The 112708-nt window shown below is 61.3% G+C and carries 120 protein-coding genes and 1 tRNA gene (2 of these 121 only partly in view); 73 read left to right on the plus strand and 48 right to left on the minus strand.

Going from position 1 to position 112708, the window contains the following annotated elements; genetic code table 11:
• On the minus strand, positions 1-236 hold the 5' portion of the coding sequence (locus GT613_RS01935) for a hypothetical protein (RefSeq protein WP_114550586.1). It extends 52 nt beyond the left edge of the window; the window shows 236 of its 288 coding nt (coding positions 1-236); the start codon lies at positions 234-236; its stop codon lies off the left edge, out of view.
• 9 nt (positions 237-245) lie between these two features.
• Positions 246-635, minus strand: coding sequence for a helix-turn-helix transcriptional regulator (locus GT613_RS01940; RefSeq protein ID WP_114526854.1), 390 nt, complete (start codon positions 633-635; stop codon positions 246-248).
• 128 nt (positions 636-763) lie between these two features.
• Between GT613_RS01940 and GT613_RS01945 the strand changes: the two genes are divergently transcribed.
• The 49 genes from GT613_RS01945 to GT613_RS02180 all read left to right on the plus strand — a co-directional run bounded on the left by GT613_RS01945 (position 764) and on the right by GT613_RS02180 (position 31889).
• Positions 764-988: a helix-turn-helix domain-containing protein gene (locus GT613_RS01945; RefSeq protein WP_114526852.1), complete on the plus strand. Its 225-nt coding sequence runs from the start codon at positions 764-766 to the stop codon at positions 986-988.
• Between the two features lie 2 nt (positions 989-990).
• Entirely contained in the window at positions 991-1209 is a 219-nt protein-coding gene (locus GT613_RS01950; RefSeq protein ID WP_114526850.1) for a hypothetical protein, read from the plus strand.
• On the plus strand, positions 1197-1913 hold the full coding sequence (locus tag GT613_RS01955; RefSeq protein WP_157009921.1) for a hypothetical protein: 717 nt from the start codon (positions 1197-1199) through the stop codon (positions 1911-1913). Before GT613_RS01950 ends, GT613_RS01955 begins: the two co-directional genes overlap by 13 nt.
• 2 nt (positions 1914-1915) lie before the next feature.
• The gene (locus tag GT613_RS01960) at positions 1916-2368 is read left to right on the plus strand and encodes a hypothetical protein (protein ID WP_147272632.1); all 453 of its coding nucleotides are present in this window, start codon (positions 1916-1918) and stop codon (positions 2366-2368) included.
• Complete coding sequence (locus tag GT613_RS01965; RefSeq protein ID WP_157003426.1) at positions 2365-2529, plus strand: hypothetical protein; 165 nt, start codon at positions 2365-2367, stop codon at positions 2527-2529. The genes GT613_RS01960 and GT613_RS01965 overlap by 4 nt, the downstream gene beginning before the upstream one ends.
• Before the next feature lie 74 nt (positions 2530-2603).
• Entirely contained in the window at positions 2604-2789 is a 186-nt protein-coding gene (locus GT613_RS01970) for a hypothetical protein (RefSeq protein WP_114526846.1), read from the plus strand.
• Positions 2786-3106 (plus strand): hypothetical protein, encoded by a 321-nt coding sequence (locus tag GT613_RS01975; RefSeq protein WP_114550585.1) that lies wholly within the window; start codon positions 2786-2788, stop codon positions 3104-3106. Before GT613_RS01970 ends, GT613_RS01975 begins: the two co-directional genes overlap by 4 nt.
• Before the next feature lie 11 nt (positions 3107-3117).
• Complete coding sequence (locus GT613_RS15730; RefSeq protein WP_114551155.1) at positions 3118-4308, plus strand: tyrosine-type recombinase/integrase; 1191 nt, start codon at positions 3118-3120, stop codon at positions 4306-4308.
• 62 nt (positions 4309-4370) lie between these two features.
• The gene (locus GT613_RS01985; RefSeq protein WP_161172487.1) at positions 4371-5276 is read left to right on the plus strand and encodes a DUF4373 domain-containing protein; all 906 of its coding nucleotides are present in this window, start codon (positions 4371-4373) and stop codon (positions 5274-5276) included.
• Positions 5269-5718 carry a hypothetical protein gene (locus tag GT613_RS01990; RefSeq protein WP_114550584.1) on the plus strand — a complete coding sequence of 150 codons (450 nt, stop codon included), beginning with the start codon at positions 5269-5271 and terminating at the stop codon, positions 5716-5718. The genes GT613_RS01985 and GT613_RS01990 overlap by 8 nt, the downstream gene beginning before the upstream one ends.
• Before the next feature lie 45 nt (positions 5719-5763).
• On the plus strand, positions 5764-6012 hold the full coding sequence (locus GT613_RS01995; RefSeq protein ID WP_114526836.1) for a hypothetical protein: 249 nt from the start codon (positions 5764-5766) through the stop codon (positions 6010-6012).
• Positions 6009-6740 carry a DUF2786 domain-containing protein gene (locus GT613_RS02000; protein WP_161172488.1) on the plus strand — a complete coding sequence of 244 codons (732 nt, stop codon included), beginning with the start codon at positions 6009-6011 and terminating at the stop codon, positions 6738-6740. The genes GT613_RS01995 and GT613_RS02000 overlap by 4 nt, the downstream gene beginning before the upstream one ends.
• A 12-nt stretch (positions 6741-6752) precedes the next feature.
• Positions 6753-7031: a hypothetical protein gene (locus tag GT613_RS02005; protein ID WP_147272528.1), complete on the plus strand. Its 279-nt coding sequence runs from the start codon at positions 6753-6755 to the stop codon at positions 7029-7031.
• A complete protein-coding gene (locus tag GT613_RS02010) occupies positions 7028-7387 on the plus strand; it encodes a hypothetical protein (protein ID WP_114526832.1) in 360 nt (119 codons plus the stop codon). The genes GT613_RS02005 and GT613_RS02010 overlap by 4 nt, the downstream gene beginning before the upstream one ends.
• 136 nt (positions 7388-7523) lie before the next feature.
• Positions 7524-8195: a hypothetical protein gene (locus GT613_RS02015; RefSeq protein WP_147272529.1), complete on the plus strand. Its 672-nt coding sequence runs from the start codon at positions 7524-7526 to the stop codon at positions 8193-8195.
• Between the two features lie 297 nt (positions 8196-8492).
• Positions 8493-8792, plus strand: coding sequence for a hypothetical protein (locus tag GT613_RS02020; RefSeq protein ID WP_114526828.1), 300 nt, complete (start codon positions 8493-8495; stop codon positions 8790-8792).
• A gap of 2 nt (positions 8793-8794) precedes the next feature.
• Entirely contained in the window at positions 8795-9064 is a 270-nt protein-coding gene (locus tag GT613_RS02025) for a hypothetical protein (RefSeq protein WP_114526826.1), read from the plus strand.
• Positions 9061-9270 (plus strand): hypothetical protein, encoded by a 210-nt coding sequence (locus GT613_RS02030; protein WP_114526824.1) that lies wholly within the window; start codon positions 9061-9063, stop codon positions 9268-9270. Before GT613_RS02025 ends, GT613_RS02030 begins: the two co-directional genes overlap by 4 nt.
• A 149-nt stretch (positions 9271-9419) precedes the next feature.
• A complete protein-coding gene (locus tag GT613_RS02035; RefSeq protein WP_114526822.1) occupies positions 9420-9614 on the plus strand; it encodes a hypothetical protein in 195 nt (64 codons plus the stop codon).
• Positions 9595-10212: a hypothetical protein gene (locus GT613_RS02040; RefSeq protein ID WP_147272530.1), complete on the plus strand. Its 618-nt coding sequence runs from the start codon at positions 9595-9597 to the stop codon at positions 10210-10212. The genes GT613_RS02035 and GT613_RS02040 overlap by 20 nt, the downstream gene beginning before the upstream one ends.
• Positions 10212-10439 carry a DUF3310 domain-containing protein gene (locus tag GT613_RS02045; RefSeq protein WP_114526818.1) on the plus strand — a complete coding sequence of 76 codons (228 nt, stop codon included), beginning with the start codon at positions 10212-10214 and terminating at the stop codon, positions 10437-10439. The genes GT613_RS02040 and GT613_RS02045 overlap by 1 nt, the downstream gene beginning before the upstream one ends.
• A 279-nt stretch (positions 10440-10718) precedes the next feature.
• Positions 10719-11027 carry an HNH endonuclease signature motif containing protein gene (locus GT613_RS02050; protein WP_114526814.1) on the plus strand — a complete coding sequence of 103 codons (309 nt, stop codon included), beginning with the start codon at positions 10719-10721 and terminating at the stop codon, positions 11025-11027.
• A 239-nt stretch (positions 11028-11266) separates the two neighbouring features.
• Positions 11267-11668 (plus strand): hypothetical protein, encoded by a 402-nt coding sequence (locus GT613_RS02055; protein ID WP_114526812.1) that lies wholly within the window; start codon positions 11267-11269, stop codon positions 11666-11668.
• A 1-nt stretch (position 11669) separates the two neighbouring features.
• Positions 11670-13355, plus strand: a complete 1686-nt coding sequence (locus tag GT613_RS02060; protein WP_114526811.1) for a terminase large subunit — start codon at positions 11670-11672, stop codon at positions 13353-13355.
• A gap of 75 nt (positions 13356-13430) precedes the next feature.
• A complete protein-coding gene (locus GT613_RS02065; protein WP_161172489.1) occupies positions 13431-14651 on the plus strand; it encodes a phage portal protein in 1221 nt (406 codons plus the stop codon).
• The gene (locus GT613_RS02070) at positions 14641-15252 is read left to right on the plus strand and encodes an HK97 family phage prohead protease (protein ID WP_114526871.1); all 612 of its coding nucleotides are present in this window, start codon (positions 14641-14643) and stop codon (positions 15250-15252) included. The genes GT613_RS02065 and GT613_RS02070 overlap by 11 nt, the downstream gene beginning before the upstream one ends.
• Positions 15249-16523 (plus strand): phage major capsid protein, encoded by a 1275-nt coding sequence (locus GT613_RS02075; protein WP_114526809.1) that lies wholly within the window; start codon positions 15249-15251, stop codon positions 16521-16523. The genes GT613_RS02070 and GT613_RS02075 overlap by 4 nt, the downstream gene beginning before the upstream one ends.
• A gap of 20 nt (positions 16524-16543) precedes the next feature.
• Entirely contained in the window at positions 16544-16831 is a 288-nt protein-coding gene (locus GT613_RS02080; protein WP_181872674.1) for a DNA-packaging protein, read from the plus strand.
• Positions 16828-17142 carry a hypothetical protein gene (locus tag GT613_RS02085; protein ID WP_114526808.1) on the plus strand — a complete coding sequence of 105 codons (315 nt, stop codon included), beginning with the start codon at positions 16828-16830 and terminating at the stop codon, positions 17140-17142. The genes GT613_RS02080 and GT613_RS02085 overlap by 4 nt, the downstream gene beginning before the upstream one ends.
• 31 nt (positions 17143-17173) lie before the next feature.
• Positions 17174-17503: an HK97 gp10 family phage protein gene (locus GT613_RS02090; RefSeq protein WP_114526807.1), complete on the plus strand. Its 330-nt coding sequence runs from the start codon at positions 17174-17176 to the stop codon at positions 17501-17503.
• Positions 17500-17820 carry a hypothetical protein gene (locus GT613_RS02095; protein ID WP_114526806.1) on the plus strand — a complete coding sequence of 107 codons (321 nt, stop codon included), beginning with the start codon at positions 17500-17502 and terminating at the stop codon, positions 17818-17820. The genes GT613_RS02090 and GT613_RS02095 overlap by 4 nt, the downstream gene beginning before the upstream one ends.
• Before the next feature lie 10 nt (positions 17821-17830).
• Complete coding sequence (locus GT613_RS02100; protein WP_114526805.1) at positions 17831-18421, plus strand: major tail protein; 591 nt, start codon at positions 17831-17833, stop codon at positions 18419-18421.
• A 12-nt stretch (positions 18422-18433) separates the two neighbouring features.
• On the plus strand, positions 18434-18766 hold the full coding sequence (locus GT613_RS02105; protein WP_114526804.1) for a hypothetical protein: 333 nt from the start codon (positions 18434-18436) through the stop codon (positions 18764-18766).
• A 61-nt stretch (positions 18767-18827) separates the two neighbouring features.
• Positions 18828-18989, plus strand: a complete 162-nt coding sequence (locus GT613_RS02110; RefSeq protein WP_157003423.1) for a hypothetical protein — start codon at positions 18828-18830, stop codon at positions 18987-18989.
• A 6-nt stretch (positions 18990-18995) separates the two neighbouring features.
• On the plus strand, positions 18996-21587 hold the full coding sequence (locus tag GT613_RS02115; RefSeq protein WP_114526802.1) for a phage tail tape measure protein: 2592 nt from the start codon (positions 18996-18998) through the stop codon (positions 21585-21587).
• On the plus strand, positions 21584-22342 hold the full coding sequence (locus tag GT613_RS02120) for a distal tail protein Dit (protein ID WP_114526801.1): 759 nt from the start codon (positions 21584-21586) through the stop codon (positions 22340-22342). Before GT613_RS02115 ends, GT613_RS02120 begins: the two co-directional genes overlap by 4 nt.
• Before the next feature lie 2 nt (positions 22343-22344).
• Positions 22345-24507 (plus strand): phage tail spike protein, encoded by a 2163-nt coding sequence (locus GT613_RS02125; RefSeq protein WP_114526800.1) that lies wholly within the window; start codon positions 22345-22347, stop codon positions 24505-24507.
• 14 nt (positions 24508-24521) lie between these two features.
• A complete protein-coding gene (locus GT613_RS02130) occupies positions 24522-24911 on the plus strand; it encodes a hypothetical protein (protein WP_114526799.1) in 390 nt (129 codons plus the stop codon).
• Positions 24895-25950, plus strand: coding sequence for a BppU family phage baseplate upper protein (locus tag GT613_RS02135; protein ID WP_114526798.1), 1056 nt, complete (start codon positions 24895-24897; stop codon positions 25948-25950). Before GT613_RS02130 ends, GT613_RS02135 begins: the two co-directional genes overlap by 17 nt.
• Before the next feature lie 12 nt (positions 25951-25962).
• The gene (locus GT613_RS02140) at positions 25963-26862 is read left to right on the plus strand and encodes a DUF6273 domain-containing protein (RefSeq protein ID WP_161172490.1); all 900 of its coding nucleotides are present in this window, start codon (positions 25963-25965) and stop codon (positions 26860-26862) included.
• Between the two features lie 84 nt (positions 26863-26946).
• A complete protein-coding gene (locus GT613_RS02145; RefSeq protein WP_203229538.1) occupies positions 26947-27414 on the plus strand; it encodes a hypothetical protein in 468 nt (155 codons plus the stop codon).
• Positions 27404-27562, plus strand: a complete 159-nt coding sequence (locus GT613_RS15735; RefSeq protein WP_309295315.1) for a DUF6273 domain-containing protein — start codon at positions 27404-27406, stop codon at positions 27560-27562. Before GT613_RS02145 ends, GT613_RS15735 begins: the two co-directional genes overlap by 11 nt.
• A gap of 216 nt (positions 27563-27778) precedes the next feature.
• Positions 27779-28918, plus strand: coding sequence for an RNA-directed DNA polymerase (locus tag GT613_RS02150; RefSeq protein ID WP_203229537.1), 1140 nt, complete (start codon positions 27779-27781; stop codon positions 28916-28918).
• Positions 28919-29024: 106 nt separating this feature from the next.
• Positions 29025-29210 carry a hypothetical protein gene (locus tag GT613_RS02155; protein ID WP_114526796.1) on the plus strand — a complete coding sequence of 62 codons (186 nt, stop codon included), beginning with the start codon at positions 29025-29027 and terminating at the stop codon, positions 29208-29210.
• A gap of 12 nt (positions 29211-29222) precedes the next feature.
• Entirely contained in the window at positions 29223-29576 is a 354-nt protein-coding gene (locus tag GT613_RS02160; RefSeq protein WP_147272532.1) for a hypothetical protein, read from the plus strand.
• A 4-nt stretch (positions 29577-29580) separates the two neighbouring features.
• Complete coding sequence (locus tag GT613_RS02165; RefSeq protein WP_114526794.1) at positions 29581-29874, plus strand: phage holin; 294 nt, start codon at positions 29581-29583, stop codon at positions 29872-29874.
• The gene (locus GT613_RS02170; protein ID WP_114526793.1) at positions 29861-30604 is read left to right on the plus strand and encodes a C39 family peptidase; all 744 of its coding nucleotides are present in this window, start codon (positions 29861-29863) and stop codon (positions 30602-30604) included. Before GT613_RS02165 ends, GT613_RS02170 begins: the two co-directional genes overlap by 14 nt.
• The gene (locus GT613_RS02175) at positions 30597-31538 is read left to right on the plus strand and encodes a GH25 family lysozyme (protein ID WP_114526792.1); all 942 of its coding nucleotides are present in this window, start codon (positions 30597-30599) and stop codon (positions 31536-31538) included. The genes GT613_RS02170 and GT613_RS02175 overlap by 8 nt, the downstream gene beginning before the upstream one ends.
• Before the next feature lie 12 nt (positions 31539-31550).
• Positions 31551-31889 (plus strand): hypothetical protein, encoded by a 339-nt coding sequence (locus GT613_RS02180; protein ID WP_114526791.1) that lies wholly within the window; start codon positions 31551-31553, stop codon positions 31887-31889.
• Positions 31890-32077: 188 nt separating this feature from the next.
• Here GT613_RS02180 and GT613_RS02185 read toward each other — a convergent pair whose 3' ends face one another.
• The 4 genes from GT613_RS02185 to GT613_RS02200 all read right to left on the minus strand — a co-directional run bounded on the left by GT613_RS02185 (position 32078) and on the right by GT613_RS02200 (position 36534).
• Positions 32078-33394 carry a histidine kinase gene (locus tag GT613_RS02185; protein ID WP_009305397.1) on the minus strand — a complete coding sequence of 439 codons (1317 nt, stop codon included), beginning with the start codon at positions 33392-33394 and terminating at the stop codon, positions 32078-32080.
• Between the two features lie 50 nt (positions 33395-33444).
• Positions 33445-34368 (minus strand): sulfite exporter TauE/SafE family protein, encoded by a 924-nt coding sequence (locus GT613_RS02190; RefSeq protein ID WP_009305398.1) that lies wholly within the window; start codon positions 34366-34368, stop codon positions 33445-33447.
• A 122-nt stretch (positions 34369-34490) separates the two neighbouring features.
• Positions 34491-35798, minus strand: a complete 1308-nt coding sequence (locus GT613_RS02195; protein ID WP_009305399.1) for a glycosyltransferase family 2 protein — start codon at positions 35796-35798, stop codon at positions 34491-34493.
• A 166-nt stretch (positions 35799-35964) separates the two neighbouring features.
• Positions 35965-36534 (minus strand): QueT transporter family protein, encoded by a 570-nt coding sequence (locus GT613_RS02200; protein ID WP_009305400.1) that lies wholly within the window; start codon positions 36532-36534, stop codon positions 35965-35967.
• 195 nt (positions 36535-36729) lie between these two features.
• On the opposite strand from GT613_RS02200, the gene GT613_RS02205 reads away from it, so the two are divergent.
• Positions 36730-36969, plus strand: a complete 240-nt coding sequence (locus GT613_RS02205; protein WP_057384764.1) for a hypothetical protein — start codon at positions 36730-36732, stop codon at positions 36967-36969.
• A gap of 18 nt (positions 36970-36987) precedes the next feature.
• Here GT613_RS02205 and GT613_RS02210 read toward each other — a convergent pair whose 3' ends face one another.
• From GT613_RS02210 to GT613_RS15270, 12 genes are all read right to left on the minus strand, one after another.
• A complete protein-coding gene (locus GT613_RS02210) occupies positions 36988-37698 on the minus strand; it encodes a ferric reductase-like transmembrane domain-containing protein (RefSeq protein WP_009305401.1) in 711 nt (236 codons plus the stop codon).
• Positions 37695-38369, minus strand: coding sequence for a molecular chaperone (locus GT613_RS02215; protein WP_009305402.1), 675 nt, complete (start codon positions 38367-38369; stop codon positions 37695-37697). The genes GT613_RS02210 and GT613_RS02215 overlap by 4 nt, the downstream gene beginning before the upstream one ends.
• A 130-nt stretch (positions 38370-38499) precedes the next feature.
• Positions 38500-39162 carry a 4Fe-4S dicluster domain-containing protein gene (locus tag GT613_RS02220; protein ID WP_009608419.1) on the minus strand — a complete coding sequence of 221 codons (663 nt, stop codon included), beginning with the start codon at positions 39160-39162 and terminating at the stop codon, positions 38500-38502.
• A 12-nt stretch (positions 39163-39174) separates the two neighbouring features.
• Positions 39175-41769 carry a molybdopterin-dependent oxidoreductase gene (locus tag GT613_RS02225; protein ID WP_229040901.1) on the minus strand — a complete coding sequence of 865 codons (2595 nt, stop codon included), beginning with the start codon at positions 41767-41769 and terminating at the stop codon, positions 39175-39177.
• 122 nt (positions 41770-41891) lie between these two features.
• Entirely contained in the window at positions 41892-42842 is a 951-nt protein-coding gene (locus tag GT613_RS02230) for a nucleotidyl transferase AbiEii/AbiGii toxin family protein (protein WP_009305405.1), read from the minus strand.
• On the minus strand, positions 42811-43401 hold the full coding sequence (locus tag GT613_RS02235; protein ID WP_035578674.1) for a type IV toxin-antitoxin system AbiEi family antitoxin domain-containing protein: 591 nt from the start codon (positions 43399-43401) through the stop codon (positions 42811-42813). The genes GT613_RS02230 and GT613_RS02235 overlap by 32 nt, the downstream gene beginning before the upstream one ends.
• Positions 43402-43526: 125 nt before the next feature.
• A complete protein-coding gene (locus GT613_RS02240) occupies positions 43527-44240 on the minus strand; it encodes a response regulator transcription factor (protein WP_009305406.1) in 714 nt (237 codons plus the stop codon).
• Positions 44233-45921 (minus strand): DUF3365 domain-containing protein, encoded by a 1689-nt coding sequence (locus GT613_RS02245; RefSeq protein WP_114552239.1) that lies wholly within the window; start codon positions 45919-45921, stop codon positions 44233-44235. The genes GT613_RS02240 and GT613_RS02245 overlap by 8 nt, the downstream gene beginning before the upstream one ends.
• 166 nt (positions 45922-46087) lie before the next feature.
• The gene (rsgA, locus tag GT613_RS02250) at positions 46088-47089 is read right to left on the minus strand and encodes a ribosome small subunit-dependent GTPase A (protein WP_114552240.1); all 1002 of its coding nucleotides are present in this window, start codon (positions 47087-47089) and stop codon (positions 46088-46090) included.
• Positions 47090-47119: 30 nt separating this feature from the next.
• Positions 47120-47734 (minus strand): hydrolase, encoded by a 615-nt coding sequence (locus GT613_RS02255; RefSeq protein ID WP_114552241.1) that lies wholly within the window; start codon positions 47732-47734, stop codon positions 47120-47122.
• Positions 47731-49251 carry a TrkH family potassium uptake protein gene (locus GT613_RS02260; RefSeq protein WP_114552242.1) on the minus strand — a complete coding sequence of 507 codons (1521 nt, stop codon included), beginning with the start codon at positions 49249-49251 and terminating at the stop codon, positions 47731-47733. Before GT613_RS02260 ends, GT613_RS02255 begins: the two co-directional genes overlap by 4 nt.
• Positions 49252-49305: 54 nt before the next feature.
• Positions 49306-49443, minus strand: coding sequence for a hypothetical protein (locus GT613_RS15270; RefSeq protein WP_181815922.1), 138 nt, complete (start codon positions 49441-49443; stop codon positions 49306-49308).
• A gap of 223 nt (positions 49444-49666) precedes the next feature.
• Here GT613_RS15270 and GT613_RS02265 point away from each other — a divergent pair, with 223 nt between their 5' ends.
• The gene (locus GT613_RS02265; RefSeq protein WP_009305411.1) at positions 49667-51049 is read left to right on the plus strand and encodes a cytosine permease; all 1383 of its coding nucleotides are present in this window, start codon (positions 49667-49669) and stop codon (positions 51047-51049) included.
• Positions 51050-51238: 189 nt separating this feature from the next.
• On the opposite strand, the gene GT613_RS02270 is transcribed toward GT613_RS02265, so the two are convergent.
• Positions 51239-52081, minus strand: a complete 843-nt coding sequence (locus GT613_RS02270; protein ID WP_009305412.1) for a nitrilase-related carbon-nitrogen hydrolase — start codon at positions 52079-52081, stop codon at positions 51239-51241.
• Between the two features lie 277 nt (positions 52082-52358).
• On the opposite strand from GT613_RS02270, the gene GT613_RS15275 reads away from it, so the two are divergent.
• Entirely contained in the window at positions 52359-52508 is a 150-nt protein-coding gene (locus tag GT613_RS15275) for a hypothetical protein (protein WP_156788367.1), read from the plus strand.
• Between the two features lie 103 nt (positions 52509-52611).
• On the opposite strand, the gene GT613_RS02275 is transcribed toward GT613_RS15275, so the two are convergent.
• Positions 52612-54192: a hydantoinase/oxoprolinase N-terminal domain-containing protein gene (locus GT613_RS02275; RefSeq protein WP_009305414.1), complete on the minus strand. Its 1581-nt coding sequence runs from the start codon at positions 54190-54192 to the stop codon at positions 52612-52614.
• Positions 54192-55301 (minus strand): DUF917 domain-containing protein, encoded by a 1110-nt coding sequence (locus GT613_RS02280; protein ID WP_009305415.1) that lies wholly within the window; start codon positions 55299-55301, stop codon positions 54192-54194. The genes GT613_RS02275 and GT613_RS02280 overlap by 1 nt, the downstream gene beginning before the upstream one ends.
• A 108-nt stretch (positions 55302-55409) precedes the next feature.
• Here GT613_RS02280 and GT613_RS02285 point away from each other — a divergent pair, with 108 nt between their 5' ends.
• Positions 55410-56372, plus strand: a complete 963-nt coding sequence (locus tag GT613_RS02285) for a DUF1177 domain-containing protein (protein WP_009305416.1) — start codon at positions 55410-55412, stop codon at positions 56370-56372.
• Positions 56373-56478: 106 nt separating this feature from the next.
• On the plus strand, positions 56479-57432 hold the full coding sequence (locus tag GT613_RS02290) for an aminopeptidase (RefSeq protein ID WP_009305417.1): 954 nt from the start codon (positions 56479-56481) through the stop codon (positions 57430-57432).
• A 182-nt stretch (positions 57433-57614) separates the two neighbouring features.
• Here the strand turns inward: GT613_RS02290 and clpB are convergent, their stop codons facing one another.
• From clpB to GT613_RS02335, 9 genes are all read right to left on the minus strand, one after another.
• Entirely contained in the window at positions 57615-60278 is a 2664-nt protein-coding gene (gene clpB, locus GT613_RS02295; RefSeq protein WP_009305418.1) for an ATP-dependent chaperone ClpB, read from the minus strand.
• A gap of 18 nt (positions 60279-60296) precedes the next feature.
• Positions 60297-60689, minus strand: coding sequence for a heat shock protein transcriptional repressor HspR (locus tag GT613_RS02300; RefSeq protein ID WP_009305419.1), 393 nt, complete (start codon positions 60687-60689; stop codon positions 60297-60299).
• Entirely contained in the window at positions 60689-61636 is a 948-nt protein-coding gene (locus GT613_RS02305; RefSeq protein ID WP_009608498.1) for a DnaJ C-terminal domain-containing protein, read from the minus strand. Before GT613_RS02305 ends, GT613_RS02300 begins: the two co-directional genes overlap by 1 nt.
• 80 nt (positions 61637-61716) lie before the next feature.
• Entirely contained in the window at positions 61717-62433 is a 717-nt protein-coding gene (locus GT613_RS02310) for a nucleotide exchange factor GrpE (protein ID WP_009305421.1), read from the minus strand.
• 5 nt (positions 62434-62438) lie between these two features.
• Positions 62439-64349: a molecular chaperone DnaK gene (gene dnaK / locus GT613_RS02315; protein ID WP_009305422.1), complete on the minus strand. Its 1911-nt coding sequence runs from the start codon at positions 64347-64349 to the stop codon at positions 62439-62441.
• A gap of 378 nt (positions 64350-64727) precedes the next feature.
• On the minus strand, positions 64728-64916 hold the full coding sequence (locus tag GT613_RS02320) for a 4Fe-4S binding protein (RefSeq protein ID WP_009305423.1): 189 nt from the start codon (positions 64914-64916) through the stop codon (positions 64728-64730).
• A 245-nt stretch (positions 64917-65161) separates the two neighbouring features.
• On the minus strand, positions 65162-66184 hold the full coding sequence (gene hypE / locus GT613_RS02325) for a hydrogenase expression/formation protein HypE (protein WP_009305424.1): 1023 nt from the start codon (positions 66182-66184) through the stop codon (positions 65162-65164).
• 226 nt (positions 66185-66410) lie between these two features.
• On the minus strand, positions 66411-66833 hold the full coding sequence (gene nikR, locus GT613_RS02330; RefSeq protein ID WP_009305425.1) for a nickel-responsive transcriptional regulator NikR: 423 nt from the start codon (positions 66831-66833) through the stop codon (positions 66411-66413).
• 11 nt (positions 66834-66844) lie between these two features.
• Positions 66845-67099, minus strand: a complete 255-nt coding sequence (locus GT613_RS02335; RefSeq protein WP_009305426.1) for a hypothetical protein — start codon at positions 67097-67099, stop codon at positions 66845-66847.
• A gap of 129 nt (positions 67100-67228) precedes the next feature.
• Here GT613_RS02335 and GT613_RS02340 point away from each other — a divergent pair, with 129 nt between their 5' ends.
• Positions 67229-67660: a hypothetical protein gene (locus tag GT613_RS02340; protein ID WP_009305427.1), complete on the plus strand. Its 432-nt coding sequence runs from the start codon at positions 67229-67231 to the stop codon at positions 67658-67660.
• A gap of 79 nt (positions 67661-67739) precedes the next feature.
• On the opposite strand, the gene GT613_RS02345 is transcribed toward GT613_RS02340, so the two are convergent.
• Complete coding sequence (locus GT613_RS02345; protein WP_009305428.1) at positions 67740-69152, minus strand: phosphoglucosamine mutase; 1413 nt, start codon at positions 69150-69152, stop codon at positions 67740-67742.
• A gap of 953 nt (positions 69153-70105) precedes the next feature.
• Between GT613_RS02345 and galE the strand changes: the two genes are divergently transcribed.
• Entirely contained in the window at positions 70106-71248 is a 1143-nt protein-coding gene (gene galE, locus GT613_RS02350) for a UDP-glucose 4-epimerase GalE (RefSeq protein WP_009608482.1), read from the plus strand.
• On the opposite strand, the gene GT613_RS02355 is transcribed toward galE, so the two are convergent.
• Together GT613_RS02355 and GT613_RS02360 are read right to left on the minus strand one after the other, a co-directional pair.
• A complete protein-coding gene (locus GT613_RS02355) occupies positions 71245-73107 on the minus strand; it encodes a GGDEF domain-containing protein (RefSeq protein ID WP_114548003.1) in 1863 nt (620 codons plus the stop codon). The two genes, galE and GT613_RS02355, sit on opposite strands and share 4 nt — an antisense overlap.
• Positions 73108-73282: 175 nt before the next feature.
• Positions 73283-74878 (minus strand): LCP family protein, encoded by a 1596-nt coding sequence (locus tag GT613_RS02360; protein ID WP_114519723.1) that lies wholly within the window; start codon positions 74876-74878, stop codon positions 73283-73285.
• 414 nt (positions 74879-75292) lie between these two features.
• Between GT613_RS02360 and GT613_RS02365 the strand changes: the two genes are divergently transcribed.
• Positions 75293-75544, plus strand: coding sequence for a helix-turn-helix transcriptional regulator (locus GT613_RS02365; RefSeq protein WP_192935102.1), 252 nt, complete (start codon positions 75293-75295; stop codon positions 75542-75544).
• Here GT613_RS02365 and GT613_RS02370 read toward each other — a convergent pair.
• The 8 genes from GT613_RS02370 to GT613_RS02405 form a co-directional block, all read right to left on the minus strand.
• Positions 75541-76020, minus strand: a complete 480-nt coding sequence (locus GT613_RS02370) for a VanZ family protein (RefSeq protein WP_114519722.1) — start codon at positions 76018-76020, stop codon at positions 75541-75543. The genes GT613_RS02365 and GT613_RS02370 overlap by 4 nt on opposite strands.
• Positions 76021-76032: 12 nt before the next feature.
• The gene (locus GT613_RS02375) at positions 76033-76689 is read right to left on the minus strand and encodes an HAD family hydrolase (RefSeq protein ID WP_009305434.1); all 657 of its coding nucleotides are present in this window, start codon (positions 76687-76689) and stop codon (positions 76033-76035) included.
• A gap of 54 nt (positions 76690-76743) precedes the next feature.
• Positions 76744-76818: transfer RNA gene (locus GT613_RS02380), tRNA-Gly, on the minus strand.
• A 955-nt stretch (positions 76819-77773) separates the two neighbouring features.
• A complete protein-coding gene (locus GT613_RS02385; RefSeq protein ID WP_161172492.1) occupies positions 77774-79270 on the minus strand; it encodes an ABC transporter ATP-binding protein in 1497 nt (498 codons plus the stop codon).
• The gene (locus tag GT613_RS02390) at positions 79267-80037 is read right to left on the minus strand and encodes an energy-coupling factor transporter transmembrane protein EcfT (protein WP_009608920.1); all 771 of its coding nucleotides are present in this window, start codon (positions 80035-80037) and stop codon (positions 79267-79269) included. Before GT613_RS02390 ends, GT613_RS02385 begins: the two co-directional genes overlap by 4 nt.
• Position 80038: 1 nt before the next feature.
• Positions 80039-80689: an MptD family putative ECF transporter S component gene (locus GT613_RS02395; protein WP_009305545.1), complete on the minus strand. Its 651-nt coding sequence runs from the start codon at positions 80687-80689 to the stop codon at positions 80039-80041.
• A gap of 84 nt (positions 80690-80773) precedes the next feature.
• The gene (locus GT613_RS02400; RefSeq protein WP_161172493.1) at positions 80774-82507 is read right to left on the minus strand and encodes an ABC transporter ATP-binding protein; all 1734 of its coding nucleotides are present in this window, start codon (positions 82505-82507) and stop codon (positions 80774-80776) included.
• Positions 82504-84378 (minus strand): ABC transporter ATP-binding protein, encoded by a 1875-nt coding sequence (locus GT613_RS02405; protein WP_009305547.1) that lies wholly within the window; start codon positions 84376-84378, stop codon positions 82504-82506. The genes GT613_RS02400 and GT613_RS02405 overlap by 4 nt, the downstream gene beginning before the upstream one ends.
• Before the next feature lie 248 nt (positions 84379-84626).
• Here GT613_RS02405 and GT613_RS02410 point away from each other — a divergent pair, with 248 nt between their 5' ends.
• The gene (locus tag GT613_RS02410; RefSeq protein WP_009305548.1) at positions 84627-86045 is read left to right on the plus strand and encodes an MATE family efflux transporter; all 1419 of its coding nucleotides are present in this window, start codon (positions 84627-84629) and stop codon (positions 86043-86045) included.
• Between the two features lie 166 nt (positions 86046-86211).
• On the opposite strand, the gene GT613_RS15405 is transcribed toward GT613_RS02410, so the two are convergent.
• The 3 genes from GT613_RS15405 to GT613_RS02420 all read right to left on the minus strand — a co-directional run bounded on the left by GT613_RS15405 (position 86212) and on the right by GT613_RS02420 (position 89495).
• On the minus strand, positions 86212-86508 hold the full coding sequence (locus tag GT613_RS15405; RefSeq protein ID WP_370516066.1) for a response regulator: 297 nt from the start codon (positions 86506-86508) through the stop codon (positions 86212-86214).
• A 44-nt stretch (positions 86509-86552) separates the two neighbouring features.
• Positions 86553-87875, minus strand: a complete 1323-nt coding sequence (locus tag GT613_RS02415; protein WP_240132850.1) for a HAMP domain-containing sensor histidine kinase — start codon at positions 87873-87875, stop codon at positions 86553-86555.
• Positions 87876-88034: 159 nt separating this feature from the next.
• Complete coding sequence (locus GT613_RS02420) at positions 88035-89495, minus strand: GntR family transcriptional regulator (protein ID WP_021408991.1); 1461 nt, start codon at positions 89493-89495, stop codon at positions 88035-88037.
• A gap of 269 nt (positions 89496-89764) precedes the next feature.
• Between GT613_RS02420 and GT613_RS02425 the strand changes: the two genes are divergently transcribed.
• The 14 genes from GT613_RS02425 (at position 89765) to GT613_RS02490 (ending at position 103753) form a co-directional block, all read left to right on the plus strand.
• Entirely contained in the window at positions 89765-90019 is a 255-nt protein-coding gene (locus GT613_RS02425) for a hypothetical protein (RefSeq protein ID WP_015761538.1), read from the plus strand.
• 446 nt (positions 90020-90465) lie between these two features.
• The gene (locus tag GT613_RS02430; RefSeq protein ID WP_009608932.1) at positions 90466-91761 is read left to right on the plus strand and encodes an MFS transporter; all 1296 of its coding nucleotides are present in this window, start codon (positions 90466-90468) and stop codon (positions 91759-91761) included.
• A gap of 149 nt (positions 91762-91910) precedes the next feature.
• Entirely contained in the window at positions 91911-93182 is a 1272-nt protein-coding gene (locus tag GT613_RS02435; protein ID WP_009305553.1) for a CaiB/BaiF CoA-transferase family protein, read from the plus strand.
• Positions 93183-93310: 128 nt separating this feature from the next.
• Positions 93311-94468, plus strand: coding sequence for an acyl-CoA dehydrogenase family protein (locus GT613_RS02440; RefSeq protein ID WP_021408974.1), 1158 nt, complete (start codon positions 93311-93313; stop codon positions 94466-94468).
• A 110-nt stretch (positions 94469-94578) separates the two neighbouring features.
• Complete coding sequence (locus tag GT613_RS02445) at positions 94579-96120, plus strand: class I adenylate-forming enzyme family protein (RefSeq protein WP_057384766.1); 1542 nt, start codon at positions 94579-94581, stop codon at positions 96118-96120.
• Positions 96121-96171: 51 nt separating this feature from the next.
• Positions 96172-96966 carry an enoyl-CoA hydratase/isomerase family protein gene (locus GT613_RS02450; protein WP_015761540.1) on the plus strand — a complete coding sequence of 265 codons (795 nt, stop codon included), beginning with the start codon at positions 96172-96174 and terminating at the stop codon, positions 96964-96966.
• 132 nt (positions 96967-97098) lie between these two features.
• A complete protein-coding gene (locus GT613_RS02455) occupies positions 97099-98343 on the plus strand; it encodes a CaiB/BaiF CoA-transferase family protein (RefSeq protein ID WP_009305557.1) in 1245 nt (414 codons plus the stop codon).
• Between the two features lie 91 nt (positions 98344-98434).
• Positions 98435-98896: a MaoC/PaaZ C-terminal domain-containing protein gene (locus tag GT613_RS02460; protein WP_009305558.1), complete on the plus strand. Its 462-nt coding sequence runs from the start codon at positions 98435-98437 to the stop codon at positions 98894-98896.
• A gap of 36 nt (positions 98897-98932) precedes the next feature.
• Positions 98933-99472, plus strand: coding sequence for a MaoC/PaaZ C-terminal domain-containing protein (locus GT613_RS02465; RefSeq protein WP_009305559.1), 540 nt, complete (start codon positions 98933-98935; stop codon positions 99470-99472).
• Positions 99473-99753: 281 nt separating this feature from the next.
• Complete coding sequence (locus GT613_RS02470; protein ID WP_015761541.1) at positions 99754-100512, plus strand: electron transfer flavoprotein FixB; 759 nt, start codon at positions 99754-99756, stop codon at positions 100510-100512.
• A 16-nt stretch (positions 100513-100528) separates the two neighbouring features.
• Positions 100529-101413: an electron transfer flavoprotein subunit alpha/FixB family protein gene (locus GT613_RS02475; protein ID WP_009305561.1), complete on the plus strand. Its 885-nt coding sequence runs from the start codon at positions 100529-100531 to the stop codon at positions 101411-101413.
• Between the two features lie 274 nt (positions 101414-101687).
• On the plus strand, positions 101688-102989 hold the full coding sequence (locus tag GT613_RS02480) for an FAD-dependent oxidoreductase (protein ID WP_161172494.1): 1302 nt from the start codon (positions 101688-101690) through the stop codon (positions 102987-102989).
• Positions 102986-103285 carry a ferredoxin family protein gene (locus GT613_RS02485; RefSeq protein ID WP_114538301.1) on the plus strand — a complete coding sequence of 100 codons (300 nt, stop codon included), beginning with the start codon at positions 102986-102988 and terminating at the stop codon, positions 103283-103285. The genes GT613_RS02480 and GT613_RS02485 overlap by 4 nt, the downstream gene beginning before the upstream one ends.
• 12 nt (positions 103286-103297) lie before the next feature.
• Positions 103298-103753, plus strand: a complete 456-nt coding sequence (locus GT613_RS02490) for a MarR family winged helix-turn-helix transcriptional regulator (protein WP_114552287.1) — start codon at positions 103298-103300, stop codon at positions 103751-103753.
• A 368-nt stretch (positions 103754-104121) separates the two neighbouring features.
• Here GT613_RS02490 and GT613_RS15280 read toward each other — a convergent pair whose 3' ends face one another.
• The 4 genes from GT613_RS15280 to GT613_RS02505 form a co-directional block, all read right to left on the minus strand.
• Positions 104122-104271: a DUF5679 domain-containing protein gene (locus GT613_RS15280; RefSeq protein ID WP_009305565.1), complete on the minus strand. Its 150-nt coding sequence runs from the start codon at positions 104269-104271 to the stop codon at positions 104122-104124.
• Positions 104272-104418: 147 nt separating this feature from the next.
• Complete coding sequence (locus GT613_RS02495) at positions 104419-107580, minus strand: aminopeptidase (RefSeq protein ID WP_114550438.1); 3162 nt, start codon at positions 107578-107580, stop codon at positions 104419-104421.
• Between the two features lie 141 nt (positions 107581-107721).
• The gene (locus GT613_RS02500; protein ID WP_114556646.1) at positions 107722-109044 is read right to left on the minus strand and encodes a hypothetical protein; all 1323 of its coding nucleotides are present in this window, start codon (positions 109042-109044) and stop codon (positions 107722-107724) included.
• Between the two features lie 24 nt (positions 109045-109068).
• Positions 109069-112080, minus strand: a complete 3012-nt coding sequence (locus GT613_RS02505) for a helicase C-terminal domain-containing protein (protein ID WP_021410617.1) — start codon at positions 112078-112080, stop codon at positions 109069-109071.
• An 82-nt stretch (positions 112081-112162) separates the two neighbouring features.
• Between GT613_RS02505 and GT613_RS02510 the strand changes: the two genes are divergently transcribed.
• On the plus strand, positions 112163-112708 hold the 5' portion of the coding sequence (locus tag GT613_RS02510; protein ID WP_021410630.1) for a hypothetical protein. The gene runs 99 nt beyond the window's last position; the window shows 546 of its 645 coding nt (coding positions 1-546); it begins with the start codon at positions 112163-112165; its stop codon lies beyond the right edge, outside the window.

Raw genomic sequence — 112708 nt, forward strand, 5'->3', positions numbered from 1 at the left:
TTTATATCAACTATTTCCCTTCCCTGATTCTGAATATAGCTTAGAACCTGATCGAGTTCTGAACTATATTTTTCATCAACGGCAAGGGTTTGCGGCCTGGAAATTTTCCCATTTGAAACCAACAGCAAAACATGCGTCAAGCCGTCTTGGGATGCTAAATTCTGCAATGCCTGCTGCGCGGCATTGTCAATTAAAGCTTGCTGCTTATCTGAACTGCCACCAAATAAAGCCATCATTCATCCCTTCTAGGCGATAGCCGCACGGCTGGAAAATGGATGATCTTGCATTTCTTTTTTCTCATACTTGCCAGATGACACCAGATCGTCCGCGTATCCAAGAAGCTTTGCCATTCCTTCATCGTTGAGCAATTTGACGGTTCGCAACAGTTTATTTATCTCGTCATCATCAACAATATCGCTACATTCAGAATTGTTAAGTTGCCCGTACTTTGTACCAAGAATTGTATCGGTGGACACACGATAGTAGTCGGCAAGCATTGATAGCTTGTCGCCATTTAAGCTTCTGCTACCTTGCTCCCAACTTCTGTACGTGCTAAGAGCAATTCCTAAATCTGCGGCAACATCTTCTTGAAGCTTCCCAAACGATTCACGTATTTGCTTCAGATTGTTTTTCATCGCTGCCCCTTTCTGTGCATACGGTAACACATTTTGTCGCAGTAGTAAAACAAAACCTATTGCAGAGTGATATGTTTTGTGTTAGTCTCGATTAAGCAGTGATACAGATCGTGTTACTAGGAGCAATTATGACTAATGCAATCGCAAGTGAGCGGAAACGGAAGGGTCTGACCCAAACTTCGCTGGGCAACATGATCGGGAAAGATCGCTCCACTATCGGAAGGTGGGAATCTAACCCGCGAGTGGCAGATTGCGGCGATCTTGAAAAGCTTGCCGATATTTTTGACTGTTCGGTTGATTACTTGCTCGGCAGGACTGACGAGCGCACCCCGTCGATGCGCAAGGCGGGCTAACCATGGATGGGCGCAAGTACGTGGCTTCCTTCATTGCTAACGCCGAAGGTGTCAAGAAGATAAAGCTGCATCTGGTAGCTGGGTCAGATACAGCAGCTGTACAGCATGCCGTCATCTATGCGACGAAGATGAACCTGTCTGACCTGCCGAAGTTGCTACACGTCTACGAAGCCGATAACGATTGGAACGAGGGCAGGGAGATAGTGACATGCTTCGGTTAGAAATCCTTCAGACCAAGAAGCTGAATCGCAGCATCGGTGAAGCCCGTGTAGCATGGCGCTCCGTTACTGAAGGAACCACTAGTAACAAGCCCTGCCGCCGCCAGTTCGCGCATATCGTCCAACGCTGCGGAATCGCCGTACACGAGTTCACCGTGAACGTATTCGGAAAAATCAGCGCCGCCAATGCACGCCTTCGCGATGTTTTCAAGCGTCGCCTTCGCACTGCTGCTTACAGCCATGGTGTCTACCTTCCAGAAACGATGATGGCTAAGTATAGCGCAGTGCAAATCAGATCGCGTGCGGGCATGACAACGGGCGGGCGCGGTACGCAAAATGGAGGCCAGACACTCAAAAACTGTCCTAACAAGACCGCCCCCTTTCTGGTCAGTGAAACGAACAGGGGCTTTTTGAGAGCCGACAGCAATGCTACCTGCTTCGGAACCCGTTGTCATGTTCGCACGCGATCTGATGCGTTGCGTGGCGAATGCGAGCCTTGCGACCGCCGAATATCGCCCATGTGCGAATCGCTCACGAAGACAGGCGCTTTGATGTTCGTCCCCGCCTACCTGTCTTTGCTGCTTGCCATGGCTGTACCGTTCGCTCCCGGCGATGCCCTTCGCTTTCTGCTGCTGTCGCTGTGCTTCATGTTCCTCGGTGCCGGTGTCGCTTTCCTTGTCGCGTCTGATATCGTTCGGGGGCGTTAGCCATGGCTCGCAAGCAAAAGCAGAAGCGCAGCCCTTGGACAACGGCAGAACTGACGCTGCTGGAAAACCATGCCAACGAAGGCATAGACGCGTTGTCGAAGCTGCTGCCGAAACATTCAATGCAATCCATTCGCAGCACAGCATCGCGAAACGGAATATCAATCGCGCGCCGCTGGTACTGCCCGATGTGCAACCGGGAAGTGTATGTACCCCTGAAGCCATCGACGGGCTGGTGCCGCGAGTGCAGCAAGAAGCGCACCCTTGACGAGAATCAGCGCGTGAACCGCGAACTTCGGCTGCGCAACCTCGGAATTGAAACAGAAGAACAGCGCATAGCCGATCTGGATAAGCAGATAAACACCCTCTATCAAGACAATTCAAGATTGCGAAAATCTAAGCCACAACGAAGCAACATGGGAGCCGACCAGCGCAAACATAAGGAAGGCTCAACATGAAAGATTGCGAAGTGTTCTTTCACACCCGTATCGCAGAACTGTTCGAACAATGGAAGGAGGGCGAACATGCCAAAAAAGAGAATGAGCGCCCCGCTGCAAACGAAAGCGCTCAAACACCAAAAGGCAATACATATGTTATCACACGGCGCAAGGCTTCTTAGCCTGACCTGCGTCGCCATCTCGGCTGCTGTCGGCGCTGTCTACATCGCCGCCGCAGTGATGGGGGGTGCGGACAATGCGTGACGCGCGCATCACCTTTCCCGAAACCGAAGCTTCCGCTTGCATCCGCAAGCCAGAACGCGGCCTGAAGCACGACATGGTGCAGCTGATGCGCGACAACACCCGCCTGCGCGGTGAGAACTTCGCGCTGCGCATGGAGATCGCCCGTCTGAAGGCGCAGACCGGCGGTGATCAGGCATGAGCGAAGAAGAATACATGAACGTCATCTACAGGAAGACCGAACAGGGCATGCGGTGCGAATTCGCCGTCCACTCCACGCTTGTACGCGAGTTCGTGGAGGAAATCATAGACAACTGCTTCGACGCGAAGGTTGAGTGCGACCCGAACTTTGCGCTGGGCTTCGCCGCAGCCATCGACGCGTTCACCCATGGCCGCATCGACTTCAGAGGTGCGGTTCCGACCGTGAACGACGCGTGGCACGACGTGAACGACGTGACGGGCAGGCCGTGCCGCGTGACCGACTGCATGCGCGTCTACTGCGACGGGGCGGTGTCGTAGTGAAGCCTGTCGTGATAAAGCACCATGCGGACGGCACGCCCTACGCAAGGCCGTACCTTGGCATCAACGCCGTTACCAAAGCGCCGATGCGCCCGTACAAGCGCTTCCCCGAAGCCGCCAACGACGAGGAAGCGCAGGAAATGGCGCAGGAGTGGGTGAACACCATCGCGGCGGCTGCTGATCTGCACGTGAGCGTGAAGCTTGTTGAAATGCTCGCGCGCTACATCGACCGGCTTGAAGCGAACGGCAAGTCACCGAACACGATCAAGACGTACCGGTCGCTGCTGCAATGCTATGTCGCGCCGAACGTCGGCAACGTCGGCGTTGGCGAACTGAAGCCCTACATGGTCGATGGCCTGTACAACGTCATCCTGATGCGCGAGAGCCGCAAGGGCGGAACCATATCGCCCAACACGGTCATCAAGCTTCACTGGTTCCTGTCGGGAGCGTACCGCTACTTCGTCCGCGAAGGCGTGTGCGAGTTCAACCCCATGCTGTCGGTGACGAAGCCGGAACGCGATCTGACCGAAGCCGTAGCGTTCAACGAATCGGAATTCAACGTCTTGTCGAAGGCGCTCGCGAAGGCCGTCAACGAGCCTGCGGAGAGCCGCGAAGCGATCTTCAGGCGCAACGCCATGTTCTCGGCGTACCTCGCCCTGTGGAACGGCGAGCGCTGCGGAGAAGTGCTTGCGAACAGCAAGGCCGATGCGCAGCTTTTCAGGCAGCTGATGCACATCGGAAACACGCTCGTGGAGAAGAAGGGGCATCTGTACCGCAAGCCCAAGCCGAAGTCCAAGCGCAGCCGCAACATATCCATCTACGATGACGTGTGCGCGAACATCGAACGGCACTACGAATGGCAGGCCGAATACCTTCCCGCCGCGAAGCAGAACGACTACAACCGCATGATCTGCTGCACGGCTGACGGCGGGCTTATGCGCCCTTCGACGGTCAGCACGGAGTTCAGCGCCCTGCTCAAAACGCTCGGCCTGCCTCGCGGCACCAGCTACCACACGCTGCGCCATACGCACGCGACCTGGCTGCTGCTTCAGGGGGTCGATCTGAAGACCATCGCAGAGCGGCTAGGGCATGCCAACGAAGCAACCACGCTGTCGCTCTACGCGCACGTCATGCCGGGGCGCGACGAAATGGCCGCAGCGGCCTTCGCGGAAGCCGCAAAGCGGATGGGCGGTGCGCTATGACCGACCAGCTGATGGGCATCGACTACTTTTCCCTGTCAACGCTCATGAAGGACGATGACAAGGTGTTCGACCTGAAGTACCGCTACGCCGTGCCGGAGGGCGCTACGGGCGAAGCCTACGACAACGACGCGGCCTTCGCAGCCTACGGGCGGTTCGTGGAACTGCTCGCGTCGATCTACCGCGAAGGGTTCTGCCTGCAAATGTCGAAGCAGACGCGTCTGCGCCTTAGCCAGCAGCTGGGGTTGGCGCTCCCGGCGTTCGACGCGTTCATTGAAACCTGCGTCGAGGTCGGGCTGTTCGATTCGTCGCTGTGGAATGCCGAACGCGTGCTTACCTCGCACGGCATACAGACCCGCTACTTCCACGCCGTCAAGCGCCGCAAGGGCAGCTTGCCGACCGATCTGAAGCCTTTCATCCTGCTCGGCTCTAACGAATGCGAACAGGATGCAGACACGGAAGGCTCTGCAACGTCTGACGATGCGCGCACCGTGCAAACACCATGTGAACATGATGCGAACACGCTGCATACAGAATCCGACATAGAAAAGAAAAGAATAGAAAAGAAAAGAATAGAAAAGAATAAAAGAGGAAAGAAGAAAATAACGGCTTCTTCTCTTTCGAATTCGCTTCTTTTCGAGCCGAAGCAGCAGCCCTATCCGCTCGCATGCCTTTCATGCGCATCGGGCGACGGCCATGCGTACTTGGACGATGAAGACGCGCCGCACCCGACACCGTGGGATGCGCTCGTCTCGCGATTCGGGCATGTGACCGGCGGCATGAGCATAGAGGGCTTCGCTCGCGATGTTTCAAAGCAATGCCCAGCGGCCTGCCCCGAAAGCGACGTGCAGGTTTCGAAGTGCTTCAAGCTGCTGTCCGACGCGCTGGTGAAGTACGACCCGGCGAAGTGCGCTTCACCCACTCCGCTTGCGCTCGCGATCTTGAAAGACAGGGTGATCGAGGATGACTAGGGCGATCAACTACAAGAAGGCTACGGGCTACGCATGCCCGACGTGCGGCGGGATGCTCGAATACCTGTTCCGCGAGGACAGGCGCGGGCGCATGCAGCGCTATGAAACGACCACGCGGCACAAGAAGCGCATTGCGCCAGACGATGTTGCGGTTGATAAAGTGCGCAAGGTTTCGGCCTACGAATCGAAGAAGGTCGGCGTTGAGTACATCCACACGGGGAAGTTCTGCTGCCCGGTCTGCAACTGCGTCATGAGCGAGGGGCAGGCCGTGGCGAAGACCTTCGCCGAAGACGAGTTTCCGCCCGACTACTACGTTTCGAGCGAACCGGTCTACGTTGACCCCGACCGCATAGCAGCAGACCTGCTTGCGATGATGCGCGGCGAGTACCGCAGCAGGTCGCCTGATGCGGCTACGACGGTACAAGGGCGGCTCGACCTGTAATAGCGCCACTTGGCGGCGGCGCAAACGAATCAGAAAGGCAACGACATGGCAAACGAAACGACAATCCCGTTACTGTTCCCGGAGGAATTCAACAGCAACGCCGCGTGTCTCCTTCAGGCGGTCGAAGCAGTTGTTTTCGAAGAATGCTGCAACAACGGCTGCGTGTTCAGACGCGGCGGCGCGTTCCTGGGATTCGACGTTGAGCATCCGACCAGTTGCAGCCACTTCAAGGTTTCCGCTTGCGCTCCAATCGAATGCACCGCGTTCCAGCCCGATTGCGGCGATGCGGCATGAGCGGCGACCGCAGCAAGATAGTCGAGCGAATCCGCAAGCTTCTCGCACTTGCGGATGACAAGGGCGCGACCGAAGCAGAAGCCGTGGCCGCAGTGATGATGGCACAGCGCCTGATGGCCGAAAACGACGTTGCAGATTGGGAACTGCACTCGATGGACGAACAGCCGATAGCTACCGCAGAAAGCGAGCCTGTGCGCAGGCGGTGGCGCTGGACGCTTGCCGATGCAATATCTTCGAACTTCCGTTGCCGATACTACCAGAATAGAAAACGCTGCGCACCGACCGGATGGAAGACCGAGTATCGCATGATCTTCTACGGATACGAATCGGACGCGAAGGCCGCAGCGCTCGCTTTCGACTACCTGTACAAGATCGGCGACAGGCTGGGATGCAGGCAAGCTGGCAAGGCGTACAGGGAGCATGGCTATTCTGACGGAGCCTACAACGGGTTCGTCCTGGGCTTCGTCGCCGGAGTGCGCTCGGAACTTGAAAAGCAGTCGCAAGCGCTCCTGATCGTCGTGCCGCCGAAGGTCAACGAAAGCTACGAAGCGTTTTCCGTTGACTTCGGAAAGGCGAAAACCGACGTGTCGGTTGCCCGCACGTCTTTTTCCCTCGGCGCATACGAAAGCGGCCTGAAGGAAGGACGCGATGCGGTGCGTTCGCGCCGCATGGACGCGCCGGACGAAGACGGCGACGGCATGCGCGCCGTCGCGCTTCTCACCGAATGAGGGGCGGACAAGATGGGTAAATACGAATTGCCACCGGATTACAAATGCCCGTACTGCGGAACCGGTCACGATGCCGACTACGACGTGTGGGAAGGCGTTGACTTCGAGGGAGAAAACGATATCGAGTGCAAGCATTGCGGCAAGACGTTCTACGTCTACCGGTCATGGATTGCCTGCTACGACGTTTACCAAGCACCGGCGGTCTGCGGCCATTGTCCCAACAGCACATACAACTTGTTAAGCGGAGATTGGTCATGCGCGACCAACGGATGCGAGAAGGTGAGTTTATGAACATCGACGAAAAGAGCGCGGCGCTGCACGATGCGGCGCGTCTGTGCGGGTTCGACGGCCATGTGAAGGTCATCACCTACAAGAACGAATGCTTCACGCACGCAGAGCAGATAGCGGAAACGCATATGGCAAGGCCGTTCCCTGTGAAGAATTCCTACCTGTACTGCGGCACGCTCGACACCTGCTTCTACTACGACAAGGAGAACAACGCCTGCTGCTCGTTCTCCGGCCTTGTCCGGTACGGCAGCGGCGACTACGAGCGCATGGGGACAACCGCTTCCCTCGTTCAAGCGATGCTTTTCGCGATGGACGTGACCGCGAAATGCCAGAAAAGCGAGAAAGGGGACAGATCGTGACTACAACTAACTGGGAAAAGTACTTTGGGACACCGGCGAAGGCAAGCAGGACAACCGTGCAGTGGTACGGAAACAGAATATCGGTCGAGCATAGAGGGCATGAAGTCGTAGATCTACCGAAGCGCCGTTATAAGGCATGGCTGGAAAGCAAAAGCAACGTCGATTGGGGTATGCGATGAATGCACCTGATGTAAAGAAAATCGTAGAAGAATGGCTTGAAGGAGAAGGGTACGAAGGGCTTTACAACGAAGCCGGTTGTGGTTGCCAGCTAAGCGAACTTGCGCTTTGTGGCGAAATGACCCAGAACTGCGAAGCGGCCTACCTGTTCGATTGCTCACGCTGCGCAAAGCGCCCGTCATGCGATATCGCAGACGAAGAACAGCCGTATCTCATGTCAACCGACAAGGACTTCTGCGAGCCTGATTACACGGTCGCTGCACCTGCCGCCGCCTTCGCTGCGGATGGCGCGGCGCTGCCCGCCTGCGCTCCCCTGACGGTCGGTGAAGCGGTCTTCGGCGTTGACTGCGCGAACGCTCCCGACTGGTACGCGCAGGGCGGCATCGGAGAAGCGCCGGAAGATGCGCTGAAGATCGAACCGGGCGAAGTGATCATGCCGATTGCCGACATGGCGGAAGTGATAGCGAAGGCCATCGCCGATACCGCGCCGAAGCCCAAGCCCGCAGCGCTCGCTATGCCGCTTCCTGCAAAAGAGGTGTGCCAAAACACTGCCAAAACAGAACCGGCGAGCCGAGTGCTTAAAGAGGACAGAACCGCAGAGTACATCAGGTTTTTGGAGTACGGCGCGTAAGCGCGCAGCAAAGAACAAGTAATTCTTTATTTCGAGTAAGAGAAGCCATGCCCAACGAACATGGAAAGGAACGAAATTGACAGTCAGATGCGACGTTTGCGGCGCTCCTGCTTTGAGAAGCGATTCGTATAGAAGAGATTGGTACAAGGTCAAGAAAGACAACTGGAAAGGGACTTTTAACGTCTGCCCTCAATGCGCAGAAGCGTGCGGGCTTGCCAAGGCGTATTCGACGGTTAGGACGACAAACGAAGCGGCATGGAAAGAAATTGCCGCGCAAGCGAAAGATGGTGAATAGCAATGGGATACCTGAAAGAGCGCCACGGGATGACGATGCTTCCCGGAATTCCGAAGGAAGGGCAATGCCCCGAATGCGGCGTGTTCCACACGCCAGATCAGCCGCACAACCGCGACGCGCTGCGATATCAGTACGCGTTCTATGACGCGTATGGACGCTGGCCGTCGTGGGCTGATGCCATGTCGCATTGCGCTGATGACGTTAAAGCGTGTTGGACGCGAGAACTTGAAGCGCGTGGCATCGACGTTGGCAAAGCAGCTGAATTAGAGAGCATGAACATATCAGTGAAGTTCGGAGGATGACGATGCTCCATTACGGAATCACGCAGATCGACGGCAAACCGCGCGCCGTTGTCTGCTTCGGCTTCGCAGAGGTGCGAAAGCTTATCGACAAAGGTCACCCGATCAAATTCAGGGCGTTCCACAACTCCGAATCCGCGAAGGAGTACGTCATGGAAACGTTGCGGCGTGCGGAGAACGAGCGCGAGCGGAAAAGGCTTGACGAACACCGGCAAGCGGTGTTGAGGGAACGGGAACTTGAAGAACAATCTAAGCGAAAGGGATTGAGGAAATGAACGACACCAAAGCAGAAGCGCCCGAAACGAAAGCCGCCGGATGCGGACTTGTCCTACTTTTCATCGGCGCTTTCGTGGGTGCGATAGCCCTCGGTTTCGCCTTCGGTGCGCATATAGGCTTGGCAGCATACGCGCTTTTCTGCATCGTGTGCGGCCTGCTGCTGATCGTCGCCGCCGAACGCAATGCGAAGAAAAATGCCGATTAGCTGGATGGAATGCGAGCGCTGCCACGGGTTCTTTCCCATCAGGCGGCGGCGCGGCCACATGAGAAAGCGCGGGCACGTGAAGACGATGTGGTGTCCGTGGTGCAAGAAGGTCACGCAGCATTTCGAACGATTCTGAAAGGATTGGGAACATGGCAAAGCAACACCTGACGATAACGCTCAATTTGGAGCCTTCTCGCCAATTCGACATGATTGCGCGCTGTCTCGGCTACGTGCGAACCGGCGACCCTTCAGCCGATGACCTGGCGAACCTGAACAGGCAGATTGAAGCGCTTGGCATCAATTTCGATGAAAGGAGCGACGAAGATGAAGGCCGTGATCAGTAACCCGATGGCCGTAAAGGCCGCGGCGAACGTGGCAAACGGCGGATACTACCTGTCGTTCTTCCAGATTCGGCGCGTTGGCGATGTTGCGGAGGTGAGCGGCACGAACGGGTACGTGGTCGTGATCGCCACCGTGCCAGCGAAGTTCACGCGCTGGGGCGACGGTAAAAGCATCATCCTCGGCGGAATCGAGACACGTTCGATGATGCGCGGGATAGGCAACGCCATCAAGCACGCGCAGCAGGTCAGCTTCGAGCGGTCGGCGCAGAACGTGAGCGTTTCGACGGTCAGCGACGGCGCAACGTTCAGCACCAGCTTCGATATCGACCCGTTGCAGTTCCCGTACAGCGTTGAGGGGTTCAAGGATGGGTACTCGTGGGACGATTGCTTGGAGCGCATCAGCGGAACCGGCGAGCCTTCCGCAGACACCGCAATAGACCCTTACATGATCGCGACTGCCTGCAACGCGATCAAGGCTCTTGCCGTGCAAAGGGGATACCGCCTGTCGCTCCACGGCGAGTACGGTGCCATTGAGTTCAAGATGGACAACGACGATTGCATCGTCCAGGCCGTCGTGATGCCGATCAAGGACGTGGCCTGATGCCCGATATGGTCAACCATCCGTCGCACTACACGGCGGGCGGCGTGGAGTGCATCGAAGCAATCAGGGCGGCTACCGGCTCGCAGTTCACCGGGTATCTATGGGGCAATGCGATGAAGTACCTGTGGCGCTTTCCGCACAAGGGAAGCGCCGTACAAGACCTCATGAAGTGCAAGTGGTACATAGACAGGCTGATCGATGAAGTAGGCGGCGAAGATGAACGATGACATAGAGGGACACAAGGAGGGAATCGCGCGCGCCGTCGTCGCAATCAGCGAAGCAACCATGTATTCCACCGCCGAGATCGTGGAAATGGCTGCGGGCCTTGCGCGCGTCGGCATGGCCTTAGGTCAATGCTTCGATGAAATACGCCGCTGCCTGACCGCCGAAGAAGGCTCTGCATACTGGCGCAGGGCGGCGAAGGCCGCTGCGCGCTCGCGCGCTAACTCGTCTAACCGAAAGCGCAGACGGCACGGACGCGCGCAACGGACGAGAGCGCGCCGCTGATGGCTCAACCATGGGCGAAATGGTTCTACGAATCGCCTGCTTGGAAGCACGCTCGCAAGGCCTATGCGGACACGCAGCACGGGCTTTGCGAGCGCTGCAAGGCCAAGGGTCTGATAGTGAAGGGCGACATAGTGCATCACAAGGTGTACCTGACACAGGACAATATCACTGACACGGCCATTACACTTAGCTTTGACAACTTCGAACTGCTTTGCTTCGACTGTCACAACAAAGAACACAACGCGAATGCGAGCATTCGCGCGGGCTTCGGTTTCGATGCGGACGGGAACGTAAGACCGATTGGCTGACCTGCTTCGATAGGTCGGACACCGGCGGCAATCCCCCCTATTCGGAAGCGTCGGCGCAGAAAAATACTCACCGTCGCCTGAAGAAGAAGAAAGATAGATTCGGTTTTTTGGAAAAGGGGGTGGTCTTGCGTGAACGAAGGGAACATTGGTATAGTTGTGAACTTTTGCGCCGCAGTTGCCGGTCGCGCCGATCACGCCGCCGCAGAAGCGCCGAAAAAAACGTTTGGTGATGTGGTCGAATGAGGAAGAACCAGACGAAAGAAGAAGAAAGGGCGGCGCGCCGCCGCGAAGCCGCAGCCAAAGGCGTTCACACGCGCCGCACCAACGCGATGAACAAGAAGATGAACGCCATACTCGAAACGATGCCCGAAGACCAGCGCTTCATCGCAAAGGAGTTGGCGGACAACTTCGTGTTCCTCTCGGTGCGCATCACGGAGTTGCGCGAAGCGCTGCTGAAGCAGCCGTCCGTCATCAGCTACGACAACGGCGGCGGGCAGACCGGCTTCCGCGAGAACCCCAACATATCGGTGTACAACAAGCTGGTGACGCGCCATGCCGATCTGTGCATGAAGCTGGCGAAGCTGCTGCCAGAAGCAGCCGACGATGCGAAGGACGAACTGGAAGCCTTCATAGGGTTGTAGCATGAAGTTCGAACGCGATTTTCTGCGGTACTTCGAGCAGGTTGAAGCTGGCGATATCGTAGTTTGCGACAAGGTTGCGAAGGCCGTCATGCGCGCCTTGGCCGAGATACGCAACCCCGGACAATGGCACTACTCCGAAGCCATGGCGGCGAAGCACATCGACTTCATGCAGAAGTTCTGCTATACGGCGGTCGGCAGCGCGCCGAAGCCGATAGCGTTCGAGCCGTTCCAGCTTTCGATCATCGCCCACGCATACGGCATGGTCGATGACCGGAACCTGCGCAAGGTGTTCGAAGAACTGTGGATGATGGGTCGAAAGAACGGCAAAACGACGGTCGGCGCTGCCCTCGAAGTCGATGCCGAGTACAACGACGGCGAGTACGCCCCGCACATCTACAACGCCGCAACGTCGAAAGACCAGGCGATGGAAAGCTTCGAGCCGTGTTACAACATGATCAAGCTGAACCCGCTGCTGTGGAAGAAGACGAACAAGCCCAAGACGAAAGACGTAGGCAAGATCGAGTTCCCCTTCAACTTGGGGCGAATCGAGCGGCTTTCCGGCAGGCCAAACAGCATGGACGGCTTCAACGTCCATTTCGCCCTTATTGACGAGTTGGCGGCGCACAAGACGCGCGACATATACGACCTGCTGAAGCAGGGCATCCAGTCGCGCGACCAGCCGCTTGTATGGTGCATCACGACGAACGGGTTCGTGCGCCAGGGCATATTCGACTCGCAATACGAATACGCGGAGAAATGGCTTGACGGCCTGATCGAGGATGACAGCTTCTTCGCTTGGCTCTACGAACTAGACAGCAAGGACGAGTGGGAAGACCCGAAATGCTGGATAAAGTCGAACCCAGGCCTTGGAACCGTCAAGAAGGAGCGCTTCCTGCGCCAGAGCGTCGAGAAGGCGAAGAACGACCCGTCCTACCTTCCAACCGTGATGGTGAAGGACTTCAACCTGAAGGAGAACAGTTCGACCGCTTGGCTGTCTTGGGAGCAGATCGTGAACCCCTCCCGCTTCGAGTTCTCGAAGATGGGCTTCCGCTACGGCATCGCAGGATTCGACGCGGCTGAAACGACCGACCTCGCCGCCGCGTGCGTGCTGTGCATGAAGCCGGGCGATGACCGCATATACAAGAAAAGCATGTACTGGCTCCCGCAGACCGTGATAGACGAGTTCGCGGAGAGCGGCAACCGGAAGGAGCGCGACGGCGTTCCGTACACGCAATGGCAGAAGCGCGGGCTTCTCCGGGCGTATCCGGGCAACCGCGTCGAAAAGGGCGTGTTCCTCGAATGGCTCACGGAGTTGCGCGAGGAAGAAGACCTGTACACGTTCGCCATCGGGTACGACCCGTGGCATGTTGACGATACGTCGAAGCGGAACATGGAACTGTTCGTCGGGAAGGACTACTGCATCCCTATTCGCCAAGGCGCGAAAACCATGTCAGACCCCATGTACTCGTTCAAGGGCGACCTGACGGCGAACCGAATCGTGAACAACGACCACCCCATAGACACGTGGTGCCGCCTGAACGCCGCCGTGCGCATCGACAACAACCGCAACCTTACGCTTGACAAGAAGAACAACGACAAGCGCAACCGAATCGACGGCCTTGCAGCCGAACTTGACGCGTACATCGTGCTGCTGAACCGATGGGACGAGTACCAGAACATCATCTGACCTGCTGAAACGTAAGCGCCCAATCGCCGACCGAAAACCCCTGACACGGTTTCTATCCTATGAACCATGGGACTTTTGGAAAAGATATTCGGCAAGAAGGCCGACGAAGCGCCGCCGAAGGCAAGCGGCTACTTCTCCACGCTTTCAAGCTACGCGCCGGTCTTCACGACCTACGACGGCGGCGTGTTCGAAATGGCGCTCACGCGCGCGGCGGTGAACGCCATCGCCACGCAGTGCAGCAAGCTTGAACCGTTCGTCACCGGCGCGGCCAACCGTCAGATCGAATCTGCCTTGCGCCAGAAGCCGAACCCGTACATGGACAAGACGAAGTTCCTGTACCGGACGTGCGCCATCCTCGAAGCGAAAACGACCTGCTTCGTCTTCCCCATGCGCGATGCCTACGGAAGGATAAACGGCTTCTATCCCGCGCTTCCCTCGACGGCGGCGGCGTACTCGGTGCAGGGCGAACTTTGGTACGAGATCAGGTTCCCCAACGGCCAGAGCGTCTTAGAGCCTGCGACGAACGTCGGGGTGCTGACGAAGTTCCAGCTTGAAAACGATCTGTTCGGCGGCGGCAACCGCGCAATCGAGCCGACCATGCAGCTTATCGACGCGCAGAACCAGGCGATCAACAGCGCAATCGAGAACAGCGCGAGCATCGATTGGCTGGTGAAGGTGGCCGGTCAGAGCCGACCGGAAGACATCGCCGCGAAGCGTGACGAGTTTGCAGCTGGCAACTTGAGCAAGTCGAACACCACGGGCGTTATGGCCTACGACAACACGTGGGAGAACGTTACACCCATCGACCGCAAGCAGTACACGGTCGATGCGGAGCAGATGAAGCTTATCGAGAACAACGTCTTCAACTACTTCGGAGTTAACGAGGAAATCCTACAGAACAAGTTCAACGAAGACGTGTGGAACGCCTTCTACGAATCGAAGGTTGAGCCGTTCCAGCAGCAGCTTTCCCTCGTCCTCACCAACATGACCTATTCAGATCGCGAGCGTGCGCAGGGAAACGCCATCAGCTTCATGTCATCGGCCATCGACTACATGAGCAACCAGACGAAGGCGACGCTGTGCCAGTCGATGACAGACCGCGGGGCGATGAACGCAGACGAGTTCCGCGCGAAGTTCGGCATGCCGCCTGTGCCTGACGGGATGGGTCAGCAGTTCGCCATTCGCGGCGAGTACATCTTGGCCGCGAACCTCGCGACGAACACGGTCGCCGCCGCGAAGGCTGCTGCCGAAGCGAACAAGAGCAACGAAAGCGAAGGTGCAGAAGATGCCGATTAGCCAAGACCGCGTGTACCGCATGTTCTCCGCCCCGCTCGCGACAGCGCCAGCGGCGGAGCATCGGAAGATATTCGACACGGACTACTACGTTGAGGGATACGCGACCACGTTCAACGACCCCTACGAACTGTGCTACGGCATCCGCGAGCAGATATCGCCGGGCGTGCTTGACGGCGCAGACCTGACCGACGTGATCATGCAGTACGACCACGAAGGCATGGTGTTCGCGCGCAACCGCGCTGGGAACCTGCACATCGCATCCGATTCGCACGGCATCTTCATCGCCGCCGACCTCGGCAAGACCGCCGCCGCGCGCGAACTGTACGAAGCCATTGACGCGGGGCTTGTTGACCGCATGAGTTGGGCTTTCACTGTCGCGGAAGAATCGTGGGACAACGAAAACGACCTGCGAACCATCATGCGCGTGAAGAAGGTCTACGACGTTTCGGCGGTTTCCATCCCCGCCAACGATGCCACGGCTATTTCGGCTCGTTCCTTTGCAAACGGAGTGATCGAAGGAAAGAAGAAGGCGCAGGAGCTGCGCCGCCGCCGTAAAGCAATACAACTGAAAGCAATGATCGCAAAGGAGACAACGAAATGAACTTCAGGGACGAACTTCGGGCGTTCTTCGCGGGCGTGCCGCTTGAGCAGCGAAACGCCGACGAACTGCGCGCCATGCTTTCCCGCATCGCCGACAACACCGACAGCGCCGACGAGGAAGCGCTGACGGAGTACGAGCAGCGCGCAAGCGAGATCACCGACGAGATCAACAGCCGCGCCCAGGCCGCAGCTTCCGGCATCGAGCAGCGCCGCGCAGCCGTGCGCACGCTCATCGACGCTGGTTCCGCCGTGCAGATCGACATTCCCGCCGCAAACGCCGAACCGCGCGCCTACGACGCGTCCAGCCCGGAGTACCGCGACGCATGGCTGCGCGAGATGGCGACCACGCACGACGGCGTGCGCCGCACCTACCTGTTCGGCGAGCCTACCGCAGAGCAGCGCGCCGCCTACACCATGACCACCGCCAACACCGGCGACGTCGTTCCGACCGACATCATGAACGAGATCGTGGAGTTGATGGAAGCCGACGCGCCGCTGTACGCCGATTCGTACCGCACGTCGTTCGCCCATGTATGCGAGATCATCCAGCACATCGGAATCGAGCAGGGCGACGCAGCGGAAACCGCCGAAGGCGCAGCGAACGATGACGAGCAAAACGCCTGGAACATCATCCAGCTGACGGGCGTTGAGATCAAGAAGCACGTCAACCTGACCCGCAAGATGGAGATTCAGAGCATCGACGCGTTCCGCTCGTGGCTCGTGCGCGAGATCGCCGACCGCATGAAGGTCGCCATCGAGAAGCACCTGTACAAGCGCCTTGACGAGGGAACGACGAAGGGCGCGAAGGCCGGTATCGTCGCGGCGAACATCCTCACCGGCACGCTGGACGATGCGGAAGTCCGCAAGGCGTTCGGACAGCTTGTCGGCGACGGCGACGTGACCGTGTACGCGAACAGCTACACCATCTGGAACGTCATCGCGGGAATCAAGGAGGATGACGGCACGAAGGCGTTCATCCCCAATTCGATGACCGACCCGGTGACGAAAGGCCGCATCTACGGTTCGGAAGTGAAGAAGGATTCGACGCTTGCGAACAACGTCATCTACTTCGGGTATCCGAAGTCGTTGCAGGCGAACGACTTCGAGCAGATCAACGTCATGAACGACGTTGATGTGAAGAACCGCGTCCGCACCTATAGCGGCTATGCCCTTGTCGATGCCGGTTTGCGCAACCCTGCCGGATTCGTGAAGTACACCCACACCCCGGCGACCGCCGCCCCATCGACCGAATCCGGCCAGCAGGCGGGCTAAGGCAGATGGAGAAGGACGGCTTGACAGACAAGGCGATGACCGCCCTGCGCATCACCGACGATGCCTTTTGCGACGAGGTTGACGGGCTGTGCAAAGCAGCCCGTCACGACCTGAAGCTGTCCGGCGTGATCGACGCGAAGGCCGATTCCTGCAATGACCCGCTGGTTGTCGAAGCGGTGCTTACGTACTGCAAGGCGCGCTTCGGCCTGGACAACCCCGATTCCGAAAAGTATTGGGCATCGTATCTGGCTTGCGAGCGCGACATGCTCAACTCGCAGGAATACACCGTGGAGGTCGGTGAGGAATGAGCGGCTTTTCCGAAACGGCGGTGCTGGTGCATGTCACCTACGCTGAAGGCAAGAATGGGCGGCAGTTGCCCGAAAGCACGCGCAAGCGCGTGTTCGTGAACCCCTTCAGCGTGAGCGCCGCCAGCTTCAACGTGGCGGACGCGGAGGGCATGCGCCCGCGCCATCTGCTCCAGATGCGCGCATGCGACTACCACGGAGAGGAAACAATCGAGTATCGCGGCGAAGCCCTTGCGATCACCGACGTTTCGCGCGGCGGGCGCGGCGAGTTCGTGCGCCTTACCTGCTCGCAGAAGGTGGCAGACGATGGCTAGGAAAACGAGCATCGACCGTCTTACCGCGACCATGACGGCGGTCGCCCGCGAATTCGTTGTGGAAAAGCAGCTGACGGCATCGACCGCCGTCAAGCGCATCGGACGCAAAGCAGCCGCCAACCTTCGCGCAAAATCGCCCGTCAAAAGTGGCGAATACGCGAAGGGATGGGGCATGCGGGAAAAGAAGTCGTTAGGCGTTGGAACGACGGTCGAGATCAAGAACACCGCGAAGCCGTCTTTGACGCACCTGCTCGAAAACGGCCACGAGTTGCGGCAAGGCGGCTTCGCCCCGGCCATACCGCACATCCGCCCCGCCTTCGAGCAGGCGGCTGACGAGTTGCGAAAGGAGTTGGGCGAATGAGCGAAACGGCGGTGTTCCAGGCGCTGAAGTCAACCGGATACCCGGTGCATCTTCTCGGCGCGCACGACGATTCGAGCCTGCCGCGAATCTCCTATTCCTTCCCGTCCGCACCCGGCTTCTTCGCCGACAGCAGGACGTACAGGCCGATGGAGCGCTGCGAAGTGCGCCTGTACACCGACCAGTACCCAGACGAAGCCGCCGAATCCGCCGTTGAAACGGCGATAGGAAGGCTTGGCTTCGCCTACGCGAAGCACCGCGTGCCGATTCCAAGCGAACGAATGCACGAGACAACGTACACGTTCACAGACCTTAGATGAAAGGAACGAGATGGAAAAGAAAACAGGCGTGCGCTATGGCGTGCGCAACGTATACCTTGCGTGGTTTGACGAAGCAGAAGACAAGTTCGAAACGCCCGTTGCCCTTCCGGGATGCCGGGCGCTGAAGACCAGCCCGGAAGGCGACACGAAGAAATGGTACGCCGATGACACGGTGTACTTCATCGGCCGCGCGAACAACGGCTATAGCGGCGAACTTGAACTTGCGAAGTTTGCGCTGAAGATCATGGCGGACGCGCAGGGCTGGACATACGACGAAGCGACCGGCGTGCTGTACGAAATCGGCGGCAACGTCGTTGTGAAGCCCTTCGCCCTGCTGTTCGAAGTCGAAGGCGACCTGACCAACACGCGCTTCTGCTACTACAACTGCACGCTTGACCGACCCGAACACGAATGGGGAACCACTGAAGACGAGGTGGAGCCGACAACCGAGAAGTGCGGCATTTCGATTGACCCGTACATGATCGGCGAAACGCCCTACATCAAGGCGATGTGCGAGTTGAGCGCCACCAACGCGTCCACGTTCGACAACTGGTTCAAATCGGTGAACCTTCCCACTGCGACGAACAGCGTCGCGGGCTAAGGGGGGAACGACATGCGCGAAGTAAACACCAGCAAGGACACGAAGCTGAACATCCACGCCACTTCGATGACGTGCCTGCTGTATGAACGCGAGTTCGACGGTGCCGATATCGTCACCGACATTTCATCGATGGGGGAAACGCCGAAATTCGGCATCATGCGCCGCGCCTTGTGGGCGATGGCGAAGACGGCGGCACCTTCCGTCATACCGCCCTATTCGGCGTGGATGAACGCGAACGCCGACCTCGACTACAAGGAAACAAGCTGGATGAAAGGCGTGATGGAGGAAGCGAACAGGGAGTTTTTTCGAAGCACCGCCGAAGCTTCCGAAGTCAAGGCAGGTTAGCGAAGTCGGCGAAGCGGCGCGCAGGTATCCGTACCACTCGATGGCGTTAGGTGCGCTCGCCATGGGCTTCAGCTACGCCGACCTGTGGGAAATGCCCTTGAACGACTACCTGATCTTCTCCGCAATCACAGCAGAAGCGAATTCGGCGGCTTCGAGCGCGGGGAGAGGAAAACGCTACAGAGAAGCGACCCAAGCCGACATTGAGAGTTTGAAAAGGATGTAGAGCGACGTGGCGACGAAGTACGAAGGCATAGTGATCGAACTGGGGGCTGATACGTCAGACCTTCAGTCGGCCATGCGCCAAGTCAATTCCGCCGCGTCGAAGACCCAAAAAGAACTGAACCAGATCAAGACCGCGCTGAAGTTCAATCCGGGGAACATGACGCTGCTTGCGCAGCAGACCGGCCAGCTGTCGAACAAGGTCGAGCAGACCAAAGACCGCCTGAAGGTTCTGCGCTCGCAGCTGCAAGCCATGTCCCAAGACCAAAGCAAGATCGGCACCGACGAATGGGACAAGCTTCAGCGCGAGATCATCCAGACCGAAAGCAAGCTTGAATCCTACGAAGCGCAGCTGAAGCAGGCGGAGAGGGCGCAGCAGTCGGCCAGCACGTCGCTCGGCCAGCTGTCCGCGAAGATGCAGGCGAACGCCGACAGGTTCAGGGATATCGGCAGCAGCATACGCAACGTCGGCGTTGGCATGACCGCAGGCCTTACGGTTCCGCTCGTCGCCGCAGGCTCGCAGGCCGTCAGCACCGCCGCGACCTTCGATGATGCCATGTCGCAGGTTTCCGGCGCGCTCGGCGACGCGGGCGCGGACATGGACGGGTTGCGCACGCTCGCGCTTCAGCTGGGCGCTGACACGGTGTTCTCGGCAACCGAAGCCGGTCAGGCCATGGTCGAGTTGGCGAAGGGCGGTCTGACCGAAGCAGACATCAAGTCCGGCGCGCTCGAAGCGTCGATGAACCTCGCTGCGGCAGGCGGCCTTGAACTTGCCACCGCCGCGAACGCCACGGTTCAGTCGATGGGCGCGTTCGGGCTTGCGGCTGGCGATGCGAGCGTCATCGCGAACGCGCTCGCCGGGTCTGCAAACGCTTCGTCCGCCGACGTGGCAGACCTCACGCAGGCCATGTCCCAATGCTCGGCACAGGCGAACCTCGTCGGGTGGGATATCCAGGACACAGCCGCCGTCCTCGGCATGTTCGCCGACGCGGGCATACAAGGCTCCGACGCTGGCACGAGCCTGAAGACCATGCTACAGCGCCTTGCAGCGCCGACCGACAAGGCGGCTGACGCGGTGGCGGAACTTGGCTTGCAGGTGCGCGACCAGGACGGCCACATGCGCAGCGCGAGCGAGATAGCCGCAGAACTGCAAACGAAACTCGGCGGCTTGTCCGACGCGCAGCGCGACGCTGCCATGCAGACCATCTTCGGCAGCGACGCGAGCCGCGCCGCCGCCGTCATGATGACGCAGGGCGCGGACGGGCTTGCGAAGTACACCGAAGCGACCCACGACGCGACCGCAGCCGAAACGATGGCGGCGGCGCAGAAGGGCGAACTGTCGTGGGCGATGGAGAACATGGAGGGCGCGATAGAGAGCGCGTCCATCGCGCTGGGAACCGCGCTCGCTCCCGCCATCCAGGCCGTCGCCGGATTCGTCGGCGACCTCGCGACGTGGTTCAGCGAACTAGACCCGTCCATGCAGACGGTCGTTGCCGTGGCGCTCGCGCTCGTCGCCGCGCTCGGCCCGATTCTGACCATCGTCGGGATGATCATCATGGCGCTTCCCGGACTGACGGCAGGCCTTTCGATGGTTGCAGGTGCGATCAGCCTTCCGCTCGCCCCTATCGCCGCCGTCGTGGCTGCGGTCGGCGCGGTCATCGCGATCATCGTCTACCTTTGGAACACCAACAGCGAGTTCCAAGCCGCCGTCATGAACATCTGGACTGAAATCCAGAACCTGTTCGCGACGGTGATGCCGATCATTCAGCAGATATTCGAAGTGGTCTGGCCGACCATACAGGCAATCGTGACCGGCGTTCTCGACACGATTCTTGCGGTTGTCGGAACCGTGTTCACGGCCATCGCCGACCAGATATCGACGATACTCGCGATGGTGACGGGCGTGATTCAGGGCGCGTGGGACGTGATATCGGGCATCTTCCAAACCGTTCTCGGCCTGATCGTCGGCATAGTCACCGGCGACTTCTCGATGATGCAGGACGGCATAAGCAGCATCCTGAACGGAATCACGGGGATAGTAACGAGCGTTTGGAACGGCATCGCATCCACGATCACGAACGTGGTGAACACCATCGCAAGCGTCGTTTCCGACGTGTTCAACGGCGTGTCGAACACGGTCGGCAGCATCTTCGGCAGCATCGCCGACACGATAGGCAACGCAATAGGCGACGCTAAGAACGTCGTTTCTGACGGACTGAACGCGATTGCCAACTTCTTCAGCGGGCTGCACCTCGAATTCCCGAAGTTCACGCTTCCGCATTTCACGGTTTCAGGCTCCTTCAGCCTTAACCCGCCGTCCATACCGACGTTCGGCGTTGAATGGTACGCGAAGGGCGGCATCATCAACAAGCCCTCCGTGATCGGCGTTGGCGAAGCTGGCGCTGAAGCCGTCATGCCGCTGGCGAAGCTGCCCGAACTGATGGCCGAAGCGTTGCAGATGGTGCGCGGCGGCAGCGGCGGCGGCACCGTGATCGTGCAGAACATGACCGTTGGGAAGGAAAGCGACATTCGCGGCGTAGCCCAAGAACTGTACCGGTTGGGGCAGCGCGCCGCGCGCGTGGAAGGCACGGTGTACGCATGATCTACAACGGCTTCGACTTCTCGCTGTACATGGTGGACGAGGATATCCGCGAATCCATCCTACCCGAAACGGTTGTTGACGCGCTGGACGTTCCGGGCGCGGACGGCCAGCTGTTCAATTCCGCGACGTTCGGAACGCGCGTGATCGAGATCGACGTGCGCGTCATCCGCGAGAACAGGCGCGCGCTCAACGAACTGCTGCCATTCCTGGCATCGAAGCTGCACAGCAGAACGCCGACGAAGCTGTACACGCGCCTGCATCCGGGGGAATACTACATCGCCATGCTGACGGGGACGATAGACTTCGAAAAGTGGTTCGGAACGGGCGGCGCGACCGTCACGTTCGTCGCCTACGACCCCGTGCGCTACGTTGACGATGACCGCACCGTGGCGCTCGGCTACGCCGCGAAGGACGTGCAGATCATGGGAACCTACCTCGCGCGGCCTATCGTCGCAATCGACATACCCGCAGCGTGCAGCTACGTCGCCGTCAGCGACATGACCACGGGGCTTGTCATGCGAAGCGAATACGCCTTCAAGGCTGGCAACCGCGTCGTGTTCGATTGCACCGTTGGAACCGACCGCATGAAGGTTCCGCTGCTCTACGCGACCGCAACGTCAACGACCCCGACGAAGCTTCCCATCACGCCGCAATCGCGGTGGTTCGAGTTGGAGCCGGGAACGCACACCATGCGCATACTGAACGCGTCAAGCGCGGTATCGGCGACCATGACCTACGCCGAAAGAAGGCTGTAGCCATGGTCGAACTGCTGGTGTACGACCGCTGGGGCGCGCAGATCGGCACGGTCACGCCCATCACCTGCACCCGCGCCGAGGAAGTCAACGGCGAGGACACCTTGACATTCACGACACCCGTCCGGTTCGAGAAGGGCGACCGCGTTGTGTTCCAAGACGGCGGCGGCGTGTGGCACGAGCACGTGGTGACCGAAACCGACGAAAGCCGCGAGGAAGCGCGCGTGCTGAACACGGTCATCGCGGAGAACAGCCTGTGCGAGACGAACGGCGACTACGTGGAAGACCTCCGCAACCAGAACATGGCCGCGTCCGCCGCGCTTGCGAAGGCGCTTTCCGTGACCAGGTGGGAGCAGGGCGCTACGTCAAGCCTTGGAAGCAAGTCGCAGAACTTCTACCACATGAGCGCCCGCGCGGCCATCAACGCGGTGGCCGAAACATGGGGCGGCGAGGTCAGAACGGAAATCAGCGTCGGGACGGCAGGCGTTTCGCGCCGCCGCGTGTCGGTCGTGTCGCGCATCGGCGGCAACGGGTACAAGCGGTTCGAGTACAAGAAAGACCTGATATCGATCAGGCGCAAGGTCGAATCTGACGATGTTGTGACGGCGCTCTACGGCTACGGCTCCGGCCTTGCGGCCACCGACGAATCGGGAGAGGAAACGGGCGGGTTCACGCGCAAGATCACCTTCGGCGAGGTGAACGGCGGCATGAACTACGTAGCCGACAACGAAGCCCTTCTCCTGTGGGGTCGCCCTGACGGCACGCTGCTTCCCGGCGGGCTTGCGCACGTTTTCGGCGAAGTCGAATACGACGAGTGCGAAGACCCGTCCGAACTGCTTGCGCTAACGAAAGCGGAACTGCCGAACAGGACGAAGCCGAAAGTCACCTACGAAGCGACGGTGCAGGCGCTCTGCGAAGCTGGTTTCAGGTTCGAGGGCTTTTCCTTGGGCGATGACGTGCAGATCATCGACTGGGCGTTTTCGCCCGCCCTAGAGTTGCAGGGGCGAATCCTGCGCGTCGAGTGGAACTACCGCGTGCCGTCCGAAACCGTCATCACGCTTGGCAACGTCACCCCCGCCATTTCAGACCAGATCAACAGGCAGGCTGCGGCGTTGCAGAGCATGCGCGACCATTCGGGGGCGTGGGACAAGGCGGCGAGCGCCGACGAAAGCTACATCAGCGGCGTTATAGGAGTTATCAACGCCGTCATGAACGCGACCGGCGGGTACGTCTACATGGAACCCGGCGAGGGAATAACCGTCTACGACAGGCCGGTTGACCAGAACCCGACCATGGCGATACAGCTGAACGGCGCGGGCTTCCGCATCGCGAACAGGCGCGTCGGCGACACGTGGCAATGGCGCACGTTCGGGACTGGCGACGGCTTCAGCGCCGACGAGATAAACGCGGGCATCATACAAGGCGGTTCCAACTGGTGGAACCTCGAAACCGGCGACATGCTGTTCAAACAGGGTGGCATACGCGATAGCAAAGGAAAGAACTTTTGGGACTTGGACACCGGCGAGTTCTCCTTGTCCGCCGATGCCAAGATAGGCGACAAGACCGCCGCCAAGATAGCCCAGGATGCCGTGGACGCGCAGACGCAGCGCAGCATATTCAACAAGCTGACCAACGACGGGCAGACGCAGGGCATCTACCTTTCCGGCGGCAAGCTGTACATCAACGCAACTTACCTGAAGACAGGCATCATCAGCGACGTTTACGGAAGAAACTCGTGGAATCTCGGGAGCGGGACGCTCACGACCAACTACATGAAAGCGAGCAACATCGACGCGAGCGGAACGTTCGAATGCGGCACGTCATCGAACCTGCTGCGGCTCATCAACGGCGAGATTCAAGGCATAGAAAACGGTGTACAGATCGGCGTTGTCGATTTTTCGGCGCATATGAGAAACGTCAGTACCGGGCAGCTTACGACCGGGTTGCAGCTTACCGGCAACAACCACATACGCATCACCACGCCGCTTATCTCCGCTGCGGCTTCGAGCAGCGAATCAACGACAACGACGCATGCGGTGACAAAAAACTGCACCCTGCACTACATAAGCAAGATCGACCCTAACAGCGACGGGACTATCACGTGGTGGAACGCGACGCGAAACATCAATTTTGTGGACGGCTTCTGCACGGTGTGCAACTTCGACTAAGGAGGATTCAACCAATGGGCAACATCCTGTACTACCTCGCGCACGACCCTGTAGGAAATTGCGAATGGCAGGTAAGCGACTTCGATAGATCTGCGCTCGCCAAGAACGCTGAAAACAACATCGTGTTCATAGCCGTTGACGAGAGCGGCAACCGCGAGATCGTGGACGCGTCAGAGGTCGTTGAGCCGCCCGCGATGGGGGAACCGCTTGTTCTCGTCCAGCCTGTCTACGTTGACGAGCGCATGATGGCCACGGTAGCCGTTTTCGATGCCCTTGCGGCAGACCTGTACCCGTCCGCCGCCGTAATGACCATGAGCGCCGAAGCCGCTGATTCTGCCGCTGAAGGTGGGTTCATGGCGGCGGTCGCACGACTGAAGGGACTGGTTTATGGCAAGCAAGATTAGCGAAGCATGGTATCTGCGCCCGCTGACCATCGACACGGCCTACCAGCGCGCCATCGAAGACATGGTGGCTTCGCCGGAGGACGCGAAGGGCAAGGGAATCGACCTGACCCTGAAGTGCAACGGCGAAGCCGTTGACACCACGGGCTGCACGGTGATTCTCGGCTGGCGCAACCTCAACTCCGGCAAGAGCAACTCGCGCCTGTTCGATGCCGTCAGCGCGGCTTCCGGTCGATGGAAGGTCACGTACCCGACCGAAATGCTGACACCCGGCGTGGTGCTTGCGCGCGTGATCATCAAGCTTTCTGCAACCGGCAGCGTCATCACGTCAAGCCGCGAGTTCAGGATAATCGTCGAACACTCCATCACCAACGACATAACGGGCGGCTCGAACGACGATCTGTCGATGTTCCAGCAGGCCGTCGCCGACCTGACGGCGACGAACGACGCGGTGGCGAAGGCCGAGACTAAGCGGGTGGAAGCCGAGCAAGCCCGCGCCGCCGCAGAGCAGGAGCGCTTGCGCGCCGAATCGATGCGCATCGACAACGAATCGACGCGCATCGATTCCGAGACGGACAGGACAACGGCAGAGAGCGAGCGCGCCGCCGCTGAAAAGACGCGCGTCGTAAACGAGGAAGGCCGAACCCGGAGCGAAAGCGAAAGGTCGCGAGCGGAAAGCGAAAGAGCAGCCGCCGAAGAAGACCGCGTGTCCGAATTCGCCGAGTTGAAAAGCCAATCGCAATCAGCGACGAACGCAGCAGACGGGGCGGCGAGAAAGGCCAACGCAGCCGCAGACAACGCCAACGCCGCCGCCGCAACCGCGTCGAACGTGGTCGCGGAAGCCGTCAAGGCTCTGTCGCAGCAGGACGGCGACAGCGAAGCCGCGCAGATCGACGCTTTGGCGAAGCTTCTGCGCGAAGATTACGGATGCTTCTACCTTGCGAACACCATGTGGACGAAATCAAGCGACACGACCTATGCGGCCAACACGATCACGCTCGCCTGTTCAACCTACGCAAGCGGCAATATCACACTAGGATAGGAGAATAAAACCATGGCAGACGTGAACTACATCACCGACAAAAACGGGAACAAGGTCAACATCGCAGACCTGACGGCGCGCACCAACGCATCGACGGCGCTGCTCGAATCGGAGTACAACCGCCAGCTTGCCGACAACGTGTACGCTGGGCGCGACATTAGCACCATCACGGCGCTTGCGAGCGAGATCGCTTCGGCAGGGAGCATCCCCGCGTTCCTGAACGCCCGCGCGAAGGCCGGAAACTTCAACGGGCTGCGCATCGGCGACTGGACTGATATCGTCCTTTCGAGTGGCGTAACCATGCGCTACCAGATAGCCGCCTTCGACCACTACTACAACTGCGCCGATGCGGCCATGGGACACCACATCGTCATGGTTCCGACCTCCACCCCGGCAGTCACCGGCGACTACGCCATCAACGGAAGCTACATCTACTGGAACACCACCAACACCAACAACGGAACAGCCGACGAGAGCAACCCGTATCTTGCGAGCAACCTCCACGCCTGGGAAACCGGCGTGTTCCTCCCGCTCATGCCCACGGCTTGGCAGAACGTAATGCGCAACCATCGCAGCCTTGTTGAAACGCGGTACTCGGCTTCCGGCGCGCTCACCGACAGCACAAGTTGGAAATGGGCGGACTTGGGCAAAATCTGGTCGCCGTCCGAAATGGAAGTGTACGGTTGCCCGATCTGGGGGACGAAGGGCTACGGTCAGGGCATGGACAGCCAGTTCCCGATATTCCGCGAGACGAAGAACCGCATCAAAGGTCGCATCTCTTGGTGGCTTCGCTCCGTGTCGGGAGGTTCTTCGGTTGACGCGTGCTGCGTCCACAGCTCTGGCTATGCCGGCTGCTACTCCCCGACGCACACGTGGGTTCGCCCCTTGCCCTGCTTCCTCATTGGAGCGTAAGAGCCATCTACCGTATACTTATCTGCGCCCGCCTTGCGCGGGCGCAATTACCCGCGAAGCGGGTCGGTTTTTGGAGGGGTGTTTTTGAGCGTCTACCAACGAAAGCGCAACCTGTCTGACTACGAATTCTACTCGCGCGCAATCGCGATACGCGTCGAGGTGAACAAGCTTATGGCATCGCCGAACGTGGTGCCGAAAAGCTACCGGCTTCTGAACGCGGTGCCGACCGTCGAGACGGCGCGTTCCATCGTCTACAACATAACGCGAGCCGACCAGTTCTTCCCGAACACGTCCTTCAACGTCCTTGAGCGCCGGAAATACCTCACGCTTGCAATCGCCGACTGCGAACAGCTGTGCCTTGACTTCCAATGCCTGCTCGAACTCGGCCTTCCGATCAACGTGAACAGGTTCGATGCGGTGGTTGAATCAATCGAGTTGGAGATATCGCTGCTGAAGGGCGCGCGAAAGAACGTGAAGCTGGTCGGCAAGCAGAGCGCCGAAGACCTCATTGAATCGACCGCCGCCGAACTGGAAAGGCTCCGTGCGCTATAATGGGCGAACGTTACGCTTTGCTGGTCGCATCAATTGGTGGCTTCGCTCCGTGTCGGGAGGTTCTTCGGTTAACGCGTGCTACGTCAACAACAATGGCAATGCCAACTACAACTCCCCGACGAACACGTGGGTTCGCCCCTTGCCCTGATTCCGCTGAACGGCCAGACCGAGTAGGGACATGCCCGAAAGCAGAGCCTGTAGAGGAAGGAAGGCGTGACGTTCGGGCTTGGGCCCGTGAATCTGCACCCCGCGAGGGATGGCGGACGCTGCTTGCATGGCGGCGCGCTTCGGCGTTCAGCGCCGTTTCATGCCATCTTCTCATGCGGATACCGAACGCTGCGCTGCAATCCGTGCGGGGTGCCTTTTGAAATCCGAGGAACGAAGGCGGGCGCGCCGCGCGCGGCGCGAGGAAAAGCGCGCGGAGAAGCGCCGCGAGCGCTTGGCATCCTGCACGATGGAAAACGTCGCCGACCTGAACAGCCTTTACCGCGCCGCCGTTAAGGCTAAGAACGGCATCGCGTGGAAATCGTCGGTTCAAAGGTACGAGAAGGACGTGCTGCGCAACATCGTCAAGGCGCGCCGCGACCTTCTTGCCGGAAACGACGTTCGGCGAGGGTTCCACGAGTTCCAGCTGTACGAACGCGGGAAGCTTCGCAACATTTCGAGCGTCCATATCTCCGAAAGGGTGATTCACAAGTCGCTGTCGGTGAACGCCCTCGTCCCGGCGCTCACGCCCTCGTTCATCTTGGACAACTCGGCCAACACGAAAGGCCGTGGCACCGACTTCGCCATCAGAAGGCTGAAGAAGCAGCTTGTCGCCCACTACCGCGCGCACGGGAAAAGCGGGTACATCCTCCTTATCGACTTCAGCAACTACTTCGCGTCCATCGCGCACGACCCGCTGAAGGAGATCGTTCGAGCCGCGCTTGACGATGAAAGGATTGTCGCGCTGACGCACGGCTTCATCGACGCGTGCGGCGACGTGGGCTTGGGTCTTGGCAGCGAGCCGAACCAGATATGCGCCGTTGCGTTCCCCTCGTCAATCGACCATTACGTGACCGAAATGCTGGGCGTGGAAGCCTACGGGCGCTACATGGACGATTCCTACTGCCTGCATGAATCGAAGGAGTACCTTCAGGTCGTTCTTGCGCTCATAGAGCGGAAATGCGCGGAACTTGGAATCGAGATCAACCGGAAGAAGACCCACATCGTGAAGCTGTCACACGGTTTCACGTGGCTGAAGAAGAAGATAAGCTACGGCGACAACGGCAAGATCGTCATGCGCCCATGCCGGGAATCCATCACGCGAGAGCGCAGGAAGCTGAAGAAGATGGCTCGTTTCGTCGCTTCCGGGGACATGACCTTTGAGCAAGTCGAAAGATCGTACCAGTCTTGGCGCGGCTCGATGCTCCGGCTCGATGCGCATAAGACGGTGCTTGCGATGGACGCGCTGTTCGCGTCGTTGTTCGAATCGAAAAACCTCCCACGGGGGGGGTCTGATTAACTGCGCTTTCCCGGCTGCGCGGCGCTTGGCCGCATGAGCGGCGAAAACCCCTGACACGCTTTCTATCCTGTTAATAGGGAAACAACAGGATAGAAAGGGCGGTGCAATGGATTCAGAAAACGAAGCTTCTGCCGAAATCAATTCGCTGAAGCTGCTTCTGGCGCAAACGGACTACCAGGCTCTGAAGTTCTCTGACGGCGCGATGGCCGAAGACGAGTACGCGCCAATCCGGCAGAAGCGCGCGGAGTGGCGCACGCGAATCAACGAACTTGAATCGCAAGCTGCGGCCTAGCGACGTGAAGCCGTGATCGATCAGCTAATCAAAAACCCCGACATGATGCGCGAGATAGGCTTTTTCTGGGTCTTCGTCATCGCGCTGATAGCCGCGAGCGCCTATTTCGCGCCCGTCATCAAACAGTATCTGGTCACGAAGATCAAGAGTTCCGCCCGCATCGAACAGGTCATAGAGAACTGCACGGCGGCGGTCAACAACAACTCCGAAGCCCTGCGGAACAACTCCGAAGCCCTGCACGCAAACAACGACGAGCGTGACACGACCGTCGCTATCTTGCGCGAACACGACCGCGCTTCAGACCTGCGTTTCCAAGAGCAGAACGCTGCGCTGACCAGAATCGAAAACAAGCTACAAGGAAGGTAAACCTATGAGCGAAAACGAGAACATTGAAGTGATGGCCGACGTTGATTCGGAGGACTTGAAGGTTTCCGGCGGCACGATCGCGCGAACCGTCGCGTTCGCGATAGTGTGGCTGAACCAGCTTTTCGTCTTCTTCGGCGCTCCCACGCTCGATATCGACACTGCGGCGCTGTACGACATAATCAGCGGCGTTGCCACGTTCTCCGTGTCCGCATGGAACTACTGGAAGAACAACAGCTGGCGCATTCCCGCCCTCGTCGGCGACGCGGTGAAGGATTCCTACGGCCATGCTGCGGACTAGCAGCGCTGGGCGCTCCCACGTCCGCAAGCGCGGTCGCATCGTGTCTGACGGCCAGATCGCCGCCATATTCCTTGCGCTTCTACTCCTTTCCCTCCTGTGCGTCGGCTTGGCCGCTTGCGCCGTCCATTTCGCAAGCGGCCAACCGACAGCGAAAGAGGGCGCGGAAAGCGAGACGCTTCCCGTCAGCGATATACCCATGCCGAAGGTCATCCCGGCAGGGCGAACCATGCCGCTTTACCTGCAAGACGATGTTCAGTGGGCGCACATCGAGTACGCAGGCGACAGCACCGTTGCCGAAAGCGGGTGCGGGCTTACGTGCGCCGCCATGGCGCTCGAATACCTCACGAACCAGAAGACAACGCCGCGCGATCTGCAAGGCATCGTCGGCGACACATGCACGGTTCACGGGGTGAACGACATGGCCTTGTTCGGCGACTACATGGAACAGGCCTACGGCCTTTCGCAATCAGAAATCTACTACGACCTGAACCAGGCCGTCGCCGACGTTGCGGACGGCTCCGTTGTCTTCGCTTCGCTGACGGGTCGCTTCGGAGATTCCACCTACGGCGGACACATCGTCGCAATATGGCACGTCGATGGTGATGCGGTATGCGTGCGCGACCCTGCTTCCGGCGCGAATTCGCAGCGCAGCTTCACGCGCGACGAGTTGGCGAACGTCGAATGGTCTTACTTCTACTCACTCACGAACGAAGGGCTTTCCTATGCTTAACGGTATCGACATTTCATCTTGGCAGACCGGCATCGACCTTTCGGTGGTTCCTTGCGACTTCGTTGTCATCAAGGCGACCGGCGGCATCGGCTACGTGAACCCCGATTGCGACCGCGCCTACCAGCAAGCGAAGGCGCAAGGAAAGAAACTTGGCTTCTACCACTACGCGCGCGAGAAGGGTTACAAGGGCAGCGCCGCCGACGAAGCGCGCTTCTTCATCGACAGCTGTCGCAACTACTTTGGCGAAGCGATTCCCGTGCTTGACTGGGAGGAAGAACTGTCGGCAGGCGTTTCGTGGGCTAAAGAATTCCTTGATGCCGTCTACGCCGAAACGGGCGTGAAGCCGCTTCTTTACGCGAGTAAGAGCGTGCTGCGCGAATACGACTGGTCTTCCGTGGCGAACGCCGGTTACGGTCTGTGGTTCGCGCAGTATGCGAACTACAACGCGACGGGCTACCAGGATTCGCCATGGACTGACAACGGCGGCATCGGCGCATGGCCTTTCCCTGCGATGTTCCAGTATTCGAGCGCTGGAAGCCTTCCAGGCTGGAACGGCTCGCTTGATCTGAACATATTCTTCGGCGATGAAAGCGCATGGGACGCATACGCTTCCGCCGGTTCTGGCTCGACCGAACCTAATGCGGAGCCGGTGAAAAGCGTTGACGATATCGCCCATGAAGTCATCGCGGGGGCGTGGGGGAACGGCGACGAGCGCCGCGCCCGCCTTGCCGCTGCGGGATACGACTTCGATACGGTTCAAGGCCGCGTGAACGATCTGCTGGGCGCGAATCGGCAGCGCATCTACACCGTCGTTGCTGGCGACACTCTATCAGGCATTGGCGCGAAGCTGGGCGTTGATTGGCGCAGCATCGCTTCGAGCAATGGCATTTCAAGCCCGTACACGATCTATCCGGGCGACCAGTTGACCTACTAGAAAGGAATCATGATGGCAACCAGAAAGACAACCACCGCGAAGGCTACGCCAGCAAAGGACGTAAAAGCGACACCGGCTGAAGCCCCGCAGGACGCACCGGTCGAGGCCGCACAGGCACCGGCTGAAGCCCCGCAGGACGCACCGGTCGAAGACCAGTACCCTGTCATCGTTTGCAGCGAAGACACGCGCATCACGAAAATCGTCCTGCGCGACAATCCATCCGTTGAGAACGATAACGATGCCTTGATTGTTCCCGTTGGGACGAAGCTGCGCGCTGTTGAGGACATGGGCGAGTGGACGAAGCTTACCCACGACCTTTTCATCATGTCCAAGTTCGTCAAGAAGCTTTAAGTGATACGACCAGCCCAAAACCATGTTCAAGCATGAGTATCGGCGTTCCGTTTTCGGTGTACAACGTCTCAAAAGGATACCCGTTTGACGTTCGTTTTGACATGCGATTGGGGCACCATCTGATCGCAAAACGGCGCCTCTCGGGCGCCGTTTCTTCTTGCAAGCCGGAAGCGCGTTCCGCCCTCCTCCTACTGGTACTCGCGCAGAGCCCCTTCCTTCAATACGAGGATCACGCAGGTTCCCTTGCCGAGCTCGCTTTCCACTTCCATATGCGTACCGGGACCGAAGTAGCCGCAGATTCGATCGTGCACGTTCTTCACCGCGATGCCGAGGCCGAGCGACGATTCGGGATGAAGAATGTTGCAGCGCGCCTCTTCGGTCATACCCACGCCGTTGTCGCACACGCGCACAATCACGTCGTTGCCCGTGACCTCGCCCGTCACCTCGATAGTCAACTTCCCCTCGCTCGGCATGGCGTGGCGTACAGCGTTCTCCACGAGCGGTTGCAGCAAAAAAGGCGGCACCAGCATGTCTTCCACACGAGGATCGATCCGCATCTCCATCTCCACGCGGTCGGCACCGAAACGCGCCACTTCGAACGTGAAGTACCGCTTCGTTTGCTCCATCTCACGCGCGAACACGATCAGATCGGCGGAGTCTTCAAGCGTTCGGCGATAGAACACGGCGAATTCGCGCAGCAACTTGCGCGCCGTTTCGGGGTCGGTGCGAATGAGTGAGGCGATGGTGTTGATGGTATTGAACAAGAAGTGCGGATTGATCTGGCTTTGGAGCATCTTCAGCTCCATGCGCGTGGCCAACTGCGTCTGCTCTTCCAGCGCCGATGCCGCCATCTGCGTGGACAGCAGTTTGCCGAACCCTTCGGCGATGGACTTCTGCGTCTCGCTGATGTGCTTCGCTCGGCGATAGTAGAACTTGAGCGTGCCCTCGACGTTGCGGCCTACGGCAAGCGGCACGATGATGGCCGCCTTGATATTCGACGACTCGCTGGGGAAGCCGATATCTTCGGGCGTGAACAGGATGCGCAACTTGCCGTCGGCGAGCGTGGCATGGGTCGCGTGGGTGCGGATGATGCTGCCCGGCAGGTTCTGAGCTTCCTCGAAGCCTGCGTATCCCAAAATCTGCTTTTTGTCGGTGATAGCCACGGCGATAGCCGCGGTGGACGGCAGCAGCAACCCGCAGATCTTCTGCGCGGCCTTGTAATCCATGCCGTCGTTCATGCAGGTCAGCGTTTGGCTAGCCAGCTTCAACATGGAGTCAGACTGACGAGCGCGCACCGAATCGGGATCCATGATGAGACGGATGACCACCACTATGGACAGCGTGAACACCACGCCTGCGCATACCATGATTGCCACATTGCGATACGGCACCGCGATGGACCACAGCAACACAAGACCCGAAAGCGCCGTCACCGTGAACATGAACATCTCGAGCGTGAAGAAGCGCGGCAGCGCCGATTTCGACTCCCTGGTCTCTTCCTGCATGGTACCTCCCCGCGTTGCTCAACCCTGCCCAAGCAGCGCGCTTGAGCCCATCAGCCCAGTATACCGAATTCGTTGAGAACAAGTATGACGGCGGCCACAATCAGGAAGAAGCCGAAGACGAAGCGCAATGCGAGCTCGGGAACCACCCGCACAAGACGCGCGCCGATGACCGCGCCGGGAATAGAGCCCACGGCGATGGCAATGCCCGCCGCGTAATTGATGTTTCCCAGCAACGCCTGCTCGACGACGCCGGGAATGGCGAGGATCATCACGGCGATCAGCGACGTGCCGGACGCCTGGCGCATCTCGATGCCGATAAGAGACAGCATGAGGGGCACCATGATGAACCCGCCGCCCACGCCGACGTAGCCGGATGCCACGCCCGCGCCCAGGCCGATCCCTGCGCCGATGAGCAGCTGCTTGCGCGTGAGTTTGCGCGGCACAGGGTCGACGGCAGCGCCAGCCTGTGCGCTCACCTTCGTCGGATCGTCAATCGCGTCGTCGTTCGCCGCAGCGTCGCCTACACGCTCGATGGCGGCTTCGTCCGGCTCGATCGTGCTGCTCGACGCTGCATGCTGTTGCGTGCGGTTCTGCGAGCGCATCTTGAAGGCCTTGCCCAGCATTTTCACCGCCGACCAGCCGATGATGAGCGCCGCAGCCACCATAATCATCCAGGCGGGCGAAATCTGCGCAAGCCACACGCCCAAAGGCGAGGTGAGCGCTCCGCCGAGGCCTGCCGCCACGCCAAGCGACACGATGCACGTTTTATGGCGTATATGGGATGCCGCGCCCGATATGGACGTGGGAATAATGGCGAACAGCGACGTGGCCGTGGAAACGACGGGGCTCATGCCGAACGCCAAACGGAAGATGGGAACCATGACCGTGCCGCCTCCGATGCCCAGCAATCCGGACAAAATTCCGATAGCCACGCCGGCAATAGCCGGCAGCACGAACATAGCGAGCACATCCATAGTTTGACGCCCGATCCTTTCCCGATCTCTCAACACGCGAGCCGCTCAACTGCACGCCATCGTACAGCTTAGACTGCGCCCCGTGGAGGCTCCGTCATGCAAACGTTGCCGAGCGTGCTTATTTATTCCGCGACGTTCAGGCGAATCTCGCTCGTCACACCCGGATCGATGCCGGCCGCCGCGATGGCCGCCTGCGCCGAAGCAAGTCGATCGGCTCCGTTGCCGGCGCTGGCCTGGCGCTGCGCGGCCGACTGCATAAGCGCCGTACGCAGGATCTGATCGTTCTCCATGCGCGCCATCAGCTCCGGCCACACGAACTGGAACTCGAAGTACTTCGAGCAGTTGCGCTGGGCATACGTCGTCGCTTCGCCGGTGGCCGCCTTCGCCGCTTTCCGGTACGCCTTCTTGTCGGGGCGCGCCAAGCTCCTCAGAAAGGCGGTCAAACGAATGCGCTTCGTGATGCCTGGCTCAAGGAACGGGCCCGGATACGGCTCCAGCGAAGACGGCTTCACCTGCAAAAGGTCGATCTGCGTGCGGCTGTACTCCATCTTCCGGTATTCGTAGAGCCATCGGAAGATATCCTGACGGAAGCGCGTGCCCTCGCTCTCGGTTTCGGGAGGAAGGTGGCGCAGGCTCCACTGATTGTCGAACCAGATGTCCGAACCGTACATACGCAGGTCAAGCATGTAATCGAGATCTTCGCCGCGCGCGATCCAAGGATCGAACGACAGACGCTTGAACGCCTCTTTATGCAAAGCAAGGCAGCCGCCGCACGTATGGTTCGATCGGGAAAGACGAGGGCCGCGCATGGCCTTCGAGATCCATTTGTTGAAGGCCTTTCCCTGCTGCCAGAAATGGTTGTACCACTTGTCCTGGCTCTTCGACAGGTAGGAGCCTTCGGAATTGAAGTAGAAGCCGGTCTTGGCCAGGATGGGAATGCCCTTCTTCGTGAGCTTGCCCAGGCCGTACATGGCCTTCTGCAGGAAGTCGGCGTCATCCACCACTTCGTCGTCGTCGAGGAACACCACCGAGTCGAAGCCCAGCACGTCGGCCATCACCAGACCCAGGTTGCGCACCGCACCGTAGCCGGACAGGCCGATCTCCTTCTGCAGCTTGCCCAAACCCAGCTGCTCCATGCGCTGCTGGATAAGTGCCAGCTCGGGAGCGCCGATGACCACGGTGTTCAGCGAGGGAAAGCGCGAGACAACGCTTTGAACCTTCTCGGCCGCCTGGTTCTCGATCGACGGCTCGCTGACCACGAGCACGATGATCTGGCCGGCGCCGCGCACCTTCTGCAACGACGCAAGCAAACGCGGGAGCTCGCCGGGTTGCGAGATGGGAGTCGCGTGATCGTAGGTCGTGAGCACGCTGCCGCCTTCTTTGCGGCGACGCGCGGACACGAAAGTGGGGATCACAATAACGGGGTTCATGCACGTCCTTCACTCGGGTACAACTGCGAGGGCTCGGCCCAACCCCATATTGTAGCGATATACGCCCCGCAGCCTTGTCAATTCATCGAATCAGTGAAGGCGAGCTATTTGGTCATATATTAAAAGAAAGCAGGCGCGGCTCACGCGTTCCGCGCCTGCTTTCCCGCTAGCGGGCTACTGCCTTCTTCACCACGTCGAAGCGCTTGAGCGCGGAGAGCAGCGGAAGCCCCAACACGTAGATGACCAGGGCTTCGCCGAGACCGGTGGCCACCACGCCGAACAGGTACATGGGCAGGTACAGCCCGTCGAGCGCGATAGACGTGAACGGGATGGTGTAGTAGCCCAGGCCTTGCAGCAGAAGGGGTAGATACGCAGGCACGATGAGCGCGTTCGCGATCACGGGGCCCAGCAGCGCCAGCTTCGGACGCTCGCGCATTTTCCAACACCACAGCGCGCCAAGGAACGTGGCCAGGCTGCCGAACACCACGTCCAGCATGCCCAGCGCCCCCGTTCCGTTGATGGCGAGCGCCATAAGGTTCGCGATGATGCACCCGACAGTGAGGCCGGGCACGGCCGCCGGCGTAAGCACTGCCAGCACGCACACCGCCTCGGAGATGCGGAACTGCACCGGCCCCCAAGCCAGTCCTTGCAGCGCCAAAAGCGTGATGAGGGTGGCAGCCGCGTACACGGCCGCGATCATGCCCGCTTGGGCGACGTACGTCGTCTTCTTGTTCATGGATATGCTCCTGTTCTCCGCGCGGCGCGGTGCCGCGGGCTTTGGGCAGCTAGTAATCCGCGAGTGCAGGGCCCAACGATGCAAACGCGGAGCCGTCGACGGATGCGAGCGTGAGTTTCGCAACCGGCAAAGGCCGAAAGGAAGTATAGCAGAGGCGCGGCCGAGGGCGCACGGTAAAAGCACGAGGGGCGCCGCATGTCGCAAGCATCGAACACGGGGACGAACCGCCCTGCTTGCTATGCACGCCATGAAGCGCTTTTTGCACAAAAACCCGCGACGTTCGATAACAAGAAGGCCCGAAAGCGCGCCCAAGGGTGCAGCTTTCAGGCCTTCGATTATGCACGATGCTCTGACCTGGCGCTTCACATTATCGCGCAGAAGCCTATCGCAAGCGAACGGTCGGCGAAATCACACATCGGCGCTTTTTGTGCGTAGAAGCACGCGGAGCGTGCATCACGCTGGATTCTGCACGGCATCGCCTACGCGCCCGGACTCCTCCTTGCGGCGGTCGACCGCGGCGCGGCGGATGCGAAGGACGGCGTAGCCTACGAACACCACCGAGTACACGGCGACGGCCATCTGCGCAGGAGCGCCGCCGCGCAGGGCGGAGGGCACCAGCATGAGCAGCAGATGCACGTACACGAGGCCCCAGAAGGGATACGCCAGCAGCTGCACGCGCTTCCACGTCTCCTTCTTCATGCGCTTCTTCACCACGTTGAACGACGTCACCCCCAGCACGACCAGCAGCGCGAACAGCGCCAACGCAAGCGCAAGCGCCACGGCGACATTGGTTTGCGGCAGCCCCGTCGAGAGGTTGGCCGCGTACGAGGAGAGGTAGATGGCCATGTGGCCCAGCGACAGCAGCCACGCCATGATGGACAGCTCGGCGCGGATGGGACGCAGGTACGTCGCCACGCGCGAGTCGCGCGCGAACACCCCGATGTACATCACGACGGCGAACAGCGCGGTAGCCAGCGTGCACTTGTGCAACAGCAGGAACAGCGCGTCGTACAGCATCGGCGGTAGTCCCGCGAACGAGCCGACCACGAACAGCACGTCAAGCGTGGCAGCCAGGGCGTAGAACGCCAACGGACACGACTTGATGGGCCGCTTGCATGCGAACGCGAATGCCACAGCGCCCGCAAGAACCAAGATGAGCGTCATGAGTGCACCTCCATCACCGTCAACGCCAGCGCCGCGAACGCGCAATAGGGCTTCTCGGCCGCAAGCTCCTGCGTGCGCTGCATGAACGCAGGGAGCCACGCTTGCGCATGCTCGCGCTCAAACGTCTGAATGCGCTCGGTCCAAGCAGCGACAGCTTCGGCATCGTCGCAGTTCAGAGCATCGGCGAGCTTCGCGTACAGATACGACAGGAATTCGAACTCCTCGAACACGCTATCGCACGGCTCTTTGCGCGCATTCTTCGCCACCACGCCCGCCTCGCGCATCAAGCGCTCTACATCCAGCGTCACCGGCGTGCGGAACAGCGCGGGAACGCCTTTCATCCCCCGCTCCACGTGCAGAAACGCGCTTTCGTACGGGAAGATGGGGGTGTGGCCGCCGGGTGCCAGGTACAGGCGCGAGTACACGATGCGCATATCGGCCAACAGATCGGCCGCCGACGCATCGCGCCAAGCAGCAAGCGCTTCAGCCGTCGAATCCGCCGCCGCCGGGTCGGCGCCCGCATCGAGCAGGCATGCCCGGGCATCGTCGGCGAACGACCCGTCGACCAGCCCTTGCGCCAGGCGCTCATCGGGATACGCGAACGCGCACGACAACAACTCGAACGCATCGGCCTTCCCCACCGCCCGCTTCACCGCTTCTTCTCGCCCCATAAGTCCCCCTTGTTCCGACATCTTCGCCCCAAAAACACGCCACAGCGCGTGAGGCGTGTTTTTGGAGCGAAGATGCCCCGTGCGCCGGAGCCTAAAGGGGGCGATCCCCTTTAGGCCGTCAGCGCCTTATTTACTGCAAGTAGTATACGCTCGGTTTCGTGCCGGCTTCCTCGTTGAGGAACATCGTCTCGCGTCCCTCGATGGCCTTCGACACGTCCGACTCGGGATCGTCTAGGTCGCCCCAGTAGCGCGCGCGGCCCGGGCACAGCTGCATGCAGGCGGGCACGTCGCCGCGGTCGATGAGGTTCTTGCAGAACGTGCACTTCTCCACCGTGCCACCCTTATGCGGCGGGGCATCGTACTCGCCCACCACGACGTCGAGGTAGTACTCGGGGCTCTTGATCAGCGTGCGCACGCCCTCGTACGGGCACGCCTTGATGCACGACTCACACCCGATGCACAGCTCGCTGTCCACCGAAACGATGCCCGTCTCCTCGTCCTTGGCGGTAGCGCCCGTCGGACACACATCGAGGCACGCAGGCTTCTCGCAATGCTGGCACTGCATCGGAAGGAAGTTCAACGTGCAATTGGGGAACGTGCCACCCGCGTTGTCGTTTGCGAGAGCCCCGCGCACCACTGCCGTCCCCAGCGTGTTCCAGTCATCGTCCGCCTTGGTGTACACCACATTGTACGAGAGGTCTTTCGGAAGGTTATTCGCAAACTTGCAAGCAGTCGCACAAGCTTGGCAGCCAATGCAGCGACGAAGATCAATAGCCATTCCGTATCGAGTCATATTCCCAACCTCCTAGAGCTTTTCGATGGCCACGGCGCAGTCGAAGTACGACTGGTTCCTGCAAGCCTGGTTGTAATCATTGAACGTGGTACGTGCGAGATCGCCATCTATATGCTCACGCGTCAGGAAGCTGCGAGGGCAATGGAGCGACTTGCGCTGCTGCCCCGCGTTGAGCACGGCGAGCAAGGTGACGGATCCGCGATCGTTGTAAAGGCGAATCTCATCGCCCTCTTCAATGCCAAGCTCGGCGGCATCTTCGGGATTGATGCGGCACACCGGCTGCGCTTCAAACTCTTTCATATAATCCACGTCGTACCATTGCGTGTGCGTGCGCGTGCGCATATGCTCGCAGCAAATGGTGAAGGGGAACTGCTCGCGTATGGGATTGCCGAGATCTGCCTCGCGCGCCGGCTCCCAGTAGCAGGAGAACTTCTCCTTCTCAAGATCAACCTCTTGACCCATGTTGTAATCAGGCTTAGGAGCTTCACGATAGAACATGGCCCGCTTCGATGCCGTCTTGAAGATACCGCCTTCGAAAGCGACAGCCGGCTCGGTGTCGCAGCGCAGGTAGTTCTTCTCGCGCACCTTGTCGATGGTGATTCCGTTCTCCTTGCCGAAGGGCGTTGAGAGGCAGGTGTTCAGGTATTCGTCAGCAGTGAACTGGAAGAAGTCGCCATAGCCCATGCCCTCGGCCAACAGCTTGTAAATCTCGAAGTCGGGCTTGCTCTCGTACAAAGGCTCGATGGCTTTCTGGTTCCACAGCAGATAGGGGTTGCCGTAATAGCGCACACGCAGGTCCTCGGTTTCGAACCAATGGCACGCAGGCAGCAGGATGTCAGCGTATAGAGAAGTGTCGTTCATGGTCATGTCTTGGATAACGATGAACTCGAGCGCCTTCATAAGCTCGATGGTCTCGTTCTGCTCCGTCTGGTTTGAGACGATGTTGGTGCACGAAGCGTAGAAAGCCTTGACGGGGAACGGCTCGCCAAGCTTTTGACCGCTCGATACGACATTGAAGAAGTCGCTCCAGTTGATTATGGCACCCACTCCTTGAGGTACCTCGCCTGTCGTGCTCGGCAGCTGGAGGCAGGCTTGCACGTTGCCTTCTCCGAAATTCGGCTCACCCGTGTACAGGCCCGAACCCGGCTTGCCCATCTGGCCGGCGACCAGAAGGAGCGTGTTAACGCACTTCGAGCTGTAGATGCCGTTGTTGTAATGATTGAGGCCGAATTTCATATCCGTCTGCACGTTGCCTTCTTGCGTGTACAGATGAGCGAGATGTTTGATGTCGTCAGCGCTCACGCCGGTCACTTCCGAGGTATGTTCCAAAGTCCACGGCGCGACGGCTTCTCGGATCATCTCCATCTCCGTTTTCACGGCATGCCCGGCAATCTCGGGAACGTCGCCCATAGCAGGCTTCTTGGCTTCGCTGTGAGCAACGGCCTCGCCGGCTTCTTCGTCCCACACAACGCACGGATCGACCTTCTCTTCTTGGCCTTGCGCGTTGGTGGTCGTAGTAGGTTCTACCCCCAAATCGCTCATGCGCAGGAACATGCCGTCTTCTTTGATGAGGAACGGCGCTTCGGTATGATCTCGCAGGAAGTCCGTCGCTTCCCAGCTCTGTTCGAGAATCTCGCGCACGACTCCCAGAGCAAGCGCGCCGTCGGTCGCAGGATGAACGGGAACGAACCAGTCGGCTTTCGAAGCCATGGTGCGGTAGGCGATGTCGATGACTACGAGCTCGGAGCCGGCATCGCGGGCCTCGAGATAAAAATGCGTGCGCTGCTTGTCCGACACCGCAGTGTCACCACCCCAGATCACATGATGGTCAGCGTTGGGAACGTCCGAAGCACGGTTTCCGGCCGAGCCGGGGCCGAACATGTAGGTCCAAGACATGGGCGTGGCGATATCGCGGTCCGGCAGAACACGGCTCGCCCCCATGACATTGAGCAGACGCGCCATGACGGAGCCTTCCGGGGCTCCTCCGCCAAGTTCGGCGGTGTTGCCACTACCCAGGAAGAACGCAATGGACGTGGGACCAAACTCGTCAATGTACTGCTTCCACTTATCGGTGATTTCGGAGATGGCCTCGTCCCAGGTGATACGCTCGAACTCTCCCGCGCCACGTTCGCCGACGCGACGCATGGGATATTGCAGACGCTCAGAGCTGTATACGCGCGCAGGCTGCGAGAGCCCCTTGGGGCAGATGCGGTCGAATTCCGGGCCGTCCTCGAAATGGCCCGCCGTGGTGCGGACGACCTGCCCGTCGCGAACATGGACATCCAGATAGCAGCCCTGGCCGCATTGGGAGCGGCAGGCACCGGAGAAGATTTGCGTCTCGGGGGCTCCCTTTTGCGGTTCGGCTTTTTCCAGGTTCTGGGTTTGGGGGCTGCAGCCTACCAGCGCGCCTGTCGCCGTCAGCGCCGCCGCACCCTTGATGAAGCTCCTGCGGGTGAACCCATGCGTTGCTTGTTCAGCCATGTGTGCTCCTCTCTTTTTCACTCCTCGGCCGCAAGGCCTTCCGATGCTCGCCCTTCGCAGATAGCGGGGAGGGGATCGCGTTCTGCGAAGGGCGGGGTGAAAAGCCTCGTTCCCCTGGCCTTTCATGAGTTTCACTTTACGGAGCGCCGAAGGATATTGCGATAAATCGGAAATAAGTTTTGCGTTAAAAAATTCTTAACCACGTATTAACGCCGCTGGTCAAAGAGCTGTTCGAGGCATTACAGCGATCAAGCGCCATCCAGCTCGAGCAACCAGGCATTGACGACCTCCGCCGCCTCTTCAGCGCTCATCCTCAAGTCAACGGCCTGAGCAGCCGCAAGGTAATCGTTAGCCCAATGTGGATAGACAACGACCTTCGTAGGCCATACCCTCGGTTCACGATCGGCCTTCACCGCTTCTTTCGCACGGGCTTCGAAAATGTCGATGACGGCACGCTTGATATCCGACTTAGAGGGATGCCCTGTCGAATCGGAAAGCTGCTTGATCAGCACGAGGTCGACCAGGTCTCTCGGTCGATTGTTTCTATACCCCTTGTCAGGGTCATGAGGATCGGTTGCCGCATGAATTTTTTGAGCCGCTTGATAGCACATGGCCATACCGACAAGCTTTTCCGGAGTAGGTATGCCAAAACCCTCAAGCGACGGCGCGGCGAAAGGCTCCTGGGCTGAACCCGCCATGCCTTCATCAGGAGACACTTCCACTTTAATCTTGCGCCAGGTTTTGTTCCTCAGAGAAACGGTTACGACGAACCTGCGCGGGCAGATGCTTTTGCCTGGCACCCTAATCTGCTCAATCTCCGAACGAGCGAACTCGAACGGCCCCCAATTTCTGCTAACGAACTGCTCGTCCATTAGTTCCAAGAATTCGTCCAAATCCCCACGGACTATCCCGTCGATATCTTTAGTGGCTCTTGAAGCGAGGCCGAACACGTGCTGGAGAAGCGTGCCGCCCTTCAGCGAGAACCTGCACGCATTGTCATCATCGACCACTTGTTGAAGCATGGCGGTTATAACCGTCGAAGCGATGAGCCATCTCACCCTTCCACTCGCAGCAATACCGAAATCAGCTTCGGCATGATCGATCCATGAGTCTAGAACACCAGCGTTTCTGGGCTCTTTGCCTCGGGGCTTCATGCCGGCCATCAGCTCATGAAGGCTCTCCTCTTTGTTCTTGCTCATCAGCTCCCCCTACCATCGCTTCGAACCGCTCGGCCTCCCTTTTTCCCAGCAGCCCCCTTTTCCTGCCGTTTTCGACAGCCTGCTCCAACAAGTAGCGCGGCGTTCCGGTAGCCGCGCACTGCTCGATCGCAGTAGCCAGCTTCACGCAGCGCATCCCTTCCCACCAACCAACTTGTTTCGCGTCCACCGTTTCATAATGGATCGCATAACCCTCGCCGCCCTTCCTACGAATCCGGCGCCCGCCATCAACTACTACATGTATCGAAGTGGGATTCACATCGCAAACATCGTACGCATCGAGCGCCGTTTCATGGCTGAGCGCAGCTTCGTCGCACCCCGTCCATAAGAGCGCCAACATGAACCTATCGAAACTCGCCGGAGGTACTTGGGGAACGCGATAGACGCTGCGAACGACGCGCTCGAGCCTTCCTCTTTTTACAAGCATGGCCAGAGAAGGCGCGCTTACCCCTGCTTCTTCCGCTTGAGCAGTCGTCACGAACCCGTATTGGTCTAGAGCCACTTCGCGAAGACGATCTATGTCGAATACAACTTCATTCATGTCAAAATATTAACACGGTGTGAATATTTTGACAAACCAAAACTAGGCTGCGCAAAAAGTAAACACGGTGTTCACTTTTTTGCAAGCTTGTTGCTCCGCGGAAGCCGAAGCCGCGGCAGCGGCTCTCACTCCAAGGTGTCGGCCATCTTGTAGCCTACCCGCTGGACGGTGAGCAGGTACTTGGGCTCCGAGGGGTTCTCCTCGATCTTCTCGCGAATCTTGCGGACGAACACGGTGATGTTGTTCGTGGGCTTGCAGTCGGCATCCGACTCGCCCCAGATGTACTCCTGGATCTGGCTGCGCGTGAACACCTTGCCCGGATGCGCGGCCAGAAACGCCACGATCTCGAACTCCTTCGTGGTCAGCGCCACCGGGCGCCCCTTCACGCGCACCTCGTATTCGCCGAACCGCACCTCCAGCTCGCCGATGCGCGCCACGCCCTCGCGGTTGCGGCAGCGGGCGAAATCGATGGTGTCCTTGTGGCGACGGATGTTCGCCTCGATGCGCAGCAGCAGCTCGGTGGAATCGAACGGCTTCGTCACGTAGTCGTCGCCGCCGGCGCGGAAGCCGATGCTCTTGTCCACGATGTCGCACTTCGCAGACAGGAAGATCACCGGGATGCGGCGGCCCTGCTCGCGGATGCGCGCGCAGAGATCGAAGCCGTTCGTGCCCGGCAGCATCACGTCCAGCAGCAGCAAATCGGGATGCTCGCTGGCCAGCAGCTCCAGCCCGCTTTCCGCATCCCTAGCGCCGCAGAACGCGTAGCCGTTCGACACCAGCAGCTGCTCGAGCGCTTGCCGCAGGTTGTCCTCGTCGTCGATGACCATGACCTTATACATCGTCCTCCCCCTCTATCTCGCCCACGATCGCGCTCGCGGGAATCGTGATGACGAACCTGCTGCCGCGACCGAGCTCGCTTTCCACCGACACGGCGAACCCTTGCATGTCGCCGTATTCGCGCACCAGTGCCAAACCGAGGCCGCTGCCGTTGTACTTACGCGTGGACGTGCTGTCCACCTGCACGAACCGCTCGAAGATGCGCGCCTGGTCCTCGGGCGCGATGCCGATGCCGTCGTCCACCATCGACAACGTCACCACGCGCGCCTCGGCGTCGTACGCCACGCGCAGCTCGATGGAGCCGCCGTCGGGCGTGAACTTGATGGCGTTGCTGGCCAGGTTCTCCAGCATGCGCGTCGTCTTCTCGTAGTCGCCGTTGACCAAGGGCACGTCCGACGCCACCTTCGTGCTGAACGACACCTCGTACTTGCGCGCCAGCGGAGCCATGGTGCCCTTCACCGATGCCGCCACGTCGCCCAAATCCATCGGCTCGCAGGTGGCGCGCATGCCGCCCGCATCCGAACGCGCGATGTCCAGCATGTTGTTGATCATGTTGAGCAGGATGCGACTGTTCTTCTCGATCTCCTCCCACGAGCGACGGTCGTGCTCGTTGGCCGGGTCGCACGCCTCGCGCGATATCTGCGCGAACGTGATGATGGACGTCAGCGGCGTGCGCAGCTCGTGGTTCACCATGCTTAGCAGGTCGGACTTGAACTGCGTCTCCTGCGCCAGGTCGGCGTTAAGCTGCTCCAGCTTGTCGCGCTGGCGTTCCAGCAGGGCGTTCGCCTCGCGCAGGTCCACCGTACGCTCCTGCACCTGCGATTCCAGATGCTCGTACATGCCCCGCAGCTCGCCCGCCATGTCGTTGAAGCCGGCGATGAGGCTCCTCACTTCCTTCGCGGCGAAGCGCTGGCTGACGGACGCGCCCAAGCGTCCCTGTTTCAGCTCGCCGAACGCCGCGTGCATGCCGCCCAACGGCCGCAGCACGAACACAGTGGTCACCACCAAGATGACCAAGCCGATGAACACGGTGATCAACAGGAAGTACGCCATGTCTCGGATGACGTTGCCGCGCATGGCCGCCTGCTGCTGATCGAGGGGGATCACGATGCTGATGGCCCCGCCGACCGACTCGAGCGTCCAACCTTCCTTCGCGTGGTCGGTGATGTCGAGCTCGCCGACCGGCTCGCCGTGGCATTCGAGGCAGCTGTCGTCCACTTCGAGCGCTTGCAGATAGCGGAACCTGTCCTCGCCGTCGAACGGGGCCACGCCGTAATACTCGGTCACCGAACGATCGGCGTTGAACGCCTCGAGAGCCTTCGTCTCGAACTCGTCGGGAATGTCCTGCTCGCTGCGCGGGTCGAAGTTCGTGTACCGGATGCGGTAGTCGCTGCCCGCCGAGAACAGCCGGCCGACGCTCTTGCCCACCACCGAGCAGTGCAGGCCCTTGAACTCGTAGCCGCCGCTGGACGAATTGTTGATGATGCTTTGGGAATTGTCCATGAACTGCCACACCGCGTCCATCTCGCGCGCGAACGTGCGCGCTTCCTCCAGCATGGCCTGCTCGGTCTGCCGCTGCTGCGAGTACAAATCGAACGCGACGAACGCGAAAAACGACACGGCGAACACCGCCGTCAGAGCGGCAAGATAGATGGTCTTCAGACTGAAAGCATGCTTCCCCATGAGCGCCCCCTACGCTGCGTTCGGAAAAATTCGCAGCGTGCAAGCACCGTAGCATAATCGTCTGATCGAAGCAAAGCTGCAACGAGCAATCAGCGACCTGGGGAAACACACGCATTCGCATCGCTCATCTGGCTATTATGATCTCGTTGCTCAAAGAGCGAAAACCTCAGCGCTTCTTGCGCGGCCTGCCCTTTTTGGGAGTTTTTCCCCGGTCGGAGGCTTTTTCGCCGCGCATGCGGCGAGCCTCTTCGCGGCGCGCGCGCAGGTCTTTCGTCTCCTGGCGAAGCGCCTGGTACGATGCGTAGCGCTGTTCGCTGATATCGCCCGACTCGACGGCGGCGCGCACGGCGCATCCCGGCTCGTCCTCGTGGCTGCAATCGCGGAATCGGCAGCGCTCGGCCGCCTCCTCGATATCCGCGAACGCTGCGCCGATGCCGGTATCGGCCTCCCACAGGCCCAGTCCGCGCACGCCCGGCATGTCCATGATGAAGCCGCCGCCGGGAATAGCCACCATCTCGCGGCTCACCGTGGTGTGCCGGCCCTTGCCGTCGCGGTCGCGCACGGGGGTTGTTTCTTGCAACTCGTGTCCTACCAGCATGTTGATCAGGCTCGACTTCCCCACGCCGCTTTTGCCGATGAGCACGGCCGTGGTGTTCGGCGGCACAAGCGCGCGTACCGCTTCCACGCTGGAAGGATCGTCGGCCGACACGACGACGGTCTGCACGTCGGGGCCGGCCAACGCGCGCACGCGATCGCGCACCGCCGCCACTTCGGCATCGCTTTCGGCGAGATCGGCTTTCGTCAGCACCACGGTCACGGCCGCACCCGTCTCGTAAGCCAGCACCAGCTCTCGCTCGAGCCGCCTCACGTTCACGTCTGATAGCGGTTGCGCCACGAACACACGGTCGAAATTCGCAGCCAGCACCTGCGGGAGCGCGCGTTCGGTGGGATCTTTGCGCACGAACGCGCGCGTGCGCGGAAGGATACTCTCGATGATGCCCTTGTCGTGGCCCTCCGGCACGGTCACCTCGACGAAGTCGCCGATCACGGCACGCACTTCCTCGCCTTTCACCAGCGCGGTGGCATGCTCGCAACGCACGAAAGACCCCTCGTCGATGCGCACGAGCGGATATCCTCGATCAAGCTTGACGACCTGGCCTCTTTGCAAAAGCCCTCCTTCGAGTCACGAACAGCGCGCCTACCGCTGCCGTTCCCTCAGCCAATAGAACACGCCCAGCATCACCAGTCCGACGACCACCACGACAATGCCCGGAACGAACGCGTTGAAGTCGAACTCGTCGGGATGGCGTTCGCCCGGCGCGATGACGGTCACCGCCTCCGCATGAAGGTCGCTCTGGCCTTCATGATCGGCGCACACGAGATGGAACGTGCCACGCACTTGCAAGATGGTGCCCGTAGTACCATACTCGCCGAACGTGTCGATCTTCGATGCCGATTCGTTGCTCATATACACCGAGATCGTCGCAGAATCGCCCTGAGAGGAAAGCGTGATCCACCGATGCCTCCCCGACACGCCGGCACGGATGCTGTCGCCGATGACCTCGCCTGTTACCTGCACGGTCTGATTGTCGTAATAGGCATCGGCGCCGCTGAGGTCGACGATGGACGTGTCGTAGATGAACGAGCTGTCGGGCAGCTGCTGCGTGTTCACCGCGTTGTCGCCCTCGGCAGGCTCATCGGCATGCGCGGCAGCCGGCAGCGCAAACACCGCCGCAAGCAGCACGGCCAGCACCGCGACGAAACTCACGAACGCAATCGGCAGCGGCAGCGGTTGACGGGTTCCCCACCTCATGACTTTAGCACCCGCCTTTTCGGATTGAGCGACACGATGATCTCCGCCACCAGGGCCAACAGGGTAACGAATTCCAGACGACCTGCCCACATCTGCGCGATGTAGAAGAGCTCCAACGACGGAGACATGCCCGGAGCGGCAAGCCCCGACGACACGCCGCCGTTGCTGGCCATGGCCACCGATTCGAAAATGGCCTGCGGCGCCTCGTAGCCATGCGCGATGCCCACCAGCGTGCCCACCGCGTACGTGGCCACGTACAGCACGAACACCGTCATGGCCTCCTTCACGACTTCCGGTGAAAGAATGCGCCGGCCCACATGGTTGTACGACACCACGACGCGCGCCGAATCGGGCGCAAGCGCCTCTTTGATGGTGGCGATGATGGACTTCATGATGATGCCCATGCGGCTGAACTTCAAGCCGCCCGAAGTGGACCCGCCGCTGCCGCCCACGGCCATGAGGATGGCCAGCACGAAGAACGCGCCCGACGACAGCGCGGTTGTCAGCTCGTTGGTGGTGATGTTCTGAAAGCCGGTGGTGGAGAACGCCGATATCACCATGAACAGCCCGCGTCGCAACATGGCAGGCAGACTGGAAAACTCGGGGCTTGCGCTGAGCGAGGCTGCCAGCACGCATGTCATCACGGCCAACCACAGCACCATCGTGCGGATTTCCAGATCGCGGAAGAAAACCTCCACGTGTCCTTTCCACATTTCGGAGTGCAGAACGAAGTTGATGGAGCCCAGCAACATAAGCAACATGAGCACGATCTCGAGCGGGAACCAATGATAGTACATGACGCTCTGGCTCATAGGGGCAAAGCCGCCCGTGGTGAAACCCGAGATGGCCAACCACAGCGATTGCAGGAACGCGCGCAGCGGTTCCATGCCGAGGAACAGGCACATGGCCGTGAGAATCACCGTGGCGACAAAGATCATGCCCATGCCGATCTTCGCGATGAACTGCGTGGTCTGCACAACGTTGGGCACCACATGTTCGCTACGACCCTCGGACATGTACAGGCTGGCTCCAGCGCGCTTGCCGAACAAACCGAACGACAACGCCACCACGATAAGACCGAAACCGCCCAACAGGTGCATCATGAAACGCCACATGTTGTCGGCGTTCGACAGGTGATCGAGATCGACGATGACGCTGGCGCCTGTGGTGGTCAGACCCGACACGCCGTCGAACAGGGCATCGAGGTAGCTGAGGTAATGGCCCGACAGGTACAGCGGCACCGCCGCCACGAACGCGAGCACGATCCACGCGAACCCAGTAACGGCGAGCGCCTGCTGGCGATTGAGCCGACCCGGATCGATGCGCAGGAACCGCAGCGCCGATCCGACGATAAGCGCAATGCCGATGGTCAGCAGATAGTGCGTCGCAGGAGTCCACTCAGCGCACGCAAGAGCCGTGACGAACGGCACCAGCAGAGCAAGGCTGGAGAAGAGAACGAGCACGCCGAGATAATGGCCGATGACCCGAACGTCGTACAATGTGAACCGTTGCCACATTCTGCGTCTACCTTTGCCTCGAACCGCGCAAACGGGCGAGTGTTTCGATGTCGATCAACCCAGCACGATCCTTACCAAGATGATAAGCGCCCACAGCAGCAACAGGAAGCACGACAGCGACAGCAGCACCACGCTGTAACCCAGCAGCGGCGTCTCGATGACCTGTCGGATGTCCTTGTTCCTTTTGCGCATGCGGGTATTCTAGTACAAATGGCCGCTGTGCGATACGCCCGGCGCGGCAACAGACACAATGATGATGACTTGGGCGCCGCGAGGCTCGCAGAAAGGCCGTTCGACGCTCTCCATAATAAAGTTTACACGCGTAGCTATCGAAGCACGCATGAGCAAGGTATAATCCCACCATTCTTTGATCATTCGATCAAAAAACGCGAAGAGGAACGAGAAAGGTACGATCATGGCTCCTGAAAACGACATCGATTACTCGCTGTCGCGCGTTCCTGATGAAGCGAAACAGCCATTTTGGCGGATTCTTTTCATCAGGATCGGCGCGATCTGCTGCGTATCCCAGCTCATGTTGGGCGCGGCACTAGGCTACGGCCTGACGTTCTGGGATGCCTTCCTAGCAACCATGCTCGGCTCGGTGCTGCTTCAGGTGGTCAGCTGGGCGCTGGGCACGGCGGCCGCGCGCGAAGGCTTGTCCACCAGCCTGCTGTCCCGCTGGACCGGGTTCGGCAAGGTAGGATCCGCCCTGTTCGGCGGCGTGGTGGCTATCTCCATGGTGGGCTGGTTCGGCGTGCAGAACGCGGTGTTTGGCCAGGGCATGGCTGAAATCGTCCCGTTCACAGATTTCCTCGGCACGCAGGAGATCCTGCCCGGCATCATGGCTGGAATCACGCCCGAGTACATCTTCTGGGCCATCATCACCGGCCTGGGCATCACGCTGCTCGTGGTGTTCGGCATCAAGGCCATCGCGAACTTCGCCACGGTGTTCGTGCCGTTGTTCGTGATCGTGGTCATCGTAGCCGCAGCCATCATCCTGCAGAACCATTCGCTGACCGAGCTTCTCACCACGGCCCCTCCGGGACCGGCGCTGTCGCTGGGCGCGGCAACCACCATGGTGGCGGGCGGCTTCATTGCGGGCGCTATCTGCACGCCCGACTACGCGCGATTCCTGAAGAACGGCACCCAAGTGTTCTGGATGACGCTCATCGGCACGTTCGTGGGCGAGCTGGGCATGAACCTGCTTGCCGTGCTGCTGGCGCACGCCATGGGCACCGAGAATATCGTCGACATCATGATGGGCACGTCGGGCATCATCGGCGTCATCATCGTGGTCGCCTCCACGGTGAAGCTGAACGACATCAACCTGTACTCGTCCAGCCTGGGCTTGGCAACCATGATCAACGCGCTGTTCAACAAGGCCATCAGCCGCAACGGACTCGTGTGGGCGCTCGGCATCGTGGGCACGCTGCTGTCGGTCATCGGCATCATCAACTACTTCACCAACTTCCTCACGCTGCTGGGCGTGGCCATCCCGCCCGTCGCCGGCATCATGGTGGTGGACTACTTCATCTTGAAGCGCAGCCGCGCGACGCTTGACGCTTCGCGCGCCAAGGGCGAGCTGCCCGAGAAGGTTGAGAAGTGGAACCCCATCGCCATCGTCTGCTGGATCGCCGGTTTCGCCGTGGGCGAGATCACCAGCATCATGAACGTGGGCATTCCGGGCCTGAACTCGCTGATCCTGGCCGGCGTGCTGTACTGGATCGTGATGAAGGTGTACGCCTCCATGAAGAAGGTGGACACCGTTACGTTCACGGAAACGGACCAAGTGCTGTAAGGCTCGCCGCGATGCGGTGGGTGTGGGCGGGGCGAAGCGAAAGCACACCCCACCGCCGCGAAAACCCCGATCAGCAATGCGAAGCCCCTGATCAACAATGCGAAGCCCCCGATGTTTCACGTGAAACATCGGGGGCTTCTTGCTTTGCGGCGACGTCTTCAGACGCAAGATCCTGTGTCGGACTTCGTTTTATGGGAGCAGCACCAGATCGTAAAGGTCGGGGCGACGGTCGCGCAGGTAGGGGCTGCGCTGGCGATAATCGACCACTTCGTTCAGGTCGAGCTCCACATGCAGCACCCCTTCGGCCTCTTCGGCCAGCTCGGCCACCACGTGGCCGCGCGGGTTGCACACCTTCGTGTGGCCCGGCATGACCAGCTGATCCTCGACGCCGTAACGGTTCACGGCCGCCACGAACGCAGTGTTCTCTAGCGCGCGGGCGGGCGCGTTCACGTCCCACACGTCCATATCCTCCTGGCACCACGCCGAGGGGCACAGGATAAGATCAGCCCCCTGCAGCGCCAGCATGCGCGCGACCTCGGGGAAGCCCATGTCGTAGCAGATCATCACGCCGATGCGCCCGAAGTCGGTGTCGAACACCGGGCAGTCGCAGCCGGAGCGGAAGTAGAAGCGCTCGAGCGCCCACAGATGCTGCTTGTCGTACGTGCCCAGAAGCTCCCCCTGGCGATCGATGACGACCGAGCTGTTGAACGGGACCCCAGCCATATCGTACGCGAGCGCGAGGCCCGCCACCACGTAGCAGTTGCCTGCGCGGGCAGCGTCTTGCAGCGCACGCACCGTGGGGCCGTCTACCGGCTCGGCCAGTTCGGGCACGTGAGGGCCGACAATGTTCAGCTCGTAGCCTGTAGAGAACAGCTCGGGCAACACCACGAGGTCGGCGCCTTCGGCAGCCGCCTCGGCGATCATCCGGCACGCCTTTTGGGTATTCGCTGCCGGATCGCACAGCACGCTCTCGAACTGAACCAGTGCCAAATGCACCGTGCGGCCGCCAGCCGCTTGTTTCGTTTCGGTCATGGGTTTCTCCTTCAACGCCTCAAACCGTTTCGCTGCATTATCTCATGATCAAAGCGCCTTGCACGCCCTCAGTTGAACCGGCGCTAGAAACGCGTCGGAATACCGGGCAAGGTACGTAGAAATAGCATTGGAACCGCGTGGAATCTGTGCGAGATTCGAGCGACTTTCCATAGTGATGCGCGCCATCGAGACGTAAGACGAGCTGCCTATACTATATAGCGCGGATGCAGCGAAGGCGGCGCGGTGCCTCTCCCCCTCATAATTTTGATGGATGGAGGTGAAGACCGTGACCGCTTGGGATTTTATGGTGCTGGCTAGTGCGCTTTTGGAGTTTGTTTCTCGCGTCATCGAGCTTATTTTGGTGATAAAAGAGGCGCTCCTAACCCATCGGGGAAAGGAGCGCAAACACCAAACCCAAACCGCCTGAGCGATCCGATAGCCGTGGGGAGTCTAGCCCCTCCCTGCGGCTTACCTCATTATACAAGCAACGCGTACGCGAGCCAAGGCAACGACGAACCGACAAAAATCAGTTACAGCATCAGATCGCCGACGGCTTTGACGCGGATGCACAGCGCGTCGCCCAAGTAGGCCATCGGGATGTCCTCGACGTCGACCACTTCCACGGTGCTCGGATCGGCGCCGGCTTCGATGGCCTCGTCGCACGCGCGCTGCTTCGACTCGGCGAGCGCCTGGTCGCGCGGGGTCTCGGTCAGCGAGAACACCTTGGCGATCTGGCCGGACACCTGCGCGATGGCCGAACCCACTGCGTTCGCCACGCCGAAGTTCTCGGGGCGCAGCACGTTGTCCGAGCCTTCCAAGCGGTCGGGCGCCAGGATGGAGCCGCCGCCCACGAGAATCACCGTCACGTCGCCGGCCGAAGTCTTCATCGCGTCCACCGCGTCCTCGATGATGCGCGTGATCTCGGCATAGGCCGCGTCCACGAGCGCCGGCTCGAGGTCGGCCACCAACGCCGGATCGCCCACGCCCTCGGCCAGGCCCTTCGCCACCACGATATCGGTCGCAGTCAGCGTGTCGCCGCCGAAGCACCGCGCCTTCTTCGTGACCAGGTAGCCCACGCTGTCGGGGCCCACCGTCACGCTGCCGTCCTCCAGCTGGCGCACGAGCGAGCCGCCGCCGAGGCCCACCGACACCAGGTCGGGCATGCGGAAGTTCGTGCGCACGTCGCCGATTTCCACGGCCACCATGCTCTCGCGCGGGAAGCCGTGCGCCAGCACGCCCACGTCGGTGGTGGTGCCGCCGATGTCGACGACCACGGCGTCCTTCTCCTGCGTCAAGAACGACGCGCCGCGGATGGAGTTCGTAGGCCCGCACGCGATGGTGAAGATGGGGTAACGCTTCGCGTAGTCCACGCTCATGAGCGTGCCGTCGTTCTGGCCCAGGTACACAGCCACATCGGCGAGGCCCTCAGACGCGAGCGCCGCCTCGAAGCTGTCGGCCGTCGTGCGCGCCACGTCGTACAGCGCCGCGTTCAGGATGGACGCGTTCTCGCGCTCGAGGAAGCCGAGCGACCCGATCTCCGACGACAGCGTGATGGGGAAGCCCTCGCCCAGCTCCTCGCGCAGAACGGCGGCGGCGCGCTTCTCGTGCGCGTCGGACACCGGCGAGAACACGCTGGTCACGGCCACGGACTCGAAGCCCTCTTCGCGCACGACGCGCGCGACCTCGCGGATCTCGTCTTCCGACAGCGCGCTGATCTCGCGACCGTCGAACTCGTTGCCGCCGTGCACGAGGAAGTCGCGCACGCGCATGGCGTTCTTCAGCTCGTCGGGCCAGTCAGCCATGCAGCTGATGGCCGTCGTGGCCGGAGCGCCCACGCGCAGCGCGGCCACCTTGTTCAGGCGCTTGCGCTCGACGATGGCGTTCGTGCAATGCGTGGTGCCCAGCATGGCGAACCCGATGTTGCGCGCCGCGTCGGCACCGATCTGGGTGATCACCTCGTGCATGGCGGCCACGATGCCGCTCATGACGTCCTCGGTGGTGGGGCTTTTCGTCGCGGCCACCAGCTTGAGGTCGCCGTCGATGACCACCGCGTCGGTGTTCGTGCCGCCCACGTCGATACCCAGACGCCAGATGCGCTTCTGATCTGCCATTACGCCTGCACCTCCTCGTTGTTCATCGCGGCGACGCGCTGCTCAACCGGCACGTAGTCGATGTCGTAGCCGAACGCGCGCGGCCCTACCACGGCCAGGCCCTCGGGCGTGCGCCACTGCGGCGCGCAGGGCATGCCCACCACCACAATGCGAGCGCCGTACTTCAGGCCCTCGGTAGTCACGGGCGAGCCGGACTCCATGTCCAGCGACATGATGAGGTCGGGCGACGTGGTCACCGGCTGGCCGTCGCGCAGCGCGATGAGGTTCTCGTTCTGGAACTCGATGATAAGCTGGCTGCCCTTGTCCTGGTCGAGCCCGTCCACCACGGCGCGACCGCGCACGAACATGCCGTCGGTCTTGCGCTCGACGTCCACCACTTTGCCGCGGAACAGGCGAAACCCGTTCGTCACGTTCAGCACGGCCTCGATGGGGTCGGCATGCTGCTCGCGCGCCTCGCGCAGCGTGCGGCCGATCTCCTCGCACAGCGTAGGCGTGTCGGGGATGCAGTAGTCCTTGAGCTGGCGCCCCGTGCACGGATACGACGCCAGGATGGTGTAACCGCCCATCACCGACGTGGCCTGGCGCGAGATGCGCTCGAGCCACTTGTCGTCGATCGCGCGCACCGTGACCGTGTTGCCCTTCTCATCGGCCATGACGGCGGGCTGTCCCTTCACGCCGTTGATGCCCAGCGTGGTCATCTGCAGCTCGGGGAACGCGCGGCCCATGAGATCGCAGTCCACCACGGGGATGCGGCGCGTGGCCGCCAGGATGAACGGGATGGTGGAGTTCACGCCGCCGGCTTCCACCGCGTAGATGGCGTACGGCTCCTGGCCCAGCTCCTTCACCAGCTCGTCGTACGTGGCCATGGGCTCCAGGCCGCTGCAGATCTTCTCCACCATGATGGTGGGGGCGCCCATCATCTGGGACACGCACACCACGGCGTCGTCAGGAACTTCGTCGGGCGAGATGAGCTCCACCTCGCCGTACTTCTTGATGGCCTCGATGGCCATGAGCTTGCCGACGTACGGGTCGCCGCCCCCGCCGGCGCCGAGAACCGTCGCGCCAAGCGCCATGTCCTCGATCTCTTTGATGCCGATTTTCCTTCTCATGATGGAATGGAACCTTTCGTCGAAGATGCTATGAACCGCATTGAACCGTATTATCATGGAATCGAACGAGGAAAGCGACCGCGATACAAACAAAAGGAGATACCTCCCATGATTTTCAAACAGTTGATCGAACTCTACGACCTGCTGGACTCGCCCTCCGCAAGCGGCGCGGGCGTGGTGGAGTACCTGCGCGGCATCGACCCCGCGTGCGATGCCGAAACGTACGTGCTGGAGGGGCCGAAGGGCTCCACCGACATGGTGCGCGTGCGCATCCCCGGTTCGCGCGGGCGCGCCGCCGGCGGCGAGGCGCCCACCATCGGCTTGCTGGGACGCTTGGGCGGCTTGGGCGCGCGGCCCGAGCGCATCGGCTTCGTGTCAGATGGCGACGGCGCGCTGACCGCGCTGGCCTGCGCGGCGAAACTGCTGTCGATGCACGCACGCGGCGACGTGCTGCCGGGCGACGTGTTCGTCTCCACGCACGTGTGCCCGCACGCGCCTACGTTCCCGCACGAGCCGGTGGCGTTCATGGGATCGCCCGTGGCCACGGCCGACGTGAACCGCGAGGAGGTGGGCGGCACGCAGCTGGACGCCGTGCTGGTGGTGGACACGACGAAGGGCAACCGCATCATGAACGAACGCGGCTTCATGATCTCTCCCACGGTGAAGCAGGGCTGCATCATGCGCGTCAGCGAAGACCTCGTGTCGCTGGTGGAAATCGCCACCGGGCGTCGCGCGCGCACATATCCGCTGTCCATGGCCGACATCACGCCGTACGGCAACGGGCTGTACCACCTGAACTCCATCCTGCAGCCGTGCACCGCCACCGACGCGCCTGTCGTGGGCGTGGCCATCACCACCGAGACGGCCGTACCCGGCTGCGCGACCGGAGCCACCCACCTGACCGACCTGGACGAGGCGGGGTCGTTCATGATCGAGGCGGCGAAGGCGTTCGGCGAAGGCAAGTGCGCGTTCTACGACGAAGACGAGTACGCCCGTTTCGTCGAACGCTACGGAAGCATGACCCACCTGCAAGGCATGGGCGCCTTGCCCGCCGAGGATCCGGAGGCGTAAGCGCTGTTCGCCATCCCGAACACAGTACGCGGGTCGTCATCCCGAGCGAAGCGCCGAAGGCACGAATGTTTCACGTGAAACATTTCATGACTTGAAAGGTTATCCTATGGATCTACAGCAACGTGCACGCACCATTATCGAAACGAATCTTGCGCTTCAGCCAGGCGAGACGCTGCTGGTCGTCACCGATGACCCCACCCGCGAGGTGGGCGAGCTGTTCTACGAAGCGGCACGCGCCATGGATCATCGGGCTCTCATCATGCAGATGCCCGAAGGCTCGGTAGCCGGCGAGGAACCGCCCGCGCCGGTAGCGGCGGCTATGAAGGCGGCCGACGTCGCACTGTGCCCCACGGCGAAGTCCATCACGCACACGAACGCGCGCATCAAGGCAGCAGCGGCGGGCACGCGCGTGGTCACCATGCCCGGCATTACCATGGACATGCTGCGCGACGGCGCCGCCTGCGCCGACTACGACCAGGTGGAGCGACGCACCCGCCAACTCACCGAGCGCCTGACGCACGCGAAGCATGCGCGCATCGAGAAGGATGGCCATGTGCTGGAACTTGCGCTGACAGGGCGCGACGGCGTGGCCAGCCCCGGCGTGTACCGCGAGCCGGGTGCCAGCGGCAACTTCCCCTCGGGCGAGGCGTACATCGCACCGCTCGAAGACGGGGCGAACGGGACGGCCGTCATCGACGGCTCGATGGTGGGCATCGGCACGCTGACCGAGCCGATGACGGTCACCATCGAGAACGGACGCCTCACGCGCATCGAGGGCGCCGACGCGCAGGGCCCCTACGCCGAACGCCTGAGCGTGCTGTTCGAACAGCCCGAAAACGGCACCATCGCCGAGCTGGGCATCGGCACGAACGAGGCCGCGAAGCTGTGCGGCATCATCCTCGAAGACGAGAAGCTCTACGGCACCGTCCACATCGCCTTCGGCACGAACACCTCGTTCGGCGGCATCACCAAAGCGGACTGCCACCTCGACGGCATCATCCTCAACCCCACCCTCTACCTCGACGACGAATGCGTCATCCGCAAGGGCGAGTTCCTGTAGCGAACTAGCAACCCTCCGCAACCGCCTGGGTTGTTCCAAGTGAAACACTCCTGCGGACGGGGCGGTGAAACGGGGCGCGGAGCCGACGGATCGGCGCCGCAACACGTAAACGGCCCGGCAAATGCCGGGCCGTTTACGTGTTGCGACCTTGCGGGAAGCCGCGCTCGTTCTGTCCAGACGACTTACTTATCGCCTTCGGTCAGCAGGTCGTCGAGGGGCATGGCGTCCAGCTCCAGGGGCTCTTCCACGGTGCATTCGTAGTTGCCGTCCTGGTCGATGCTGATCAGCACATGGCTGCGATCGCGCAGCTTGCCTTCCACCACCTTCTGGGCGATGCGGTCGACGATCTCCTTTTGGATGAGGCGCTTCAACGGACGCGCTCCGAAGATGGGATCGTAGCCGTCGATGGACAGGTGCTCCATCGCCGCCGGCGTCACGTCGAGCGTGATGCGGCGGTCGGCCAGACGGTCGCGCACTTCTTCCAGCTGCAAATCGACGATAGGCTCGATGTTCGTCATGTTCAGCGCGTTGAACACCACCACGTCATCGATGCGGTTGATGAACTCGGGGCGGAACGTCGCGCGCAGGGCGCCGTCGATGGCCTGCTTCATAGCCTTCTCGTCGCCGTGCTCGGCGAACTCGCGGATGAACTGCGATCCCACGTTCGACGTCATGATGATGATGGCGTTCTTGAACGACACCACGCGGCCCTGGCCGTCGGTCAGGCGGCCGTCGTCCAGCACCTGCAACAGGATGTTGAACACGTCCGGGTGCGCCTTCTCGATCTCGTCGAGCAGGATCACCGAATAAGGCTTGCGGCGCACGGCCTCGGTCAGCTGGCCGCCCTCGTCATAACCCACGTACCCCGGAGGCGCGCCGATCAGGCGCTGCACCGAGAACTTCTCCATGTACTCGGACATGTCGATGCGCACCATGGCCTTCTCGCTGTCGAACAGGTACTCGGCCAGCGCCTTCGCCAGCTCGGTCTTGCCCACGCCCGTGGGGCCCAGGAACAAAAACGAGCCGATGGGACGGTTCGGGTCGGACAACCCGGCGCGGTTGCGGCGGATGGCGCCGGCCACCGAGGACACGGCCTCGTCCTGGCCCACCACGCGCTCGTGCAGCTTGTCCTCCAGGTCGACCAGCTTGGCCATCTCGCCCTGCATCATCTTCTGCACGGGAATGCCCGTCCACGTGGAAACGACCTCGGCGATCTCGTCGTCCGACACCTCCTCCTTGAGGATGGCGCCGTCCTGCTGCTTCACGTTCAGCTCTTCCTCGGCCGCATGCAGCTGCTGCTGCAGCGCGGGAATGCGCGCGTAGCGGATCTCGGAGGCCTTCACCAGGTCGCCCTCGCGGGTGGCGCGCTCCTCTTCAAGCTGCGCGCCCTCGAGGTCGCTCTTGAGGTTCTGCACGTGCTCGATGGCGTCCTTCTCGTTCTGCCACTCGGCCTTGCGCTTGTCGAGGTCCTCCTGAGCCGTGGCGATCTCGCGGCGCAGCGCTTCCAGGCGCTCTTGCGAGGCCTGGTCGCTCTCCTTCATGAGCGCCTGCTCCTCGATCTGCATCTGGGTGAGCTTGCGCTCGGCGGCGTCCACCTCCTCGGGCATCGAGTCGATCTCGATGCGCAGGCGGCTGGCGGCCTCGTCCATGAGGTCGATGGCCTTGTCGGGAAGGAAGCGGTCGGAGATGTAGCGGTTCGACAGCTCGGCCGCCGCCACGATGGCGGCGTCGGTGATGCGCACGCCGTGGTGGATCTCGTACTTCTCCTTCAAACCGCGCAGGATGGCGATGGTGTCCTCCACCGTGGGCTCGGTGACCAGCACGGGCTGGAAGCGGCGCTCGAGCGCGGCGTCCTTCTCGATGTACTTGCGGTACTCGTCCAGCGTGGTGGCGCCGATGGCATGCAGCTCGCCGCGGGCCAGCGCGGGCTTCAGCATGTTGCCCGCGTCCATGGAGCTGTCGCCCGTGGAGCCGGCGCCCACGATGGTGTGCAGCTCGTCGATGAACAGGATGATGCGTCCTTCGCTCTGCTTCACCTCGCGCAGCACGGCCTTCAAGCGGTCCTCGAACTCGCCGCGATACTTCGCGCCGGCCACCATCGCGCCCAGGTCGAGCGCCACGAGGTCGCGGTCCTTCAGCGAAGAGGGCACGTCGCCGGCCACGATGCGCTGAGCCAGGCCCTCGACGATGGCCGTCTTGCCGGTGCCCGGCTCGCCGATGAGCACGGGGTTGTTCTTCGTGCGGCGCGACAGCACCTGGATGGTGCGGCGGATCTCCTCGGCGCGGCCGATGACCGGGTCGAGCTTGCCTTCGCGCGCCTTCTGCGTGAGGTTCTGGCCGTACTGCTCCAGCGCCTCGAACTGCACTTTGTTCTGCTGGTCGGTGACGCGCGTGTCGCCGCGCAGCTCCTCGTAGGCAGCCTCAATGCTCTTGCGCGTGACGCCGGCCGTAGTGAGGATCTTGCCCGCGGCGCCCTTCTCCTCGGACAGCGCGATCAGCAGATGCTCGCTGGTGGCGTAGCTGTCGCCCAGCTTCTCGGCGATCTTGACGGCGTTGTCGATGAGGTTCATCAGGGCCGGGCCAGGCACGCCGCTCATCATGCCGGGGTTCCCGCTGACCTTCGGCATGCGCTGGATCTCGGCATCCACGTTGGCCTGCAGCTGGAACGGCTCGGCACCGATGCGCTTGATGATAGCGGACAGGTTGTTCTCTTTCGATTCCAGCAGAGCCTTCAACATGTGAATGGGCTCTGCCTGCGATGACTCGTTCTCGGAAGCGATGACAATCGTCTGTTGCAGCGCTTCCTGAGCGGTCAGGGCTAGCTTGTTCAGGTTACCCATGTTCATACAACGTTCCTCCTTCGCTTAGGGCAGCTGCCGCAAAGCAGTCGGTAAGTCGGATACGCGCACGAGGGCGTTCACGCTTTCGCGCGTTTCAAGCTCGTGCACGCGATCGGCCAGACGGCGCACGCGCTTGTGCAGGTCGTCCAGCTCGGTGTCGCGCTCCTCCAGGCGGCCCTGGAGGTCGAGAATGCGGATGACGCCCGCCAGGTTGATGCCCTCGCTCGTCAGCTCGTTGATCAGCTCGAGCCGCTCGATGTCGGCCGGCGAGTACATGCGGGTGTTGCCGCTCGTGCGCTGGGGCGATACGAGCCCCTTCTGTTCATATGCTCGCAGCGTTTGCGGGTGAACGCCCGCCAGCTGCGCGGCCACGCTGATCATGTACAGCGGGCGGTTGCGGTCGGTTCGGTCGCTCATCACCAGCTCCTCACATCATCGGTCGTAGCCGCTAAATAATCTTCCATGGCCTTCTTCTGGCCTTCGTTCATCTCCTTGGGCACGACCACCTTCACGGTGATCTTAAGGTCGCCCGAGCCGTCGCCCTTCACCTTGGGGGCGCCTTTGCCCCTCACCGACAGCACGGTGTCGTCCTGCGTGCCCTTCGGCACGCGCACGCGCACCTTCGTGCCGTCGGGCGCGGGAACCACCACGCTGGCGCCCAGTGCAGCTTCCGCCACGCTCACGGGCACGTCCATCAGCACGTCGGCGCCTTTACGAGTGTAGTACGGATGCGGATCGATCTTGGTGGTGATCAGCAGGTCGCCTGCAGCACCGCCGTTCTCGCCCGGGCCGCCCTTGCCCTTGAAGCGCAGGCGCCCGCCGTCCACGGCGCCCGCCGGGATCTTCACGGTGAGCGTCTCGGACTCGCCGCGACCGGGGACACGCACGGTCACGCGCTTCTCGGCGCCTTTGAAGGCCTCGTCGAACGTCACGTTGAGGGTGACGTTCATGTCCTGGCCCTTGCGCGGACGCGGCTGGCGGCCGCCCCCGAAACCGGACATATCGTTGAAGTCCCAGTCCGTTCCGAACGCGCCTTCGCCGTGGCGGATGCTTTCCAGGATGTCGGCCCAGCTGCCGAAGCCGCCGCCCGCGCCGCCGAAGATGTCCTCGACGTTGACCGAGCCGCCGCCCCAGCCCTGGGGGATCTGGTTCTCGTTCGCCGTGCCGTACTGGTCGTAGAGCTTGCGTTTCTTGTCGTCCGACAGCACCTCGTACGCTTCGTTCAGCTCTTTGAACTTCGCCTCGTCGCCGCCGGCGTCGGGGTGATGGGTGCGCGCGAGCTTGCGAAAGGCCTTCTTTATCTCGTCGGCCGTCGCCGTGCGTGGAACGCCCAGCGTCTTGTAGTAATCAGGAGTCGCCGCCATAAAACGCTCCACCTCCTCAATCTATCGAGTAAACCAAAAGCGGGCAGCCTCTTGGCCTTGCCCGCTCTGGTCGTTTGCTTTTACTTTTCCGCGTCTTCCTGCGGTTTCTCCCGTTTGGGACCGCCGGAGGTGACGGTTACCATTGCAGGCCTGAGAACTTTCGTTCCCATCTTGTAACCTCGTTGGTATACCTCGGACACCGTCTCGTCGGGCACGCTGGCATCGTCCACCGTGGCCACCGCTTGCGCTTCCAGCGCGTCGAACGCTTCGCCGGCCGGGTCGATAACCTCAACGCCGTCCTTCTTCAGCACGTCGACGAGCTTCGCATGCACGGCCTTTACGCCGTCGAACAGGCCGCCTTCGCCGTTCTTCGTCGCGTAGTCGATGGTGCGCTCGAAGTCGTCGATGACGGGCAGCAGGCTGGTGACCAGCTTCTCCGTCGCGCGCGCCTTCTCGACCTCGCGCTGCTCGGTGGTGCGGCGGCGATACGTGTCCCACTCGGCGTGCAGGCGCAGGTACTTGTCCTGCCAATCCTGGGCCTCCGCCTTGGCCTGAGCCACCTGCTCGTCAGCCGAAGGGCCGGCGTCTTCGATGACCTCGGCCTCGATCGCCTCGCCTTGCGGCGCCGCTTCCGCGGCGGCAGCGTCGGAAGAGGGGGTTTCCTTGCTGCCGCTCGCGTCGGCGGGCCGGGCCTGCGGCTGGGCTTTCGCATCCGCAGGACGGTCGTCTTCGATGGGAATGCTCTTGCCTGCGCCTTGAGCCGCGCGCTCGGGCGTGGGCTGGTTGGGCTGGGCCATAGCGATTACTTCCCTTCCTTCTTGTCGTCGTCCTCGACGACCTCGTAGTCGGCTTCGATGGTGTCATCGGCCGGGGTGGACTCGGCGGCAGCGGCCTGCGAAGCGGCGTCCGGGCCCTGCGTGGAGTACACGACCTCGGCCAGCTTGTAGCCCGCCTGCTGCATCTTCTCGGTCGCGGCCTTGATGGCGTCCATGTCGGAGCCCTCGAGCGCCTGCTTCGCCTCGGCGATGGCCTCCTCAGCGGCGGACTTCACGTCGGCCGGAGCCTTGTCGCCCACTTCCTGGAGCGTCTGCTCGGTGGCGTTCACCAACGCGTCGGAGTTGTTGCGAACCTCGATCTCTTCCTTGCGCTTGGCGTCTTCCTCGGCATGGGCCTCGGCGTCCTTCACCATGCGCTCGACCTCGTCGTCGTTCAGCGCGGTGGAGCCGGAGATGGTGATCTGCTGCTGCTTGCCGGTGCCCAGGTCCTTCGCCGACACGTTCACGATGCCGTTGGCGTCGATGTCGAAAGTGACCTCGATCTGCGGCACACCACGGCGCGCAGCCGGGATGCCGGTGAGCTGGAACTTGCCCAGCGTCTTGTTGTCGGAGGCCATCTGGCGCTCGCCCTGCAGCACGTGCACCTCGACCGACGTCTGGTTGTCGGACGCGGTGGAGTAGATCTCGGTCTTGCGGGTGGGGATGGTGGTGTTGCGCTCGATCATCTTCGTCATGACGCCGCCCATCGTCTCCACGCCCAGCGACAGCGGGGTCACGTCGAGCAGCAGGATGCCCTCGACGTCGCCGGCCAGCACGCCGCCCTGGACCGCCGCACCCATGGCCACGACCTCGTCCGGGTTCACGGACATGTTCGGATCCTTGCCGGTGAGCTTCTTCACGAGGTCCTGCACGGCGGGCATACGGGTGGAGCCGCCCACGAGGATGACCTCGTCGATGTCGCCCGTCTTGAGGCCGGCATCCTTGAGCGCCTGCTCAACGGGCTTCTTCACGCGGTCGAGCAGATCCTTCGTGATGCGCTCGAACTCGGCGCGCGTCAGCGTGTAGTCGAGGTGCTTCGGGCCGGAAGCGTCGGCCGTGATGAACGGCAGGTTGATGTTGGCCTGCGTGGTGGAGGACAGCTCCATCTTCGCCTTCTCGGCGGCTTCCTTCAAACGCTGCAGAGCCATCTTGTCCTGGCGCAGGTCGATGCCGTTCTCGGCCTGGAACTTGTCAGCCATCCAGTCGATGATGCGCTGGTCCCAGTCGTCGCCGCCCAGGTGGTTGTCGCCCGCGGTGGACGCAACCTCGAACACGCCGTCGCCCAGCTCCAGGATGGACACGTCGAACGTACCGCCGCCCAGGTCGAAGACGAGGATCTTCTCATCCTTGTTGGTCTTGTCGAGGCCGTAGGCCAGCGCGGCGGCCGTGGGCTCGTTGATGATGCGGAGCACTTCGAGGCCCGCGATCTTGCCGGCGTCCTTCGTGGCCTGGCGCTGCGCGTCGTTGAAGTACGCGGGCACCGTGATGACGGCCTGCGTCACCGGGGAGCCCAGCTGCTTCTCGGCGTCGTTCTTCAGCTTCTGCAGTACCATGGCGGAGATTTCCTCCGGCGTGTAGTCCTTGCCGTCGATGTCGACCACCGCGCGGCCGTCCTTGCCCTTCTGCAGCTTGTAGCTGACGGTCTTGCGCTCTTCCGGCGTCTCGTCGTAGGAACGGCCGATGAAGCGCTTCACGGACGACACGGTGTTCTCGGGGTTCGTGACGGCCTGGTTCTTCGCGGCCTTGCCCACGACGCGCTCGCCGTCCTTGCGGAAGCCCTCGACCGACGGGGTGGTGCGGTCGCCCTCGGCGTTCACGAGGATTTCGGGCTCGGAGCCCTCCATGACGGCCATGGCGGAGTTCGTCGTGCCCAAGTCGATACCAAGAATCTTGCTCATTATCCTGCTTCCTCTCTGTTGGAGTTGTTACCTAAGTAAGTCGTTAGCAGTCGGTTTCTGTTTATGCGCCAAAGCACGCCCTGAGGGCGCACTCGGTGGACGAAGGGCGGCGGCTTGGAGATGCGATCCGCAAGCTCAACCTCGCTTCGACAAATTGGACTATATAATCTAAGTCTCATGCTGTCAAGTTAGTTACCAATTTGTCATATAAGTTTTGTTAACGTCCCAAACTATAGCTATCGAATGCCTATTGCGCTCCTCTCGCGCCGCACCGTTACGCCGCTTCCACGCACTTGTTTCCCGAACGCAAAGAACCCCCGCCTCATGAAAGAGACAGGGGTTCTCGTTGCGCTTGTCGAAAGCGAATTGAGCGGGAGGTTAGTCCTCGATGACCTCGGGGATCGCACCCATGGGGCACTCCTCGACGCAGTCGCCGCACGCGATGCAGGCGTCCTCGTTCACGACCTCAGCGACGCCGCCGACCACTTCGAGCACTTCCTGCGGGCAGGCATCGACGCAGATGCCGCAACCGATGCACTCATCGGCTTCGATAACCGGGTGAGACATAGTTAACTCCTTCTCGTCTAAAGCATTCCGACGGGATGCGTCGGGTCACTTCCCCAAAAACTTTATGCCCGCAAGATACCATTGTTGTCCGCAAATGCAAGAAGAAATGGCGAATTTCTCAGGGTGCGGCGGCAAATTCTCTATCGAAAGCGCCGCCGCTTTCATGCCCCGAAAGGCGCTATCGAAGGCCTTTGCGCATGTCAGCGCTCTCTTCCATACGCATGAGGGTGCTGCATGGAGAGCTTCTAGCAAATGCGCGGCAATTGCTCGCCCACCAGCATGTCGAGGATGCGCGTACCGCCGAACGCCGTGCGCAGGAACACCTTGGAGCCGCGCTCGGGACGGGCGGCCGACACCTCGCCGATGATGGCCGCATCGGCGCCGTACCGGTTCGCGCGCATGGCCGCGAGCGCTGCGTCGGCCTCCTCGGCCGCCACAACGCACACCATCTTGCCCTCGTTCGCCACCTGCAGCACGTCGTAGCCCAGCATCTCGCACGCGCCCTGCACGGCCGGCTTCACGGGGATGGCGTCTTCCTCCACCGTGATGTCCGTGTTCGACTGGGCAGCCAGCTCGTTCAGCGTGGAGGCCAGGCCGCCGCGCGTCGGGTCGCGGAAGCAGCGCGTGTTCGGCGCCGCCGCCAACACCTCGGCGATGAGGTGGTTGAGCGGGGCCGCGTCGCTTTCCAGATCGGCCGAGAAGCTCAAGCTCTCGCGGCAGCTCATGATGGTGATGCCGTGATCACCCAGCGTGCCGGTGACCAGCACTTTGTCGCCCGGCTTGCACTGCGCGCCACCCAGGTTCACGCCTTCGGGAATGGTGCCCACGCCGCTCGTGTTGATGTACACGCCGTCGCCGTGGCCGCGGTTCACCACTTTCGTGTCGCCGGTGACCAGATGCACGCCGGCCTCCTGCGCGCATTCCGCCATGGAGGCGCAGATGCGCTTGAGATCCTCAATGGGGAAGCCCTCCTCCAGCACGAAGCCGCAGCTGAGGTAGCGCGGCACGGCGCCGCTCGTGGCCACGTCGTTCACCGTGCCGCACACGGCGAGGCGTCCGATGTCGCCGCCCGGGAAGAAATGCGGCGTCACCACGAAGCTGTCGGTGGAGAACGCCAGCCGCTCGCCCGGAGCGGGCGCGGGCAGCACCGCCGCGTCGTCGCCGCGCAGCAGCTCGTCGCCGGCGTACGCGGCGAAGAACACATCGTCGATGATGCGCTTCATCATCGTCCCGCCGCTGCCGTGCCCCAGCATGACCGTGGTATCCATAAAGCTCCTTGCCCTTCTCGTGAGTCGATGCGAACGAATGTTTCACGTGAAACACCGCCCGTCCTGCAAAGCCGACGAGGGTTTCCGCGGCGCCCGAGATCGCTCCGCTTCGCGGCCGCGCGTGCTTCGCGCGCAAGGGAAAGCGAGCAAATGGCGAGATCGGGTGACACGGGAAGCCGCAGCGTCGACCCGTTCCGATAGCCGGTAGGCCGCCGGAACCGTATACCTATATATGCTGCCCCGTCGTGGTGACCACGAGACGACCGTTCTTCACGCCCTTCGTGCCCAGGATGAGGTTCGCGATGTCCTGCACGAGACCCGTTTCGCCGCGCAGCACGATGACCTCAAGGCAATGGTGCGCGTCGAGATGCACGTGCATGGACGAGATGATGGATTCGAAGTAATCGTGCTGGATAGCGTGCAGCTTCTCCTGCAAGTCGCTGGCGTGATGGTCGAAGACGATGGTCAACGTGCCCACCACCTCCATGCCCGGCGTGGAGCACTCGTCCTCCACCAACGCGTCGCGCACGAGGTCGCGCACCACTTCGCTGCGGTTTTTCGCCAGCCCGCGGCGCGCGACCAGCTGGTCGAAGCGAACGAGCAGCTCCTCGGGCATGGCCACCGAGAAGCGCATGAGATCGTTGCTCATACGTGCGGCGCCTACACGAGGTTGACGGTGACGTTCGCCGAAGCTTCGGCATCGTCCTCGAGGGCATCCTTGGCCTCGTCGAGCAGCGCGCGCACGTCGTCCAGCATGGCCTGGGCGGCATGCATCTTCTCGGAAACGGTGGCGAAGCCGGCATCTCCCGCCATATGCCCCAGGTTGTGCGCCCAGCGACGCTCCAACTTGATATGGTCGTCGATCTGCTCGATCATCTGCTCGAATTGCCCTGTGTTGATTCCGTTCGTGCACATACGCGCTCTCCTATCGTGATGCCGCCGCAGCGCCCATGCCGCGGCGGGCGTTTCTTGCTATCATTACGGTTATACGGCGAACCTATCTCGACCGCAAGGGATCGTGTGAAAAAATCTGCGAATGGTAACATGTACGAAGTGGCTCTCGACGAAGCGTGGGAGCTGTTCGACGAGCACCTTGATGGGGCGCGCTTGGCGCTCGTGTGCGTAGCGAGCGGAAGCGCCCTGAGCGAGCGCAGCCGAGCAGCGCTGAACAGCGCGATGGCTTCGTTGGGATACGGAAGCGGCGCGTGCACGTTCGCCGCCGTGGAAGGGCTGGACGACCAGGCGCTGTTCCTGCTGGTGGAGGGGCTCGACCCGCTCTGTCTGATCGCGACCGATTCGACAGCGGCCGCCGCGCTGGGACGCGCGTACCGCTGCGAGGTTCCCTTGGGAAAGCCCGGCCGCGCGTTCGGGCGCAGCGTGGTGGCATTCCGCGACTTCGACGCGATGCTCGACGACGGGCAAGACAAGCAGATCGCCTGGGCGCTGCTCAAGAAGCTGCCCCGCTTCGGAGAATAGGAAACGCCCCGAAAGCTCGATGCCTCCGAGGCGTTCTACGTACAAATGTTTCACGTGAAACATTCGCTTCGCTCTTCGTTTAGGACACGACCACGCTTTCGGCGGCCTTCAGGAGGTCGTGGACCTCGTCCACCGTCTCGGCTTCAGCGTAGATGCGCACGAGCGGCTCGGTGCCGGAGGGGCGCATCATCACCCACGCGTCGCCTTCCAGGTAGAACTTCACGCCGTCGCGACGATCCACGTCCACCACCTGCTTGCCGCAGATCTCGGCAGGCGCGTAGTTCGGCACGATCTCGACGCGGAAGTTCGCCATCTGCTCGTCAGTGATCTTCAGGCCTTGGCGCTCGAACTCCAGCTTGCCCACCTTCTGGAACATATCGTCCACCAACTGACCCAGGCTCATGCCGCGCTGCGCCATCGTCTCGCACAGGAGCAGCGCCATCAGCAAGCCGTCGCGCTCCATGACGTGGCTGGGGATGCCGATGCCGCCGGACTCCTCGCCGCCCAGCATGACGTCGCCCTTCTCCATCTCGGCGTAGATCCACTTGAAGCCCACCGGCGTGCTGGTCAGCTCCAGGCCCAAGCGCTTGCACTGGCGAGCCAGCATGGCCGACGCGGTGATGGTGGACACGACGCGACCGGTGAGGCCCTTGTCCTCGGCGAGGTGCGAGGTAAGCAGCGTGATGATGCGATGCGGGTTCACGAAGTTGCCGCGCTCGTCAACCGCGCCGATGCGGTCAGCGTCGCCGTCGTTGATGAAGCCGGCGTCGTAACCCAGCTCGGGAACCTTCGCGATGCAGCGGTCGACCCAGGGCGGAATAGGCTCGGGGTGCAGTCCGTCGAACGTCGGATCCTCGGCGTTGTTGATCTCGCACACTTCCACGCCCAGATCGCGCAGCAGCTGCGCCAGATAGATGCGGCCTGCGCCGTACAGCGGATCCACCACCACGCGCAGGTTGGCGTTGCGGATGGCCTCGACGTCCACGCGCTCCTTCAAGGTGGCGAGGTACGGGGTCATGAGGTCGACCGTTTCGAACGCACCGCGCGCGTCGGCGGGTGCGTCGGCGAACGCAGCCTCCACGCGGTCGGTGAACTCCTTGCCCGCCGCGCCGCCGTCGTTCATGCGCAGCTTCACGCCCAGGTATTCGGCCGGGTTGTGGCTGCTGGTCAGCATGATGCCGCCCACCGCGTCGGCGTCCTGCGCCACCGACCAGCACAGCGTAGGCGTGGGGCAGTAGTCCTGCGTGAGCAGCACGCGGAAGCTCTGCGCCGCCGCGACCTCGGCCGCCAGCTGCGCGTAAGCGTGCGCATCCTGTCGGCAATCGTGACCGACGATGAGGGTGCCGGGCGCGTCGGCCGGACGGCCGGCTGCAACCGCGTCCTCCTTGAACACGCGCGCAGCCGCGTCGATGACGCGCACGAGGTTGTCGTTGGTGAAGTCCTCGCCGATGATGGCTCGCCATCCATCGGTTCCGAAATGAATTTCTGCCACGGAGCTTCCTTTCTCAAAGCCTGTTGCTCACCAGTATAGTCAATCGGCCGAGCAAGGCGCGGTTTCGTCGCAAAATAGACAGGGGAACGGATGTTTCACGTGAAACACTCGCCCGAACACGAAATGCATGTAAAGCCTCCCCGAACAAAACCCGTGCCGTCCTGATACGACGACGAGCACATACAGCACGGACGACCTGCACAGCAACGGACGACCCATCCGCCTCTATTTTCCTTCGCCAAATGCGATGCCGGTCATCCGACGAGGCCTCCGATGGCAAAAAAGCATCGAATTCGGAAGCCCGGAGTCGTGCCTTACACGCGCCGACGTCACGCCGAAAACGCTCGCCGCACAGAGCACCAGGTTACAGGCGAGACCCCTTTCGCCTTCGCGCGAAAAGTTTGCCCGAAAGACGGGATGATTTCCGAATTCGGTTGCTTTTTGCCATTTCGAGCGAGCAGGCTGACTAAGGCGCCCGCAAAGGAAGGCAATCCCGAGCATGATGCGCCAAGCAAGGAACCGAAACTGTTGTTTCGCATGCAGAAACCGAGGAAGGCATGCTCCGAGGGCGAGGGGCGGACCGAGAGGCGAAGGAGAAGGCGCACAGGCGCAACGGGCGCACGTCGCGCAAAATGACTCCGAAAGCAGCACAGGCCGCGGGGGGAAGCGGCCTGTGCTTGGACGAGTGAAACGAGGAGAACCGTTGGAGTCGGTGTGTCCACGAGTCATACTTTACGACGTTTATTATCCTGTGTCAAGAATAATATTCCTGCCTTTTCCGAATGTTTCACGTAAAACATTCGTGCGGCTTCCCGCGGCGCCGCACGGGGCCCCGCGCGAGCCCGTGCGGCCTTGCCGCCGAGCGGAACGCGGGCCATGTGCCTTTTGCTGAATTTGCGCGCGATCTGTTCCACCTGCTACTATGGCAACAGTCAGTACCGAGAGGAGCTTCAATGGCGAACAAGAGCTTGGCCAAGGATCATGCCGATATCTGCGTGCTCGTAACGGGCGGAGCCGGGTTCATCGGAAGTCACACCTGCGTCGAATTGCTGGATCAGGGCTACCACGTGGTCGTTGTGGACGACCTGAGCAACTCGAGCGAGCTCGCGCTTGACCGGGTGCGACAGATCACCGGCCTGGCGGCAAACGACGACCGCCTGAAATTCTACGAGGCGAACATCCTCGATCGCGCGGCGCTCGACCGCGTCTTCTCCGAGAACGACGTGGACGCCATCATCCACTTCGCCGGCTTCAAGGCCGTGGGCGAAAGCGTGCAGAAGCCGCTGGAATACTACTGGAATAACTTCGCGGGCACGCTGGCCCTGTGCGACGTGGCCCGCGCGCACGGCGTGAAGAACCTCGTGTTCTCGTCGAGCGCCACGGTGTACGGCGAGCCGGAGTTCATCCCCATCACCGAGGATTGCCCGAAGCACGACGCCACGAATCCCTACGGCTGGACGAAGTCCATGCTGGAGCAGGTGCTGACCGACCTGTACGTGGGCGACGACGAATGGAACGTTGTGCTGCTGCGCTATTTCAACCCCATCGGCGCGCACGAGAGCGGCCTGATCGGCGAGGATCCCAAGGGCATCCCCAACAACCTGCTGCCCTACGTTGCGCAGGTGGCCGTAGGCAAGCTGGAAAGCGTCGGCGTGTTCGGCGACGACTATCCCACGCACGACGGCACCGGCGTGCGCGACTACATCCACGTGGTGGACCTTGCGCGCGGCCACGTGGCGGCGCTCGACTGGATGGGCGGCAAAGTGGGCACCGGCGAAGCGAAAACGGCCGGCACCATGGCGGGCGAACCGGCAGCGGACGGCACGCGTCGCGGCGTGGGCATTTTCAATCTGGGAACCGGCACGGGCTCCAGCGTGCTGGACGTGGTACATTCCTTCGAGCGCGCCTGCGGACGCGAGCTGCCCTACCAGATCAAGCCGCGTCGCGCGGGCGACGTAGCTGTAAACTACGCGGCCTGCGACAAAGCGCGCGACGAGCTGGGCTGGGTCGCGCAGTACGACCTCGACCGCATGTGCGCCGACGGATGGCGCTGGCAGTCGCAGAACCCGGACGGCTACGCGACCGCTCGGGCCTAGACCGAATCCTCGACGCGGCCCTCGTTCTTCTCGTCGTACATGGCCCGATCGGCCGCGTCGAACAGCTCCTGATAGGTAGCGCCATCCTGAGGATAGCGCGCCACCCCGACGCTCAAAGCGATGGGCACCCCCAACGAGCGCGAGGCTTCTGCGATCAACGAACTCAGAGCCTCGCGCTTCGCTTCGATAACCGCATCGTCGTTTGCGCCCACGAGGAACGCCACGAACTCGTCGCCGCCGACGCGCCCCACCGGATCGCGATGACGGAACACGTCGAGCAACGAACGCGCCACCTCTTCCAGAACCCGGTCGCCCATGCTGTGACCGTATTCGTCGTTGACCTGCTTGAATCGATCCATGTCGATCACGAACAGCAAGCCCCTGCCCGTCTCGGGCAGCAATGCCGCCATCTTCTCCTGGAACGCCATCTTGTTGAACGTCTTCGTCAGCCCGTCCATTTGCGACTTGCGCGTGAGCAGCTCTTCGGTTTCGCGCTGTTTCGTGATGTCGACGATCTTTCCCACGGCCATGTACGGCTGGGAACCTTCGTACAGATACCGGCACGTGAACGAGAACCAACGATATTCGCCCGACAACACGCGTGCGCGACAGGTGATGGTGCGCAGCTCGTTCGGCGGCGCAGGGTTTTCGAACGCCATCCGGACACGCTTGTAATCATCTTCCAGGAAATCGATGAGAGGAATGCCTTTGGCCAGGTAGCCTTCGGCTGAAAGGGAGCTGAGGGAGAACATCCCGCGCGCATTCGGCGTCAGCTCAAGCGTGTCGCGCGGATAAGAATACTCGAACAGCACCGTGTCGAAAAATTCAGCGAGGACCTCGTAACGCTCCGCACTGCGACGCGCCCTTTTGCGGATGCGGCCAACCACCAGCGCCACGGCAAGGCATGCCGCCGCGCTGATGACGATAAGCAGCGCAGCCGTGTACACCGTCAAACGCAGAATGCTCTCCGAATGCTCGACCAACGAACTTTCCTGCGTGAAGTTCACGATAGTCCAATCGTTCACATCGAGGCGAATAGACGTGAGAAAGGTCATGTAGCCGTTCTGCTTGCCCAACATGACCGTTGCCACATCTCGCTCGTTCTCGATGCTGGCACGTACATCGGCGATCTGATCGGAAGACACGCCCCTTCCCTCAAGCACCTGGTACAGGGTGGATCCCTCATAACCTTCGAATTCCTTCGACACGGGAACGACGGTTCCGTCCTCTTTGATCAGCAGCGTGCCGAGCAGCGTAACCTGCGAGCTCGCCTGGCTCGTATCCAGAAGCTTCTCCGCTTTCACGATGCTGCGCAGCACGCCGACCACGCGCCCGTCGCGATTGACGGGCTTGGCTATGCTGAAGTAGTAGCCGTTCAGGCGGTTCGACTTGCGCACGTCGGACACCACCGTCTCGCCTGCGTACAGATGCCGAAGCGTTTCCTCGTCTCGCTCGTTGCGATTGCTCGCAACGCCCTGCTCCAGCTCCTCGATTGGAGTATAGGTAACCTGGAACGACCCCTGCTGGTTCCATTCCTCCAGATACGCAGCGAACGTCGAGCCGGAAGGATCGATGTCCGGGGACTCGGCCAACACGCACATGGTGGAGATGACGGAGCTCACCTCGCTGATGAACGACTCGACTTCCACCTTTTGCGCAGCCGTGTAGTCGTCCATGCTGACGCTGGCTAAATCGTAGAATTCGTCGCTGAGCTCGTTGGAGTAGACGCGGAAGATCGCGAACATCACGAGGCAAACCGCGATGATGGAGACGATCACCCCTATCACGGTGCGCAAAGAGTTGGCAGGGCCGACGCCCTTGTTTTCTTTCGCATGTTCGTGATTGTGTACGTCGCTCATGTCTTTGCGAGCCCCATCCGTCTTTGCAACCGGTGATCACCAGTATCCCGCAGAGGGTACGAAAACTCAACAGGAGAGCCGAAGCTCAACCTACCGGTTGAGGAGCCGATTAAAAAGCGGCATCGATCGAAGCCGATGCCGCTTGCGCAGTTCGAGGATCCCAACGAGACGCCGGCTAAGCAGCGGATGCCGTCCCGTCGTAGGTGCCCGGATCGGTATAGCCGGGGTCGTATCCGCCTGCACCGTCGGTACCGCCCGCACCGCCAGCAATAGTTCCGTTGTCGTACCCGCCGGTTCCACCCGCTCCGCCGGTGTTGTCAACGTAACCGTTATCAACGTAACCGTTGTCAACATAGCCGCCGTTGTTGGTCCCTCCGGTTCCCGATGCATCGGTGTAGCCCGGATCGTAATAATTGGTGTTTCCTGCGCCGTTGCCGGCGCCCGAACCAGTGCTGCCGTAACCGTTGCCGTACGTGCTGGCACCGCCTGTGGTGTCGCCCGGATCAACGTATCCTGACGAGACAACCGAGCTGGGGTCCTCTCCAGCCTCAACCAGCTTCATCATCTCCTTCGTCGCCACGGGATCGTTGATGACGTACGATACGTCGCCGATCATCGCCGTGGTAGAAGGAACCATCGCAGAGTAGATGGTAAGATCGCCGTCATCTTGGAACTGCTGGGCCAACGCGGCGATATCGCCCACCGCAAGATCCGTGGTCACGCAGTTGGCCGCTGCTTGAACCGCACCCAAAAGCTCGGCGGTGTTCAGTGCCAGCACCTTGTTGACGATGGCCATGATCAGCTTGCGCTGGTTCGCCGTGCGCGTGAAGTCTCCGTCGGGATACGCGCGGCTGCGCGCGAACACCAGCGCTTGGTTGCCGTCGAGGTGCTGCTCGCCTTCCTCGATAATGACGCGCGGCCACTCGGGATGAGCCGTGGTACCGTCTGCGTCGGGATCATCGACGCGCTCGGTCACTTCGACGTCCACGCCGCCGACTGCGTCGACCAATTCCTTCAACTTGCCGAAGTTCACTTCCGCGTAGTGCGATATCTCGATGCCCAGCAGCTGATTCGCTTCGCGGATGGTTCCGGCAGCGCCGCCGTAAGCGTAAGCGGCGTTGAACTTGTTCGTCCCGTAGCCGTCGATATCGATCTTCGTATCGCGGGGGATGGATACCATCGTGGCCTGGTTCTTTGCAGGATCGATGCGCACCACGATGTTCGTGTCGGAACGATGCATGTCCTCGGTGCTGTCCTCGGCCTCGTCGGTGCCGATGAGGATCATGTAGAAGGGCTCGGTGAAGGTCATGTCCTTTTCGGGCTTGAGCGCATCGTTGATGGCCATGATCTCTTCGTCAGACTTGTTTCCCTTGATCAGCTTCTCGTTGACGGAGTTCTTCCACAAGGCGAACGCCGAACCGCCCCCCACGGCCACCACGAGAATCGCGATGATCACGCCGAGGGCTATCTTCTTGCCGCGCCCGGCTTTCTTGCGGGCTGCCGAGTAGCTTGGATTGTTGCGCGAATATTGACTTGCCGCAGTCTGCCGGGCGTACGCGCCGTTCGCGCCGGAACCTTGGCTGCCGGGCGTGTAGGCCGCACGGTACGAAGGGCCATCGCCATACGCATCGCGGGAGAAAGCGCTTGCCTGGCTGTACGGAGCGATGCGACCCGACTGCGCGGCCTTGGCCGACCGCACGGCGCGAGCAGACTGAGGAGCCCGCGATGAGCGCGCTTCTTTACGGTTCGTTCGAGAGTTTCTTGACGCCATATGGTCTCCTCATCGACTCCGAACACGTCTGCCAAAGCAGGCACCGTACGTCGCGTACCCCTCGCGACACAGCGCTTCGATTGTCGAAGCCTTCATTTTCTCATACCTACGAGAACCCGCTTTCGCCGGCGATTACACCATTTCCGCAACATAACCCGAGGTCGACGCGCATAGATTCTCACGTATGGCAGATATTGTAGCATCGTTGACCTACCATCATAAAATAGGCATGGGCTGGGTACAAACCGCACATTTTCTAAAAATGAACCGAAACGTATTCATGCGGTTACAGCCTTCTGCTCGCACGCCGGTACTCTAGTGGACATGCAAGCCGAGCACGAACATAGTCCGCTGAATGATGACGAGCCTGATCAGAGCAGGTTCTCTCCCGTGCTTGGCGAGAACGTCAGACGCATGCACTCGTACAGCAACATCACGAAAACGCGCCTCGCGCTCATGGTGAGCATAGGTCGCCCGCTGCTCAATAGGATAGAGGACGGCACGGCGGACGTACGGCTATCCGTCGTCACGAAACTGGCGGATTCCCTTGCCACGACACCGAGCTTCCTGCTGGCGAAGCACAGCGACGAGGACATCCGCCACGAAATCGCCCATCGGAAAGCAAGCTCCCCCGTCGCTGCGGTGCGACACGCGCGCTTTTACTAAGAGCGGGCATCTCTTTTTCGCAGCACCGCGTACGTGATCCCGGAACCCAGCGCGCTGCCCGCAGTATCCACCATCCAATCCACCGGGTCGCACATGCGCTCGGGCACGAACAGTTGATGAACCTCGTCGCTCACCCCGTACAAGCTGGCACAGGCGATGGCGATGAGGCACGCACGACGCAGCGGCATGTGGCAGCGCAGCGCGTTGGCCAGAAGCGCGCCGAACATCGTGTACTCGCAGAAGTGCGCGATGGACGACAGCGCGTCCACCCCAGGCCCCAGCAGCTGCTCCTGCACGGCCTGCATTGCCCGGTAGATGCTGGAGAAGATGCCGAGCCCCGTGTTGAGACCCGTGCCGGTGTTCGAAGACATGAAGAAGATGAGGCACGCCCACGCCGCCACGAGAGCCCAGCTGATGACGGTGAACTGCTTCGACGGGCGGGGCTGATTGGAGAGGGTCGACGGCTGATGCTCCATAATGCCAGCCGCCTAGCGCTCGACCGCGAACTGCAGCAGTTCGCGCGCGTCTTCGATAACGACGTCCGCGCCCGCCTTACGCAAGGCGTCGGCGTGGTGATAGCCCCACGACACGCCAATGGCGAACGCGCCGGCGTTGCGCGACACCAGGACGTCCCCCGGCGAGTCGCCCACGTACGCCGTGCGGGCTGGTGCGGACCCCAGCTCGTCGATGCAGCGCAACAGCCCCGTAGGGTCGGGCTTGCGCGGAATCTCGTCGCATTCGCCATACTGCACCGGGAACAAGCCGGGAAGATAGGCGTCGATCACGTCATGCACGCCCTGGTCGAACTTGTTGGACAGAACGCCCAGGCCGATGCCGCGCTGGGCGAGGGCAGCCAGCGTCTCTTCCATATGCGGGTAGGGCTTCGTCAGCTTGTTCCCGATGACGGGATAGAGCTCCATCCAGCGGCGCATGGCGGCCTCGGCCTGCTCGGGCGAAGCATCGGCGGGCACGGCCTGGTACATGAGCGCGCGGGCTCCGTTGCCCACGAAGCTGTGGATCTCGTCGGCCGTGCGGCTGGGGAAGCCCTGCTCGTTCAAGGCGGCGTTCGTCAGAACCACCAGGTCGGGCAGCGTGTCGAGAAGCGTGCCGTCAAGGTCGAACACAAAGGTATCGAAACGAGCCATGTCAATCTCCTCGCTAAATGAAAAATCCAAGCCGAAGCTTGGATCGTAGGTTCATGGAGCGGGTGACGGGACTCGAACCCGCGAATACAAGCTTGGGAAGCTTGGGCCTTACCACTTGGCGACACCCGCATGATTGAGGATTATAGCGCAAGATGCGCGAAGTGAGAAACAGTAACGAAAATTCGCGCACAGACCACGAATACCGGAACTTGAATTTTCTATCGCAGGCTTCGCCTTCAAAGCTGCGCTTGAACCTGCAGACGGATCCGAGCCGGACACGAGAACCTCTAGGCCGACCGGCCGATACGCCCTTTTAGCCGCGAAATCGTGTAGCATAACCTCGTCTCCTGGCCTTTTGAGTCTTGACGGGCGGAAAAGGCCATGTCGTACGCTCTTTTCGCAACCCCGCTGTCAAGCCAACAGCAACTGGCCCCGAGGTCGCCCCTTCCCCCGACGATTTCTCTGCGGGATGCCGCCCGCCCAGGCCTCGCCGAGGTCGGCTTGACGGCGGAAGCGGCTCCCCATGGCAAGAAACCATCGAATTCGGAAGTTTTGCGCCGGGCTCCGGACGCGCCGGAAACCCTTCTTCCGCATAGCGCCTGGTCGAAGGGAGGCGAGCTTCCGCGACCGCGCGCCGCGGGCGGCGAAGGCGCGCGCCCTCTTCCGAATTCGATGCCTTTTCGCCATCACGGGCGGCTCGCCTTGCTCGCACGCGGCCCGGACAAGCGGTCCTGGAGCGCGAGGAATGTTTCACGTGAAACATCCTTACGAGAAAACGGAACGCCGGAACCGGGCGAGCGATGGACGGCGCCGACGCGCGAGGTGTTTCACGTGAAACATCCGGAAAGAGGGCGATGCGCCGACGCTGGAGAGGCGGCGGGCAGAGCGGCGTGCACACGCGGGGCAGGCGGCTGATGGCGGAAGGGGCATGGGCGCAGGCGGGCGACCAACCGGTCGGAGGGGCGGCGCGGGACGCGACCGGCGCGGGCGGGGCGGGAGAACGGGACGCCGACGCCCGGACGGGCGGCACCCGGGCGCCCGGATGTTTCACGTGAAACACTCCCAGCTCCCGCCCCTTCTGCCTTCAACACGCGCGCCGTTCGCCCTCGTCAGCACCTGCGCCTTCGAGCGCGAAGGCGTGGGTGCAGCACTCGCGCATGAACTCGTTGTCGTGCGTGATGACCACCACGGCCGCCCCCTCCTCGGCTGCACAGCGCAGCGCGTCGGCCAACCGGCGCATGCTGAGAGCGTCAAGCCCGCTGGTGGGCTCGTCCAGGATGAGCACCGACCGCCTCGACGCCAGCCCGCAGGCAATGGACAGCCGCTGCTTCTGGCCGCCCGACAGCGAGGACGGATGCCTATCCCCCAGCTCGGCCAGGCCCAACCGGCCCAGCACATGATCGGCGTAGTGGCGCGCCGCGTCGTCCTGATCCGAGAACAAGAGCACTTCTTCGTCAACCCGGGAAGAGAAGAACTCCATGCTCACGTCGTTGGGGCTGTACCACACGCGGCGACGCAGCTCCCGCCGGGACAGCTTCCGCCCTCCCACGCGCACGCAGCCCTCGTCGGGTCGGCCCAAGCCAACCGCAACCTGCGCCAGGCTCGTCTTGCCCACGCCGTTTTTTCCCGTCAGCGCCATGATCTGCCCCGGTTCCACGGCGAAGCGGACATCGGAGAACAGCAGATTCCCGCCGCGAGAAACGGCCAAGCCGTCCACCTCCAGGGACGCGGCTTCCAGACGCGCGCCGAAAGCTTCGCCGAACGCGGACCGCTCGCCTTCCCGCGCGAGCCCCGCGGCAAGAGGCGCAGGCTTCAAGGAAGGCCGGGGGACGAAAGCAGGGCTGCGAACCCCCATGGCAACGCGCTCGGAGCCCTCCATGGCGAACACGTCGTCGCGCGAGAGAACCGCCCGCATCCGCCCGGCCTCCATATAGCAGAACCGGTCGGCGCACTCCATCAGGTACGAGATGCGATGCTCGGCCACCACCAGCGCGTAGCCCTGCCGCTTCAGCTCCATCAGCACCGCGCCCAACTCTTGAGCCGCATCTTCGTCGAGGTTCGAAGAGGGCTCGTCCATCACCACGAGCCTCGGCGCAGGAGCAAGCGACGAGGCGATAGCCACGCGCTGCTTCTGCCCGCTGGAAAGCTCGTCCACCGCTATCGTGCGCAAACGGTCCAGACCCAAACGGCCGATCGCCGCATCGGTGCGCCTCACCACCTCCTCGGCGGGATAGCCGATGTTCTCGCACCCGAACGCCACCTCGCCCGCCAGCTGACTGGAGAAGAACTGGGCGGTCGGGTCTTGAAACACGCTTCCCACCAGCTCGGCTCTTCGCCACGCCTCCATATCGCGCGCAGAGAGCCCGCCCAAGAACACGTCGCCGGAAACGCTGCCGCGATAGTAGCCCCCGGCCAGGCCGTTCAAGACGCGCACGATCGTGGTTTTACCGCTGCCCGACGCGCCCATAAGCACGACGCATTCGCCGGCATGCACGTCCAAATCCACGGCATGCAGCGTTTCCGGAGCGCCGTAGTACGAGAAGCTCGCGCCTTTCAGCTGCGCGACAAGATCGCCGGTCATCCGAACCACCCTCCCCGCACAACCCAGACGCACGCAGCCAGCGCCGTCGCGACGGCCGTCAGGCAAACCGCGTCCGCCACTCCGAAAGAACTGCGATAGTAACTCGTCCGCCTGGTCGGCGCTTCGGCGGCGCGGGCGATGGCGGATGCGGAAAGGCGGTCGGAGCTGTCCACCAACGAGAACATCAAGGGAACCAGCGCATGCTCGAGCGCCTGAACGGGGCTGCGCGCGACGTTTCCCGCCGAAAGCACCCCGCGCCTTTTGCACGACTCGGACAAACGCCGGAAGCTCGAGCGAACGGTGGGGAAGAACCTCAGCAGCACGAGCACGCCCACGATCAGGCGCTTCGGAATACGAGCCTTCGCCAACGCGGCGCTGATAAGCCCCGGAGGGGAAAGCGCCACCGCGAAGAACGCAACCATGATGGGATAGGTTTTGATCGCGGCGTAAAAATGAACCGGCGAGAAAACGATCACGGTCATCTTCCCGTATGCAAGCGCCAGGCACGCGCCCCACAGCGCCGCGTAGAAAACCAGCATCTTGAAAGCCATGGAACGCTGTCCGCATGCAGCAAGGTAAAGCAGTAAAAAGCAGGTCAGCGCAGGCGACAGCCGCACGCTGTCCACCAGGGAAACCGTCGCGATCGTCGCAGCCAGCACGATGGACTTCGTCGCCATGGAGAACCGCTCCCCGTCGGGCGCCGTCGCCGAACGCCCGACGGCGCGAGCGCCCGATGAGAACCGCTCGTTTCGGATGCCCTCCTCCACGTCAGATCACCCCTGCCTTCAGGAAGTGCTTCCTCATCAGACGCTTGCCCACGAGGGCTCCCAGGAATCCGGCGAACGCCGTGAGAGCGACTATGAACACGATCCATTCTGCATTCCCGTAGTACTTGAGGTACGCGTTCACGTACTCCTCGCCCATCATCCTCACTTCGGCAAGCTCTTGCAGGTACCCCTGAAGGTTGACCAGTATGGGGATGATCGACGACAGCGAGTACAGCGCGCTGAACGTCGCCCACGCCGCTACGATGCGGTTCGGCTTAGCCCGCTGCGCGGCCGTGCGCAGGAACAGCGCATCGATAGCCAAACCTCCCACCAGGTAGAACGGCAGCATGTACCACAGGTTTCCGAACATGAGGTACACCAGCGCCATCACGCACGCGTAGAACGCCGTGACGCCGAAGCGGTTCACCCTCATAACCATGAGCATGTACAACGGCGCAACCACCAAAACGTACGTCGCCGCCATGAACAGCATGGAGAAATCCACACCCAGCATGGTAACCGACCCCACCACGAACATGACGACGATCATCAAGGCGCTGAACAGCACCGCGGTGACGACCTCCTTGACGCCCCACATCTCGAACGCGGCCCCTTTGCGGGACTTCGACGTCTCATAAGGCGAATGTTCCATATCGACCTCTCTTTCCCATGCGTTTTGCATGTCTTGGTTCATCTGATGTTCCGGCACCGAACGCGCCGGATCGAATCCGAAGCGCTACTGCTCGCTGGCCAGCCGCCAACCGGCCGCCTGCTGGCGCTCGCGCCAAAACGACCGATACCGGCCGGGCACCTTCACCAGATCGCCGTGGGTTCCCTGCTGGGTGATGCACCCCTTCTCTAGGACGGCTATCTGATCTGCGGCGGCGATGGTGGACAAGCGATGGGCTATGGCGATGACCGTGCGATCGCGCGCCAACTCGTGCATAGCCTCCACGATGGCCGCTTCGTTTTCCGCATCGAGCGCGGCCGTGGCCTCGTCGAACAGCACGATGGGCGAGTCCTTCAGCAAAGCGCGCGCGATAGCGACGCGCTGGCGCTCTCCGCCCGAAAGGCGGCAGCCTCCCTCGCCCACGGGCGTGTCCCATCCCTGCTCCAGACGGGCGGCCACCTCGTCAAGGCGCGCGACGTGCGCGGCGCGGCGCGCCTCCTCGGGCGTTGCGTCGGGGCGCCCCGCCAGCACGTTCTCCTCGATGGTTCCGTCGAACAGGTACACGTCCTGGAACACGAGGGATATCTGCTGCATGAGCTCGTCGGGACGCATGTCGCGCACGTCCACCCCGCCGATCGAAACGCTGCCCTCGGAAACGTCCCAGAAACGCGCGACCAACCGCGTCAGCGTCGTCTTTCCCGAGCCGGAAGGGCCCACTAAAGCGGTCAGGCTGCGCTCGGGGCACGTCAAGCTCACGCCTTGCAGCACCGGACGGGATTCCTCGTAGGCAAAGCCCACGCAATCGAACGCCACGCTGGATCCGCAAGGAACGCGGGGGTTGCGGGTTTCGGGCAGAGGGGGCGTCTTCAATATCCCCTCGGACGCGTCCAGCGCGTTCTTCGCCACGCGCAGCGCCATCCCCTGCGACCCGATGAGCGTCAAAGGATCGACCAGCCTCAAGGAGAGCACCGCCACGAACACGTACGATGCCACGTCGATCTGGCCCCAGGCCAAAAGAGCCGTGGCCGTTGCGAACACGACGGCGAACACGACCTGGATCAGCATCGTGTAGCGCGCCACGGGTGCCGATGCCATGCGCAAGGTGGCAACCGTCGCCGCACGGTCCCGCTCGATGGCCTGCTGCAAAGCGTCCCAACCCTCCACCGAACGCTTCGTCGCGCGCAAAACGGGCTGGGCGTGCGCGAACTCCAACACCCGGGCCGCCACTTCAGCGTTCGAGAGCTCCTCCTGCCTATGGCCTTCGCCTGCGGCCTTCGCCATGGCGCGCGAAGCCCACAGCAGCAGCGGAGCCGCAATCACGAACACCAGGCCGATGCGCCAATCCACGAACAGGAACAACACCACCACCGCAGCCGGCGTGGTGACGGCGATCACCATCTGGCGCAAAAAAGTGCTGGGCACGTCCATGGCCATCTGCAGCTCCTTGGTGAGCAGAGCCGCAACCTGCCCCGAGCGCTCTTTCGTGAACCACCCCAGCGGTAGGCGCACGATATGGTCGCCCAAGGCGTCCTGCAGCGCATGGCAGATCTGCTCGATGCCGATACAGTAGCCGCGATTGTCCGCGAAAAAGCCGATCACGGAATGCAACAGCGCCAGCGCTGCAGCCAGCGCCACCAGATACCCCGCCGCAACGTAGTCGCCCGCTATCAGCGAGCGCAGCAGCGGAAGCAGCGCCACGTACACGGCCGCCTCCGCCAGGCCGCACAGCACGTACAGGAAAGCCTGCGTCTTCACGCCGGTCGGCCGCCCTACCAGATCGTCGATTTGGGTCGTTATCATCGTTCCTCGCTTTCGCGCGAATCGGCACCGTTCGGCTCCGCTTCGCCATCCGCTTCTTGCGGCCCCGCGGCCGCGCCGCGCATCGCGGCTCCTTCCACAAGTAGCGCCTTTTCCAGCGCATCCACCTGCTGAGATCGCCACAGCGCCGCATAATGGCCGTCGGCCGCCAGCAGTTCCTCATGGACGCCGCGCTCCACCACCTTGCCCCCGACCAGCACTAATATCTGGTCCGCATGCACGATGGTGTCCAGCCGATGCGCGATCACGACGGTCGTCCTGCCTTTCGCCAACGCGTTCAGCGCTTTTTGGATGGCCGTCTCGTTCTCAGGATCCGCATGGGCGGTCGCCTCGTCGAGCACGAGAATAGGCGCATCTTGGACGATGGCGCGCGCGATGGCCACGCGTTGCGCCTCGCCGCCCGACAGGTCCGAGCCTTCGCTTCCCAGCACCGTGTCGTAGCCTTGCGGCAACTCCATTACGCGATCGTGAATCTGGGCCTGGCGCGCGGCGGCCTGCACCTGCTCGTCGGTGGCACCGGGACGGCCCAAACGGATGTTGTCCGCGATGCTCGCTCGCAAAAGCATGCTGTCCTGGAACACCACGGCAACACGCGAAAGCACCTCGCCGGAGGCCATCTGGGGAAGCTCCGTTCCGTTCATGCGCACCGACCCTGAAACGGGATCCCAGAAGCGAGGGATCAAGCGGGCGAGCGTCGTCTTGCCGCTGCCCGAATCTCCCACGAGGGCCGTCACCGTTCCCGGCTCCAACGCGACGTCGACGTCTTGCAGCACGAAAGGCAGGTTCTCGCCGTATGCGAACGCCACGCCCTCGAACTCCATGCGCACGGGTCCTTCGGCCGCCGGGCGAGGCCGCTCGGGTTCGGCCAACGGAGCCACGTTGAGAACGGAGGCCAGATGGTCGGCGGCCTGCAGCGACATCTGCAGCATTCGAATGCTTCGAAACAGGTTGACCAGCCCCGCGGGAACTCCCACGCCCAACACCAGAAAAGGGACGCACCGCTCCAAAGGCAAAACGCCGTTCGCGACGAAGGCCAGCGTTGCAGCCAGCAGAACCACCAGCATTGCTCCCGGCGAGAACAAGGCCGACACCCAGCTGAACGCGTTGCCGTTGCGCTTCGTCCACACATAGCACGCTTTCGCCAGCTCCTCGGTAGCCGCCCGGTACCGTGCGCCCGCGCGGCTTCGGGAACCGAAGGTCTTGATGACGGCGATGCCCTCCACCATCTCCACCGCAGCGGAGGAAACCTCCACCATCGCTTCGTTGAACCTCTTGTTGAGAGGACCGAAATCCCTCATCATGAACGGCCACGCAACGCCTATCACCACGACGAAGTACGCCACCAGAAGAAGGGCGAAGCGAACGTCCACCGTGAACAGGTACACCAAGGGGATCAAGGGCGAGAGCAGCGCGGCGGTCACGTCGACCGGCGCATGCCCGACCGATTGATGCAGGTTGAGAACGTCATCGGTGGCAGCTTGCTTCACCTGCGCCGAGCTGTTGTCGTTGAACCATCCCAGCGGAATCTTCCCCAAGTGCTCTATCAGCACGGTGCGCACGTGAACGCGAAAATCGGCGTCGGCGTAATGGCAGCGGCCGGTGGCCATGCTGAACAGCATCCTTCCCGCCGCCGCGCCCGCGACGGCGACCAGAACCCACATCGCCAGCACGTCGGACGGGGGAACGCCTTCCGTGATGGACAGCTGGGCAACGCGCGCGATTGCGAGGTAGGGGACGAACTCGCACGCCGACGACAAGGCCGCGATGGCGACGTTGCCTATGATCCTCCCTTTCACCGGCTCGATCAGACGCAGATACGTGCGCCGAGCGGCGGCACTGTCGACAGATTCCATAAGCGGCACTCTTTTCTCTCTCGGAAACAGGGGCGGCGGCGGGGCAAGCCGGCCGATGTGCAGATGTTAGCCATAGCTAACTTCAAGAAATGATTTTGGGGATTTCACCATATAATCTACATACATTCTTATTCCGCACTTGCATGAGTCGGAGACAACAAGTAAGTTAGACATGGTTAACATATAGCGAGCAGACCCGCTCCCGGCATTCGGGCGGCTTATGCCCGACAAGGAAAGCGAGGAAGCTCATGGCTCGACAGGTTCTACAGCAAGACAAACGCACGCTCATGCTCACGCAAACGCCCGGCAAGCTCATGATGTCGCTCAGCCTGCCTGCCATCGTCGGCATGGCGGTCATCGGGCTGTACACGTTCATGGACGCCGTGTACGCAGGACAGCTTATCGGGATGGAGGCCATGGGAGCCGTAGCCGTGGCTTACCCGTTCACGTTCATCAATTCCGGCGGCGCTTCGATGATCGGCATGGGGTCGGCCTCGGTGCTGTCACGCGCCATCGGCGCGAAAGACCAGCGCACCATCGACCAGGTGATGGGCAACCTCGTGGTCATGAACCTGGTGCTGTCGCTCACCGTCACGATCGTCGGCACGGTGTTCGCGCGCCCGCTGCTGGCCCTCACCGGCGCACAGGGACAGGTCCTCGACCTGGCCGAATCCTACCTGCGCATCATGCTCGTCGGCAGCCTGTTCGTGAACTTCGCGCAAAGCTCGAACATGGTCATGCGCGGCAAAGGCGAGCTGGCGCGGGCCATGGCCATCATGGGAGGAGGCGCCGTCCTCAACATGGTGCTGGCCCCTCTGTTCATCCTGGCCCTGCGCGACCAAGGGCTCGGCATCCAGGGGGCGGGCTGCGCCACGGTGATCACGCAGATGATCCAAGCGGGCGTCATGCTGTGGTGGTTCGTCAAGCGCGAGAAGACGGCGCGCATCGTCCGCGTGGCCGTTTCGCCCGCGATACTCCCCGAAGTGCTGAAGGTGGGCGCGTCCGCCATGCTCATGCAGGTGCTCGTGCTGGTGCAGCAAGCCATCGCCTACCGCGCGGCCGCCGCATGGGGCGGCGCGGAATGGCAGGTGCTGCTGGGAGCCGCGCTGCGCATCCAGGCGTTCGCCTTCATCCCTTTGTGGGGCATGAGCAACGGCCTGCAGCCCGCGGCCGGGACGAACTACGGCGCCGGACTCTACGGTCGCGTGCGCAAGCTGACGATCGTCTTCTGCCTGGGCTCGATGGCGCTGGCGCTGCTGTTCTGGGTACCCGCGATGCTGGCGCCGGAAGCCACGCTGTCGCTGCTCGTCTCCGACCCGGCCGTCGCTGCGATGGGCGCCGACGATTTCAGGGTGTTCTTCTCCACCTACCTGGTTGCAGGCCCCATGGTCATGGGCATCACGCTCTTGCAAGCGCTCGGACAAGGCGGCAAGGCGGCGATCCTCACGTTCGCGCGACCCGTGGCCCTGTTCGTCCCGCTCGTGCTGATCCTGCCGAACGTCGCAGGGCTCGGCATCCACGGCGTATGGGCCGCATCGGCCCTGTCCGACGGCGTCATGATCGTGGTGGCGGCGTTCATGGTGGCAAGCGTGATCCGCAGCCTGGGAAAGGACGAAGGCTCCGCAGCAGACCGCGTGACCATGGAAGAGGAAGCCGCCCGAGCCTAGCGGGCCGGCGCGGCGCCCTCTTGCCGCTGCCGTCTTGCTCGTGCATCATGCAGGCGTTACCCTCGAAGAGCTGGCCGCGCAACGGTTCTGCGCATACGGCATCACGAGCAAACCGCCCGATGTTTCACGTGAAACATCGGGGTTCGCACGCTGCCCGTCGCGTCGTTCAGCCGCAAACCTTTCCGAGCACGCATGCAAGCCCGTCTATGTCGACCGGTTTCGCCACATGGGCATCCATGCCCGCATCGAGCGCGGACTTCACATCTTCGGCAAATGCGTTGGCCGTCAGCGCGACGATCTTCACTTCTTCCGAGCGGGCGCTGCTGCAAGCGCGCAGAGCGCGCGCTGCCTCGTAGCCGTTCATCACCGGCATCATCACGTCCATGAACACCGCATCGTAATATCCTGCCGGGTGCTTCGAGAATGCATCGATCGCCTTTTCGCCGTTCTCAGCCCACTCCACCTTCGCGCCGCGGCAGCCGAGAAGCTCTATCAGTATCTCAGCGTTCAGTCGTTGTCCTCGGCCAGGAGAAACCTCTTGCCCTCGAATCGATAGGAGGTGCTCTCCGGCACGACTTCAAGCGGCGGACAAGCATCCGCCGACGAGACGACGCGAAGTTCCAATGTCACGCGAAACGAGCTGCCTCGTCCTTTTTCGCTGTCGACCTCGACAATGCCGCCCATGGCGTCGATCAGCGCCTTCGTTATGGACATCCCCAACCCGGTTCCCTGTATCCGCGCGATAGACACCTCTTCGCTGCGCTCGAACGGATCGAAAATACGCTCGACGAATTCCGGCGACATGCCCATGCCGTTGTCGGTTATCGTGAAAGCAACGCTCGCATAGCTGGGCCGCGTTTTCGCCAGCTCCTGCACGACGAGGGCTATGGTGCCGCCCTCCTGCGTGTACTTCACCGCATTGGACGCAAGGTTCAAAAGGATCTGGCTTATGCGCAGCTCGTCTCCCGAGAACGCCTTATGCTTCATCTTCGAGCAATCGATGCGCAGCTCTTGGCTCTTCGCCTGAGCCTGAGGACGGATGATGGCCTCTACCCCGCCCACGACGTCATCGATGTCGAACCGACGCTCCTGAAGCTCCATCTGCCCGCTTTCGATGCGCGACATGTCCAGAACGTCGTTTATAAGCTCCAGCAAATGACGAGACGACGCGGTGATGGCATCGAGACAACCGGCTATCTTCTCGCTGGCCTCGCCGCTTTCCCATGCGATCTTCGTCATGCCCACGATGGCGTTGATAGGAGTGCGTATGTCGTGCGACATGTTCGCAAGGAACTGGCTCTTCGCCTCGTTCGACGATCGCGCGATATCGAGCGCCTGCTCGAGCATCAAACTTCCTTTTTGCTCGTTCGTGCGATCGGACAGCACCAGCACGTACTTATCCACCCCTTTGATGGATTCCCGGTACAACGTTTCCTGGTACCAGCGACGCTCTCCTGTGCGCGCTTGAATGCGCTCGCGAAACACTTGAAGGCACTCGCCCTCTTCCAACGACGCAATGTCATCGATTCGAGGGTCGGACGATGGATCGGCCGCCGAATCCGACAGCGCTCGTATGTTGTTCTTCACCGCTTCGACCGACACGCCCAAAAGCTTCTCCACATTGGGACTGACGTATTCGACCTCGTACGCATCGGGAGAGAACATAACGTAGATATCGTCGGCATTGCGCACCAGCATGCTGAACAGCTGCTCGCGGCTCTCGATGGCCAGCTCCTTCGCATCAGCCCGGCGCCGCACGCGGCGAAGCAGGGTCAGCAAACCCGCCAACCCGAAGATGCGCGTCCAGCGCGCATTCGGCGCTCGCTTCATGCGTCAGCCAATCTCTGAGCCATCGACATCCCCTCGATCAAACCGACCTGCCTGAGTGCAGAAATTGTTATACCTGATCAAACATAGCCTTATTGCATGCGGTGTCAGAGTATAGCACCCTATTGGGAAGGAGGTAAACCGTCGGAGCCCGCCGCGGTCCTAGGGCACGATCGTGCGGTCGACGTCAATCATACCCGCCCTCTCGAGAAACGCGAGCACGGACTGGAGCATAAGGCGGTAATACGCGGTCATCGATTGGGAGAACCCCTCGTCGTCGGCTCTGCGCGCCTGCCCGAGAGCGATGCTTTCGAGAGACGAGAGAGCGGACGCGCTTTCTCGCGAAGCCGCGAACAGCGTAAGGAAGGCTCCCCAGCGCAGCAAATCGTTCAGCTCCCGCAGAATCGTCTGCAATGCGCAAGGCTCCGTGCATTCGATCAAACCCGTCATGAGAGCCTTCGACACCGCCCAATCCCCCTCCTCGACCGCGAGGGCGCGTTCCGCAGAAGAGGCCACCTCCTCCGCATGACCTTGCACGCGGCTCAATGCAGCAGGCAGCACGGCGCACATCATCTGCGCCGCATGGACGTACGTGCCCACATCTCTCTTGAACGAGTGATCTTCCAGCCAGCGCTCGCTGAACGTCGCATTGCCCAACTGCACGCGCGTGCCCAACCCGTTGACGGTGCGCGCGACGCCTATGACGTTGAGCGCGCCGTACGCTTTCTGCACCGTGGAAGCGGAGACTCCATACTGCGCCGACAGCTCGGCGATGGAAGGAAGCAGCTGGCCGTCGACGAATTCCCCCCGAACGATGCGTTCCACAAGATTGCGAGCTATTTGTCCGTGCACGAATTCCAACCCGGCCTTCGCATTCCACGCGTACCCGAACGATCCGATGTCCACGGCGGGGGCATATGCGTTCTCGAGCGCGTCGAAATACGCCCCGACGCGCTGCGCGACGCCGCGATACATGCAACCGAACCGATACTGCACCTCATCAGCATCGCGCAAAAGCAGAGAGGAGAACATCCACGTCATCAAACCCCCGTCGACGTCGACCGCACGCGAGGCAAAAGGGCTTTCGAAACCCGGAACCACCGGCACCAGACCGATGCGCTCCAAGCTTGCGAAGCACGACGTGAACAACGGGTTGCCTGCCTTTGCCACCAGGCCGTGCAAAACAATCGATGCGTGCGATATGCGCCACCCTTCCGATACGCCAGAGCGATCAACGCGCTTCGCATCCTGAGCCAAAGCGAAAAGATCCTCGTCAGAGCAGCATCGAGCGGCTAAGTGGAACAACGGGGGCATGACCAGTTCGAGGGTTCTGTAGCAATCGGCAACCACCTCGCGACGCGCCAGCAGCGCACGGATGCGACCGTCATCCGCGTCATCGGCCGGACGGTACGCCACGACAGCGCGCTTTCGCTCCTCCACGACAATGTACCCGTCGGCCTTCAAAGCACGCTGCACGTCGCGGATGGTTCTGATGCCCACCCGAAATCGATCGCACAAGTCATGCAGCGACGGCAACGCATCGCCATAGCGCAGCGCACCCTGCTCGATGTCGCTGACAAGCTGACGATACACGTACTCGAATAAGGTGGCTTTCTTTTCCAAACCTCTCCTTCGCCGCTTCCATGATGCGATATTGTACCGCGGCGGCTACCAATCAAGCAGATTGCCTATCGAATGAAGCAGATAATATTTTATCGGATATCTAATGAAATCCCCGGTCAAACAGCTGCTACGACAACGAGAGGAAGCAAACGAGCACCGATGTCGATTCACCATGCTAAACGTGGTTGACATTAAATGTTTTACCGTCTAAACTACTGGAAGTCGTCATAATTTGACGAATTCACGGGGAATGTTAGGACATGGTGTTGATGTTTGAGCTGAACGTCAAATCCTACATCAAGCGGAACCCACGCTTACGCCAAGCGAAGATGGGTATGCTCATGAGCAAATGGGCTTGGAACCGCAAAGTCTGCCCCCGCCAGTTCAAGCGCTTCTTCTCCAGCTTCACGTTGCCGAAGACTTCCGCGCTGTTCGCCTCGTTCTTGAATACTCGCCGCGTTGCGTATTCCTCCGCAAACTACGGAGACGCCTCGGCAACCAAGCTCTTCATCTTCCTTTCCTAAGTTGGTGCCCCTCGGGGGAAGTGCGCCCTTTGTCGGGTCGCGCTTGCCTTGTATCGTTGTGCCCGAAGTAAGGAGAGAAAGGGGGTGAAGGCAGGACGTTGACGTCCTACCTTCCCGGAGGATCTCCGGATGCCCCTAACAACCGATCCTTCTCACCAGATCGTTGCCAAAAGTATACGAACACCAGCCGATCTCAGCAAGAGTTCGGCAAGCGGTCGCATATTTTCCTCCGATCTCCTATCGGTAGTTAGGTTCCGCATCCCGCCTCCCGGAAGGCGACGCGAAAGTCGAGGGCACGGCTCAGCGTCACTCCACTGAACATCGTTTTCACCAGGACCGCCTCATAGCGGCCAGGGCGAAGCACGGTCTGCGGTGGATATCGATCCGCAAGAATCGTAACTGAATCGCGGACGGTCCCTGCGACCGAACGCACACAGGAGGTAAACATGGCTACCACTACAGCCAAAAAGAAGGGGATCCACTTCGCATGGTTCGTCCTCATCGGCGTTCTGCTGATGATGGGTCTGTGCCGTGGCGGCATCAACAGCGGCATGGGCTTGTTCTTCCAGCCTATCAGCGCCGACATGCACATCGGCGTGGGCGAAGTGGCAATGATGTCGTCCATCTCGGCATTGATCACTATGTTCTGGAGCCCGTTCGCGGGTCGCCTGCTCGACAAGTTCGACATCCGCATCATCACCGTAGTCGCCGTCGCCATCCAGGCGGGCTGCTTCGCCGCGCTGTCGCTGGTCGACGCGGTGTGGGGCTTCTACGCGCTGGCCGGCATCATGGCGTTCGGCTCGGTGTTCGCCACGCAGCTGGTGGGTCCCATGATGATCAACCGCTGGTTCAAGGATAAGAACGGCCTGGCCATGGGCATCATGATGAGCTTCGTGGCCATCTGCTCCGCCGTTCTCTCGCCGGTCGTCGCCTCCATCATCGCATCGAACGGCTGGCGCATGGGCTATATCGTGCTGGGCGTGCTCGCGCTGGTTATCGTGATCCCGGCCGTGCTCATCTGGTTCCGCACGCCCGAGCAGAAGGGGCAGCTGCCCCTCGGCGCCACCGAGGCCGACATCGAAGCCGCCAAGAACGCCGATCCGAAAGCCGCCGCCGAGGCCGCGAAGAACCTGCCGGGCCTCACGTCCAAGCAAGCGCTGAAGACCCCCACGTTCTGGTTCTTCTTCATCTTCATGGTTCTGCTCACCGGAACGCTGGCGTTCGCCTCCATCGTTCCCACCCTGGCTATCGAAGCTGGTTTCGATACCGTGACCAGCGGATTCGCTATGACGGCGTACATGATCGGCACGGCTATCGCCGCCGTCGTGTTCGGCACGATCTCCGACAAGCTGGGCCCCCTCAAGGCCACGATGGTGGCGTGCGCGTGCGGTTTCATCGCCCTCCTGGGCCTCATCTTCTTCCGCACGAACCTGTACATGTTCTTCGGATCGCTGTTCTTCTACGGCTGCCTGTCCGCCACGCTGGGCGTCATCGGCCCGCTGGTGCTGGGCACGCTGTTCGGCCAGAAGGAATTCGGCTCCATCTACGGCATCGTCATGATGGCCACCGGCATCGGCTCCATGATCCTCATCCCGGCGTACGGCTTCATCTACGATGCGACGGGCAGCTTCACGCCCGCCCTCATCATGATCTTCTGCTTCATCGTCGTCTGCCTGATCTCCATGATCATGGCCTTCAAGACCGGCAAGAAGGTTCAGGCCATGTGGATGCCGAAGGCGTAAATCAGACGCGCCACCCGGCGCTTTGCGCGGAATGCGCTGCGCGCCACCCGTTTGGTTCCACTGCGGGGCACGAGCCCCGCAGCCGGCGGGCACCGGAAACAACCGGACCGCCCGTCACACTACAGTCCTTTTGAAAGAGGAGGAAACGCATGGCTCTGAAACTTCTGGAAGGCATGAAGGTCATCGAGATCGCCGCGTTCATGGCGGCTCCGATGGGCGGACGCATCCTGGGCGAATGGGGCGCCGACGTCATCAAGGTCGAGCCTCCCACCGGCGACAGCAACCGCGGCATCGGCCTTGCCCGCCATATCTACAACGGCGACCAGGCCGGTTGGGACTCCATCAACTCCTGCAAGCGCTGCATCACGCTCGACACCCGCAAACCCGAAGGGCTGGCCATCCTCAAAGAGATGCTGAAGGACTGCGACGTGTTCCTCTCGCATCTGCGACCGAAGGATTCCAAGAAGCTGGGGCTGGACTACGAGAGCCTGTCGAAGATCAATCCGAAGATCATCTGCGGCAATACCTCCGGCTACGGCACCAAAGGCGAGTGGGCTCCCCGCGGCGGGTTCGACGCGGCCTCCTACGCCGCGCGTGCAGGCTACGACTTGGACTGCCCCATCAAGGGCGACAACCCGATGATCCCGTACTTCGGCTTCGGCGACATCCCCACGGGCACCTATCTGGCCATGGCCGTGCTGGCCGCCTACATCGAGCAGCAGCGCACCGGCAAGGGCCAGGAAGTGAACGTGGCCCTCATGCACGCCGGCATGTGGAGCGTGGGCGTCCCCATCGTGACCGCCGCCTACGGCGACGAGTACCCCACGGATCCGAACTCCGTGCTGCCCCTGGCCCGTCCGTACATGTGCTCCGACGAGAAGGCCATCGCCCTGATGGGCCTGCAGTGGCACAATTCCTGGCCTGAGTTCGTGCATGCCTTCGGCATGGACGAAGACCTCATCGCCAAGTGGCCCGACTATCAGACCGCGCTGGCCGCTTCTGCCGAGATCACGCCGATCATCACCGAGGTGCTGGCCAACGTCACGCGCGACGAGGCCATCGAGAAGCTCATGACCACCGATATCCCGTTCGACCTCTGCCAGCATTTCGCCGACCTGCAGGATGACCAGCAGGCTTGGGACGCCGGGTTCTTCCAGGGCATAGATTATCCTTCCGGCAAGCACATCGGCATCGTCAAGGCTCCGGCCATCTTCTCGTCGGGCGAGGCCGAGTTCGGTCCCTCCGGCTATCCGGGCGAGTACACCCGAGAGGTGCTCAAGGAATACGGTTTCGACGACGCGAAGATCGACGAGCTGCGCGAGCAGGGTCTCGTGACCGAAGAGGATCAATGGGACAAGGATCAGTACAACATGGAGAAGCTGATGGCCCAGGCCGCAGCCGCCAAGAAGAAGGCCGAGTAACAGCTGAGACGCCGTTAGTGGAAAGCGGATCGCCAGCTGCGACGGCGATCCGATGAAGTACCGTTTTCAACCGCGCGGATACCGGTGATCCGCGATCCGCGCAAAACAACCGCCAAGGAGGCACAGAAATGATCGATTTCTCTAAGACCGAGGAACAGGAACTGCTCATCGAAAGCATCAAAGAGCTTCTCGAGCGCGAGATGCCGGCCGAGAAGGAGCGCGAATGCTATCGCAACGGCGAGTTCCCCTGGGATGCTTGGAAGGCCATGGCCGAGGCCGGCTTCACGGGCTTGGGCCTGCCTGAAGAAGTGGGCGGCACCGACGTCGACCTCATGACGGTGGCCCTGGCCAACTTCACCATCTCCCGCTACGGCGGCCCGCTTGCCGCGTTCTACTCCATGGGCATGCCCACGATGTACGACGTGTGCGAGTTCGGCACGCCCGAGCAGATCGAGAAGTACGTGAAGCCTTACATCGCGGGCGGCGCGCCGCTGGCCCTGGGCATCTCCGAGCCCTCCACCGGCTCCGACGTTGCCGGCATGCAGACGTCCTACGCGTGGGACGGCGACACCGCGGTCATCAACGGCGGCAAGCACTACACCACCTGCGGCATGGAAGCTCCGGCCATCATCGTCATCGCCAAGGATCCGATGGTTGACAACGTCCATCGCGGTGCGACGATGTTCTTGGTCGATCGCGACACCCCCGGCGTGACTATCAACAAGCTTCCCAAGATGGGCCACGAGAACGCCCCCACCAGCATCTGCGAGGTGTTCCTGAACGACGTGCGCGTGCCCCGATCGGCTATCCTGGGCGTCGAGCACAACGGCTTCATGCAGACCATGGCGAACTTCACCCGCGAGCGCATCGCCAACGTGTCCGGCGTCATCGCCACGGCGGTCAATGCGTTCGAGGATGCCTGCGCCTACGCCAACCAGCGCGAGCAGTTCGGCCAGCAGATCGGCCGCTTCGAGCTGGTGCAGGAGATGATCATGGAAATATCCTGCAAGATCGAGAACATGATGAACATGCTGTACAAGCTGTGCTGGCAGGCCGATCAGGGTCAGGACGTGCGCATCCTCGCCGGCATGGCCAAGTACTACTGCTCCAAGGCCACCTGCGAAGTGGTTGACGACGCCATCCAGGTGCTGGCAGGTATCGGCGTGGTGGGCGACCATCGTGTGGGCCGTTACTACATCGACATCCGCAGCGCCCGCATTGCCGGCGGTTCCGACCAGGTCATGGTGTTCAACACCGCTCCGCAGATCCTCAAGCGCTACCGGTAAGACGCCAGAACGAGCAAGGGGCGGGCTGACGAAAGCCTCGCGTCCGCCCCGTTCAACGCACATGAGGAAACGGGCAGCGCTTGCTGCTGCAGAAGGAGGTGAGTAACGCGATGGATCGATGTGACGGCATACCGATTGACAAGGTTGCTTTTTCGAAACAGCTTCAACAGCTTGCCGAAAAGTGGGGGGACGAGACGGCTCTCGTCGATGTCTCCCGCGACGGATCGGAACGGGCGTTGTCTCGTCGAGAGCTGTTCGAGGCGATCGAGAAGGTCGCCTGCCATCTCAATGATCGAAACGTTCAACAGGGAGATTACGTCGTCATAGCCCTTCCCAACGGTTACGAGAACGTCGTTGCGACGCTTGCCGCCTGGCAGCTGGGAGCGTGTTGCGTATTCATGTCCCCCAAGGGAACCGATGAAGAACGCAACCATATACACGCGCTGTTCGAGCGCAAGCTGCTGATATCGACATGGGATTGCGACGACGAGGATTGCATATCGCAGCAAGACGTGCGGAGCTGGATCCGAGGAGAGTTCCCCCATGGAGCCGAGATCCTGCCGTTCTTCGCCTGCGAGCCCTCGCGGGCTATCCCGACGGGAGGGTCGTCGGGAAAACCCAAGCTCGTCGTGCAAAAAGTCAGGCCGGCCTACTGCGAGATGGATCTGTCGGCTTGGACGGCGATGACGGGGCAGACCCCTTGGTCGAAACAGCTTATCCCCGGTTCCCTGTTTCACAACCTGTACAGCAATGCCACGTACATCGGACTGTTCTTCGGGCAGACCGTGTACCTCATGGAACGCTTCGACGAAGGACAGGCGCTCGAGCTCATCGAAAAGCATGGGATTCAATTCATAGGCTTGGCTCCCACGATGATGGACAGGATGATGCGCCATCCTTCCTTCCAAACCAGAAACCTGGAAAGCCTGGAGGCCGTGTTCCACAGCGGCGGCCCCTGCCCCGACAAAGTGAAGCTTGCCTGGATCGAGCGCGTCGGCGCGAGAAAAGTGTACGAGATGTACGGCGAGACCGAGATGATCGCAAGCACGTTCATACGAGGAGAGGAATGGCTGGAGCACCGCGGCAGCGTGGGACGTCCCTTCGGTTGTGAGCTGCAGATACGCGACGAGGAGGGTCGGGCGCTTCCCTGCGGCGAAGTAGGCGAGATATTCGGCAAGCCGGCTATGGGGCTTTCCGCAAAGTACGTGGGGCCGCAATCCATCAAATCCGAGGAAGACGGGTTCTTCAGCGTCGGCGACCTCGGTTGGCTCGACGAGGAAGGCTTCCTGTACATCTCCGACCGTCGTTCGGACATGATCGTGACCGGCGGGAAGAACGTGTACACCGCCGAGGTGGAGAACGCCATTTTCGACTATCCCGGTATCTCCGACGCTGTGGTTATAGGCATTCCCGACCAGCAATGGGGTCTTAGGGTGCATGCGATTCTCGAGATCGAAGGCGCGGAAAGCGAGTTTTCGACGGATGGTCTCAAAGAGTTCCTCCACACCAAGCTGAGCGGATACAAATGCCCGAAGACCTACGAAATCGTACAGGACATGCCTCGCAACGAAATGGGGAAAATCCGGAGACGCGAACTGATAGAGCAACGTGTGTCCAGCTTATCCGAACGCGAACCCGGAACGAAAGAGTGAGAAAGCGATGCAAGAGTCGCATCGCGAAGATTAAAGAAAGGGAGTTTCATTATGGCAGAACGAGAGCTGAAGGCGACCTTGGCCGAAAAGCGCGACGGCGTGGGCATCATCACGTTGAACCGGCCTGAGAAGCTGAACGCCATCAATCAGGACATCATGGACGACCTGTACTACCTGTTCGACGCGTACGAGGAGGATCCCGAGGTTCGAGTCATCGTGCTGACCGGCGGCGACGGCAAGGCCTTCTGCGCCGGTGGCGACATCGAGGGCGAGATCCAGATGGACGTCGTGGGCTCGTACCATGGCGGCATCGAGGGCAACCGCCTGAACACCCGCATCGAGAAGTGCCGCATTCCCGTCATCGCCGCTATCAACGGCTTCTGCCTGGGCGGCGGCTTCGAGATGGCGCTCGCGTGCGACATTCGCCTCGCTTCCGAGCGCGCACGCATCGGCCTGACCGAAGTGAACATGGGCGTCATCCCGGGCTCTGGCGGCACCCAGCGCCTGCCCCGCCTCATCGGCCCCAGCCGTGCGAAGCTGCTCATGATGACGGGCAACCACTACAAGGGCGAGGCTGCGCTGGCCATGGGCCTGGTGGACATGGTGTTCCCGGCCGAGGAGCTGCTTGACGCAGCCGTGAACATGGCCAAGGAGATGGCCGCGAAGCCGCCGCTGGCGCTCGAGTACGTGAAGTGGGCCGTGAACGAGGGCATGCAGATGGATCTCGACCGCGCGCTGCTGTTCGAATCGGCCTTGTTCGCCCACTTGTACAGCACCGAGGATCAGAAGGAAGCGATGTCGGCATTCCTGGAGAAGCGCCCCACGCGTCCCTTCCAGGGCAAGTAGGAAACACGGCTCATCCGCAAAGGGCGGGAAGGCCGCAACGACCTCCCCGCCCCGGCGGAGCCCCGCGCTCCGCGAAACATGATTTTGAAACAGCTGCGCGCATGAGGCCGCAGCGAGTGAAAGGAACGAGCAATGTCTGATTTGAAGCTTCTTGATGGCGTCAAAGTCGTCGACATGTCCGCGTTCGTCGCGGCACCGATGGCCGCCGAGATCCTGGCCGAATACGGTGCGGACGTCGTTCGCATCGAGCCGCTGACCGGCGACGGCATCCGTGGCTCGGGCATGACGCAGAACATCTACAACGGCGACGCCCCGCTGTACGACGCCATCAACGGCAACAAGCGCCACATCGCGGTGAACACGCGCACGGCGGAGGGCATGGGCGTGCTGTGGAAGCTGCTGGAGACGGCCGACATCTTCATCTGCCACATGCGCGAGAAGGATATGGTCAAGCTGGGCATCGACTGGGATACGCTGCATGCGAAGTTCCCGGCGCTGATCTATGCCAACACCACCGGCTACGGCAGCACGGGCCCGCTGGCCAGCCGCGGCGGCTTCGACATGATCGCCTACGCGACGCGCACGGGACTCACCACCGACGTGGTTCCCGAGGGCGCGCATCCCTACATGCCCTACCAGGCGCAGGGCGACATCCCCACGGGCCTGTACCTGTCCATCGGCATCATGGCCGCGTACATCAACCGCCTGCGCACGGGCCTGGGCGACCAGGTGTCGTGCAGCCTGTACGGCTCCGGCATGATGAGCGCGATGGTGCCCATCCTCTCCGGCCAGAAGCCCTACAACAACCTGTGGCCGAAGGGCCGCGAGAACGTCCTTCCGTTCTCCTGCATGTACCGCGGCTCGGACGACCGCTGGATCATGGTTGCCGGCCTGCAGTGGCATAAGGACTGGCCGCGCTTCGTGGCGCGCCTGGGCCTCGACCCCGAGCTGGTGACGAAGTACCCCGACTACATGACCGCGCTGGCGAAGTCGAACGAGATCATCCCCATGCTGGACGAGCTGTTCGCTACCAAGACCGTGCAAGAGTGGAGCGACATCCTCACCGAGGAAGACATCCCCAACGACATCTGCCTGAAGTTCAGCGAAGTCGCCGACGATCCCGCGGTGCTGACCGGCAACCTTATGAAGGAAGTCGAGATGCCCAGCGGCGAGGTCATCAAGATGCCGCGCACCCCGGTCTACTTCCGCGAGGCCGGCGCTCCCGACCCGGTCGTTGCTCCCACCGTGGGTGCCGACACCGAGGTCGTGCTGAAGGAATGCGGCTACACCGACGAGGAGATCAAGAAGATGGCCGAGGAGAAGGTCGTCGGCCTGGGCGACACCTGGGATCGCTCCATGTACGTCATCAAGTTCTAACTGCATCACGAAACGATTTCGCGGGTCGCACGGAGCATCGCGCGACCCGCGCATCGGAACAAGAAGCGCAACCAACTGAGGAGGAGTCAGAATGCTGCAAGCACCTTTGTATTTCGAAGACGTCGAGGTCGGCTACAAGTTCCAGTCCCCCGGCGGCCGCACCATCACGAACGCCGAAGTGGTGAACTTCGCGCAGATCACAGGCGACTACAACCTGGTTCATCTGGACCATGAGTTCGCGAAGACCGGCATGTACGGCGAGAACATCGCCCACGGCGCCCTTACGCTGACGCTGGCCGGCGGCATGTTGAAGCGCACCGAGTTCTGGTCGGCCACGGCCGAGACGCTGGGAGACCTCACGGGCTTCAAGCACGTGAAGTTCATGGCCCCGGTGAAGTTCAACAGCACCATCCACCTGGAGTGCGAGATCACGGACAAGACGGACAACGGCGACGGCACGGGCACCATCGAGCTGGCCGTGCATGGTATCGACCAGGACGGCACGCTGGTTCTGGACAACGTGCGCTACTACAACATCGCCAAGAAGAACTAGCCCTCGCCCGCCATCATCCTGAAGGAGGAATTCAACATGAACGAGCAACTGCAAGCTGCTTTCGACAAGAAGTTCAAGGACACCTGGTTCTTCGAGGACGTGCCGCTGAACCATGCGACCCCGGCCACCACGGGCCGCACCATCACCGAAGCCGACATACTCAACTTCGCCGGCATCTCCGGCGAATGGGCGCCCATCCACATGGATCTCGAGTATTGCAAGGCCCACGGCCATGACTCCGTGCTGGCTCAGCACATGCTGATCTATACGTTCACGCCGTCCATCAACCCGTCCGATCCCATGATGGCGAAGATGAACAACTCCATTCTTGCGACCAAGGGCACGAAGAACTGGAAGTTCTTGAAGATGCCGGCCGTGGGCGACACCGTGTACACCACGTCCGAGATCGTCGCGAAAGACGACAACAAGCCCGAGCGCGGCGTCATCATCATCCAGATGTCGATGATCGACCAGAACGGCGACGTGCTGCAGACCGGCGAGTACCACCTCGTCGTAGCCAAGAAGATCTTCTTCGAGAAGCAGTTCGAAGCTGCCGCCGCCAAGGCGCAGCAGTAGCACCCCGCTCGCCCGTTGCCGCGGCCTTGGAGGGAGGGTCGCGGCAACGCCCGCGGGCATGGACATGCCGGTCAAACGGGAACTGACCCTTGTCATCCTGAGCGGAGCACCGCAGGCGCGAAGCCGAAAGATCCCGTGCGGCGCCAGCCGCAGCACTCCCTGTTAACGCAGCACGGGATCTTTCGACTTCGGCTTACGCTCGGAACGACAGGCAAGCAGTTTGCCCGGCATGTCCATGCCGCAGAACGGCAGGACGATAGGAGAAGAAAGGAAAGGCATCCATGAACATCATTGTTCCTATCAAGGTGCTGGCCGACGATCAGGACATCGTCGTAGCCGCCGACCGGAGTCTGGACGACTCGAAAGCCCATCGCATCGTGTCCACGTACGACCTGAACGCCATCGAGGCCGCCGTGCAGCTCGCCTCCGCCCACGCGGACTCGAAAGTCGTCTGCGTGTCGGTCGCCGACGCGAAGGCCGACGACTCCAAGCTGAAGAAGGGCATTCTCGCCCGCGGCGTGGACGAGCTGGTGATGATCGCCGACGACGCCTGCGCCGACCTCGACGCCCACGCGACGGCCGCCATGCTGGCGCGCCTTGTAGACGGGCTGGACGCCGCCGACCTCATCGTGTGCGGCGACGGCTCCGCCGACAACTACGCGCAGCAGGTGGACGTGCAGCTGGCCGATGCGCTGGGCCTGCCCGTGGTCACCGCCGTGTCCGCCGTGTCGGTGGAGGGCGCCGTCGCCACGTGCGACCGCATGCTGGAGACCCAGTTGCAGACCGTGCAGGTGGACTTGCCCGCCGTGATCAGCGTGGTCCCCGACATCGCGCTGCCTCGCATCCCCGGCATGAAGGACATCCTCGCCGCCGGCAAGAAGCCGTCCTCCGTGAACGCCGCTTCCGATGTGGAGGCCGCGGTCGTCGACGTCGTGGAGACCAAGGCGCCGCAGCAGGCCGAGCGCAAGATGGAAATGCTGGACGCCTCGGTCGACGGCGATCTGGAGAAATTCGCGGCCGCCCTCAAAGCGGCCCTGTAGGAAAGGTGATGTGGACATGAAAGCATGCGTTATCGCTGAAACCTCCGCCGCCGCCCGCGCCCTGTGCGCCGGCGCCCGCGGCATGGCCGACGAAGTGGTGCTGATCGCCCCCGGCGTCGAGGCTCTGACCGGCGTGGCCGACAAGGCCGTGCATATCGACGTTCCCTCCGGAAACGCCATCGACGACGCGTACGCCAGCGTGAACTCCGTCGTGGACGCCGAGGCTCCGGGCATCGTCCTGGTCGAGCCCACCCGTTCCATGAAGGTTCTGGCCGGCAGGCTGGCCGCCCATATGGGCACGGCGACCATCACCGACGTCATCGAGTTCGAAGGCGACCTGGCCACCACCATGTACTTCGGCGGCGTGGGCCAGCGCAAGAGCAGGGCTAACGGCACGGCCATCTACACGGTGGGTGCCGGCGTGTTCGACGAGGCCTCCGCTTCGGGCACCGACGCCGTCGAGGAAGCTCCCTTCGCCGCCCCAGCTCGCGCCCTGCGCGTGACGGGAACGAAGGATCTGCCGAAGAGCGACGTGGACCTCGCAGCAGCCGGCGTGGTGGTGGCCGGCGGGCGCGGGTTCGCCGAAGAAGCCGACTTGCAGCTCATGCGCGACGTGGCCGCGAAGCTGGGCGGCGAGTGCGGTTGCTCGCGTCCGCTGGCCGAAGGCGTGGACTGGATGCCGCGAGAGGCCTACATCGGCGTGTCCGGCATGATGCTGGCGCCGAAGGTGTACCTGGGCATCGGCATCTCCGGCCAGATGCAGCACATGGTGGGTGTGAACCGCGCGGGCACGATGTTCGCCGTGAACAAGGACAAGAACGCCCCCATCTTCAAGCAGTGCGACTACGGCCTCGTGGGCGACCTGAAGGACGTCCTGCCGAGGCTGGCGGCGGCTCTGTAGGCTTTTCAACCTGTCCGGGAGGGTGCCCGGCATGCCCAGACGCTCAGACAGTCCTCGCTTCGCTGTGGAACTCGCTTGGTGGGCACGCCGGGCACCCTCCCTTCGATTCACGTCGCTGCCGCCCGCCTTGGACGGCAGGGCGGCTTTGGAGAACTTGAGGGATGCCACGGAGAGAGGCGGCCCCCTTCGGGTGGCCGCTTTCGCCTCCGCGATGCGGGGGGCAGGGCGCCCTTACCGTATTGGAAAAAAGAGAAGGAAGAGAGAGGAGAGGAACGTGGCTGAGACCGATTTCGACGCGATCGTCGTGGGCTCCGGGTGCGCGGGCGCCGTGGCGGCCTACGAGCTCGCGAAGGCCGGCAAGTCGACCCTCGTGGTCGAGCGCGGCAACTTCGCCGGCGCGAAGAACATGACCGGCGGGCGCATCTACTCGCACAGCTTGAAGAAGGTGTTCCCCGACTTCGAGCGGGAAGCGCCGCTCGAGCGCAGGATCACCCACGAGCGCATCGCGCTCATGGACCCGGCCTCGCAGACGGCGATCGACTTCACGAGCCCCGAGCTCGCCGAGGAGGGCAAGGACTCCTACTCGGTCCTGCGCGCGCCCTTCGACCAGTGGCTCGCCTCCAAGGCCGAGGACGCGGGCGCGGAGTACATCTGCGGCATCGCGGTCGAGGAGCTCCTGAAGGACGGGTCCGGCAGGGTCGTCGGCGTGCGCGCCGGCGAGGACGAGATCACCGCCGAGGCGACGATCGTCGCCGAGGGCGTGAACAGCCTGCTCTGCGAGCGCAGCCTGGGCAACCCCCGCCCGAAGCCCTCCCAGATGGCCGTCGGGATCAAGCAGGTGTTCGAGCTGCCCGCGCAGACGATCGAGGACCGCTTCCTGGTGCCGGAGGGCGAGGGCGCGGCCATGCTGTTCGTGGGCGACTGCACGCACGGCAAGGTCGGCGGCGGCTTCCTGTACACCAACAGGGACTCGATCAGCCTGGGCCTCGTGGCCACCATCTCGCTGGCCGCCGACGGCGCGAACGAGACGCCGGTGTACCAGATGCTCGAGGACTTCAAGGGCCACCCGGCGGTCGCGCCGATCATCCGCGGCGCGAAGCTCGTCGAGCACTCCGGCCACATGGTGCCCGAGGGCGGCTACGGCATGGTCCCGAAGTACGTGTTCGACGGCTGCGTGGTGGCCGGCGAGACGGCGGGCCTGTGCATGAACATGGGCTACCAGGTGCGCGGGATGGACTTCGCCGTGGCATCGGGCCGCATGGCGGGCGAGGCGGCGGTCGAGGCCATCGACAAGGGCGACGTGAGCGAAGCAGGGCTCGCCTCCTATAAGACGAAGATGGAGAACTCCTTCGTCATCCAGGACCTGCGCACCTTCAGCAAGTGGCCCCACGTCATGGAGAACTGGGACCGCATGTTCACGGAATACCCCGTCATGGTGAAGGACATCTTCAACGCCATGTTCAGCGTGGACGGGAAGCCCCAGAAGCCGCTGATGAAGCGCATGATGCCCATAGTCAAGCAGCGCGGCCTGTTCAAGCTGGCCGGCGAGGTTCGGAAGGCGGTGAAGTCGCTGTGAGCGAGGTCAAGGAGATCACGGTCAACGTCGACGAGTACCTGGCCATCGACAAGTACGAGGTGGACGAGGAGAGCGCGCACATCGAGCTCGTGGACGACCCCGGCGACGAGGAGTTCCTGAAGCTCGTGCGCGTGTGCCCGGCGGCGCTCTACAAGATCGACGAGGACGGCAAGAAGTCCTTCGACTACGCGGGCTGCCTGGAGTGCGGCACCTGCCGCATCGCCTGCGAGGGCACCATCGTCAAGAAGTGGGAGAACCCCCGGCCCACGATGGGCGTGGAGTACCGGTTCGGGTAGGAGGAGAGCAGCATGCGCGAAACGTACAGTACCATCCGCCATCTCCTACATCTGGCGACGGAGCTTGATCGCGCATGCGCGCTATTCCTCAGCACCCACATCAGCATCACCCATGACGAAGCCCGCGTTCTGCTGGAACTGGGCGCGGCTCAGCAATCGTTGCGCCCCGGCGCGCTTGCGAAGCAGCTGAACTTGCAGCCCAGCACGTTATCGCGCGTGTTGAGAAACCTGGAAAATCGCGGCTTCATCGAACGGCACCGCACCACCGAGGATGCGCGTAGCCTATCGCTGAGCCTTACCTACTTGGGAGCGCGCACGGCAAAAGAGACCGAGCAGACGCTTGATCGGTTCTTCGACGGGCTCGGCAAACATTTGGGATACGACGACCTCGACGGTCTTTTGAATGCTTTTCAGGACGCAACCGACTATCTGTCGAGCTGCTGTCCTTCGTGCGAAACCCCATCGTAGGAAAAGACGCGTCCTTTCCCATCTAGCGGGAAAGAAAACCTCGGAGCTACGTTCGTCTGCGCTTCATGCTTCATGCGTCAAGCGGACGAACGCAGCTCCGAGGAAGCTGTCGAAAATCGCGAGCGCCGATTGTTTCACGTGAAACATAAATCGTAAAGTCTCACAACAATGCGACAAGTGTTTCACGTGAAACATGTTGATACGGATAGAGCATCCGTTATCGCCCGCCGAAGACCGAACCCGACCCCTCATCCGCCTCGATCGTTCCTCGCCCTTACTATCCTCATTGATTGCTTCACGTGAAACACCTTCATAATGCAAAAAAAGGACGGCCAAAGCCGTCCTTTTCGTCATCAGTGAGAGCGAGGTTATTTCGCAGCGCCGATACGGCAAATCGTGGTACCGCAGTCGGGGCACTTGCCCTTCGTGATAGGCTTACCGTTCTTCGTCAGGCTCTCAACGGGATCCTTCATCTCTTTCTTGGCCTTGCATTTCACACAATAAGCTTCAATAGCCATGGCTGCAAAAACACCTCTCTGTTCTGTACTTGAGCAGGACGCTTTCATCCCGCACCTTATCGTGGCATACCCTGGCAATAACCAGCGCATACAAACCCGTATTATAAGGCAGGCTGAAAACCGCCCACCGAGGACGGATAGGGGCACCTATACATTCTTCAACAACTCCATAACAAAGTCGGCATTCGTTTCAAGCGTTTGCTCGTCAACGTTTTCTAACACATCATCGCCTTGCGCAAAGAACGCCGGTTTCGCTCCGTTCATGCCTACCAGATGCATTGCCTGGTACCCTTGTTTGATGGCGTAGGAAGCAGCGCTGTCCTTCCATTTGATCTGCGCGCCGCCCACGTTCAAACCGGTGGCTTGCGAAGCCTTCTTGATGTAACGCTTCATACGCGAGGACGTCTTCACCGTCCGGTACATGCCCTCTTGCTCGATCATGCAGAGGTCGCCAGCACCCAAGCCGTCGAGATCGATGATGATAGAGCCGCGAAGCTCCTGCTGATGTTCGGTGATGAATGCGCGCATACCGCCGTTTTGAGCGAGCTCCGAACCCAGCGCGACGAACCACACTTCCGTGTTGATGTCGGGGTTGCGGAACTGGTATATCTGCTTGAGCTCGGCAGGGACGTCGGGATCATCGAAATCGAGGGATTCAGACGATTCGTTCGAAGCGCTGTTGAGGTCGAGTTCAGCCTTCTCCATACGACGGGGCGAGAAAGCTCCGCCATGCCAAGGACGACGCTCGTCAGGCCCGTATCCGTCATCGTATTCGTCAACGCCCTCGTAGTCGTAAGAGCCGTCGAATCCGTCTTCTTCGATCGTATTGTACTGGCCGTTCTCGTAGTCCGCGTTGTAGGGATCCAATTGCGTTGTCGCACCGGGATCGACGACTCCCTCATCCTCTCGGAAGCTTTCCCAGCCGCCGCGCTCAGCTCCCACCGTGCGAGCATCGAAAGACTCATCCACTTCAAGCCACTCCTGAGGCGAAGGCTCTTGGTCTTTGCTCTTACGGCGCAGACGGTCGAACAGACGATGAACGCGCGATTTGGGCATTTCCACGTACCCGGGGCCGGCGAAGGCTCCCGACTCGGTGAAGTTCTGCTCGTAAGCGGAATCATCAGCATCGTCGATGTAGATATCTTCAGGGTCGACATTATCCAGCAGCTCATCGCCAATAGGCGCGAACGTGCCCGTCGCTCCCGCAGGAACGAACGCGCCTGCTGCGCTGACGTTCGAAGTTTTGCCCTCTGACGCATCGGCGCGGCTGATCGAACCCGAAAGCGATGGCAGCATCGAGCGGAGCGAATGCTTCTTCTCAACCGAATCGCCGCTCGCGTTCGTGGCGTTTTCCCCCGATACTCTTTCCGTCGAATCGCCGCTCACGTCGATGGAGGGAAGCATGCTCAGCAGGCTCTTCGCGGCAGATTTACCAGACGTCTCAACATCTGCCAACGGAGCACGTTGCTTCGGCAGCTCTGATATGGGAGGCAGATTCGTAGCCGAAACTCCTATATCAGGCAACACGATAGGCCGATGGGCAGACGTTTCGGCCTGAGGGACGGCTTCCTCGGTGGAAACCTCGTAGCTTTCGATGTCGACGTCGATTCGTCCGCTTGCGCCGATAGGGGCGCCCGTCACGTCCACTCGGTTGCCAGAGCGCTGCATGTCGGCTTGAGCAGCGCGGGCCTCTTCTTGCACCTTGCGCGGATCCAGGAACGAGGGCATGGGAACATCGCTGATGGGCGGCATGTCATCCAGACGAAGCCCGCTTACGTCAATAGGCGGCATGGCGGTTGTCGAGAACGGATCGCCTTGAGCATCCTCGACGGCAGCCTCGTGCGCGGCGCTCGACGGAGCTTGCAAGCCCTCCTCGCCGGACGGGACCTCGTAATCGCCATCGTCAGAGAGACGCTGCGAACCGTCCGCAGCGCTTGCTTCCGTCATGTGCCATTGGGGAGCCTGCACATCAAGAGAATCGTTGCTACCGGAATCGGATACATCCGCCGTTCCACGATCCGAGGGCTTGCTCACCTCGGCGAAACTTCCGGCGCTTTCGCTGTCGGCTGCATCAAGAGCGCTTGCGAAACGAGAGCGTTGCACCGGCTTGTCTGCGTTACGAGGCTTCTTCGCCTTCTCCTGAGCTTTCTTGAACCAGTCCGGAACCCCGTTGCTCGTTTCACCCGCCTGGCTCACGGCATCGTACGACGATGCCGCCATGCCGGCCGTGGCCGCCGCGATGGCGGCCGCCTCCTCGGCGGCGCGGCGAGCTTCCTCGGCAGCTGCAGCCTCGGCGTTCGCCAGAGCCTCCTGCATGGTATCCTCGGGAATGCTGGACAACGCTTCGCGCGTCTCGTCGCGCAACTCTCGATAGCCTTCGTCAGTAGCCGCAGGCAACGGGGGTTCTTTGATCTGGACGAGGTTCTGAGCGATATCCGACGCTGTAACCCCTGAAACGGGCTTGCCTGACAGCGCGGCGATGGCGGCTTTCGCTGCAGCCAGGCGTGCTTCGGGAGTCTGCGGAGCAGGCGCAGGAGGCTTCACGTTAGCGGCTTCGTACACCAGCTGCGCGCCTTCAGGAACCAACCCCGCCTTGCGCGCCGCATCTTCTCCGTGGATCGCAGCATCGGCGTTCGCGGCCAGCTCGGCTTCGCTCACACGGCCTCGGCCTACACGGCGTGCGACTTCCAGCATCACAGCCGTGCCCGCGGCGTTGCAGTTCGCTCCTTCGTTATACGAAGCCAGCTTGTGCAGCAGTGCGAACACCAGGGGCAAAGCAACCAGAACCAGCGCGATGCACGCCAGTACGTTCAACACGATGGCGGTAGCGCCTTCGGCGTTGAGGAATACCACGTTACGAACGATCAGCAGCACTGGCAGGAATACCATGGCGCCGAACGTAGCCCATTGCAGGATGGGAAGAATCGAGAGCAGCGGGCCGTTGAGCTCGGCGTTCACCTTGCCGCTGTCGTAGCGCGACACCACGATCACCTTGCGCCGACGCGATCCGCCCGTTTCGGCCGAGTAGCCGGGCTCGTACTTCGCCACGACGTTCTGGCTGACACCTCGTGCGAAAGCGCGGGACAGCACGGGTCGGTTGAACACCTCGGCGGCGAACAGGAGAGCCGCTAACAGCGTGACCACGATGGACACTACACCCGCCGCTGGCAAAAACAGTGCAAGAATAGTGACTACCAGCGTAGCCGCGCAGCAGATAACGCGCGGGGCTTCGGCTCCGGGAGCTCCGCTGAAATCTTCTATGATTGCGGAAAGACCCGCATCCTTCTGCATCTGCTCGGTAATGTACAACGCCGCTTGCTGCTCTTCTTCAGTCCCCGCAGGACGAGGTCCGATTTCCTGTGATAGATATGCGACGTGATCTAGTATGTCCGGCATACTCTTTTGCCTTTCGTTGATGATTCTACAAGGCACACATAATGCAAGTATACGCTATTTGCTCTCCGCACCCAAATAATCACTAATAAAAGCGTCTGCGCTGCGCGCTTGTAAACGTGCTGTTGAATAGGCCTTTGCAACATCCGCCGTGGCTTCTGCGAAGGTTTCGTCGATGATGACCGCAGGATCTTCGGGAAGCGATTTCGCAAGCACCGCCGCTTCGGCATCGGCGATGTTGTAAGCATTGTTCTGAGCCGTGGCTTCTTCCTTGTTCTTTGCCAGAATCGCATCGTCCGACGCGATGGCATAACCGAGCGATTCCTGACGTTTGCCAATATAATCGAAGTACTGCGAGAAATCAGCCGACGCATACGTCGATTGAACGTCCGAAAAAGCCTGATAAGCCTCATCGAAGGCAGCCAGCGCTTCTTTCGTCTTGTTCTTAGACGCCTCGACGTTTTCAGCCGTCGTCTCGGTGACCAGCTGAGCGGCCTGGCGCGCCAAATCGTCGCCTTTCAAAACGGTTTTCCAAGCACGATCCACCTGCTCGGCGGCGAGCTGAGCCTCCGTCGCGGCGTTCATGAGAAGCTGGCCCTGTTCGACAAGCATGTAGCGCGCTGCGATCGCCGCTACCGTTTGGTTCGCAGCCTCCTTCTCGCGAGCACCGTTCAGCTCCAGCGAGACAGTGCGCGCTTTTTCATCAGCATCCTGCAGCTTTCCTTCGACATCCTCGAGCTGCGCTTGGATATCAACACGCTGTTCATCGCTTCCATCAGCAAAAGGATTCTTCACTACCTCATCGAGCTTTTCTATGGTCTCGTCAGCCTCTTTGACGAGCAGCAACGCATCGTCAAGTACCGCAACGTGTCCTTGTTGGGTTTGATAATCGCGATAGAGGTACACGCCTCCCGCACTCAACAGGCCGGCGCTCACCACCACGACCACCGCAATCGCAAGCCATTTGCTCAGACGACGCCGCGCTTTGCGGAGGGCTATCTCTTCTTCGGGAGAGCGTTTTGGTTTGACAGGGGCAACCGCTAGGGTCGTGGATGGGTTTTTCTCCGTCGAGCCGGACGAACGCGACGGCGGAGCGATCATTCCAAGTTTCGACGTCGGTCCACTATCATCAACCGACACGAAACCGCCAGTTGAAAGCGGCAATCCACGTTCCTTGGTCGGCGTGGGAGCAGGCTTTTTCCGCTTGCCCGGAAGAGTGAAGAGCGAGATGCGGCCTGGCCTGTGCTTCAGGCCGTCGTCATCGCCTTCCAGCGCGTTCTTTGCCGCGTCGAGCACGCTGAACGATATCTCGTTCGACGTGCCGCGCGTATGCCTTTTGATATGCGCGGCACGCGTTATCTTGTCTTCCCTCTTACCCATTCGTACCAGCCGGATCGCCTTGCGTTACCCGTTGTTGGAGCGCTCGAGATCGGATACAATCTCAGCCGCCGTCATCACCTTGATGGTCCTGCTCGGAAGGGAATTAAGGAACGCTTTGCCGTAGCTTTTCGTCAACAAGCGACGATCGGCGAGAATAAGCACGCCCGTATCATCGGCCTTCCTGATAAGTCGACCAGCAGCCTGTTTCGTCTCAAGGACGGCGGCGGGTAGCACGTAGCGCCTCCACGCCTGATCGTCGCGAGCCGCCCGTTCGCACGACAAAGGATCGGTCGGCTTCGCGAAGGGCAGCTTGGGAATGACGACCCCTTTGAGCGTAGCGCCCGGAGCATCGAATCCCTCCCAAAAGCTTTTGAGAGCGAAGAGCGAAAGATGCTCGTCCGCCAGAAAATCATCGCGCAAACCTTTTACCGACACACCCCATTTTTGACACACGACGCGCAGGTCGTCGACTTTGAGTTGGGGTTGCACCTCGTCAAAGCAACGCTCCATCTCGCGACGGTTCGTGAACAAGGTCAGCATCGAGCCGTTCTGCGCACGGTGAACGTCCACCAGCAGGCGCTGCAGCGCGGCAAGATACGCGGCTTCGTTCGGTTCCGGCATATCGCTGGCCACGTACACTGTCATATGAGCGTCGAAATCATAGCTTGAATCCAGCTTGCACATCTGACAGGTCGAATGCTCCGAAGCGTTCAATCCCAGGGCGCTTTCGAATGCGTCGAATTTATCGTCCACCGCCAACGTGGCGGACGCGAACACCGTCGAGTGCGTGCGCTCGAACAACGTCTCGTTCATCGCTTCGCCCACGTTGATCAGCAGCGCTTCCAGCTTTTCTGCGACGCGATCTTTCTTGCGACTCAAAGTGGCCGCATAGGCATACGTTTCCGGAGCCCTGTCCAAGATGATGTCGGCGGCGTTCATCTGGTCTTTGAGCTCCATCGCGGTCGATGCTATCTCGCGCTGGATCTCTGCCGCGCCTTCGAGCTCTTCCAGATATCCCACGAGCTCCTGACACACGCGCACCAGCTTCTCCGCTGCTTCGGTCATCGCTCGACCATAGCTTGCTACCTGGGCAAACGTTGCGCTGGAACGCACATCTGAATTGATCCACAGCTCGACGATCTCGTAGCCTTTTCCTTTTTTGTTCTGATCGAAGAACAGAAGGTTCTTGAGGTGAGCGGAGAATTCCCGCGCAGCATCAGCGTAGGCCTTGCCCGCAGAGCGCGCCTTGCCGGTAAGGGCGTAGAACAGCGAAGAACCTTCTTCCATGCCGGGCACCACCACACGGCGCTCGGCACGCACGAACACGTTACGGGAAGCCTCATCGGCACCGACACGGTTGGCCAGACGCGTTATGTCCTCGGCCGAAAGCGACAACGAGAAAGCCCGACGAGCTTCGGCTTCGGCTCCGTGAGCCTCATCCACCACCCAATAGCGGATCGGCGGCAGCAATCCACCATCTGCTACGAGATCGCAGAACAGCAAACTATGGTTGGTGACCACGATATCGGCCGCCTCGGCGCGCCGGCGCGAACCGTGCACAAAGCATGAAGTACCGAAATAAGGACACTTACGCCGTAGACAATCGTTCGCCGTCGTAGTGATAAGACGACGAGGCAGCACGCGATAGTCGATTTTCAAGCTGTCCATGTCATCGTATTCAGTCTGCTCGATAAACGACAGCAAGGCGGCAAGGGAGGGAGCCTGGGTCTGCTCTTTGTTGCCGAACAGCTTCGTCTGCGCTCCTTCCTCGACGATATGGCCGATCTTACGCAAACAAGGATAGTGCGAGAAACCCTTGAGCGGAGCATACGTCAGAGACGGCCTGTCAGGGTCGGCCAACCGAAGCGCTTTTTCCAATGCAGGCAGCTCATGGTAAACCAACTGATCGAGCAGGGTATTAGTCTTCGTTGCAACGCCGACGGCTATGTTGTTGGCCCGCGCCGTCAACGCGGCGGGAACCAGGTACGCCATGGACTTTCCAACGCCCGTTCCCGCTTCGACCAACAGGTTCTCCGAAGAAGAAAATGCCTTTCTCACTGCCTCTGCCATAGCGACCTGCTCTATGCGAGGCTCGAACTCTTCGTACAACGACCCCACGAGCCCGGTTTCCGAAAAGGCTTGAACGATATCCGCATCTGAAGGGAACGTAAGCGAGCGTTGCGGATCGGCCGCGATATCGTCGGCGTCCAGCTTCGCCGCGCGCTCCAGCTTGCCCAAGCGGTCACGACGAAGGGCGCGCAAAGAGAATCTCAAACTTGGTGTTTCACGTGAAACATCTTGGTTCGCTTCCACCTCGTACTTTCGGGCGAACTGCTCGAATACCATCCTCGTCGACCACTCGTCAGGAGTCGCCATATGGGCGATCTCGCACACAAGCGCCGGCGGCATCGCGGCGACACCTGCAAGCAGGATGCGGAAGATGGCGCAGGTTGCCTCGACGTCGGCATCGGCGCGATGTGTCGACAAAGGCGCGCCGAAAGCCCGTACAAGATCGAGCAAGCGATGCGATTTCATGCGGGGAAGCGCGATTCGCGCAAGATCGAGCGAATCGATCCAGGTATTCTCCAACAGGGGATAACCGCTGGGATGACGCGTGGTGAACGTACGATCGAACTCTGCGTTATGCGCGACCACCTTCGCATCGCCAATGAATTCCACAAGCTTGGCCAGTGCGTCGGCGGGAAGCGGAGCATCGGCGACATCGCTATCGTGGATATCGGTCAGATGCGCGACGTCTTCCGGAATGGGCTTCCCGGGATTCACGAACGTGATGAACCATTCGACGATCTCGCCTTGCTCCATTCGAGCTGCGGCGATCTGCGTCAACTCGTCGTGATTGAACGAGAAACCGGTGGTCTCCGTATCAAGTACCACGACGTTATGGTCGAGATCGCCGAAATCCATCGTCGCTGCGATTTCGGGAAGCGACGCATACCGGTCGCGGACGGCCTGGGAAGTGCCATCGCTTATGAAACTTTGCAGGGTATCCTGCGAGAGCATATTTTGTTTATCCATACCGTCCAGCCTATCATCTATCATGGGATCATACAAACTGTTACGCCGACGTTGACAAAAAGAACGGCTCGAAGGAGAGAATATGCAGGCTGAGCGTTACTTCGGTACGTACGCACGATTCGATACCCTTTCAAAGAAAGATGCTGCAATCCTGCTCGGAGCCGATAATCCTATAGGCGACGTGTTCGAGATCGTATTTCAAACCGACAACGGGGTGTCCACCGCTTGGATGAAAAACCGCTTCGGCGCGCTGATCGGATTTCTCGATGCTGAGCTTTCACGCCAGCTGAGCATTCTCGCCGCACGCGAGTGGAAACTGCAAGCCTTGTTGTCGTTCGTCGCGTTCACCGACCATCCCGAACCAGGCCACTACTGGGGCCAAGTCGCCATCATCTGCTACGATTCCAATCTCGATCAAGCTTTCAAGCCTTTCATAGCTACAACGGTGCAGCGTCTTTCCGATGGCGTGCGACCGGAAATCGATCTCGGCGAGCAAGGTGTCGAACAGGTAATCTCCAGCAATGGTAATTGGACTCCAAAACAGACCGTAGCATTTCCTCCAAAGGAAGCGGGAACGGTGATCATGAAGAGTCGACGTAAAATGTCCGAGAAACTCATCGAGCAGGGG

It is taken from the genome of Eggerthella sp. BIOML-A4 (assembly GCF_009875575.1).
GTDB lineage: Bacteria > Actinomycetota > Coriobacteriia > Coriobacteriales > Eggerthellaceae > Eggerthella > Eggerthella lenta.

What these genes read in the sequence shown, in the direction of transcription:
- GT613_RS02435 (WP_009305553.1), top strand. Translation starts at nt 91,911, where the DNA reads ATGGCTCTGAAACTTCTGGAAGGCATGAAGGTCATCGAGATCGCCGCG.
- GT613_RS02190 (WP_009305398.1), bottom strand. Translation starts at nt 34,368, where the DNA reads ATGGATGTGCTCGCTATGTTCGTGCTGCCGGCTATTGCCGGCGTGGCT.
- GT613_RS02060 (WP_114526811.1), top strand. Translation starts at nt 11,670, where the DNA reads ATGAAGTTCGAACGCGATTTTCTGCGGTACTTCGAGCAGGTTGAAGCT.
- GT613_RS02050 (WP_114526814.1), top strand. Translation starts at nt 10,719, where the DNA reads ATGGCTCAACCATGGGCGAAATGGTTCTACGAATCGCCTGCTTGGAAG.
- GT613_RS02180 (WP_114526791.1), top strand. Translation starts at nt 31,551, where the DNA reads ATGGCAACCAGAAAGACAACCACCGCGAAGGCTACGCCAGCAAAGGAC.
- GT613_RS01975 (WP_114550585.1), top strand. Translation starts at nt 2,786, where the DNA reads ATGAGCGAAGAAGAATACATGAACGTCATCTACAGGAAGACCGAACAG.
- GT613_RS02120 (WP_114526801.1), top strand. Translation starts at nt 21,584, where the DNA reads ATGATCTACAACGGCTTCGACTTCTCGCTGTACATGGTGGACGAGGAT.
- GT613_RS02165 (WP_114526794.1), top strand. Translation starts at nt 29,581, where the DNA reads ATGAGCGAAAACGAGAACATTGAAGTGATGGCCGACGTTGATTCGGAG.
- GT613_RS02210 (WP_009305401.1), bottom strand. Translation starts at nt 37,698, where the DNA reads ATGACGCTCATCTTGGTTCTTGCGGGCGCTGTGGCATTCGCGTTCGCA.
- GT613_RS02230 (WP_009305405.1), bottom strand. Translation starts at nt 42,842, where the DNA reads ATGAGCAAGAACAAAGAGGAGAGCCTTCATGAGCTGATGGCCGGCATG.
- GT613_RS02130 (WP_114526799.1), top strand. Translation starts at nt 24,522, where the DNA reads ATGGGCAACATCCTGTACTACCTCGCGCACGACCCTGTAGGAAATTGC.
- GT613_RS02285 (WP_009305416.1), top strand. Translation starts at nt 55,410, where the DNA reads ATGATTTTCAAACAGTTGATCGAACTCTACGACCTGCTGGACTCGCCC.
- GT613_RS02335 (WP_009305426.1), bottom strand. Translation starts at nt 67,099, where the DNA reads ATGTGCACGAACGGAATCAACACAGGGCAATTCGAGCAGATGATCGAG.
- GT613_RS02465 (WP_009305559.1), top strand. Translation starts at nt 98,933, where the DNA reads ATGAACGAGCAACTGCAAGCTGCTTTCGACAAGAAGTTCAAGGACACC.
- GT613_RS02140 (WP_161172490.1), top strand. Translation starts at nt 25,963, where the DNA reads ATGGCAGACGTGAACTACATCACCGACAAAAACGGGAACAAGGTCAAC.
- GT613_RS02045 (WP_114526818.1), top strand. Translation starts at nt 10,212, where the DNA reads ATGCCCGATATGGTCAACCATCCGTCGCACTACACGGCGGGCGGCGTG.
- GT613_RS02085 (WP_114526808.1), top strand. Translation starts at nt 16,828, where the DNA reads ATGAGCGGCTTTTCCGAAACGGCGGTGCTGGTGCATGTCACCTACGCT.
- GT613_RS02440 (WP_021408974.1), top strand. Translation starts at nt 93,311, where the DNA reads ATGATCGATTTCTCTAAGACCGAGGAACAGGAACTGCTCATCGAAAGC.
- GT613_RS02025 (WP_114526826.1), top strand. Translation starts at nt 8,795, where the DNA reads ATGCTCCATTACGGAATCACGCAGATCGACGGCAAACCGCGCGCCGTT.
- GT613_RS01950 (WP_114526850.1), top strand. Translation starts at nt 991, where the DNA reads ATGGATGGGCGCAAGTACGTGGCTTCCTTCATTGCTAACGCCGAAGGT.
- GT613_RS02240 (WP_009305406.1), bottom strand. Translation starts at nt 44,240, where the DNA reads ATGTATAAGGTCATGGTCATCGACGACGAGGACAACCTGCGGCAAGCG.
- GT613_RS02105 (WP_114526804.1), top strand. Translation starts at nt 18,434, where the DNA reads ATGCGCGAAGTAAACACCAGCAAGGACACGAAGCTGAACATCCACGCC.
- GT613_RS01995 (WP_114526836.1), top strand. Translation starts at nt 5,764, where the DNA reads ATGGCAAACGAAACGACAATCCCGTTACTGTTCCCGGAGGAATTCAAC.
- GT613_RS02040 (WP_147272530.1), top strand. Translation starts at nt 9,595, where the DNA reads ATGAAGGCCGTGATCAGTAACCCGATGGCCGTAAAGGCCGCGGCGAAC.
- GT613_RS02090 (WP_114526807.1), top strand. Translation starts at nt 17,174, where the DNA reads ATGACGGCGGTCGCCCGCGAATTCGTTGTGGAAAAGCAGCTGACGGCA.
- GT613_RS02290 (WP_009305417.1), top strand. Translation starts at nt 56,479, where the DNA reads ATGGATCTACAGCAACGTGCACGCACCATTATCGAAACGAATCTTGCG.
- GT613_RS02395 (WP_009305545.1), bottom strand. Translation starts at nt 80,689, where the DNA reads ATGGAACATTCGCCTTATGAGACGTCGAAGTCCCGCAAAGGGGCCGCG.
- GT613_RS02185 (WP_009305397.1), bottom strand. Translation starts at nt 33,394, where the DNA reads ATGCAGGAAGAGACCAGGGAGTCGAAATCGGCGCTGCCGCGCTTCTTC.
- GT613_RS01940 (WP_114526854.1), bottom strand. Translation starts at nt 635, where the DNA reads ATGAAAAACAATCTGAAGCAAATACGTGAATCGTTTGGGAAGCTTCAA.
- GT613_RS02260 (WP_114552242.1), bottom strand. Translation starts at nt 49,251, where the DNA reads ATGTGGCAACGGTTCACATTGTACGACGTTCGGGTCATCGGCCATTAT.
- GT613_RS02300 (WP_009305419.1), bottom strand. Translation starts at nt 60,689, where the DNA reads ATGAGCGACCGAACCGACCGCAACCGCCCGCTGTACATGATCAGCGTG.
- GT613_RS02000 (WP_161172488.1), top strand. Translation starts at nt 6,009, where the DNA reads ATGAGCGGCGACCGCAGCAAGATAGTCGAGCGAATCCGCAAGCTTCTC.
- GT613_RS02490 (WP_114552287.1), top strand. Translation starts at nt 103,298, where the DNA reads ATGCGCGAAACGTACAGTACCATCCGCCATCTCCTACATCTGGCGACG.
- GT613_RS02245 (WP_114552239.1), bottom strand. Translation starts at nt 45,921, where the DNA reads ATGGGGAAGCATGCTTTCAGTCTGAAGACCATCTATCTTGCCGCTCTG.
- GT613_RS02265 (WP_009305411.1), top strand. Translation starts at nt 49,667, where the DNA reads ATGGCTCCTGAAAACGACATCGATTACTCGCTGTCGCGCGTTCCTGAT.
- GT613_RS02100 (WP_114526805.1), top strand. Translation starts at nt 17,831, where the DNA reads ATGGAAAAGAAAACAGGCGTGCGCTATGGCGTGCGCAACGTATACCTT.
- GT613_RS02200 (WP_009305400.1), bottom strand. Translation starts at nt 36,534, where the DNA reads ATGAACAAGAAGACGACGTACGTCGCCCAAGCGGGCATGATCGCGGCC.
- GT613_RS02275 (WP_009305414.1), bottom strand. Translation starts at nt 54,192, where the DNA reads ATGGCAGATCAGAAGCGCATCTGGCGTCTGGGTATCGACGTGGGCGGC.
- GT613_RS02460 (WP_009305558.1), top strand. Translation starts at nt 98,435, where the DNA reads ATGCTGCAAGCACCTTTGTATTTCGAAGACGTCGAGGTCGGCTACAAG.
- dnaK (WP_009305422.1), bottom strand. Translation starts at nt 64,349, where the DNA reads ATGAGCAAGATTCTTGGTATCGACTTGGGCACGACGAACTCCGCCATG.
- GT613_RS02470 (WP_015761541.1), top strand. Translation starts at nt 99,754, where the DNA reads ATGAACATCATTGTTCCTATCAAGGTGCTGGCCGACGATCAGGACATC.
- GT613_RS02005 (WP_147272528.1), top strand. Translation starts at nt 6,753, where the DNA reads ATGGGTAAATACGAATTGCCACCGGATTACAAATGCCCGTACTGCGGA.
- GT613_RS01970 (WP_114526846.1), top strand. Translation starts at nt 2,604, where the DNA reads ATGCGTGACGCGCGCATCACCTTTCCCGAAACCGAAGCTTCCGCTTGC.
- GT613_RS02280 (WP_009305415.1), bottom strand. Translation starts at nt 55,301, where the DNA reads ATGAGAAGGAAAATCGGCATCAAAGAGATCGAGGACATGGCGCTTGGC.
- GT613_RS15270 (WP_181815922.1), bottom strand. Translation starts at nt 49,443, where the DNA reads ATGCGCAAAAGGAACAAGGACATCCGACAGGTCATCGAGACGCCGCTG.
- GT613_RS02415 (WP_240132850.1), bottom strand. Translation starts at nt 87,875, where the DNA reads ATGAAGCGAGCGCCGAATGCGCGCTGGACGCGCATCTTCGGGTTGGCG.
- GT613_RS02035 (WP_114526822.1), top strand. Translation starts at nt 9,420, where the DNA reads ATGGCAAAGCAACACCTGACGATAACGCTCAATTTGGAGCCTTCTCGC.
- GT613_RS01945 (WP_114526852.1), top strand. Translation starts at nt 764, where the DNA reads ATGACTAATGCAATCGCAAGTGAGCGGAAACGGAAGGGTCTGACCCAA.
- GT613_RS02320 (WP_009305423.1), bottom strand. Translation starts at nt 64,916, where the DNA reads ATGTCTCACCCGGTTATCGAAGCCGATGAGTGCATCGGTTGCGGCATC.
- GT613_RS02135 (WP_114526798.1), top strand. Translation starts at nt 24,895, where the DNA reads ATGGCAAGCAAGATTAGCGAAGCATGGTATCTGCGCCCGCTGACCATC.
- GT613_RS01955 (WP_157009921.1), top strand. Translation starts at nt 1,197, where the DNA reads ATGCTTCGGTTAGAAATCCTTCAGACCAAGAAGCTGAATCGCAGCATC.
- GT613_RS02015 (WP_147272529.1), top strand. Translation starts at nt 7,524, where the DNA reads ATGGCTGGAAAGCAAAAGCAACGTCGATTGGGGTATGCGATGAATGCA.
- GT613_RS02215 (WP_009305402.1), bottom strand. Translation starts at nt 38,369, where the DNA reads ATGGGGCGAGAAGAAGCGGTGAAGCGGGCGGTGGGGAAGGCCGATGCG.
- GT613_RS02070 (WP_114526871.1), top strand. Translation starts at nt 14,641, where the DNA reads ATGCCGATTAGCCAAGACCGCGTGTACCGCATGTTCTCCGCCCCGCTC.
- GT613_RS02155 (WP_114526796.1), top strand. Translation starts at nt 29,025, where the DNA reads ATGGATTCAGAAAACGAAGCTTCTGCCGAAATCAATTCGCTGAAGCTG.
- GT613_RS02235 (WP_035578674.1), bottom strand. Translation starts at nt 43,401, where the DNA reads ATGAATGAAGTTGTATTCGACATAGATCGTCTTCGCGAAGTGGCTCTA.
- GT613_RS02195 (WP_009305399.1), bottom strand. Translation starts at nt 35,798, where the DNA reads ATGAACCCCGTTATTGTGATCCCCACTTTCGTGTCCGCGCGTCGCCGC.
- galE (WP_009608482.1), top strand. Translation starts at nt 70,106, where the DNA reads ATGGCGAACAAGAGCTTGGCCAAGGATCATGCCGATATCTGCGTGCTC.
- GT613_RS02385 (WP_161172492.1), bottom strand. Translation starts at nt 79,270, where the DNA reads ATGACCGGCGATCTTGTCGCGCAGCTGAAAGGCGCGAGCTTCTCGTAC.
- GT613_RS02170 (WP_114526793.1), top strand. Translation starts at nt 29,861, where the DNA reads ATGCTGCGGACTAGCAGCGCTGGGCGCTCCCACGTCCGCAAGCGCGGT.
- GT613_RS02405 (WP_009305547.1), bottom strand. Translation starts at nt 84,378, where the DNA reads ATGGAATCTGTCGACAGTGCCGCCGCTCGGCGCACGTATCTGCGTCTG.
- nikR (WP_009305425.1), bottom strand. Translation starts at nt 66,833, where the DNA reads ATGAGCAACGATCTCATGCGCTTCTCGGTGGCCATGCCCGAGGAGCTG.
- GT613_RS02010 (WP_114526832.1), top strand. Translation starts at nt 7,028, where the DNA reads ATGAACATCGACGAAAAGAGCGCGGCGCTGCACGATGCGGCGCGTCTG.
- GT613_RS02365 (WP_192935102.1), top strand. Translation starts at nt 75,293, where the DNA reads ATGCACTCGTACAGCAACATCACGAAAACGCGCCTCGCGCTCATGGTG.
- GT613_RS02505 (WP_021410617.1), bottom strand. Translation starts at nt 112,080, where the DNA reads ATGGATAAACAAAATATGCTCTCGCAGGATACCCTGCAAAGTTTCATA.
- GT613_RS02455 (WP_009305557.1), top strand. Translation starts at nt 97,099, where the DNA reads ATGTCTGATTTGAAGCTTCTTGATGGCGTCAAAGTCGTCGACATGTCC.
- GT613_RS02450 (WP_015761540.1), top strand. Translation starts at nt 96,172, where the DNA reads ATGGCAGAACGAGAGCTGAAGGCGACCTTGGCCGAAAAGCGCGACGGC.
- GT613_RS02445 (WP_057384766.1), top strand. Translation starts at nt 94,579, where the DNA reads ATGGATCGATGTGACGGCATACCGATTGACAAGGTTGCTTTTTCGAAA.
- GT613_RS02125 (WP_114526800.1), top strand. Translation starts at nt 22,345, where the DNA reads ATGGTCGAACTGCTGGTGTACGACCGCTGGGGCGCGCAGATCGGCACG.
- GT613_RS02370 (WP_114519722.1), bottom strand. Translation starts at nt 76,020, where the DNA reads ATGGAGCATCAGCCGTCGACCCTCTCCAATCAGCCCCGCCCGTCGAAG.
- GT613_RS02255 (WP_114552241.1), bottom strand. Translation starts at nt 47,734, where the DNA reads ATGAGGTGGGGAACCCGTCAACCGCTGCCGCTGCCGATTGCGTTCGTG.
- GT613_RS02270 (WP_009305412.1), bottom strand. Translation starts at nt 52,081, where the DNA reads ATGACCGAAACGAAACAAGCGGCTGGCGGCCGCACGGTGCATTTGGCA.
- clpB (WP_009305418.1), bottom strand. Translation starts at nt 60,278, where the DNA reads ATGAACATGGGTAACCTGAACAAGCTAGCCCTGACCGCTCAGGAAGCG.
- GT613_RS01990 (WP_114550584.1), top strand. Translation starts at nt 5,269, where the DNA reads ATGACTAGGGCGATCAACTACAAGAAGGCTACGGGCTACGCATGCCCG.
- GT613_RS02355 (WP_114548003.1), bottom strand. Translation starts at nt 73,107, where the DNA reads ATGAGCGACGTACACAATCACGAACATGCGAAAGAAAACAAGGGCGTC.
- GT613_RS02430 (WP_009608932.1), top strand. Translation starts at nt 90,466, where the DNA reads ATGGCTACCACTACAGCCAAAAAGAAGGGGATCCACTTCGCATGGTTC.
- GT613_RS02205 (WP_057384764.1), top strand. Translation starts at nt 36,730, where the DNA reads ATGTCGCAAGCATCGAACACGGGGACGAACCGCCCTGCTTGCTATGCA.
- GT613_RS02375 (WP_009305434.1), bottom strand. Translation starts at nt 76,689, where the DNA reads ATGGCTCGTTTCGATACCTTTGTGTTCGACCTTGACGGCACGCTTCTC.
- GT613_RS01965 (WP_157003426.1), top strand. Translation starts at nt 2,365, where the DNA reads ATGAAAGATTGCGAAGTGTTCTTTCACACCCGTATCGCAGAACTGTTC.
- GT613_RS02400 (WP_161172493.1), bottom strand. Translation starts at nt 82,507, where the DNA reads ATGATAACGACCCAAATCGACGATCTGGTAGGGCGGCCGACCGGCGTG.
- GT613_RS02305 (WP_009608498.1), bottom strand. Translation starts at nt 61,636, where the DNA reads ATGGCGGCGACTCCTGATTACTACAAGACGCTGGGCGTTCCACGCACG.
- GT613_RS02500 (WP_114556646.1), bottom strand. Translation starts at nt 109,044, where the DNA reads ATGGGTAAGAGGGAAGACAAGATAACGCGTGCCGCGCATATCAAAAGG.
- GT613_RS02220 (WP_009608419.1), bottom strand. Translation starts at nt 39,162, where the DNA reads ATGACTCGATACGGAATGGCTATTGATCTTCGTCGCTGCATTGGCTGC.
- GT613_RS02055 (WP_114526812.1), top strand. Translation starts at nt 11,267, where the DNA reads ATGAGGAAGAACCAGACGAAAGAAGAAGAAAGGGCGGCGCGCCGCCGC.
- GT613_RS02360 (WP_114519723.1), bottom strand. Translation starts at nt 74,878, where the DNA reads ATGGCGTCAAGAAACTCTCGAACGAACCGTAAAGAAGCGCGCTCATCG.
- GT613_RS02020 (WP_114526828.1), top strand. Translation starts at nt 8,493, where the DNA reads ATGGGATACCTGAAAGAGCGCCACGGGATGACGATGCTTCCCGGAATT.
- GT613_RS15280 (WP_009305565.1), bottom strand. Translation starts at nt 104,271, where the DNA reads ATGGCTATTGAAGCTTATTGTGTGAAATGCAAGGCCAAGAAAGAGATG.
- GT613_RS02110 (WP_157003423.1), top strand. Translation starts at nt 18,828, where the DNA reads ATGGGCTTCAGCTACGCCGACCTGTGGGAAATGCCCTTGAACGACTAC.
- hypE (WP_009305424.1), bottom strand. Translation starts at nt 66,184, where the DNA reads ATGGATACCACGGTCATGCTGGGGCACGGCAGCGGCGGGACGATGATG.
- GT613_RS02095 (WP_114526806.1), top strand. Translation starts at nt 17,500, where the DNA reads ATGAGCGAAACGGCGGTGTTCCAGGCGCTGAAGTCAACCGGATACCCG.
- GT613_RS02310 (WP_009305421.1), bottom strand. Translation starts at nt 62,433, where the DNA reads ATGGCCCAGCCCAACCAGCCCACGCCCGAGCGCGCGGCTCAAGGCGCA.
- GT613_RS02425 (WP_015761538.1), top strand. Translation starts at nt 89,765, where the DNA reads ATGTTTGAGCTGAACGTCAAATCCTACATCAAGCGGAACCCACGCTTA.
- GT613_RS02175 (WP_114526792.1), top strand. Translation starts at nt 30,597, where the DNA reads ATGCTTAACGGTATCGACATTTCATCTTGGCAGACCGGCATCGACCTT.
- GT613_RS02225 (WP_229040901.1), bottom strand. Translation starts at nt 41,769, where the DNA reads ATGAAAGGCCAGGGGAACGAGGCTTTTCACCCCGCCCTTCGCAGAACG.
- GT613_RS02340 (WP_009305427.1), top strand. Translation starts at nt 67,229, where the DNA reads ATGTACGAAGTGGCTCTCGACGAAGCGTGGGAGCTGTTCGACGAGCAC.
- GT613_RS02410 (WP_009305548.1), top strand. Translation starts at nt 84,627, where the DNA reads ATGGCTCGACAGGTTCTACAGCAAGACAAACGCACGCTCATGCTCACG.
- GT613_RS01960 (WP_147272632.1), top strand. Translation starts at nt 1,916, where the DNA reads ATGGCTCGCAAGCAAAAGCAGAAGCGCAGCCCTTGGACAACGGCAGAA.
- GT613_RS02075 (WP_114526809.1), top strand. Translation starts at nt 15,249, where the DNA reads ATGAACTTCAGGGACGAACTTCGGGCGTTCTTCGCGGGCGTGCCGCTT.
- GT613_RS02475 (WP_009305561.1), top strand. Translation starts at nt 100,529, where the DNA reads ATGAAAGCATGCGTTATCGCTGAAACCTCCGCCGCCGCCCGCGCCCTG.
- GT613_RS02030 (WP_114526824.1), top strand. Translation starts at nt 9,061, where the DNA reads ATGAACGACACCAAAGCAGAAGCGCCCGAAACGAAAGCCGCCGGATGC.